At 50.2% G+C, this 115,343-nt stretch carries 91 protein-coding genes (2 of these 91 cut by a window edge); 49 read left to right on the top strand and 42 right to left on the bottom strand.

All coding sequences use genetic code 11. The annotated features are described in order from the left end of the window. The 11 genes from rpsC to rpsL form a co-directional block, all read right to left on the bottom strand. Nucleotides 1-707: the 5' portion of a 30S ribosomal protein S3 gene (rpsC, locus tag ACTJJJ_RS11955; protein ID WP_188934914.1), read on the bottom strand. It extends 124 nt beyond the left edge of the window; 707 of the gene's 831 nt are visible here — the first part of the coding sequence; it begins with the start codon at nucleotides 705-707; its stop codon lies off the left edge, out of view. A gap of 19 nt (nucleotides 708-726) precedes the next feature. Then, nucleotides 727-1,104 (bottom strand): 50S ribosomal protein L22, encoded by a 378-nt coding sequence (rplV, locus tag ACTJJJ_RS11950; protein ID WP_188934916.1) that lies wholly within the window; start codon nucleotides 1,102-1,104, stop codon nucleotides 727-729. A gap of 50 nt (nucleotides 1,105-1,154) precedes the next feature. Next, entirely contained in the window at nucleotides 1,155-1,433 is a 279-nt protein-coding gene (rpsS, locus tag ACTJJJ_RS11945) for a 30S ribosomal protein S19 (protein WP_015813792.1), read from the bottom strand. Nucleotides 1,434-1,440: 7 nt separating this feature from the next. Further along, a complete protein-coding gene (gene rplB / locus ACTJJJ_RS11940) occupies nucleotides 1,441-2,268 on the bottom strand; it encodes a 50S ribosomal protein L2 (protein WP_019941737.1) in 828 nt (275 codons plus the stop codon). Between the two features lie 37 nt (nucleotides 2,269-2,305). Beyond that, complete coding sequence (gene rplW, locus ACTJJJ_RS11935) at nucleotides 2,306-2,593, bottom strand: 50S ribosomal protein L23 (protein WP_015813790.1); 288 nt, start codon at nucleotides 2,591-2,593, stop codon at nucleotides 2,306-2,308. Between the two features lie 2 nt (nucleotides 2,594-2,595). Then, complete coding sequence (gene rplD / locus ACTJJJ_RS11930) at nucleotides 2,596-3,225, bottom strand: 50S ribosomal protein L4 (RefSeq protein ID WP_426295895.1); 630 nt, start codon at nucleotides 3,223-3,225, stop codon at nucleotides 2,596-2,598. 4 nt (nucleotides 3,226-3,229) lie between these two features. Then, on the bottom strand, nucleotides 3,230-3,850 hold the full coding sequence (gene rplC, locus ACTJJJ_RS11925) for a 50S ribosomal protein L3 (protein ID WP_188934918.1): 621 nt from the start codon (nucleotides 3,848-3,850) through the stop codon (nucleotides 3,230-3,232). Nucleotides 3,851-4,134: 284 nt separating this feature from the next. Beyond that, nucleotides 4,135-4,440 carry a 30S ribosomal protein S10 gene (rpsJ, locus tag ACTJJJ_RS11920; protein ID WP_015813787.1) on the bottom strand — a complete coding sequence of 102 codons (306 nt, stop codon included), beginning with the start codon at nucleotides 4,438-4,440 and terminating at the stop codon, nucleotides 4,135-4,137. Nucleotides 4,441-4,574: 134 nt separating this feature from the next. After that, on the bottom strand, nucleotides 4,575-6,695 hold the full coding sequence (gene fusA / locus ACTJJJ_RS11915) for an elongation factor G (protein ID WP_188934920.1): 2,121 nt from the start codon (nucleotides 6,693-6,695) through the stop codon (nucleotides 4,575-4,577). 226 nt (nucleotides 6,696-6,921) lie between these two features. After that, nucleotides 6,922-7,389 carry a 30S ribosomal protein S7 gene (rpsG, locus tag ACTJJJ_RS11910; protein ID WP_019941733.1) on the bottom strand — a complete coding sequence of 156 codons (468 nt, stop codon included), beginning with the start codon at nucleotides 7,387-7,389 and terminating at the stop codon, nucleotides 6,922-6,924. A 119-nt stretch (nucleotides 7,390-7,508) separates the two neighbouring features. Beyond that, complete coding sequence (gene rpsL / locus ACTJJJ_RS11905) at nucleotides 7,509-7,922, bottom strand: 30S ribosomal protein S12 (protein ID WP_026350530.1); 414 nt, start codon at nucleotides 7,920-7,922, stop codon at nucleotides 7,509-7,511. Nucleotides 7,923-8,279: 357 nt separating this feature from the next. Here rpsL and ACTJJJ_RS11900 point away from each other — a divergent pair, with 357 nt between their 5' ends. From ACTJJJ_RS11900 to ACTJJJ_RS11865, 8 genes are all read left to right on the top strand, one after another. Beyond that, nucleotides 8,280-10,247, top strand: coding sequence for an OmpA family protein (locus ACTJJJ_RS11900; RefSeq protein WP_440701909.1), 1,968 nt, complete (start codon nucleotides 8,280-8,282; stop codon nucleotides 10,245-10,247). Between the two features lie 110 nt (nucleotides 10,248-10,357). Beyond that, complete coding sequence (locus ACTJJJ_RS11895) at nucleotides 10,358-11,539, top strand: deoxyribodipyrimidine photo-lyase (protein ID WP_440701908.1); 1,182 nt, start codon at nucleotides 10,358-10,360, stop codon at nucleotides 11,537-11,539. A gap of 117 nt (nucleotides 11,540-11,656) precedes the next feature. Further along, a complete protein-coding gene (locus ACTJJJ_RS11890) occupies nucleotides 11,657-12,238 on the top strand; it encodes a LemA family protein (RefSeq protein WP_188934924.1) in 582 nt (193 codons plus the stop codon). 66 nt (nucleotides 12,239-12,304) lie between these two features. Next, entirely contained in the window at nucleotides 12,305-12,748 is a 444-nt protein-coding gene (locus ACTJJJ_RS11885; protein ID WP_188934927.1) for a TPM domain-containing protein, read from the top strand. A 3-nt stretch (nucleotides 12,749-12,751) separates the two neighbouring features. Further along, nucleotides 12,752-13,531 carry a TPM domain-containing protein gene (locus ACTJJJ_RS11880; protein WP_188934929.1) on the top strand — a complete coding sequence of 260 codons (780 nt, stop codon included), beginning with the start codon at nucleotides 12,752-12,754 and terminating at the stop codon, nucleotides 13,529-13,531. Between the two features lie 146 nt (nucleotides 13,532-13,677). Then, nucleotides 13,678-14,586 carry a hypothetical protein gene (locus ACTJJJ_RS11875; protein WP_188934931.1) on the top strand — a complete coding sequence of 303 codons (909 nt, stop codon included), beginning with the start codon at nucleotides 13,678-13,680 and terminating at the stop codon, nucleotides 14,584-14,586. A 157-nt stretch (nucleotides 14,587-14,743) separates the two neighbouring features. Next, nucleotides 14,744-16,237 carry a peptide MFS transporter gene (locus ACTJJJ_RS11870; RefSeq protein ID WP_188934933.1) on the top strand — a complete coding sequence of 498 codons (1,494 nt, stop codon included), beginning with the start codon at nucleotides 14,744-14,746 and terminating at the stop codon, nucleotides 16,235-16,237. A 36-nt stretch (nucleotides 16,238-16,273) separates the two neighbouring features. Beyond that, nucleotides 16,274-18,313 carry a M13 family metallopeptidase gene (locus ACTJJJ_RS11865; protein WP_440701907.1) on the top strand — a complete coding sequence of 680 codons (2,040 nt, stop codon included), beginning with the start codon at nucleotides 16,274-16,276 and terminating at the stop codon, nucleotides 18,311-18,313. Nucleotides 18,314-18,369: 56 nt separating this feature from the next. On the opposite strand, the gene ACTJJJ_RS11860 is transcribed toward ACTJJJ_RS11865, so the two are convergent. From ACTJJJ_RS11860 to ACTJJJ_RS11845, 4 genes are read right to left on the bottom strand one after another with little or no spacing between them, the layout of a single operon-like run. Continuing rightward, nucleotides 18,370-19,530 (bottom strand): AraC family transcriptional regulator, encoded by a 1,161-nt coding sequence (locus ACTJJJ_RS11860; protein ID WP_188934937.1) that lies wholly within the window; start codon nucleotides 19,528-19,530, stop codon nucleotides 18,370-18,372. 18 nt (nucleotides 19,531-19,548) lie between these two features. Next, a complete protein-coding gene (locus ACTJJJ_RS11855; RefSeq protein ID WP_426292768.1) occupies nucleotides 19,549-20,805 on the bottom strand; it encodes a sugar MFS transporter in 1,257 nt (418 codons plus the stop codon). 21 nt (nucleotides 20,806-20,826) lie between these two features. Next, a complete protein-coding gene (locus ACTJJJ_RS11850) occupies nucleotides 20,827-21,657 on the bottom strand; it encodes an ROK family protein (RefSeq protein ID WP_188934941.1) in 831 nt (276 codons plus the stop codon). A gap of 46 nt (nucleotides 21,658-21,703) precedes the next feature. After that, nucleotides 21,704-24,307, bottom strand: coding sequence for a family 20 glycosylhydrolase (locus ACTJJJ_RS11845; RefSeq protein WP_440701906.1), 2,604 nt, complete (start codon nucleotides 24,305-24,307; stop codon nucleotides 21,704-21,706). Between the two features lie 188 nt (nucleotides 24,308-24,495). On the opposite strand from ACTJJJ_RS11845, the gene ACTJJJ_RS11840 reads away from it, so the two are divergent. From ACTJJJ_RS11840 to ACTJJJ_RS11830, 3 genes are read left to right on the top strand one after another with little or no spacing between them, the layout of a single operon-like run. Further along, the gene (locus tag ACTJJJ_RS11840) at nucleotides 24,496-25,596 is read left to right on the top strand and encodes an acyltransferase family protein (RefSeq protein WP_440701905.1); all 1,101 of its coding nucleotides are present in this window, start codon (nucleotides 24,496-24,498) and stop codon (nucleotides 25,594-25,596) included. Nucleotides 25,597-25,599: 3 nt separating this feature from the next. Beyond that, entirely contained in the window at nucleotides 25,600-28,023 is a 2,424-nt protein-coding gene (locus tag ACTJJJ_RS11835; RefSeq protein ID WP_440701904.1) for a hypothetical protein, read from the top strand. A gap of 14 nt (nucleotides 28,024-28,037) precedes the next feature. After that, on the top strand, nucleotides 28,038-28,850 hold the full coding sequence (locus ACTJJJ_RS11830; protein WP_188934949.1) for an HpcH/HpaI aldolase family protein: 813 nt from the start codon (nucleotides 28,038-28,040) through the stop codon (nucleotides 28,848-28,850). Nucleotides 28,851-28,856: 6 nt separating this feature from the next. Here the strand turns inward: ACTJJJ_RS11830 and ACTJJJ_RS11825 are convergent, their stop codons facing one another. Together ACTJJJ_RS11825 and ACTJJJ_RS11820 are read right to left on the bottom strand one after the other, a co-directional pair. Further along, nucleotides 28,857-29,831: a nucleoside hydrolase gene (locus ACTJJJ_RS11825; protein WP_426292763.1), complete on the bottom strand. Its 975-nt coding sequence runs from the start codon at nucleotides 29,829-29,831 to the stop codon at nucleotides 28,857-28,859. Nucleotides 29,832-29,932: 101 nt separating this feature from the next. Further along, complete coding sequence (locus ACTJJJ_RS11820; RefSeq protein WP_440701903.1) at nucleotides 29,933-35,320, bottom strand: S8 family serine peptidase; 5,388 nt, start codon at nucleotides 35,318-35,320, stop codon at nucleotides 29,933-29,935. A 256-nt stretch (nucleotides 35,321-35,576) separates the two neighbouring features. On the opposite strand from ACTJJJ_RS11820, the gene ACTJJJ_RS11815 reads away from it, so the two are divergent. Next, a complete protein-coding gene (locus ACTJJJ_RS11815) occupies nucleotides 35,577-36,350 on the top strand; it encodes a shikimate dehydrogenase family protein (protein ID WP_188934955.1) in 774 nt (257 codons plus the stop codon). On the opposite strand, the gene ribD is transcribed toward ACTJJJ_RS11815, so the two are convergent. After that, complete coding sequence (gene ribD / locus ACTJJJ_RS11810; RefSeq protein WP_440701902.1) at nucleotides 36,347-37,411, bottom strand: bifunctional diaminohydroxyphosphoribosylaminopyrimidine deaminase/5-amino-6-(5-phosphoribosylamino)uracil reductase RibD; 1,065 nt, start codon at nucleotides 37,409-37,411, stop codon at nucleotides 36,347-36,349. The genes ACTJJJ_RS11815 and ribD overlap by 4 nt on opposite strands. A gap of 90 nt (nucleotides 37,412-37,501) precedes the next feature. On the opposite strand from ribD, the gene prmC reads away from it, so the two are divergent. Next, nucleotides 37,502-38,362, top strand: coding sequence for a peptide chain release factor N(5)-glutamine methyltransferase (gene prmC, locus ACTJJJ_RS11805; RefSeq protein WP_188934959.1), 861 nt, complete (start codon nucleotides 37,502-37,504; stop codon nucleotides 38,360-38,362). 21 nt (nucleotides 38,363-38,383) lie between these two features. Next, nucleotides 38,384-39,337, top strand: coding sequence for an AAA family ATPase (locus ACTJJJ_RS11800; protein WP_188934961.1), 954 nt, complete (start codon nucleotides 38,384-38,386; stop codon nucleotides 39,335-39,337). A 1-nt stretch (nucleotide 39,338) separates the two neighbouring features. On the opposite strand, the gene yidD is transcribed toward ACTJJJ_RS11800, so the two are convergent. Continuing rightward, the gene (gene yidD / locus ACTJJJ_RS11795) at nucleotides 39,339-39,548 is read right to left on the bottom strand and encodes a membrane protein insertion efficiency factor YidD (protein WP_188934963.1); all 210 of its coding nucleotides are present in this window, start codon (nucleotides 39,546-39,548) and stop codon (nucleotides 39,339-39,341) included. A gap of 50 nt (nucleotides 39,549-39,598) precedes the next feature. Between yidD and lgt the strand changes: the two genes are divergently transcribed. Next, a complete protein-coding gene (lgt, locus tag ACTJJJ_RS11790) occupies nucleotides 39,599-40,429 on the top strand; it encodes a prolipoprotein diacylglyceryl transferase (RefSeq protein WP_188934965.1) in 831 nt (276 codons plus the stop codon). A gap of 84 nt (nucleotides 40,430-40,513) precedes the next feature. Then, complete coding sequence (locus tag ACTJJJ_RS11785) at nucleotides 40,514-41,128, top strand: hypothetical protein (protein WP_188934966.1); 615 nt, start codon at nucleotides 40,514-40,516, stop codon at nucleotides 41,126-41,128. Nucleotides 41,129-41,206: 78 nt separating this feature from the next. Here the strand turns inward: ACTJJJ_RS11785 and ACTJJJ_RS11780 are convergent, their stop codons facing one another. Continuing rightward, a complete protein-coding gene (locus ACTJJJ_RS11780) occupies nucleotides 41,207-41,746 on the bottom strand; it encodes an RNA polymerase sigma factor (RefSeq protein ID WP_426292760.1) in 540 nt (179 codons plus the stop codon). Nucleotides 41,747-42,320: 574 nt separating this feature from the next. Between ACTJJJ_RS11780 and ACTJJJ_RS11775 the strand changes: the two genes are divergently transcribed. Genes ACTJJJ_RS11775 through ACTJJJ_RS11755 form a run of 5 tightly spaced genes read left to right on the top strand, consistent with a single transcriptional unit; the run spans nucleotide 42,321 to nucleotide 51,171 of the window. Beyond that, on the top strand, nucleotides 42,321-44,246 hold the full coding sequence (locus tag ACTJJJ_RS11775; protein ID WP_188934970.1) for a PfkB family carbohydrate kinase: 1,926 nt from the start codon (nucleotides 42,321-42,323) through the stop codon (nucleotides 44,244-44,246). After that, nucleotides 44,246-46,489, top strand: coding sequence for a ligand-binding sensor domain-containing protein (locus ACTJJJ_RS11770; RefSeq protein ID WP_440702647.1), 2,244 nt, complete (start codon nucleotides 44,246-44,248; stop codon nucleotides 46,487-46,489). Before ACTJJJ_RS11775 ends, ACTJJJ_RS11770 begins: the two co-directional genes overlap by 1 nt. A gap of 15 nt (nucleotides 46,490-46,504) precedes the next feature. After that, the gene (locus ACTJJJ_RS11765) at nucleotides 46,505-47,554 is read left to right on the top strand and encodes a polysaccharide deacetylase family protein (protein ID WP_440701901.1); all 1,050 of its coding nucleotides are present in this window, start codon (nucleotides 46,505-46,507) and stop codon (nucleotides 47,552-47,554) included. Between the two features lie 12 nt (nucleotides 47,555-47,566). Then, nucleotides 47,567-49,786: a hypothetical protein gene (locus ACTJJJ_RS11760; protein ID WP_440701900.1), complete on the top strand. Its 2,220-nt coding sequence runs from the start codon at nucleotides 47,567-47,569 to the stop codon at nucleotides 49,784-49,786. An 8-nt stretch (nucleotides 49,787-49,794) separates the two neighbouring features. Then, nucleotides 49,795-51,171 (top strand): DUF3748 domain-containing protein, encoded by a 1,377-nt coding sequence (locus tag ACTJJJ_RS11755; RefSeq protein WP_440701899.1) that lies wholly within the window; start codon nucleotides 49,795-49,797, stop codon nucleotides 51,169-51,171. A gap of 79 nt (nucleotides 51,172-51,250) precedes the next feature. On the opposite strand, the gene ACTJJJ_RS11750 is transcribed toward ACTJJJ_RS11755, so the two are convergent. Both ACTJJJ_RS11750 and ACTJJJ_RS11745 read right to left on the bottom strand, forming a co-directional pair. Beyond that, nucleotides 51,251-51,739: a Uma2 family endonuclease gene (locus ACTJJJ_RS11750; RefSeq protein WP_440701898.1), complete on the bottom strand. Its 489-nt coding sequence runs from the start codon at nucleotides 51,737-51,739 to the stop codon at nucleotides 51,251-51,253. Between the two features lie 71 nt (nucleotides 51,740-51,810). Then, nucleotides 51,811-52,839 carry a LacI family DNA-binding transcriptional regulator gene (locus ACTJJJ_RS11745; RefSeq protein ID WP_188934978.1) on the bottom strand — a complete coding sequence of 343 codons (1,029 nt, stop codon included), beginning with the start codon at nucleotides 52,837-52,839 and terminating at the stop codon, nucleotides 51,811-51,813. A gap of 168 nt (nucleotides 52,840-53,007) precedes the next feature. On the opposite strand from ACTJJJ_RS11745, the gene uxuA reads away from it, so the two are divergent. The 4 genes from uxuA to ACTJJJ_RS11725 are packed head-to-tail and all read left to right on the top strand — an operon-like array spanning nucleotide 53,008 to nucleotide 57,385. Then, nucleotides 53,008-54,213, top strand: coding sequence for a mannonate dehydratase (gene uxuA, locus ACTJJJ_RS11740; protein ID WP_188934980.1), 1,206 nt, complete (start codon nucleotides 53,008-53,010; stop codon nucleotides 54,211-54,213). A gap of 23 nt (nucleotides 54,214-54,236) precedes the next feature. Continuing rightward, nucleotides 54,237-55,028, top strand: a complete 792-nt coding sequence (locus ACTJJJ_RS11735) for an SDR family NAD(P)-dependent oxidoreductase (RefSeq protein ID WP_426292754.1) — start codon at nucleotides 54,237-54,239, stop codon at nucleotides 55,026-55,028. 24 nt (nucleotides 55,029-55,052) lie between these two features. Continuing rightward, the gene (locus tag ACTJJJ_RS11730) at nucleotides 55,053-55,910 is read left to right on the top strand and encodes a ThuA domain-containing protein (RefSeq protein ID WP_426292753.1); all 858 of its coding nucleotides are present in this window, start codon (nucleotides 55,053-55,055) and stop codon (nucleotides 55,908-55,910) included. A 41-nt stretch (nucleotides 55,911-55,951) separates the two neighbouring features. Then, complete coding sequence (locus tag ACTJJJ_RS11725; RefSeq protein ID WP_188934986.1) at nucleotides 55,952-57,385, top strand: Gfo/Idh/MocA family protein; 1,434 nt, start codon at nucleotides 55,952-55,954, stop codon at nucleotides 57,383-57,385. Nucleotides 57,386-57,422: 37 nt separating this feature from the next. Here the strand turns inward: ACTJJJ_RS11725 and ACTJJJ_RS11720 are convergent, their stop codons facing one another. Then, a complete protein-coding gene (locus ACTJJJ_RS11720) occupies nucleotides 57,423-58,283 on the bottom strand; it encodes an AraC family transcriptional regulator (RefSeq protein ID WP_188934988.1) in 861 nt (286 codons plus the stop codon). A gap of 258 nt (nucleotides 58,284-58,541) precedes the next feature. Between ACTJJJ_RS11720 and ACTJJJ_RS11715 the strand changes: the two genes are divergently transcribed. The 8 genes from ACTJJJ_RS11715 (at nucleotide 58,542) to ACTJJJ_RS11680 (ending at nucleotide 65,352) form a co-directional block, all read left to right on the top strand. Further along, nucleotides 58,542-58,970, top strand: a complete 429-nt coding sequence (locus tag ACTJJJ_RS11715; protein WP_426292751.1) for an META domain-containing protein — start codon at nucleotides 58,542-58,544, stop codon at nucleotides 58,968-58,970. 245 nt (nucleotides 58,971-59,215) lie between these two features. Continuing rightward, nucleotides 59,216-60,043, top strand: coding sequence for a sugar phosphate isomerase/epimerase family protein (locus ACTJJJ_RS11710; RefSeq protein WP_440701897.1), 828 nt, complete (start codon nucleotides 59,216-59,218; stop codon nucleotides 60,041-60,043). A 214-nt stretch (nucleotides 60,044-60,257) separates the two neighbouring features. After that, complete coding sequence (locus tag ACTJJJ_RS11705; protein WP_440701896.1) at nucleotides 60,258-62,732, top strand: TonB-dependent siderophore receptor; 2,475 nt, start codon at nucleotides 60,258-60,260, stop codon at nucleotides 62,730-62,732. Between the two features lie 24 nt (nucleotides 62,733-62,756). Beyond that, entirely contained in the window at nucleotides 62,757-63,932 is a 1,176-nt protein-coding gene (locus ACTJJJ_RS11700; RefSeq protein WP_440701895.1) for a PepSY-associated TM helix domain-containing protein, read from the top strand. A gap of 110 nt (nucleotides 63,933-64,042) precedes the next feature. Then, the gene (locus tag ACTJJJ_RS11695) at nucleotides 64,043-64,336 is read left to right on the top strand and encodes a type II toxin-antitoxin system HigB family toxin (protein WP_440701894.1); all 294 of its coding nucleotides are present in this window, start codon (nucleotides 64,043-64,045) and stop codon (nucleotides 64,334-64,336) included. Next, nucleotides 64,333-64,716, top strand: coding sequence for a transcriptional regulator (locus tag ACTJJJ_RS11690; RefSeq protein WP_440701893.1), 384 nt, complete (start codon nucleotides 64,333-64,335; stop codon nucleotides 64,714-64,716). Before ACTJJJ_RS11695 ends, ACTJJJ_RS11690 begins: the two co-directional genes overlap by 4 nt. Nucleotides 64,717-64,785: 69 nt before the next feature. Then, a complete protein-coding gene (locus tag ACTJJJ_RS11685; RefSeq protein WP_426292745.1) occupies nucleotides 64,786-64,998 on the top strand; it encodes a hypothetical protein in 213 nt (70 codons plus the stop codon). Nucleotides 64,999-65,079: 81 nt separating this feature from the next. Then, complete coding sequence (locus ACTJJJ_RS11680; RefSeq protein ID WP_426292744.1) at nucleotides 65,080-65,352, top strand: hypothetical protein; 273 nt, start codon at nucleotides 65,080-65,082, stop codon at nucleotides 65,350-65,352. Here ACTJJJ_RS11680 and bioB read toward each other — a convergent pair. Continuing rightward, the gene (gene bioB / locus ACTJJJ_RS11675; protein ID WP_440701892.1) at nucleotides 65,330-66,310 is read right to left on the bottom strand and encodes a biotin synthase BioB; all 981 of its coding nucleotides are present in this window, start codon (nucleotides 66,308-66,310) and stop codon (nucleotides 65,330-65,332) included. The genes ACTJJJ_RS11680 and bioB overlap by 23 nt on opposite strands. Nucleotides 66,311-66,456: 146 nt before the next feature. Further along, nucleotides 66,457-67,887, bottom strand: coding sequence for a glycoside hydrolase family 125 protein (locus ACTJJJ_RS11670; RefSeq protein WP_440701891.1), 1,431 nt, complete (start codon nucleotides 67,885-67,887; stop codon nucleotides 66,457-66,459). Nucleotides 67,888-68,394: 507 nt separating this feature from the next. Between ACTJJJ_RS11670 and ACTJJJ_RS11665 the strand changes: the two genes are divergently transcribed. The 6 genes from ACTJJJ_RS11665 to ACTJJJ_RS11640 all read left to right on the top strand — a co-directional run bounded on the left by ACTJJJ_RS11665 (nucleotide 68,395) and on the right by ACTJJJ_RS11640 (nucleotide 81,165). Further along, on the top strand, nucleotides 68,395-69,519 hold the full coding sequence (locus ACTJJJ_RS11665) for a Gfo/Idh/MocA family protein (protein WP_188935005.1): 1,125 nt from the start codon (nucleotides 68,395-68,397) through the stop codon (nucleotides 69,517-69,519). A gap of 150 nt (nucleotides 69,520-69,669) precedes the next feature. Beyond that, nucleotides 69,670-73,416: a PVC-type heme-binding CxxCH protein gene (locus ACTJJJ_RS11660; protein WP_440701890.1), complete on the top strand. Its 3,747-nt coding sequence runs from the start codon at nucleotides 69,670-69,672 to the stop codon at nucleotides 73,414-73,416. A gap of 294 nt (nucleotides 73,417-73,710) precedes the next feature. After that, nucleotides 73,711-74,583 carry an AraC family transcriptional regulator gene (locus ACTJJJ_RS11655; RefSeq protein WP_440701889.1) on the top strand — a complete coding sequence of 291 codons (873 nt, stop codon included), beginning with the start codon at nucleotides 73,711-73,713 and terminating at the stop codon, nucleotides 74,581-74,583. Nucleotides 74,584-74,660: 77 nt separating this feature from the next. Further along, nucleotides 74,661-78,416, top strand: a complete 3,756-nt coding sequence (locus tag ACTJJJ_RS11650) for a hydantoinase B/oxoprolinase family protein (protein WP_440701888.1) — start codon at nucleotides 74,661-74,663, stop codon at nucleotides 78,414-78,416. A 9-nt stretch (nucleotides 78,417-78,425) separates the two neighbouring features. After that, on the top strand, nucleotides 78,426-79,583 hold the full coding sequence (locus tag ACTJJJ_RS11645; protein ID WP_440701887.1) for an NRAMP family divalent metal transporter: 1,158 nt from the start codon (nucleotides 78,426-78,428) through the stop codon (nucleotides 79,581-79,583). Between the two features lie 10 nt (nucleotides 79,584-79,593). Beyond that, nucleotides 79,594-81,165, top strand: coding sequence for a glycoside hydrolase (locus tag ACTJJJ_RS11640; RefSeq protein ID WP_440701886.1), 1,572 nt, complete (start codon nucleotides 79,594-79,596; stop codon nucleotides 81,163-81,165). A 191-nt stretch (nucleotides 81,166-81,356) separates the two neighbouring features. Here the strand turns inward: ACTJJJ_RS11640 and ACTJJJ_RS11635 are convergent, their stop codons facing one another. Continuing rightward, nucleotides 81,357-82,757 (bottom strand): S8 family peptidase, encoded by a 1,401-nt coding sequence (locus ACTJJJ_RS11635; RefSeq protein ID WP_440701885.1) that lies wholly within the window; start codon nucleotides 82,755-82,757, stop codon nucleotides 81,357-81,359. Between the two features lie 160 nt (nucleotides 82,758-82,917). On the opposite strand from ACTJJJ_RS11635, the gene ACTJJJ_RS11630 reads away from it, so the two are divergent. Both ACTJJJ_RS11630 and ACTJJJ_RS11625 read left to right on the top strand, forming a co-directional pair. Then, the gene (locus ACTJJJ_RS11630) at nucleotides 82,918-83,244 is read left to right on the top strand and encodes an ArsR/SmtB family transcription factor (protein ID WP_188935017.1); all 327 of its coding nucleotides are present in this window, start codon (nucleotides 82,918-82,920) and stop codon (nucleotides 83,242-83,244) included. Then, nucleotides 83,234-83,728 carry an SRPBCC family protein gene (locus tag ACTJJJ_RS11625; RefSeq protein ID WP_440701884.1) on the top strand — a complete coding sequence of 165 codons (495 nt, stop codon included), beginning with the start codon at nucleotides 83,234-83,236 and terminating at the stop codon, nucleotides 83,726-83,728. The genes ACTJJJ_RS11630 and ACTJJJ_RS11625 overlap by 11 nt, the downstream gene beginning before the upstream one ends. A gap of 75 nt (nucleotides 83,729-83,803) precedes the next feature. On the opposite strand, the gene ACTJJJ_RS11620 is transcribed toward ACTJJJ_RS11625, so the two are convergent. The 7 genes from ACTJJJ_RS11620 to ACTJJJ_RS11590 all read right to left on the bottom strand — a co-directional run bounded on the left by ACTJJJ_RS11620 (nucleotide 83,804) and on the right by ACTJJJ_RS11590 (nucleotide 94,454). Continuing rightward, nucleotides 83,804-85,222, bottom strand: a complete 1,419-nt coding sequence (locus ACTJJJ_RS11620) for an APC family permease (RefSeq protein ID WP_188935021.1) — start codon at nucleotides 85,220-85,222, stop codon at nucleotides 83,804-83,806. Between the two features lie 163 nt (nucleotides 85,223-85,385). Beyond that, nucleotides 85,386-86,645 carry an NAD(P)/FAD-dependent oxidoreductase gene (locus tag ACTJJJ_RS11615; protein WP_426292734.1) on the bottom strand — a complete coding sequence of 420 codons (1,260 nt, stop codon included), beginning with the start codon at nucleotides 86,643-86,645 and terminating at the stop codon, nucleotides 85,386-85,388. A 23-nt stretch (nucleotides 86,646-86,668) separates the two neighbouring features. Next, nucleotides 86,669-87,670 (bottom strand): 4-hydroxyproline epimerase, encoded by a 1,002-nt coding sequence (locus ACTJJJ_RS11610; protein ID WP_426292733.1) that lies wholly within the window; start codon nucleotides 87,668-87,670, stop codon nucleotides 86,669-86,671. Between the two features lie 19 nt (nucleotides 87,671-87,689). Next, a complete protein-coding gene (locus ACTJJJ_RS11605) occupies nucleotides 87,690-89,159 on the bottom strand; it encodes an aldehyde dehydrogenase (NADP(+)) (protein ID WP_440701883.1) in 1,470 nt (489 codons plus the stop codon). Between the two features lie 250 nt (nucleotides 89,160-89,409). Further along, the gene (locus tag ACTJJJ_RS11600; protein ID WP_188935029.1) at nucleotides 89,410-90,348 is read right to left on the bottom strand and encodes a dihydrodipicolinate synthase family protein; all 939 of its coding nucleotides are present in this window, start codon (nucleotides 90,346-90,348) and stop codon (nucleotides 89,410-89,412) included. A 110-nt stretch (nucleotides 90,349-90,458) separates the two neighbouring features. After that, nucleotides 90,459-92,399 (bottom strand): DUF3857 domain-containing protein, encoded by a 1,941-nt coding sequence (locus ACTJJJ_RS11595; RefSeq protein WP_440701882.1) that lies wholly within the window; start codon nucleotides 92,397-92,399, stop codon nucleotides 90,459-90,461. 15 nt (nucleotides 92,400-92,414) lie between these two features. Then, nucleotides 92,415-94,454, bottom strand: coding sequence for a hypothetical protein (locus tag ACTJJJ_RS11590; protein WP_440701881.1), 2,040 nt, complete (start codon nucleotides 94,452-94,454; stop codon nucleotides 92,415-92,417). A gap of 216 nt (nucleotides 94,455-94,670) precedes the next feature. Here ACTJJJ_RS11590 and ACTJJJ_RS11585 point away from each other — a divergent pair, with 216 nt between their 5' ends. The 5 genes from ACTJJJ_RS11585 (at nucleotide 94,671) to ACTJJJ_RS11565 (ending at nucleotide 104,563) form a co-directional block, all read left to right on the top strand. Next, nucleotides 94,671-95,762 (top strand): Gfo/Idh/MocA family protein, encoded by a 1,092-nt coding sequence (locus tag ACTJJJ_RS11585; protein WP_440701880.1) that lies wholly within the window; start codon nucleotides 94,671-94,673, stop codon nucleotides 95,760-95,762. A gap of 698 nt (nucleotides 95,763-96,460) precedes the next feature. Continuing rightward, complete coding sequence (locus tag ACTJJJ_RS11580) at nucleotides 96,461-99,691, top strand: SusC/RagA family TonB-linked outer membrane protein (RefSeq protein ID WP_188935033.1); 3,231 nt, start codon at nucleotides 96,461-96,463, stop codon at nucleotides 99,689-99,691. Between the two features lie 26 nt (nucleotides 99,692-99,717). After that, complete coding sequence (locus ACTJJJ_RS11575; protein ID WP_188935035.1) at nucleotides 99,718-101,301, top strand: RagB/SusD family nutrient uptake outer membrane protein; 1,584 nt, start codon at nucleotides 99,718-99,720, stop codon at nucleotides 101,299-101,301. Nucleotides 101,302-101,430: 129 nt separating this feature from the next. Beyond that, nucleotides 101,431-103,464 (top strand): T9SS type A sorting domain-containing protein, encoded by a 2,034-nt coding sequence (locus ACTJJJ_RS11570; protein ID WP_440701879.1) that lies wholly within the window; start codon nucleotides 101,431-101,433, stop codon nucleotides 103,462-103,464. 103 nt (nucleotides 103,465-103,567) lie between these two features. Next, nucleotides 103,568-104,563, top strand: a complete 996-nt coding sequence (locus ACTJJJ_RS11565) for a ligand-binding sensor domain-containing protein (protein WP_440701878.1) — start codon at nucleotides 103,568-103,570, stop codon at nucleotides 104,561-104,563. Between the two features lie 63 nt (nucleotides 104,564-104,626). Here ACTJJJ_RS11565 and ACTJJJ_RS11560 read toward each other — a convergent pair whose 3' ends face one another. From ACTJJJ_RS11560 to ACTJJJ_RS11535, 6 genes are all read right to left on the bottom strand, one after another. After that, entirely contained in the window at nucleotides 104,627-105,406 is a 780-nt protein-coding gene (locus ACTJJJ_RS11560; protein ID WP_188935039.1) for a TIGR00266 family protein, read from the bottom strand. Between the two features lie 46 nt (nucleotides 105,407-105,452). Continuing rightward, nucleotides 105,453-105,710 (bottom strand): hypothetical protein, encoded by a 258-nt coding sequence (locus ACTJJJ_RS11555; protein WP_188935041.1) that lies wholly within the window; start codon nucleotides 105,708-105,710, stop codon nucleotides 105,453-105,455. A 107-nt stretch (nucleotides 105,711-105,817) separates the two neighbouring features. Beyond that, nucleotides 105,818-107,368 (bottom strand): glutamate--tRNA ligase, encoded by a 1,551-nt coding sequence (gene gltX, locus ACTJJJ_RS11550; protein ID WP_440701877.1) that lies wholly within the window; start codon nucleotides 107,366-107,368, stop codon nucleotides 105,818-105,820. Between the two features lie 51 nt (nucleotides 107,369-107,419). After that, nucleotides 107,420-107,788 (bottom strand): Rid family detoxifying hydrolase, encoded by a 369-nt coding sequence (locus ACTJJJ_RS11545; protein ID WP_188935045.1) that lies wholly within the window; start codon nucleotides 107,786-107,788, stop codon nucleotides 107,420-107,422. 53 nt (nucleotides 107,789-107,841) lie between these two features. Next, a complete protein-coding gene (locus ACTJJJ_RS11540; RefSeq protein ID WP_440702646.1) occupies nucleotides 107,842-108,360 on the bottom strand; it encodes an acyl-CoA thioesterase in 519 nt (172 codons plus the stop codon). 17 nt (nucleotides 108,361-108,377) lie between these two features. Then, nucleotides 108,378-109,223 carry an outer membrane beta-barrel protein gene (locus ACTJJJ_RS11535; RefSeq protein ID WP_188935047.1) on the bottom strand — a complete coding sequence of 282 codons (846 nt, stop codon included), beginning with the start codon at nucleotides 109,221-109,223 and terminating at the stop codon, nucleotides 108,378-108,380. A 133-nt stretch (nucleotides 109,224-109,356) separates the two neighbouring features. On the opposite strand from ACTJJJ_RS11535, the gene ACTJJJ_RS11530 reads away from it, so the two are divergent. Beyond that, complete coding sequence (locus ACTJJJ_RS11530) at nucleotides 109,357-110,430, top strand: hypothetical protein (protein WP_440701876.1); 1,074 nt, start codon at nucleotides 109,357-109,359, stop codon at nucleotides 110,428-110,430. A gap of 65 nt (nucleotides 110,431-110,495) precedes the next feature. Here the strand turns inward: ACTJJJ_RS11530 and ACTJJJ_RS11525 are convergent, their stop codons facing one another. The 3 genes from ACTJJJ_RS11525 to ACTJJJ_RS11515 form a co-directional block, all read right to left on the bottom strand. After that, nucleotides 110,496-111,191 (bottom strand): head GIN domain-containing protein, encoded by a 696-nt coding sequence (locus tag ACTJJJ_RS11525; protein ID WP_188935051.1) that lies wholly within the window; start codon nucleotides 111,189-111,191, stop codon nucleotides 110,496-110,498. A 69-nt stretch (nucleotides 111,192-111,260) separates the two neighbouring features. Continuing rightward, on the bottom strand, nucleotides 111,261-113,795 hold the full coding sequence (locus ACTJJJ_RS11520; protein WP_188935054.1) for a PspC domain-containing protein: 2,535 nt from the start codon (nucleotides 113,793-113,795) through the stop codon (nucleotides 111,261-111,263). A 29-nt stretch (nucleotides 113,796-113,824) separates the two neighbouring features. Continuing rightward, nucleotides 113,825-114,199, bottom strand: coding sequence for a PadR family transcriptional regulator (locus tag ACTJJJ_RS11515; RefSeq protein ID WP_090151757.1), 375 nt, complete (start codon nucleotides 114,197-114,199; stop codon nucleotides 113,825-113,827). 312 nt (nucleotides 114,200-114,511) lie between these two features. On the opposite strand from ACTJJJ_RS11515, the gene ACTJJJ_RS11510 reads away from it, so the two are divergent. Together ACTJJJ_RS11510 and ACTJJJ_RS11505 are read left to right on the top strand one after the other, a co-directional pair. Then, nucleotides 114,512-115,015: a dihydrofolate reductase gene (locus tag ACTJJJ_RS11510; protein ID WP_440701875.1), complete on the top strand. Its 504-nt coding sequence runs from the start codon at nucleotides 114,512-114,514 to the stop codon at nucleotides 115,013-115,015. A 34-nt stretch (nucleotides 115,016-115,049) separates the two neighbouring features. Further along, on the top strand, nucleotides 115,050-115,343 hold the 5' end (the start) of the coding sequence (locus tag ACTJJJ_RS11505; protein WP_440701874.1) for a C25 family cysteine peptidase. 2,484 nt of this gene lie beyond the right edge of the window; only the first 294 of its 2,778 coding nucleotides appear in the window; the start codon lies at nucleotides 115,050-115,052; its stop codon lies off the right edge, out of view.

Here is a 115,343-nt window from a genome sequence, read left to right as displayed (position 1 = left end):
TTACCACCACGTTCGCCACCTTGTGCGCTTCTTTCAGCTCTGTCGGATGCGGCAGTTGCTGCGCTTGGAGTGAGGTCACGCTTTCCGTACAATTCTCCTTTGAAGATCCATACTTTAATACCGATCTTACCGTAGATAGTTTGTGCTTCGGAGATAGCGTAGTCGATGTCCGCTCTCAATGTATGCAAAGGAATACGTCCTTCTTTGTATTCTTCTGTACGGGCCATTTCAGCACCACCCAGACGACCTGCCAAACGGATTTTGATTCCTTGTGTTCCTACACGCATTGCAGAAGCGATAGATTGCTTCATTGCACGACGGTAAGAGATACGAGCCTGCAATTGCTGAGCGATTGCCTCGCCTACCAGTTTTGCATCGATTTCAGGACGTTTGATTTCGTAGATGTTAATCTGAACATCTTTTCCTGTAATCTTTTTAAGCTCTTCCTTGATTTTATCAACCTCGCTACCACCTTTTCCGATCACGATACCCGGACGGGCAGTGTGGATAGTCAAAGTGATGCGTTTAAGTGTACGTTCAATAACTACTTTTGAAATCGATCCTTTCGGGATACGCGCTTTGATGTAGTTACGGATTTTTTCGTCTTCAACCAGTTTGTCAGAGAAGTCTTTTCCTCCGTACCAGCTAGATTCCCATCCTCTAACAATTCCTAGTCTTAGACCTATCGGATTAACCTTTTGTCCCATTCGAAATAGATCGTTTTACTTATGATTCGCTAATTACTGCTTCATTTACTGACACCGACGCGTCGTCTACCACGATTGTGATGTGGTTGGAACGCTTACGGATCCTGTGTGCTCTTCCCTGAGGTGCAGGGCGCAAACGCTTTAACATGCGTCCACCGTCAATAAATACGGTCTTAACGATCAGGTCAGCGTCTTCCAGTTTCGATCCTTCGTTCATTTGCTGCCAGTTGGCAACAGCCGAAAGAAGAACTTTGTGCAAAACCGGCGATGAAGCTCTCGGTTGGAATTTCAAAAGTGCCAACGCTTTGCTGACCTTCTGTCCGCGAATCATGTCGGCCACCAATCTCATCTTACGAGGAGAAGTAGGCACATCCTTTAATATAGCTCTTGCTTCCATGTTTCTTTTCAGATATCGGCTCGTCCGTTAGGACCAGCTACGTCGACAAATTATTTTCTTCCTTTATCTTTTTTAGCGGTGTGGCCACGGAAGTTACGGGTTGGAGAGAACTCGCCCAGTTTGTGTCCTACCATGTTTTCAGTCACATAAACCGGAATGAACTTGTTTCCGTTATGTACTGCAAATGTGTGCCCGATAAAATCAGGCGAAATCATTGAGCGCCGCGACCAGGTCTTGATGACAGATTTACGCGACGAGTTGTTCATCGTTTCAACTTTGGCTTCGAGACGAAAGTCGATATATGGTCCTTTTTTTAATGAGCGTGCCATGTTCTACTTATTTTTTACGACGGCTGATAATCAATTTCTCAGAATGCTTGTTGCGGTTACGTGTCTTAAGACCCTTCGCGAACTGACCATTTCTAGAACGAGGCTGACCTCCTGACGAACGGCCTTCACCACCACCCATTGGGTGATCAACAGGGTTCATAGCAACACCACGTACACGTGGACGACGTCCCAACCATCTTCTGCGACCCGCTTTTCCAAGCGAAACGTTCATGTGGCTAGCATTGGAAACAACTCCAACCGTTGCGATACAAGTAGCAAGTACCATACGCATTTCGCCAGATGGCATTTTCAATACTGCGTATTTACCGCCTTCTCTCGCTACCAGCTGCGCGTAAGCACCGGCGCTTCTTGCAAACTGACCACCTTTACCAGGAGTCAATTCGATGTTGTGTACAATCGTACCGACAGGCATCGATCCCAATGGAAGGGCATTTCCAACCTCAGGAGCTACTGAATTTCCGGACACGATAACTTGTCCAACTTTCAGACCGTTTGGTGCAATGATGTAACGTTTTTCTTCGTCCTCAAACTGGATCAGGGCGATACGCGCTGAACGGTTTGGATCGTATTCGATCGTAAGGACAGTAGCGGGAGCGTCGAAACGGTTTCTTTTGAAATCGATAACGCGGTATTTTTTCTTGTGACCGCCACCAATATATCGCATGGTACGATGTCCCTGGCTGTTACGACCACCTGTTCTCTTGATGGGTTCCAGAAGACTCTTCTCAGGCTTCGACGCGGTGATCTCCTCGAACGTAGGAGCCGAGCGGAAACGCTGACCAGCACTTGTAGGTTTTAATTTTTTAACTGCCATTTGCTATTAACTCGTCTAATGATTTGAAATCGTTCAACTAGGCTTCACCGTAGATATCGATGGCTTCGCCTTCGGCTACTGTAATGATCGCCTTTTTGATAGTTGACGTTTTTCCAGTGACAAACTTACCTCCCGATGTGCGGGATTTGCTTTTACCAATGCTGCGCATGGTGTGAACACTTTCTACGGTAACCCCGAACAGTTTCTCAACAGCCTTCTTGATCTCTACCTTGTTTGCAGTAAGGGAGACTTCGAAAGCGTATTTACCTTGACCACCCTGAGCCGTTACCTTTTCGGTTATAATCGGACGTTTCAGTACACTCATTGTTATTTGTTCAATTGGGTTTCCAAAATAGAAAGAGCAGATTCACTTATCAGAAGACGGTCTGCATTCATCAGGTCATATGTATTAACCGCATCCACAGTTGTAACTTTCGCTTTCGGAATGTTACGGCTAGACAGGTATACATTGTTGTCGATCTCTGGGAGGATCAATAATGTCTTTGTATTCACAAGAGAAAGTGAATTCAATACATTCAGGAAAGACTTCGTTTTGGGAGCTTCGAAAGTGAACGCTTCCAGAACCGAAACGGCGTTAGCTTGCGCCTTAACAGAAAGTGCCGAACGGCGAGCCAATGCTTTTACTTTCTTGTTTACTTTGAAACCGTAGTCGCGTGGACGTGGACCGAAAATACGGCCACCACCTACGAACACTGGAGACTTAATGCTACCTGCACGAGCTCCGCCGGTTCCTTTTTGGCGTTTGATTTTACGTGTAGAGTGATTTACCTCTGCACGTTCTTTTGATTTGTGCGTTCCCTGACGCTGGTTAGCCAGGTAAAGCTTCACATCGAGATAGATCGCGTGCGTGCTAGGTTCAATGCCGAATACTTCCTCAGACACATTTACCTTCTTGCCGGTATCTTCTCCTTTTATATTTAATACGGACAGTTCCATCGTACTACTTCTCAATGATTAGAAATGAATTCTTCGAACCCGGTACTGAGCCACTCACTACAAGAATGTTTTGCTCAGGTATCACTTTCAGAATACGCAAATTCTGAATCTTTACACGATTGTTACCCATACGTCCACCCATACGAATGCCTTTGAATACGCGTGATGGGAATGAACAAGCACCAATCGAACCTGGGTGACGGGCTCTGTTGTGCTGACCGTGTGTCTGACCACCTACCCCGGCGAATCCGTGGCGTTTTACAACACCTTGGAAACCACGACCTTTGGCAGATCCTACAACGTCAACAAACTCGCCTTCTTCAAAGATATCCGTAACGGATAGTGAAGTTCCAAGTTCATGTTCCACTTCAAATTCCTTAAACTCAACCAATTTTTGCTTGGGAGTCGTGTTGGCTTTTTTGAAGTGGCCAATCAGAGGCTGGGAGGTGTTCTTTTCTTTCTTCTCACCAAAACCTAACTGGATAGCCTTATAGCCATCCTTTTCTTCGGACCTAACTTGTGTAACAACACAAGGACCAGCTTGGATCACAGTACATGCCAGAGCCTGCCCGTCAGCATTGTACAAACTAGTCATTCCGATTTTTTTACCAATTAAACCAGACATGTTTGAAATTTAAATTTAGCAGGTAAAACCCCCTTATTCTTTAAAACGGACTGCAAAGGTAGAAAAAACGATTTTAACATCCTAACAGCCTAAAAATATTTCTCGCTGATAATCAGCAAAAAAGGTCAGATGAACGAACATCTGACCTCATTTTCGAAGAAGCTGACTGGTTATCGGTGTAATCCTATGCCTGTCAGGCTTTTCTGAGTTCAGATGTGGTTTCCAGAGGAACCCGGACCTTCATCCAATTTAGGTGGTGGCTTAAATCAATGAGCCGGCATTAACTATACTTTGATCTCTACATCAACACCGCTTGGCAATTCAAGCTTCATTAAGGCATCTACCGTCTTAGCGCTTGTTGAGAAAATGTCTACCAGACGTTTGTAGGTACAAAGCTGGAATTGCTCTCTCGATTTCTTGTTAACGTGCGGCGAACGAAGAACAGTGAATTTCTCTGTCTTTGTAGGCAAAGGAATAGGACCGCTTACTACCGCGCCTGTTGCCTTTACTGCCTTAACGATTTTCTCGGCTGACTTGTCAACCAAGTTGTGGTCGAATGACCGAAGTTTGATACGGATCTTTTGATTCATTGTATTTGTTTGTTTCCGGTTCAGAAAATCTCGCCGGATCGCTCCGGCAGTACACCTTTGAAAGAACCATTTACTTCGCAGGCTATATCATAAAGAATGCGTTGCAGAATGGCTCCTGCAACGCATCTATTGTATTAAGCTTTAACGAGACCTTTCGCTTTCTCGATAACACCGTCAGCGATGTTATTAGGCACGATTTCGTAGTAAGCGAACGTCAGGGATGCAGTAGCACGTCCTGATGACATTGTACGAAGGTCAGTCACATAACCGAACAATTCAGAAAGAGGTACATCAGCTTTGATAACCTGTGCTCCATTGCGGGAGTCCATACCTCTCATGATACCACGACGACGGTTAAGGTCACCTGTGATAGGTCCGGTATATTCGTCAGGAGTCAGAACTTCTACGTGCATGATAGGCTCCATCAATTTCGAACCTGCGTGACGAGCAGCTTCTTTGAAACCGATCTTGGCAGCCAATTCGAAAGAGAGTGAATCTGAATCGACATCGTGGAATGAACCATGGAACAAACGCACTTTCATCGAATCCAAAGGATATCCTGCAAGCGCACCGTTGATCATAGCAGCTTCGAAACCTTTCTGAACAGGAGCGATGAATTCGCGAGGGATAGCACCACCCACAACTTCGTTCACAAACTGCAAACCTTGTTTCGGCTCTTTTCCTTCCTCGTTGTCGTCGCGTGGCCCGATTTCGAATACGATATCGGCGAATTTACCACGACCACCCGTTTGTTTCTTGTAAACCTCGCGGTGTTCGAAGTTCTTGGTAAGGATCTCTTTGTAAGCAACCTGAGGAGCTCCCTGGTTTACTTCCACTTTGAACTCACGACGCATACGGTCGATGATGATTTCAAGGTGAAGCTCACCCATACCTTTGATGATCGTCTGACCAGTCTCTTCGTTAGATTCAACCTGGAGTGTCGGATCTTCTTCAATCAGTTTGGTGATCGCTTTCGAGAAGTTATCGCTGTCAGCAGCTTTCTTAGGCTCGATAGCGTAACCGATTACCGGCTCTGGGAATACCATTGATTCGAGAACGATCGGTGATTTTTCCTCAGAAAGAGTATCTCCTGTTTTGATATCCTTGAAACCTACTACCGCACCAATATCACCTGCTTCAAGCCTGTCAATCTGATTTTGCTTGTTAGCGTGCATTTGGAAAATCCGGGAGATACGCTCTTTGTTTCCTGAACGGTTGTTCAATACATAAGAACCTGATTCCAGTACACCCGAGTAAGAACGGATGAAGCAAAGACGACCTACATAAGGGTCAGTTGCGATTTTGAATGCCAATGCACAGAAAGGATCTTTTTCAGATGGCTGACGGCTGATCTCATTACCTGTACGTGGATCTGTTCCGATAATGCTTTCACGATCCAATGGTGAAGGCAAAATAGCCATCACGTAATCAAGCATAGTCTGAACTCCTTTATTTTTGAAAGAAGAACCACAAACCATAGGAACGATCTTCATGCTGATAGTTGCAGCGCGCAATGCAGCAAGAATTTCATCTTCAGAGATCGAGTTAGGATCTTCAAAATACTTCTCCATCAAAGTATCGTCGAACTCGGCCACAGCTTCAAGCAATTTCTCTCTCCACTCGGTAGCTTCTTCCAGCATATCGTCAGGAATAGGCACCTCAGTGAAAGTCATGCCTTTATCAGCTTCGTTCCACTCGATACCACGGAAGTTAACGAGGTCAACTACACCGCGGAAAGTATCTTCTGCACCGATAGGCAATTGAAGAGGTACAGCGTAGCTGCCCAACATCTCTTTAACCTGAGTACAAACTTTCAGAAAGTCTGCACCTGAGCGGTCCATTTTGTTTACGAAACCGATACGGGCAACATTATAGTTGTTAGCCAGACGCCAGTTTGTTTCAGACTGAGGCTCAACACCATCTACTGCACTGAAAAGGAACACAAGACCATCCAATACACGAAGAGAACGGTTCACTTCAACGGTGAAGTCAACGTGTCCAGGAGTATCGATGATGTTGATGTGGTATTTTTCGTCGCGGTAGTTCCAGTTAACTGTCGTAGCAGCGGATGTAATAGTGATACCACGCTCCTGCTCCTGCTCCATCCAGTCCATCGTAGCAGCACCATCGTGCACCTCTCCGATTTTGTGGCTAACCCCTGCGTAGTAAAGGATACGCTCCGTTGTCGTTGTTTTACCTGCATCGATGTGCGCGGCAATACCAATGTTTCTTGTTAATCTTAAATCACGTGCCATGACAGATGGTGATGTGTTTTTATATATTCAAAGTGCAATTCTGTGCGAAGCTGTTTGAATTTTTCTCTCAGCGCAAAACGCTGGTTTTCAAAATTCAGAGCGCAAAAGTATAAATTGTTGATTATAAAAACAATTAAGGAAAAGTTATTTTTCTAAAAACCTCAAAATAAAAAATCGGGAACCCGGATAAACCAGGCTCCCGACCATTCTATTTCTGCGCTCCTGACTAGAAACGGAAGTGCGAGAACGCTTTGTTGGCATCTGCCATACGGTGCGTATCGTCTTTCTTCTTCACAGCAGCACCTTCACCTTTCGCAGCAGCGATAATTTCGCCGGCCAGACGGTCAACCATTGTCTTTTCACCACGCTTGCGGGAATAGTTGATCAACCATTTCATGCCCAGTGACTGCTTGCGCTCAGGACGAACTTCGGTAGGAACCTGGAAAGTAGCACCACCCACGCGACGGCTCTTAACCTCAACGGAAGGAGTTACGTTGTTCAATGCTTTTTTCCATGTTTCCAGGCCATTTTCGCTGGTTTTTTTCTCAACCAGTTCCAATGCATCGTAGAAAATAGTAAAAGCAATGCTTTTCTTTCCTTCGTACATCAGGTTGTTAACGAATTTGGTAACCTGGACGTCCCTGAACTTCGGATCAGGAAGGATATATCTTTTCTTTGGTTTCGACTTTCTCATTTTGTCTTAATGTTTTAACGAGGTTTCGTTTTGCAACTTATTCACCCTGGGGTAATTACCAGGATTACTTCCCTTTTATAAGAATTGAATTACTTAATAAAAGCAGAGAGAGTTACTTTTTATTTTTTCTTACCTTTTACTGGTGCTGCCGGAGCTTGTCCTGGTTTCGGACGCTTCGCACCATATTTAGAACGACGTTGTTTACGGCCGTTCACACCTGCGGTATCCAGTGCACCACGGATAATGTGGTAACGAACACCTGGCAAATCCTTCACACGACCACCGCGGATCAATACGATCGAGTGCTCTTGCAGGTTGTGGCCTTCACCTGGGATGTAGGCATTCACCTCCTTGTTGTTCGACAGACGAACACGGGCTACTTTACGAAGCGCCGAGTTTGGCTTCTTAGGCGTAGTAGTGTACACCCGGGTGCACACGCCCCTGCGCTGAGGGCATGAATCCAAAGCCGGAGACTTGGATTTCCATGTAATGGTCTCTCTACCTTTACGGACTAATTGTGAAATAGTAGGCATTTAACAATTTGATTTTGATTCGGTTACCTAACCGATCGTTTGTTATATAAACACTTTTCCCGAAAAATCGGACTGCAAAAGTAATAAACCATCCTTGATTTACAAACCGTTAACAACTTTTTTTGTACCATTACCACCATTCTGCAAAGTAGGTTGTCAAGAAATGCGCAGGAGGAGTCAGATTCAAATAAAATTCTTCCTATCTAGTATCCTGAATTTTATTTCCAATCGTTGTTTATTAGTATTGTTTTTCAGAAACCCAGTGTGCGCGTCGAATCGTTTGATTTTATACTCTACATTATGAAACTTTTCCGGAGTTACTTTACTCTCATAGTTTGTTTTGCAATCTGTTTATACTTGTCCGGCTGCAACTCGGCGATGCAGGCATATAAAGACGGCCAAAAGAAATTTGCGAACGGAGAATACGACCTCGCCATCAAAGGTTTCCAGAAAGCCGCCGAAGCCAATATCGAGCCGGTGCAGACGAGCTACCTGATCGCGGAGTCCTATCGCCTTTCGAACCGCTTCAAAGAAGCTGTCCCCTACTACAAAAAAGCCATAGACGGTGGCATTACCAATGCAGATGCGCGTTTTCAATATGCTTACGCACTGAAAACAACCGGCGACTATGCCGACGCGTCAGCCCAATTTTCCGAATTCGCCAAAGGCCAAAACGTTCCGCAGAACTTGCAGGAAAGGGCATTGCGCGAAGTCGAGATCATCCGCATTGCCGATCGTTTGAAAGCAACCAAAATGGAGGTCGAGCTGAAAGACCTTCCGCTGAACACGGCCGGTGCCGAGTTCGCACCGACGGTACTGGGCAACGAACTGGTTTTCTCTTCTTCCAAAAAAGAGAAGATTTACACCAACAATGGCCAACCGATGTTGGGACTTTACAAAATCAATATCGCCTCGGATCCCGGTAACACGCAAGGAAATCCCGTATTGTTCAGCCAGGAAGTTTTTGCGCCGGAAGCCCACGACGCCTCGCCCGCATTCTCACCCGACGGAAAAACGCTCGTTTTTGCCAGAAGTAATACCGGTAAGAAAAAAGATAAATCGCCGGATGTAGACCTTTACATGAGCCGCAATGTAAGCGGCCAATGGACGGCCCCGGCAATACTTCCTATTAATGATTCCCTCGCCTGGGATGGCTCGCCCGCATTCTCTCGCGACGGCAAAACGCTCTATTTCGCATCCAACCGCGCTGGTGGCGTAGGCGGGATCGATATTTACCGCACCAATATCGATGCGTCCGGCCGGTTTAGCCGCCCGGTGAATATGGGTAAGGACATCAATACGGTCGGAGACGACATGTTTCCTTATGTAGCGGAAGGCGGAAAGCTCTACTTTGCTTCCGACGGCCATCCCGGTCTTGGCAAACTCGATCTTTTTTCAGCAACGAGAACACAGGGTGTGATCACGATCGAAAACATGGGCCTGCCCTTCAATAGCCCGCAAGACGACTTTGGATTGGTATTCTATCAAAACCTGAAAAAAGGATTCTTTGCTTCGAACCGCGACGGCGGCAAAGGCGACGACGACATTTACTACTTCGCCGCACCGGAAGAAGAGGACACGACCACCGTCGCAAAACATAACGACCCGAACGATCCGCTTAATCCGAACAACCCGAACTTCATCAATGGCAAACGGAAAGTAGTCCGCTACTTCCTTGCCGGAACCGTTCTCGCAAATGGCGAAACGCCTATCCCGATCGATTCGGCGGTGGTACACATCCTGCCCGACACCTCGGATACGCAAATCGCCGAGTTCCCGACTGCGAAAGATGGCAAGTTTGGCAAGCAGCCGGTGGAAGAAGGCAAAGCGTATCAATTGCTGGTTCAGCGTAAAGGCTATATCAGCAAGCGGGAGCCGTTCTCAATGTCGGGGCGCAACATTCCGCCGATTTTCCTGACTAAAGAACTGACCGATACCACGTTCAATGTGACCATCAAACTCGACAAGCTGGAACTGAACAAGACATTCGTACTGGAAAATATCTATTACGATTTGAACAAATACAATATCCGCCCCGATGCAGCAGTGGAGCTGGATAAATTGGTGCAAATCCTGAAAGATAACCCGACAATGACTATCGAGCTCAGCTCACATACGGATGCCCGCGCAACCGATGCCTATAACATGACGCTCTCGCAAAACCGCGCCGAATCCGCGGTGGCTTACCTAAACTCCAAAGGCATTGAAGCCGACAGGATGGAAGCCAAGGGTTACGGCGAAAGAGAGCTCATCGTTCCGAATGCCAAAACAGAGGAAGAGCACCAGCGCAACCGCCGCACGGAATTCACGATCCTGAGCTATTGATTTACCAAATCTTAGGGAAGCCCGCTGCGAACCGATCAGTTTCGCAGCGGGCTTTTTCTTATAATTGCATTTCTTAACATTTCCCAAAGAGTACTTATCAGTTTGCATTAATGGCCCGACGCATAATCTATTGGTTCAGGAATGATTTAAGGTTAAAGGACAACCAGGCACTTTTTTCAGCCGTGGATGCCGCCGATGAAATCCTTCCCGTATATGTTTTTGATCCCCGTCAATTTGAAAAAACAAAGCTTGGTTTCCGTAGAACGGGTGCATTACGGGCACGTTTTCTAATCGAGGCAGTTGCCGAGCTCCGTGAAAATATCCGGCAAAAAGGCGGCGACCTGCTCATTCGCATTGGAAAGCCCGAAGAGATCGTCGCCAAGCTCGCGGAAAATTATAATGCCGATTATGTTTACACGAGTAAAGAAATTGCACCGCAGGAAACCCGCATTGAATCATCCCTGAGTAAAAACCTCAAAACCGCGAATGTCGACATCAGGCTATTTTGGATGGACACAATGATCAACGCATTCGACCTGCCATTCCCGGTATCCAAATTGCCGACCGGCTTTCCGGAGTTTGAGCGCCTGCTGAGCAACGACCTCAAAATAAAGGAACAATTCCAGACGCCGGAGAGGGTTCCGTTACCCGCCGACATGGAAGCAGGGTACATTCCCGGATTACCTGAACTCGGCATCGACCCGAATGAAATACCGGTGGCCTCATCACCCGGCGGAGAGATACATGCGCTGGCTGCGTTGAAGGAATATATTGAGCAATACGTAAAAAAGGACATCTCCTACCCTACCGCAGAGCCGCTCACCGACACCCGGCTTTCCGACTGGCTTTCGCTCGGCTGTATTTCGGCTTCTTACATCTATCGGAGTGTAAAAACCGCCCAATCGCACGCTGTGACGGAAGATGCCATCATCACTAACCTGCTGAAACGGGAATACCTGCATTGGACATTGCTCCGGTTTGGCCCAAGGATGTTCAAGCCTAGCGGCGTGAAACACCATTTCAACCGTCGCTGGAAGAATGATAACGCAGCATTTGAGAAGTGGATAAATGGACAGACGGATGACCAAATAATAAATAATATTATCCAAAAGCTCACTGCTACCGGCTTCATTACTGCTGCGGAACGCGAGGCCGCCGCGCGGTACCTGGTCGATGAACTGGATATTAACTGGACATGGGGCGCGATGTATTTTGAAAGCCTGCTGCTTGACTACGAAGCATCCGTCAACTGGGGCCGCTGGAACACCCTGGCCGGTGTCGGCGAAGATTGATCCGGTACAAATGGGGCAATATCGTCTTGGGAGACCGGCTATGTAGATTTTCTAACAGATTTTGCTAGCTTTGGTCAACTTTGAATCACATTCAATAACTCTAAACTGAATATTAAAATGTCAAAAGGACTCATTGCAGTTATCGTCGTTGTTCTGATTCTCGGATTCGTTGGCTGCGGTAAATATAATGGCCTCGTGCAAAAAGATGAGGTAGTAAAAGAATCATGGGCCGGCGTGGAAAGCCAGTACCAGCGCCGCGCCGACCTTATCCCCAACCTGGTAAATACCGTTAAAGGTGCTGCCGATTTTGAAAAAAGTACATTGACGGCGGTAATCGAAGCGCGTAGCAAAGCGACACAAACTACGATCAGCGCCGATCAGCTTACCCCTGAAAATATCGCCAAATTCCAGGCGGCACAGGATCAGCTAAGCGGTTCACTGTCTCGCCTGCTTGTATCGGTTGAACAATATCCTAATCTGAAAGCCAATCAGAACTTCCTCGAACTGCAGGCCCAGCTCGAAGGCACTGAAAACCGGATCAGCGTGGAACGCGGCAAGTTCAATACGGTCGTAAAGGATTACAACCAGGAGGTCCGCACATTCCCGACCAACCTTTTCGCCGGGGTATTCGGCTTCTCCCAAAAAGGTTATTTCACGGCCGCACCGGGTTCAGATAAAGCGCCAAGCGTACAATTCTAAGTTTCGCGCCGGGCTTGTGAAGAGCCCGGCGCAATGTTTTTAACCCTATCCATCTCAACCGGGCTCATGGCAACCGAATCCCTATTTTTCACCGACGAAGAGCAGCAAGACATTATTGAGGCAATTCAGGAAGCGGAAAAACAGACTTCCGGAGAAGTGAAAGTGCATATAGAGAAGAAATGCCCTACGTCGGATGTCATGGAGCGGGCCAAGGAAGTTTTCCTGTTTTTAAACCTGCACCAAACCGCCGAACGCAACGGGGTACTGTTTTACCTCGCATACGAAGACCGGAAGTTTGCCGTATTGGGCGACCAGGGGATCGATGCGAAAGTAAGCTCCGATTTTTGGGACAGTACCAAAGAGCTCTTACGCAAACATTTCAGGGCTGGAGAGTTTAAAGAAGGTCTTCGCCATGGCATTCAGGAAGCTGGGCTACAATTAAAAAAACACTTCCCCTACCAGTCCGGCGACATCAACGAACTTCCGGATGATATTTCGTTCGGCCAATAAACTATGAAGCAATTCATCATTTACCTACTGCTTGCCGTAGCGGCAATAGCCGGTGTGCAGGCACAGGATATTCCTCCCAAGCCCAATCCGCCAAGGCTCGTCAACGACCTTGCCAACCAGCTTAACCCATCGGAAGAGGCGCAGTTGGAACAGAAGCTGGTCGCCTACAACGACTCGACTTCTTCGCAGATTGTGATCGTAATCGTTCCCACATTGGGCGACTACCCCATTGCCGACTATGCGTTCAAACTCGGTACAGAATGGGGTGTGGGCCAAAAGGGCAAAAACAATGGTATCGTATTGCTCTGGGCGCCAAAGGAAAGAAAGATTTTCATCGCAACCGGTTACGGCCTCGAAGGTGCAATACCCGACGCTATCGCGAAACGCATCGTTTCTCAGGTAATCACCCCGCAGTTCAAGGCCGGGCAGTTTTACCAGGGCCTGAGCGACGGCGTAGATATGATATTCAAATACGCGACGGGCGAATACAAGGCCGATCCGAAGCAGGACAGCGGCGAAGGCGATGGCTTTCCTCCCATACTGATTTTCGTGATCATATTTATCGTTATCCTCATATTCATATTTCGCAATAGAGGTGGCGGAGGAGGTAATCGCGGCTACCGCGACAGTGGCATTCCACCTATATTCTTCCCTTACACCACGCATTCGGGTCGCGGGAGTTCCTCAGGTAACTGGGGCGGCTTCGGCGGAGGCGATGGCGGTGGTTTCGGAGGCTTTGGAGGAGGTAGCTTTGGCGGCGGCGGCGCCGGAGGTGATTATTAGTATTTCAAACAAACCGATATTCGAAAGCGGATGGAAGCATGGTCTTCCGTCCGCTTTTTGCTTGAAGCCATTTACAACGTATAGTCGTGGCATGCTTTTTTGTACATTAACCATAAACTTTATTACCAAAACCTAAACAAAGTTTTATGGAAAGGAAAAACAATACCGGTCTGGTCGTAGGATTGATCCTGATGACCATTCTTGCCGCAGTGTTCGGATACCTATATTATAAAGAACACAACATCACACAAAAGCAGGAAACCGACCTCACCGCCAGGGTTAATGAACTGGCAACCTCCGAAATCAAGCTGGATTCTATCTCCAAACAACTCGATGCACGCATTCTCGAGGTACAGGGGCTTGGCGGCGATGTTGCCGAACTGCAAAAAGTGAAAGCATCACTCGAAAGTGACCGGGCAGCATTGCGCAAAGGCAATGCGTCTATGGGCCGGAAAATCAAGGAATATGAGGAATTTCTCGTCAAAAAGGACACCGAAATCGCTCAGCTTCGGGAAGAAAACCAGCAGTTGATCAGCCAGAACGAGGGCCTTACCCAGGAAAAGAACGAACTGCAAACCAGTCGCCAGGCTGTGCGTGATTCGCTCAGCGGGGTGGTTGCCCAAAAGACCGAACTGGAATCGAAAGTAACGATGGCCGCCGCATTGCGTGCACGTAGTGTGAAGGTTTACGCGGTATCGTCCAAAGGCAAGGTGCGTGAAGGCGAAAATGTGAAGTCCAAAAGAGTCGATAAGGTACGCGTGGATTTCATTCTCGAAAAGAACCCGCTTACCGCTACCGACGATAAAACCATTTATTTGCGTATTATCGACCCAAGTGGCGCTACCATTTCGGACACTAAAACCGGTTCCGGTGTATTCCAGTATAACGGACAGGAACAGGGCTATACCATCAGCAAGGATATTACCTATTCCAACAACAACCAGGATGTAAGTATCCTCTACGACCGCGACGCACCCTTTACGTCGGGCAAGTACACGATCGAACTCTATTCCGAAGGCTTTTCGATCGGCGAAGGCTCATTCTCCGTTAAATAATCCGTTCGTCAAACCGTTTATTTCAAGCGGTAGCAGTCCTTACAAACTGCTACCGCTTTTATTTTTATGATTGATTGATATTTACCCATAATTCCTATCTTGCACGATAAAAACATCTGTTTACAACCCCAAAAACCAAATAAAACACTTCTCTTCTATGTCTTCACAGATTTCCCAAAAACACCCCAAAGGACTGTATGTCTTGTTCTTTGCCGAAATGTGGGAACGTTTCAGCTACTACGGTATGCGGGCCATTCTTCTGCTTTTTCTACTCGATAATATCAAAGGTGGAATGGGACTGAGTGCAGCCGAAGGCACAGCCATTTACGGACTTTATACTGCTTCCGTTTATTTGCTCACACTGCCCGGTGGCTGGTTGGCCGACAATATTCTGGGCCAGAAAAAAGCCATCTGGTACGGGGGGATCGTTATTATGCTGGGGCACCTTATCCTGGCCATACCAGCCGGATCGGTCATATTCTTTCTGGGACTTTGCACCGTAGCCATCGGCACGGGGCTTTTAAAGCCAAATATCAGCTCCATCGTGGGTGAGTTGTATCCCGAAGGTGGGGCCCGGCGCGACGCGGCGTTTTCAATCTTCTATATGGGTATCAACCTGGGATCGTTCCTCGGCATCGCCATTGTGGGTTACCTGGGTGAAAAGGTTAGCTGGCATATGGGCTTCGGTGCGGCAGCTGTCGGTATGTTACTTGGCCTGATCGTATTCCGGTACGGCAGTGCTACTCACCTGAAAGGGCTCGGAGACGTTCCGGCTGCGAAGGAACCCGGCGAAGAAGCCATCGCAACGGCATCGGGCAACAACAAACTGCTCGGTTACGGATTGATCGCATTGCTGGTGATATTCCTCATTGTGCTGCAAACCACGGGTACCATTAATATGACTACCGCGCAGGGCCTCGCGCAGGGCGCGGGTATCATTATCGTCTCCATTTCTGCTGCCTACTTCCTGTTCATACTCGTTGCGGGCGGGCTTACGCGCGTGGAAAAATACCGCGTGGGCGTGTTGATTATTCTCTTTCTGGCCATAGCATTATTCTGGGCCGGATATGAGCAGGCGGGCACATCGCTGCAGATCTTCGCCGAGCGCCATACCCAACGGATGATTGGCGGGTGGGAAGTGCCATCCAGCTGGTTCCAGAACTTCCAGCCTACTTTTGTATTGATTTTTGCACCTGTGCTGGCAAGTCTCTGGATATCGCTTTCTTCCAAAAACCGCAACCCTTCCATTCCGGTCAAATTCGCGATGGGTTTGATATTGTTGGGTTTGAGCTTTTTCGTAATGGTTGCAGCTTCGAACATCGCGGTGAAAGGGGAGCTGGCTTCGCCGTTTTTCCTCACATTTACCTACTTCCTGCACACGATCGGCGAGCTTTGCGTGAGCCCTGTCGGGTTGAGTTCCTATACCAAACTGGCACCCAAGCGTTATGTGAGCCAGCTGATGGGTATCTGGTTTGTGGGAGCGTCGCTGGGTAACCTCATTGCCGGGCTCTTCGCAGGTGGTTTCGATGAATCGAATATCCTGCAAATGCCGGCGCTGTTCAACCAGGTGGCCATTATCACAACCGTCTTCGGTCTGATACTACTCGCATTCTGGAAACCGATCAAGGGTTGGATGGGTGGCATTCACTAATCATTTTATATACTTCAAAAACAAATACATCACAAAATGAAATCAGCCGCATTCCGTGTAGCCGCTCTGGCCCTAGTAGTGAGCCTGGCAGGATGTAAAAAAGAAAAGGAAGAAACCGACACCTCCAAAGTACCCGGCTTCGATGTAAGCTCCCTCGACTCGGCAGCCAAGGCGTGCGACGATTTCGATGCTTACGCCAACGGCGGCTGGAAAAAGAAAAATCCGATTCCAGGCACCGAAAGCCGCTGGGGTGCATTTGGGATTCTCGATAAGGAGAACAAGGAAGTTCGTCTCAAAGGCATTATTGAAGAGATCACCAAAGTTCAGGACCGCAAGAAAGGTACCGAAGAGCAGCAGATCGCCGATTATTACCAGTCGTTTCTCGATACTGCGACGGTTGAGAAACGTGCACTGGAACCTTTGAAGCCCTATCTCGACAAAATCAATGCGGTGGCTTCGCTGAAAGACCTCGCGGCTGTAACCGGCGAAATGCAGAAGGTAGGCGTTGAAACCGTGATCGGCTTTGGCGTGGAAGGCGATTTGCGAAACAGCAAGGTCAATATCCTTTACCAGGGCCAGGGCGGGCTCAGCCTCGGCGAGCGGAGCTATTACGATCGCACCGACTCCAGCACCGTGAAGGTACGCGGCGAGTTCGTAAAGCACATCGACAAGATGTTCTCGATGGCCAGCTTTCCCGATGCAAACCCCGGCCAGACGATACTCGACTTCGAAACCAAAGTAGCGAAGTTGCAACTGACCAACGTCGAGCTACGCGACCCGGTGAAAACCTACAACAAAATGGCTTTCGCCGATTTCGAAAAACTGATCCCGGACTTCGATCAAAAGGCATTTGCAGACAAGCAGAACGTAAAAACCGACACGGTGATCGTTCAAAACAAACCCTATTTGCAAAACCTGAACAAACTCCTCAAAGCGACGCCGATTGCTACTTTGAAATTGTATACCAAATGGCAATTGCTCTCGCGCTTTGCGGGTTACCTGCCCAAGAAGTTCGATCAGGAGGACTTCCGGTTTTTCTCGACGGTAATGCGCGGTACCAAGCAGCAAAAAGGGCGTGTGGAGCGCGCCATCCGCTCAACCGATGGTTTGCTGGGTATGCCGCTAGGTAAGCTGTTTGTAAAGAAATACTTCCCGGAAGAGGACAAGAAAAAGGTTTCGGAAATGATTGAGAACGTTCGTACAGTATACGGCGAACGCATCGATAAGCTGACCTGGATGAGTGATTCGACCAAGACTAAAGCACATAAAAAGCTCAAAGCATTTACTTATAAAATCGGCTATCCCGACAAATGGAAGGATTACTCCACCATCGAGATCGCGCCGGACAAGCTGTTTGAGAATGTGATCTCTGCCTCATTGTTCGCGCACAAGGAAAGTGTCGAGAAGATCGGCAAGGAAGTTGACAAGAAGGAATGGCTCATGACGCCGCAGACTGTGAATGCCTATTACAACCCGCTGAACAACGAGGTGGTATTCCCCGCTGGCATCCTGCAACCGCCCTTCTATAACCGCAACGCCGACGATGCGATCAATTATGGCGGCATTATCGCTGTGATCGGCCATGAATTCACCCACGGTTTCGACGATCAGGGTTCACAGTTCGATGATGAAGGTAACCTCAAAAACTGGTGGACGGCTTCGGATCGCGCCAATTTCGATAAACTGACCAAACGCTATATCGACTATTTCAGTGGCATCGAAGCATTACCAGGCTTCAAGATCAACGGTGCATTGACCATCGGCGAAAACGTTGCCGACCTCGGCGGCCTGACATTGGCCTATTATGCTTTGGAAAAATCATTCAACGGCAAGGAACCGGCACCAATCGACGGATTTACCTGGAAGCAGCGCTTCTTCCTCGGCTGGGCACAGGTTTGGCATATGAACACCACCGACGAAGCTTTGCGCAACCAGGTGCAGACAGACCCGCATTCACCCGCCCGCGACCGTATCAACGGCCCTCTGCCGCATTTGAAGGAATTCCAGGCGGCATGGACCTGTGGAGCCGGAAGCAAAATGATATTGCCCGATTCATCCCGGATTGTGATCTGGTAAGAAGTCGAGCAAATCTGACTAAATTGTCAGCCTGGTTAGATTTAGCACGACACTTTTCATTTCCCCGCCAAATACTTGTTCCGATAAGCACTCGGACTACACCCCTTAGCCTGCCTGAATTGGCGGGCTATATTTTTGCTATCTCCCAGCCCCATATCCAGCGCAATTTCAAACACCGACATGTCGGTATCGAGCAGTTTCTGCGTGAATTTCTCGATGCGCAGGTTAAAAATGTATTTGTAGATCGGATAACCCGTAATTTCCAGAAAACGCTTTTCCAACGCCCTGCGTGAAAGCGGTACTTGCTTCACCACTTCATCTACGTGCAGGTTTTTATCGATGTTCTGGTGGATGTATTTCAATGAGGAAGCAATGTGGTCATCGTTGGTAGCATAAATGTCCGTCGAATGCCGGGTGATGACCTGCGTCGGCTTTACTACCACATCATAATATTCGGCAGTGCCGTGTTTGATCATGTGATCCAACAGTTTTGCGGCATCGTAACCACCCTTTTCCACATCCAAAGCAATGCTTGAAAGCGGCGGATCGGACAAGTCACAGATCATTTCATCATTATCCACACCCAGCACCGCCACTTCCTCGGGTATGCGTATACCCACGTGCCTGCACGCCTCCGTAATGTGCTGGCCCTGGTTATCGTCGCAAGTCATGAGCCCGATCGGTTTGGGCAGCGATTTCAGCCAGCGGCTCAGCGAGCTGGGTTTGTAATACCAAAGCTCCGTTGAACGCGCTTTTTTATGCTCGAAGTAATGTACTTTATGGCCTTTCTTCCGCAAATGCTCCTCGAAACCTTCTGCGCGCTCGCGTGACCACACGATGTCGTTGAAGCCGTAGAATGCGAAGTTGGTAAAACCCTTTTTTAGAAAGTAATCCGCGCCCATTTGCCCCGCCTCGTGGTAGGCACCGGTAATGTTGGGAATCTCGGTGAAACGTTCCTTGAAGTCCTGCGCAATGACTGGGATACCTGCCCGGACGATCTTATCGATCTCCTTATTGTATAGCTGTCCGACAATCCCGTCGGCGCCCCATTCCAATGCCCACTTCAGGATGCCGTCGATACCAATCGTTTCGCGGTGGAAAAGCGGCATCCGGCAGAAAATCCAGGGACCAAACTCTTTAGAATACGCATTGATCCCCTTCATCAGGCTTTTGCTGTATTCTTCGGCAAAATCTAGGAGGAGGATGATTTTGTGCATAAATAGGAAGGAGAAGTATTAACCCAGCTTGAATAGCTCTTTCAGGCTCGAAACGGTTTCGTTGTTGACCAGCGGTTTGGCCCATAAGCCGATGCTGAGGATGTATCCGAGCGGGATCAGCAGGAAAAGCATTGCAAACTGCAACCCTACCAACTCTCCCAGCCCGCCGACGATCAGCGGCACTACCGCGCCGCCCGCGATACCCGCGCACAGAATACCGGAGAAGGTCCCGTGATGTTTCGGCACTGAATTTAAAGCAAGCGAAAATATCACCGAATACATGACGGAAGCAAAAAAACCCGTCAGCGGGAAGGCCACCAAAGCGATCTCTTTCGACCCGAACAATGCCATCAACAGCGATACGATACCTCCGCAAGTGAAGAAGACCAGCACCTTCCGGCTATCAAGGATTTTTAATAATATCAATCCAAGGAAACAACCAACCGTGAGCAGGCCCCAGAAATAGGATATTACGGAGGCTCCCGTAGTAGCCGGATCTACCTCATGATAGGTTTGCAGGAACTGTGAAATCCAGTTGGCAATGCCCTGCTCGGTTCCTACGTAGGCAAATATGCCCAGGAAAAACAGCCATACCAGCTTGTTCTTCGCCAATTCACCGAACGACTTCCCGACATCGATCCGCTCGTCTTCCAACAATTCCACTTTCGGAAACTTCACCACCGCGATTACCGCTACCATTGCCAGCGCGATCACCGCGAAAACCCAGTAAAGCGACACCCATTTTAAATTATCTGGTACCAATCCGTTCAAAATATCGATTAAAAAATTGGAAGTTTTCGAATGGACATTCAATACTAAATAGCTGTAAAGCAATGGACTCAGAAACGATGCCGCGCCAAAAAACAGCTGCGCCAGCACGGAATAGAATGCAAACTTCTCTTCTCCACCCGAAACCCTCAATAATGGATTTATGACCACCTGCAAAATGGCCATTCCAATGCCGATCAGGAACAATGAAGACAGCGCTATCGAAAAGCTGGGAACCAACGCAAATAGTAGCGCCCCGCCAAATGCCAAAAGGAACGCCCCGATCAGCATAATCTTTTCACCGAACTTTTCCACCATAAGTCCCGCCGGGATCGACATGACGCCGTACGCGACGAAGAATGCAAAAGGCAGAAATCCCGCCAGACCAATGCTCAAATCGAAACTCTTGACAATATCGGGAATAATCGGACCCAGGATGTTGGTCAGGAAGGAAATGACAAAGAAGATCAGGAAGATCAGGACTACGATGAAAATGTTCCTTTGCATGAAGGGCGTGGTTTTGTTACATTAATTGTCGAGCAATGCCGCTGCACCCAGCAATGCGATATTTTCGTTTTCAGACACCAGCAGTGTCAGCTTTTTCAGAGACTCGGGATAGGCAAAGTCTTGGATGCTTTCCAGCATACTTTCCTGGAAAAACCGGTTCGCTTTGGCAATGGAACCTCCCATGACGATCGCCTCGGGGTCGTAGGTGTACATGATAGCCTTGATAACAGCACCTAAATGCACCCCGAATTCTTCCCAAACCTCAATCGCCTCCTTGCTGCCTTTCAATGCCGCTTCATGCGCGGCAAATGCGTCGATGCCCAGGGAATCGTCGAAAAACCGGCTGCATACATAGTTTTCCAGCACCGAATCCCTATAAGGCAGCATCCCGATTTCCCCTGCCCCACAATTCCTTCCCGCGTATAAATGGTTATCGATGATAATACCTGAGCCCAGCCCCGTCCCGATGGCCATACCGATCACCGACTGGAATTTCCGCGCCAATCCGAAACGGTGCTCGCCGAGTACGAAGCAATTCACATCATTATTTACCGAAACCGGCAGATTGAACTCCTTTTCCACAATATCCCGCAATGCCACCTCTTCCCACGACGGGATGTTCAGCACATTATAAACTATGCCTTTGTTGACATCTACCACCGAAGGTACGCCTATGCCGATACCTTTGACCGGATAGGCCGTCAGGGGACGGATCACGTCCATGAGTTGGTCGAGCGTTGCCGACAGCGAATGTTTGTTGGCCAGTAATGTCTGATTTTGCCGGGTAATGTGGCCCCCCGATTCGATACCGGCACGAATGTTCGTGCCGCCGATATCTACACCAATGTTCATGGACAGAGAAGAGTTGAGCGCTGAGCTGCGTGTACGATTTGATTCGTCAACGGGCTGTTATTTCACTGCTGCGGCTCGATCGTCCGGCCAGATCGAAGCTTTTCAGTTTGACAGTGCCTGAAACCTTCACAGGGTTTTCAAAAAGCTGTGATGTTTCAGTAGGCTCGGAACCGTCGGTCGTGTAGCGGATCGCCAGGCCCGGCAGTTCCACATTCGCTTTCAGCATTCCGTTTTCTATGATCGCGCCTGGTTGAGGCAGGCGGTAATTATAGCCCCCGTTTATATACTTTAGTCTCGGCAGGTGCTTTTGGGCTATCGAGTTTGCAAAAATATTCCAGCCTTCGGCCATCATGGCTTTTCTGGCGGCATCGTCGGCCACATTTTCCCACTTTCTTTCGGCCGCCCAGGCGCTTTCAGAAAAGCCCAGCAGCTTCGGCAGGATCGAATATTCCATCATATCCCGGCCTTTGATCGTCTCACTCCAAAGCTGTGCTTCAATACCGAAAACGTTCTTGCGCGCCTCGGGCTTCATGAGCTGTTTGCCTGCAAATTCCTCCTTCATAGGCTTGCCCATCGAAGTCTCCTCCGTCGTACGGAACATATTGAATGGTGCAAACGCCCAGTTGTCGCGCGTGTCGACAAACCCGCCCCAATACAGGCCCGGCTCTTTGGGATCGTTGTTATAAGACATGTCAAAATAGAAGTTGGTAACATTGCAAAGCACCACAGGATAGCCTGCATTGGCCATGCGATTACCCAAATCGACATCATACACATTGTTCCAAACGTAGGGATATACCTGGCGCCCCACGAACTCCGGATTAGCCAGGTAGGCGCCGGTCTCTGATTTGTTTAATGCGACCTCTTCCCAACCATGTACTTTAAGGTTACGCTTTTCGAGCATAGGAAGGAGTTTCCTGAAAAAATAGGTCTGCAAATAGCGCGGCCCTTTCACCTCGGGATGCTCCTGCAATAGTTTGGCAGCCATTGGCGACTTCGTCCACACGCCATCCGCCACTTCATCGCCGCCGGTGTGGAATGTATCCATTTTCAAACCGGCCTGCTCGTACAGTTTCGCGATTTCATCCACCACTTTCACAAAGAAATTGTAGGTCGATTCCCGCGCCACACTGACCACGTTATTCTTGTAACCCTGTGCAGAAATATAGACTGACTTGTCGTCCGGGTCTATCAAACGGTATTCATTTGCTTCTTTTTCCTTACCCTCCTTCATCAACCTTTCGTACCGCGCCTCCATCGACTTGATCGCCGCCAGCGCGTGGCCGGGGAAGTTCAGTTCCGGGATGATTTTAATGTGCCGCTCGTGGGCATATTTGAGTATTTCAATGAAGTCGGCCTTGGTATAATAGCCGCTTCCGTGCTTGCCTTTCTCGTTCGCAACCGGCCCTGAGCCGTAACCCGGATGCAATGCATTCGCGTTCATGCCCGACGTGTGCTGGCGTTGCGCGCCTACCTGCGTAAGCTCCGGCAAGCCGTCGATCTCGATCCGCCATCCTTCGTCTTCCGTCGTATAGAGTAATAAGTGGTTGACCTTATAGCCTGAAAGCAGGTCGATAATTCGTTTGACCGACTCTTTCGTCTGGAAATTACGTGCTACATCCAAATGCAGGCTCCTGAACTGGAACCGCGGCGCATCCTGCACCTGCACAAATCCGAAACCAACCGAAGCCACCGGTTTCTGGTAAACGTCCGTCGGCGCAAGTTGCAAAAGGCTCTGGACGCCGTAGAAGACGCCCGCAGCATCGCTGCCTTCGATGGTAATGCCGCTTTGGTTGATATTCAGATTGTATGCTTCGCTAGAAACGCCATTCACCGCAACTTTGCCGGTTTTCAAAACGATAGCAGCCCCCTCGGAACCCTTGCCTGGTAAGCCAGCCTGGATAGGCAAGTCCGTTCCAGTCAGCGTTTTCAATTTGCTGATCAGATATTTGGCCTCATTTTCAAGGCCTTCCTGATAAAATACATTTGTTTTACCCGTGAGTGTGAATGTACCAGCGCCCGGAACCAGTTTCACAGGACTTGGGATGATCTTCAAAAGCTGCTCTTCCCCTATTTTGGTAAATCCGGCATTGGCCTTATAACGCGTTTCTGCCGTCGGAACCTCCTTCAAATCCATTTTGCCGCGCAAGATCTGCTCTTTCGTAACAAATGGCTCGATCTTGTAATCTGCGACCTGAACGATTTCTTTCTCCTTGCCTTCGTTATCATAAAACACGAAGTACAAACCCAGCGGCGCATCCGTTTCCTTAACCACGCCCTCGGTACCGGTGTAGGTAATGGTCATCGAGTCCTTCGGGCGCATGATCAAATCCTTCGCGGGCACCATTTGGTACCAGTCGCCATTGATATGCTCCACTACCGCAGGCTGCGGCGTTTTGTTCGACTGGATCGGCCGTGGCGACATGTTCCAGAACAGCTTCCAGTTAGAACCGTCCAACGTAAAATCGCTTCCGTTGCGAATCGTAAACTGCGCTTTAAACGTCCCGTCAGGTTCAGTAAAATTGCTGACGAGCTTCCACGAAACCGCAATTTTTTCGGCCTGTTCTTTGGATATGTTGCCTGATCTTTTGCAGCTTGCAAGCAGCAGGACGCCGAACAGGATCAGCGAAAGCGGGAATAGTTTCTTCATAGGGTCAAAAGGCTTGGGATGATTTTCCGGGTGTTCAAAATACAACTTCCTAATTACTGACAATTGCGCAAAATATACTAGTGCAGGGTGCAAAAAGCGTCGAGGTAAGCTGGTTATAAATGATTTTCTATCGTATACAGTAGTACGCCTGACCGCTCTTTCCGTACATAACCCTATAAACGGTTGATATGGAAAACGCTTCGGGCTCATTGTCTAGATTGCTTTCGTTGGATGCAATGCGTGGTTTTACGATTGCGGCGATGATCATGGTTAATTTCCCCGGGCATGAGGATTTTGTGTTCCCCACGCTCAGGCATACCCAATGGAACGGGCTTACTTTCACCGATCTGATCGCACCCACATTCCTTTTTATCGTAGGCGTTTCGATTACATTGGCTTATTCGAGGAAGCTCGATGCGCCAAAAGGGGAGTTGTATCGTAAGATTGTCATCCGCTCGCTGAAAATATTTGCCGTCGGCATGTTCCTTAATATGCTGCCCGACTTTAACTTTTCCGACCTGCGTTATACCGGGACGCTCCACCGGATCGCGATCGTGTTCCTCGTGTGTGCGATCCTGTTTTTGAATACTACCTGGAAACAGCAGCTCGGTATCGCCGTCGCCATTCTCGTGCTCTACTGGCTTGCATTGACGACCATCCCTACGCCAGGAATTGGCAAGGTCATGCTCGAACCCGGCTTAAACCTGGCTGCCTGGGTTGATGAGCATTATTTACCAGGTAAAATGTGGCGGGGAAATTGGGACCCGGAAGGAATTCTGAGCACGTTCCCATCCATTGCAACCACCATTACCGGAATGCTCGCGGGCAGGCTAATGCTTCAACCCATTTCACCGAACGAGAAAAGCAATTTCCTGCTAACCGCCGGCTTTGCTACTGCCGCATTGGGCTACTTCTGGAACCTGGTTTTCCCAACCAACGAAAACCTGTGGACAAGCTCGTTCGTACTCGTGACTTCGGGCTTTGCCTCCATGTTGCTCGGTGCATTGTATTTCCTGATTGACATTCGCGGCAACACCACCGGCATTAAACCGGGCATCATTTTCGGGGCCAATGCCATCGCCGCTTACGTGCTGGCGGATATTCTCGCATTGGTATTTTATATAATGCCCATAGCCGGAGATACGATAAACCACCATGCCGTAGCCGCTTTGTCGCAAACGGGAATGGACCCACGTCTTGCCAGCATGCTTTACGCACTCATTTTTGTGTGTATTAATTTTATTCCGGCTTACGTACTCTACAAAAAACGGATTTTCATCAAGCTCTGACCTATGCGTTACGGAACACCTCTGCGTTTTTTAATACTGCTCCTTCTGACCCTCAGGAGTGGCATTGCATTCCCACAATCCATTGATCTATCCAAAAGCCAGATATTCAGCCCGACCGACAAAGCTACGTTGCTCAGAAGTATCGAAGTTCTTCAGAATGAGGTTGAAAAGCGGACGGGACTCAGGCTGCCGGTCGCGAAAAAGATGCCAAAAAGCGGAGGAGTAATTTTGATTGTCCAGGAAAACGACCTGGGCAAATTGCCGGAGCCGTACAGGAAAGCGATTGCCGCCCTGCCGGAAACAAAGAGCGAGGGCTTCAAACTGACAACCGCCGGACAGCCTAATACGATCATTATAGCCGGAAAAGACGCGCGGGGGATTCTGTATGGCATCGGTCGTCTGCTGCGGAAAGCGGAAATGACACCGGGAAAATTCGGAATAAACAACCAGGTAAGCCTTAGTACCAGTCCGAAATACCCCATGCGCGGCCACCAGCTCGGTTACCGTCCTAAAACCAACGCTTACGATGCATTCACGGTCGCCGGGTTCGACCAATACATCCGCGAACTGACCTTGTTTGGCGCGAATACCATTGAAATACTTCCACCGCGCACCGACGACGACCCGACCAGCCGGCATATGAAAATACCGGCTGCGCAGATGATTGTGGAGCAATCCCGCATTTGTAAGTCATATGGGCTCGATGTCTCGATCTGGTATCCGAATATGGGTAAAAACTACGTCCACCCCGACTCCATTGCGAAAGAGCTGGCAGAACGCGATCAGGTATTTGCCAGCTTGCCCAGGCTCGACGGCGTGTTCGTACCGGCAGGCGACCCCGGCGAACTGGAACCGGACGTACTTTTCGCATGGCTGGAAAAGGAAGCGGCAGTTTTACAGAAATACCATCCCAAAGCTAAAATCTGGGTTTCGCCGCAGGTATTCCGCCCCACTCAGAAATGGTTTGATGCGTTTTTTAGCCATGCCAATAAGGAATACAGCTGGTTTGGCGGGGTGGTGTTCGGGCCGTGGGTGAAAATCCCCGTCGGGAAGATCAGGGAAATGCTCAAACCGACCATCCCGATACGGCATTATCCCGACATTACGCATAACTACTCCGCACAATACCCCGTGCCGCACTGGGACCTTGCCTGGGCGATGACGCTCGGGCGCGAGAGCATCAATCCGCGGCCATTTGATGAAAAAGCCATTCACAATGCATTAGACCAATATGGCATTGGGAGCGTAAGCTACTCGGAAGGTACCAACGATGACGTTAACAAATTTGTCTGGAGCGACCAGGACTGGGACCCGGAAATGCCGGTTATGGAAACCTTGCGCGATTATTCCAGGTTGTTTTTCGGTCCTGAATATAAAGAAGCGGGCGTGCAGGCTCTCGTGGACCTTGAAAAAAACTGGCGCGGTGAAGTGCTGACAAACGAAGGCATCGACATTACCCTCCGCCAATGGCAATCCATGGAAAAGAGCGCGCCATTGAAATTACTCCAAAACCCTCGTTTTCAAATGGGGTTGATCAGGGCGTATTTTGATGCATATACCCGCCAGCGGCTTGTTTACGAAACAGAACTGGAACAGCATGCCTGCCGGACGCTTGCCTCGGCGGCAACAATCGGGAGCGTCAAAGCGATGCGTGAAGCCGAAACCTCGCTCGCAAAGGCATGGAAAGAACCGATATTGCCCGATTACCAACAGAAATGCTATTCGCTGGCCGATTCTTTGTACAAAAGCATTGGCGCCCAACTTACCATGAAAAAGCACGGCGCGATGTCGGGCAGGGGCAATTTTATCGACCTGATCAACATGCCGCTCAACGACGCACCTTTTTTGCTGGATCAGTTCAAAAGGATTGAACAGCTGGGTAGCGAAGCGGCTATGCTGCGGGAAATTGATCAGCTGCTGCATCGTACAGACCCAGGCCCGGGCGGGTTTTACGACCATTTCGGCGATCCTGAAAGCTGGTACCGCGTTGTGCCGAACCTGCCCTGGGAAGAAGATCCGGGGAGTTTACAATCGCCTCGCATCGGTTTTGGGGTCGGCCTGATCGGTGAAGAGTGGGTGGACGAGATCCAGGCTACCGGTTTCAAAGGGCAAGTCACACCGCGTGCCTGGATGAAGCAGGCTAAAACGCTTTACGACCAGCCGTTGCGTATTCGTTACGACAACCTCGACCCCGACGCCACTTACCGCATCCGCATTTCTTACACCGGGCGTTTCCGCTCGCGTATGAAAATGACAACGGACAACGGTCAGACCATCCACGATTTTATCCAAACCGGCGAACAGCCCACATTTGAATTCAATGTGCCGAAAACCGCTACTACTGACGGGAAGGTAATATTTGAGTGGAGTTGCGGCGAAGGTGAACGCGGCTCGCAGGTGACGGAAATATGGTTGATGAAACAATAACCAAAGATCTCGCAATGGAATCCACATTACTTGAAAAACTGAAAAACGGGGGAAACGTATACGGCACCTGCATTACCTCCACCGGCCCGATGTGGCCTGCTGCTGTTAAAAGAACGGGTGTCGATTTTGTATTTCTGGATACCGAACATGTACCGTTGGGCAGAACAGAACTGGCTGCTTTGTGCCAGCAATTCCGTCATCTGGGCATTACACCCATTGTCCGCATTCCCTGTCCGGATCCTTACCTCGCCTGCCAGGCTATCGATGCGGGTGCCAAAGGCATTGTGGCCCCCTATCTCGAATCGGTGACGCAGATTAGAGAGCTCGTGGGTGCTACCAAATACCGCCCGCTGAAAGGCGAGGTGTTGGAGAATTACCTCAGCGGAGCTTTGCCGATGCCCCAAAATTTGCAGGATTATGTAGCGAAATACAATGCGGGGAATATTTGCATTGCCAATATTGAAAGCGTTCCGGCGATGGACAAGCTGGATGCACTGCTGTCGGTACCCGGCCTGGATGCCGTTTTCATCGGCCCGCACGACTTATCGGTAAGTCTTGGCTTGCCGGAGCAGTACGACCATCCGGAGTTTGAAAAAGCGGTTTCTTACATCATCCGCACCACGCGTGCCAAGGGATTGGCGATCGGCATCCACTTTTCGCTGGAACCGGAACGGCAGATCCAGTGGATGAAAGAAGGCGCGAATATCGTCGTGCATAGCTTCGACGTGGCGCTTTTCACCCAAAAACTGAATGCAGATTTCGATATAATAAGAACGGCAGCGGGAGATGCCCCTGCTGCCAAAAGTAACAATGCGATGGTAGTATAGATCCCCCTATTTGCCCTGCCACATCATCAGTCCTTCGATCAGCGCCGTGAGCTGTTCGAAGGGCATACTGGGCGTGAGGTAAGCGTGCGGGCCCATGGGATCGTCCTGCCAGCTGTTGTTACCGCCTTCCAGAATAATTTTCCCGCGTTTTACACCAAAATAAGGCTGAATCCCCCGGACCGCTACCAATACGGCTGTCTGGTCCCAGCTCATCCGGCCATCGGCATCGCCTTTGGACAAAGGCATTGCCATCGCAAAAACTTCTTTTACCGGGCTTTTCAAATTTTCGTTAGCAATTACCCGCTTGCCGGTTTTGATCTCCTTACCTATTTCCAATCCGCTGAAAAGGATTTCGGTAGGCCATTCGGCGAAAACTTTTGCAGATGCAACCGAGTCGACCAGCACATTATACTCCCGGCCTTTCGGGAATCCACCAGCCATTGACACAAGTTGCTTTACTTTTTTCCGGACGAGACCACTACCTGAAAGCGGTGAGCTTGCATCGGGGCCGGAGTCCAGCAAATCTGCCAGATTTGTAAGGAAACCAACGGTCACGATGGTAACGCTCTGGTCGGGCTGTTTGGCGAGGATTCTGCGATAAGTCTCTACCGCATTGGGCGCGTCCGACGTTTTGGCGATTTTGTGAGGGTATTTCTCTACCAGCATTTCCGGCCATTTTTGCGTGGCCCCGAAATTCGCTCCTTTCCCTTTCGGTGCACCGGTAGGCAATTCAGGGCGCCCGAAATAAGTATTCAGGATTTCGATAGTGGGGACTACCAACTCATTTTTATTGGAAGAAATCACTGCCAGGGGCTTTACCTCTCCCTTATCGGCCAATGCGTGCATGACCGCCATCGCGCCGACATCGTCGTAATCGGGGCCGATATCGGTGTCCAGGATCAGTGTATTGACCGTTCTGCCGGTTTGAGCGTAGGAGGTGGAAAGGGTAAAGAGGCAAAGGATCAGTAAAACTTTGTTCATGACATTCATTATTCAAAAATGCGGTCTGTTGTAAAGCTATTCGCTTTTCCCTGCCGATATGCTGCATGGCTAGGATTTTTTAAACGATAGCAAAGGTTACATCAGTTTTTCAACACCTGGAATGCCTGTTTTGTTTCTCCGTTCACTACTTCCAACACATATATGCCCTCCTCAAATTCCAGTCCGGACAGATCAACCATGCGTTTCTTTTGCGGGCTTAACGCATTGCCGTCGAGCTGCTTCAAAATTCTGCCATGCAGGTCGTACACATTCACCGATACCGATGGGCTTGCCGGCACATCGTCACCCAGGTAAAAGACGCCTTTGGATGGATTAGGATAAACCGACCATTCGGGTTGCCCCTCGAATGCGACCGGCCGCACGCGCGAGTATTGATAAGTGCTGTCGACATCCACCATTTTGAGCCTGTAATATAAGTTGCCCCATTTGCCCGGCACCTGGTCTGTGTATTCGTATTTCCTGCCGCTTTTCAAATTACCCTCCCCGAACACCTGCGCCAGCCTTACAAACCTTCCCTGCCTGTAAGCTTCGTCACCTGCTGCGACCTCGATATCGAAATGGTCGAAATTCTCTTCCGAAGCGGTTTCCCATTCGACTATGACATCTTTTGAATGCTCAACACCTTGCTTTTTCCGGGCATTAAAACTCACCAGCGCTACCGGCAATGCGCCCGGATTTCCGACAAACGCCTTCGAAAGCCAGAATTCCGAGAAAGTTTTCAATTTCATTTCGGCATAATAGCCTTTGTCGTAAGGGACGATCGCAATTTCCCCGGCCGGGTGGAACGACCACCCGCCCTCGGTACTGTTGGCCAATGAGCCGTCCTCTTTCGTCCTGGCTCCCGGATTCCGGTATTTGGAAATACCCAGTTCAAATGGATTCGCGGGCTTACCGCATGTTCCGCAACCTACCGCGTTGATCAACGCTTCGCTCTCGGTTTCGAGGAAGAAGAACCGGACCGTCGCCAAATTCGCGAGTTCGTCATTCGCCGGTTTTATCGTGAAACTTCTATCGAGATAATATTGGCCATTGCCGTTTCTGACCCCGACCGTGTTCAAATACGTCTGCACCTGCGTATTGCCCATATCCTGGCCGTTGGCGTTAATAGCAGCCATCAGCTTTCCATTACTCATAAAATTCACCCATCCCGAACCAGACACCTGCTGACTGGCCACCCCGCCGGCATTGTCCAGTATGGGGGAAACCTTGTCGAAAATATGAATGTCGTCCAGGGCAATTCCTTCCCGGTGCGTAAACCCGTCGGAAATCAGGACAAAACGCAACTTGAGGTTAGCAACACCGGTGGGCAAAGGAATGCTCGCCACGTGCCACCGCAGGTAGTCTTGCATAGCCCAGGCTCCATTGCCCGAATAAGTCTTATTATACCAGTTGGTCCCCTGTCCTACCGCGCCGAGGCGTGTCCAGGGCCCGCCGTTTCCGGAATATTCGATATACACGTAATCACAAGGTGTGGGTTCGCAGACTTCGAGGTCAATCGCCACACTGAAACTTAGTGTAGGGGTAGTCAAACTGCTTACATTGAAACAGGGTGAATACAAATAAGACTCTTCCTTGTCGTTATAGCCTCCTGCCAGGTTGGTCTTCCATACTTTCGTGCCGCTGGCCGCTTTGTTTAATGCCGCGGAGGTCGGCGTTCCATATTTCCACGAGCTATTCGTACCCTTGGCACTCCAGAAGCCGTCGCCATTTTCAAAATTTTCGAGATACGGAAAAGTGCTCAGCACCGGTGCATTGTAAACTTTGACCGCCAGGGTGTCGTTGTCTCGGTAACTGTCGGTTGCCAGTCCCGACCATGCTTTGAGATTCAATGCCCCGATCGCTGAAAAATCGGCTTTGGGTCCGAATGTAAAATCGATGGTCGTCCGTTTGGCGAGCGTAGGAATCGTGTCGCGAAGGATGGTCCCATTAGGCAAAGAAACTGCCACGGGCACGTTGGTAATATCCCGTGCCGAGCTGTTTCGGATACGGATGGCGATTGTTTCCGCATTGCTCAATCCGCAACTTTCGGTAGGCGGGGCGAGTAGTGCCAGCATCTGAATATCGTCCGTAACGGAAACAATGCGGATATCGTCAAAGGAATATCCCGCCCCGTTGCTGTAATCGGAAGTGATCATTTTGCCCCATTGCCCCCAGCGTACCTGGAAGCTCGACGAAAAATTCTTGGCATTTGCCGATAGCAGGGCACTTAGTTCCAGCGGAGCGGTCGTCTTATATCCGGCTGTTGAAAGATTCTGGTTGGCAAAAAGATCGTAAATCTCGATCCAGGCATCGCTGTCCTTCCCCCTTATCCAAACCTTATTATTGGCATTCGCCTTTTGTCCGTGGTTTTTGTAAGAAAACGTCAGTCGCAGGTCATCGTTGTTGATATTATATCCGGCCAGGTTGAAAGTGCCGGTCAGATAACTCGTATTGCCCGCTGGAAAAGCACGGTTGACATCAAGCGTCAATGCTTTTTGACCCGACGCAGCGAACCCCGTATTAACAAACGTCCTGATCCTTCCTGATTCGGTACTGGCGCTGAAATCGTAGCGGCCGTCGCCTGTGAGCCCCATTTGCGCGACGGATACCGCCTGCGCAGGGAGGTTTTCCATGTCGTCGAGAAAGGGCAATGCCAGCTGATCATTAGGCAATTGTCTGAAAAGTTTTGCCAATGTATCGTTTGCCGATACCACATCCGCATTACTGTGGATAAACACTTTAATATTGTAATCTCCCGGATTGGCCAGGTTGGCGCCCACTGCGAATGTATGATCGTACGTTTTCCCTTTTTCTATGAAAGGGGTGATCGTCTCAACCGGTACCGCTACGCCATTGAGCACATAGCCTATGTCAACCGATCCGTTGAAATCCACGTCGTCGAGGTTCTTGATCCTCATTTTCACAAAAATGGTCCCGCTCAATTCCGTCGAAGTGTTTTTCCTGCCCGACGACGCCGGCGTTACAATCGACTCCACTTTCAGGTCATTATTTGAAATAGCGCCCGCGCATGTTCCGGTATCCGGCTTGCGCGAAATAGCCAACGCTCTGCGTCCGGGCTGCCCTGCCACCCTTGCCCGAACGGAAACATAATAAGTCGAGTCTTTCAGTAAGCCGCCCAACGCGTAAGTGGTAGCGGTGGTCGTCGCTACCGGGACCATATCATTGCCCTTCAACATCATCACTTCATAGTCAGTTGCCCCGGTGACGGCCGTCCAGTCTAAAGAAATATAGCCTTCGCATTGCAGCGCCGACAGTGTGGCACCCGGAACGCCGATCACCGTGAAAGGTTCGGAAATGCTTTGGGCACCGGTGCTATTCTGGATCACCTTTACCCGCATTTTCTCGGACGACAGGCCCGCGGGTATCGTCCACGCAAGCTGGCTTGTTCCGGCGGCGACTGTCGAAAGGTTCGTCCAGGGCGTCCCGTTATTGCTACTGTATTGCACCGTGAAAGTGCTGGCGCTGTTTCCAAACGCATCCCATGAAATATAAATCGGATCACCGTCTTTCAGGCGTTCTCCGCCTATCGGGTTGGTTATGGTCAAAGAGTTTGGAATAACATCATAAACCACAAAATATTCCTGCGACGGTGTCTGGCCTACCGTGGTACCTTTGACCGAAATCGTATAGCTCCCCGCTGCCGGGCTATTGATCACCACTTGTTCCATATTATTGAGATTGTCGACGCCGGTGGTTGCCGCATTATTTACATTGGCTGCCGTGCGATCGAGTATCTGTGGCAGGACCACTTTCGATGCGGGGTTCGTTACCTTGAGATCGAGGTTGTGTACCAGGTTCTGCGACGCCAGCGTGCTGCCCGCCGGGTCGTTCCAGTAAAGCATTATTTTAAGCTGCGCGGTATTGGCCGGAACATTAATGGAAAAATCATTGGAGCCCTGATGCGAAACCTGGGCCGTTGTATAGCTCTGGGATTCGAGCATTTTAACCGAGCGGAGCAGGTTAAGCCAGCCATAACCATAGCGGTAATCGGGACCTTCGTTGCCTTTGTCTACGGCGCCGTTCACCAGCAATGCCTTCATCAAACCATTTTTAGGATTCTGGTTCCCGTTCAATTGCCTGTATCGCTCATATAGCATCGCAAGACCTCCCGACACGGCGGGTGAAGCCATACTTGTCCCGCTTCCGCCGGTATACAGGTTCACCGGAATCGTAGAGGTGATTCCGCTTCCCTGGGCGGTGATCTCCGGTTTTACCCGCCCGTCCTTGACAGGCCCGCGGCTGGAACCCGACGCGATCACGCCGGTCTCGTTGGTGCTACCTACCGTGATGACGTTTTTCGCCGTCTGATAACCTCCAAGGACAGTTCCAAAACCCACCGCAAACGGTGCACAGGTAGTAGCACCGCTGTTCCCGGCGGCAAAAACGTGTTGCAGGTAAGGCATGTCGAATGCCTGCTGGTCGAGAATATATGAATACAGGTCATAAGCCCCGTTCGTTTCGCAGGTAATTACATCGGAACCGTAGGAGTTATTAGTAACGACCATGCCAAAATCCTGCACATACTGCGGCGAATAGGCTATGATCGAGGAGTAACTTTGGACCACAACGGTCGCTTTGGGGGCATAACCCGCATAGCGCTCATCCATAATGCCGGCGCCAGCCATCGTACCCATCACATGCAAGCCATGCGAACCGGCGTCGATCGGCGCCCTGTTGATGATCCGGGTATTAAAATCGATGTGCCGCAATGGGTTGGACTCATCACCGATCCCGACAACTACACCTGCTCCCGACAGCATTCTGTTTCCAGGCAATGCCGATTTGAGCACATTGGCGCGACCGTTGACGGTACTTTTATTGTTCAGCAGGCGGTCTGGCTGCGGTACTGCCTGTACATATTGTACAAATGGCTGCCCGGCAAGCCTTTTAAGCTCCTTCACCGGCACCCGGACGGTGAGTATCTGGTAATTTTTGTATTTATCCGAAACGACTTCGTAGCTATTTTTTTGCAGCGCCGCCTGAATCTCGTCGTCAGTGAAAGACTTGGGATAGCTGATCCATAAATCGACGGTCGTGGGGCCTGAAAATGCATGGGGCGGAATATTGCCGTTGGCGAGGTCGGGCTGCATTTTTTGTTCCGGGCTGAGTTCCACGATAGCCCGCCCTTGGGTCCGGGCTAATGCGCCCGGGTTACTGCCCGCGGCTATGGTCGCCGTGTAGGCGTAATTCGGTAGATAATCAAGCAATTCGATACCCTCCGCTCTCAGCTGGCGCCGCTCTTCCTCGGTAGGAATGTCGTCGAACTGTATGACAACAAATGATTTCTGCCCAGCTGTCGAAAGGCTGAATGCTGCATTGGCACGGCTCGTCGCGGAAGCAACATTGCGCTCGGGGACGAAAGAGCCACTTTTAAGGAGGATTTGAAAATCCTGCCGTTTTTGGCCCTTAGCATTGCTAAGCAGTAGCGTTGTCAGCAATAGTGTGTAGCAAAGATTTTTCCAATTCATAAATTTTAGTACAGATAAAGGATAGGTAATTCTACTTCATTTCACATTATTATGCAAGTTAATTCGGTTATAGTTTAATATAAACTAACATCAACAGCGAACTATTTGATATACAACGGAATGCCACATTGCGACTATCCAACCTTCCGCTCTATACGCGAATTTACCAGACCCTTATTTTGCACGCATTTGTAATTAGCTGATGGCTCGTATAACTTAGCAGCCTTAAATTTTCCCTGTTATTGCACGCATCCTTATGAACTTATACGGCCTTATCGGATTCCCGCTTACCCACTCTTTTTCCAAGCGATATTTCACGGACAAATTCACGAGAGAGAAGATCAAAGAGAGCAGCTATGAGCTTTTTGAGATAAAATCCCTGGAAGAATTGCCCGAATTGCTGAAACAGAAGCACGGTCTCCGCGGGCTGAACGTAACGATCCCCTACAAGAAGGATGTGATTGCCTATCTGGACGACCTCGATGATGCTTCGGCCGAGCGCATTGGCGCGGTCAATACCATCAAAATTTACGCCGACGGAAGCACCAAAGGCTTTAATACGGATTACTACGGCTTCCAGCAATCGCTTATAGAATGGCTCGACAAACGCGGAGAGTCGTGTTCGAATTTCAAAGCCCTGATATTAGGCAACGGCGGCGCCGCAAAGGCCGTCCAGGTTGCTTTGAAGGATCTGCAAATGGAATATATGCTGGTGTCGCGCCAGAACAGCGACGATTGCGTGCCCTACGAAGGACTCACACAGGAAATAATGGACAACTACCGGTTGATCATTAATACCACCCCATTAGGAACCTATCCCAATACGGAAGAATGCCCCATGATACCCTACCAATGGGTAACCAGAAACCATTACCTGTACGACCTTGTGTATAACCCGGCCGAAACTTTGTTCCTGAAAAAAGGCAGCGAACAAGGTGCCGCGACCATGAACGGGCTGAAAATGCTCGAATTACAGGCAGAGAAAGCCTGGGAGATATGGACGACGGAGGAAAACCTCTGGAGCGTTTAAAGCCGGTTGTAGAAAGTCCACAAATCATCCCCGATTTGCTCCCAACCCTGGAATATACCCCGGGGTACCGGAGCATTTACGCCTTCACCGATCGTCAGCTTGCCCTGGCAGCGCCGGATTTCATCCCATAAGCCACTTTCGAGGAATGCATTGATTACTGCTGCGCCGCCTTCCACCAATACAGATTGTATTTTACGCGCATGCAACCCTTCCAGGAGCTGGGCTATTTCATCACGCTCCCTGTCTATTTTCAGGTACGCGGTCGAGGGCGTTGCATAACGCTCGGGTTCGGATGGAATTTCGGTTCCACGGTCGTAGTTGACCAGGATCGTGCTTTGCGAATTATCCAATAAATGCAGGTGCGCAGGCAATTGGAGACGCCGGTCGGTGACGATCCGCACCGGGTTCGTTCCTGTCCAGTGACGTACATTCAGGCGGGGATTGTCCATTAATGCCGTTTTATACCCTACCATAATGGAGTCCTCCTCGGTACGCCACTTATGAACGCGCATGTTGGACAATGCGTCGCTGATCTGAACCGGATTACCTGCATGATAACCCAGAAACCCGTCGGCAGTTTCGGCCCATTTCAGGATTACATATGGCCTTCCGAGCGTCATTGCCGTGAAAAATTGCTTGTTCAGTTCCAGTCCGCGCGCTTGCAGCACATCGCATTCCACCTCTATACCGGCATCGCGCAAGCGACGGATCCCACGTCCCGACACCAGCGGATTGGGATCGCTATTACAAATGACCACTTTTTTTAGCCGACGATTCACGAGCAGGTCTGCGCAGGGTGGTGTTTTACCGGTGTGGGAGCAGGGTTCCAGCGTAACATACGCTGTGGCTTGTGGCAGCAAATGCGAATTACCTTTCGCGTCCGCATCTGCGATCGCCCGCACTTCCGCGTGCGGTTCCCCGTAGGCGCGGTGCCATCCTTCCCCGATAATCCGGCCGTCATGGACGATCACACAGCCTACCATCGGGTTAGGACTTACCTGCCCGCGGCCATATTCAGCGAGCTGCAAGGCCCGTTCCATCCATTGATTGTGCGTCTCCATGTGGCAAAAATACAAATGCCCTTTTAAACTCAACTTTCGGGAGTCCTTGTAATTTGCTAACTTTCCGACATTGGATCAAAATCAGTGAAAATGACTTCCGCACGCCAGCTTTATTTATATATAGTAAAAAACATCACAGTTTATCCGGAAAAAGAGGCTCAGGCAATCTCGTACATGCTGTTGGAGCATTATATGCGCCTCCGCAACATCGATGTGCTGGTAGACCGCCCCATACCCGAAAACACGGCACAGCCCGACTGGGAAAGCATTATCAAACGCCTGAACAACAACGAACCTGTTCAGCACATCATCGGCTCCACCGAGTTCTGCGGCCTCGAATTCCGCGTTTCTTCGGCGGTGCTCATTCCCCGTCCGGAAACCGAGGAGCTGGTGCAAATGGTCACTCGCGACTATGCGGAACCTGATAAAAACATTTCCATTCTCGACATCGGGACTGGCAGCGGCTGTATCGCCATCGTGCTCGCACGCTTCCTCCCGCATGTGAGCGTACACGCGTGGGACGTTTCCGACGAGGCTTTGGAAGTGGCGAAGGAGAATGCCCGCCAGCTCATTGCGGACGTGACGTTCGCGAAACAGGATATGCTCAATGTAACGTTCCCGCTGCCCGGCAACATCGTACAGTTCGACTGCCTGGTGAGCAACCCGCCCTATGTAACCTATTCCGAGGCCGAAAGCATGCGCCCTAACGTGCTTCGTTTCGAGCCGCACGAAGCATTGTTCGTTGAAGACAGTGATCCGCTGCTTTTTTACAAAGCTATTGCCGACTTCGGTGTGCATCATCTGAAACAGCAAGGCAAATGCTATGTCGAGATCAACGAGCATTTCGGCGCCGAAACCAAAAAGGTTTTTGAAGAAAGAAATTATAAAAAGGTAGAGATCCTTCGTGATATCAATGGTAAGGACCGCTTTGTGAGAGCTATCTGGGCCTGATCCATTTCTAAATTTGTTTTCATGTATATAGAAAAAATCAGGGAGGTCCTGGACGAAATGGGCAAGGTGGTCGTGGGGCAGGACAAACTGCTGAACCGACTGCTGATTGGCCTTTTTACCGGCGGCCACATTCTGCTCGAAGGCGTCCCCGGACTAGCTAAAACCCTGACCATTAATGTAATGGCCAAGGTTCTCCACCTGGAATTCAAGCGTATTCAATTCACTCCCGACCTGCTTCCCGCGGATTTGATCGGGACCATGATCTATAAACCCAAAATAGGCGATTACGAAGTCAAAAAAGGGCCTATCTTCTCCAACCTGATCCTTGCCGACGAGGTGAACCGTTCGCCTGCGAAGGTACAATCGGCACTGCTCGAAGCAATGCAGGAAAGACAGGTGACGATCGGCGATGAAACTTTCCTGCTCGACCGCCCTTTTGTCGTTCTTGCAACCCAAAACCCGGTAGAACAAGAAGGTACCTACCCGCTGCCCGAGGCGCAGATCGACCGGTTTATGATGAAAGTTTACGTCGATTACCTCGACAAGATGAAGGAGCTGGAAGTAATGCGCCGGATGTCGGATATTAATTATGAATACAAAATCCGGCCGATTCTGAACAAAGAGGAAATTTTCGCGATCCGCGATGAAGTCAACAAGGTCAATATCTCCGACACGCTCGAACGCTACATTATCGAACTGGTATTTGCAACCCGACGTCCGCTTGACTACGGGTTGCGCGATGAGGCACGTTACATTCAGTTCGGGGCCTCTCCGCGGGCTACCATCTACCTCAATCGTGCCGCAAAGGCTTTGGCGTACCTGGAAGGCCGTGATTATGTGCTACCCGAGGACATCAAGGAACTCGCGCCCGACATCATGAACCATCGTATTCTTTTGAACTACGAGGCCGAAGCCGACGGCGTGCGCACGACAACCATTATCGACTCCATTCTACGGAAGGTTGCCATAGGATAATTCATGGCACCGGGTCGTGGCCGTGGCCGCCCCAGGGATGGCAACGCGAAAAGCGTTTCAACCCCAGCCAGCCGCCTTTCCACGGGCCATGCTTCTGCACGGCTTCGATCATATATTGCGAACAGGTGGGCGTGTAGCGGCACGAATTGGGCAAATAAGGCGAAAGTGCCGCCTGATAAAACCGCACGAGGGCTATGAGTAAAAATTTCATTTCGCGTCTTGTCTCATATTAGTATATTTGACCATTAACATCACAAACGCATGCTTTCATATATTATGTGGGACGTGAGTCCCGAAATATTCACCATTCCGGAAATCGCCGGTTTTGGTCCCTTCCCTGTCCGTTGGTATGGTCTCCTTTTTGCAGCTGGTTTCCTGATCGGTCAGCAAATTATGATCTATATTTTCAAGAAAGAAGGAAAGTCGCTGGAAGATATCGACTCGCTCACGCTTTATATGGTGCTATCGATCGTCATCGGTGCCCGCGTAGGCCATTTTCTTTTTTATGAACCCGAAGTACTGTTCAAAAATCCCCTGGAAGTTATATTGCCTCCTTACGCCGGGCTTGCGAGCCATGGTGCGGTGATTGGGACAGTGACCGGGCTCTGGCTGTATGCGCGCTCGCGCCGGGGCACAGGCCAAACGTTCTTCTGGGTAACCGACCGCCTGACAATTACCTTCGCATTGGGCGGCTCTTTCATCCGCTTTGGTAATCTGATGAACTCCGAGATCGTCGGAAAACCGTCCGACGCACCTTGGGCATTCATTTTCAGGCATAATATCGAATTTACGCAAATCCCACGCCACCCGGCACAGCTTTACGAATCCATTACCTGCTTCATCCTCACGTTCGTCCTGTTCGCGATCTGGAACAAATACAAGGCCGCCACACCGCGCGGGCTGATGGTCGGCGTGTTCCTCGTATGGGTGTTCACACTGCGCTTTCTGTTCGAATTCCTGAAAGAAAACCAGGAGGCATTCGAAGCGAACTATGCATTGAACATGGGACAGATACTGAGTATTCCCGCCGTATTACTCGGCCTGTACTTTATCGTTCAGTCACGCAGGAACCCCGCGGAGCTGGCCAGCTAATCGTTCACAAATGCAGTAGGCGTGCATCAGTGCGGTGTTTTCATTACATTGTAATTAGTTTGAAACAACTCTAACAATTGTCAGATGAAAACATCCTTTATAGCCGCATTTCTTTCTTGCGCCCTGCTCTTAAATGGTTGCGGCAGCAAACAGGAAGAAAAAGAAGCCGAAGAAAAAGCCGCCAGCGACAGCCCGGCCGACGCTCTTCAGGCTATTGCCGATAAAGCCAAGGAAATGGGCGACCGCGAGGCCGTCGACCCGGTGGATTTCCGGAAGCTCAAAGACCTCCTGCCCGAAACCCTGGCCGGTATGAGCCGCACGGAAGCGACAGGCGAGAAAACCGGGGCAATGGGCTTTACCGTTTCAACGGCCCAGGCCAAATACAAAGGAAGTTCCGACGAATCATTGAATGTGGAAATCGTGGACACCGGAGGCATCGCCGGCGTTTCGACGATGGCACTCGCAGCGTGGTCCATCGCCGAAATCGATAAAGAAACAACCACCGGTTACGAGAAAACCACCAAGATCGAAGGCTACAAGGCTTTTGAGAAATACAACAACGAAAGCAAGTCCGGTGAGATTAATGTACTCGTAGCCGACCGTTATGTCGTGAATGTGGAAGGAGACAATTTGAGCGTCGACCAACTAAAAGAAGCGCTGAAAGCAATCGACCTGGGCAAGCTGGGCGAAATGAAATAAGCTATAAAGAGAAAGCAGAAGCACTCATGCTTCTGCTTTTCAAGGTTTTAGGAATATAATTATGGGCTAACTTGGGTGCTATATCGTCGCCAGATCCACCTTTTCGCGCAGGATCTGTTTAGCCTTCACCAACTGGTTTTTGACAGTATTTTTAGATATTCTTAAAAACTCCGCTATTTCCTGATAGGATTTCCCTTCTTCAATATTCAGTTTCAAAATCTGCCGGCGCTTGATCGACAATGATTCGACGGCCGCCTGCACGACGCTCAGCCTTCTTTCGACTTCCTCCTTTTCGTCCTCCCCTGCCACACGGATCGCTTCCATATAATTCTTCCGCAGCTGTTCGTTCTTTTCCAGCTTTTTGAAATGGTCGAACGCCATGTTGCGCAGACAAGTGAAAAGATATGAGTTGAAATTATAGTCCGGCTTGATCTGGGCGCGTCTTACCCAGATTTTGATAAAGACATCCTGAACCATGTTCTCAGCTTCTTCCTCGTCTTTGAGCAATGAAATCGTAAACCGCAGTGCAGGCGTTTTGTAGTGGTTATACAACGCTGCAAAGGCCGCTTCGTCGCCTTGCGTCACTCTGATCAGGGTATTTTCGTCGGGGTAGGCCACAGTCGTACAGTTTAGCTTTATAGAAAAGGGGGACTAGATATAGAGATTTTTACTATCAATTAAAAAACTTTTATTCTTGGTTTGATCCTATTTATTAACCGGCATCAAAGCACTTCTCATATTAGTTGGCAATCAGTCGGGTACTAAAATAAAGTTATTTCCAACATCACCCTGACAGAGGAAAATTCTGCCTTCGAAACAATTGGCAATGCTTTGTATGGAGCGGCATTTTTGTAATTGTTTGATAAATCTACGCTCATGATTGTAAAATTCGAGTCGCAAACTGCGTAAAAATATCTTCATTTTGCGCAGCGTTGTACGATTTAATCATAACATAATAGTAACTTATCATTTATCACATATTTGCTCATTACCAGCGAGTTCTTATTAGAAAACGGGATGAAATAATCGGCAGTTTTCCAGCACTCCTCCCGACGGCGCATTTAACAATTTTGTAACATTTGCCGCAAATAGCGGTGCCGGCGATAGCCCTCCTTCCCGCATCAACCGTATTACCCCAAAATAGCTCAATATCCATATCCATTTTATCCTAAATCCAGACCAACCTTTGCTCATGGATCAAAGCCGCATCAATCAGATCTTGGAGAAAATCTCCGCCGTTGAGGTCGCCGTGTATGGCGATTTCTGTCTCGATTCCTACTGGGTCATGGACGACCGCACTTCCGAAGTTTCGATTGAAACCGGTTTGCAGGCCCAGGCCGTCGCCCGCCACTACTACACGCCGGGAGGCGCAGGGAATGTCGTGGCCAACCTCGCCGCCCTGAAACCCGCCGGCATCAGGGTTATCGGAGCCGTGGGCGACGATATGCAGGGACGGGAACTGACGGCGCAGCTCCAACAGCTCGGTGCTGACACGAGCGCATTCATTATCCAGAAAGAGCATTTCAATACATATAGTTATCTCAAACGGCTCGTCGACGGTCGGGAAGAGCCGCGCATTGATTTTGGTGTATATAATGAAAGGAGCATTGAAACAGACAAACAGCTCGTGGCCGCACTGGAAAAGGCCTTGCAGGAATGCGATGCATTGATTTTTAACCAGCAAGTGACAGGGAGCATTACCAATGCCTCATTTATCGACGACGTCAACAATCTATTCAATAAGTATCCCGACAAGATTGTAATGTTGGATTCCCGGCATTTCAACGACAGTTTCCGGAACATCTATCTGAAATGTAACGACCGCGAGATCGCTTCCTTGAACGGGCTTGACGTCACACCGGAAGAAAATGTGCCGGTAAGCGATGTTAAAGGTTATGGTGCGGAAGTGTTCCGTCGGTACCACAAACCGGTATTTGTGACCTGCGGAGAGCGCGGCATTATCGCATTCGACGAAGCGGGATACCACGAGGTGCCGGGCATTCAGCTGAAAGGCAAACTTGACACTGTCGGCGCGGGCGATACGGCGATCAGCGCCATTACGCTTTGCGTGGCAGCCGGATTATCCCCGGCCGAGGCGGCAATGTTCGGCAACTTTGCGGCGGCTGTAACGGTACAAAAGTTATTCACAACCGGCACGGCAACCGGCGAGGAAATTGCCGCCGTAGCTAAGGACCCGGATTACATTTACAATGCCGACCTCGCCGAAAACGAACGGGCCGCCACTTACTATCCCGAAACGGAATTTGAAATCTGTGTCCCCGAGATCCTCGACAAGCTCGGACATATCCGCTATGCCGTCTTCGATCACGACGGTACGATCAGCTCACTCCGGCAGGGATGGGAGGAAATTATGGAGCCCGTGATGATGAAATCCATTTTGGGCGAACAATATGATACGATCGATGCCGGGACATTTCATAAAGTGCAGGCGGAGTGCAAAGCATTCATACATAAAACCACCGGCATCCAGACCATTTACCAAATGGAAGGGCTGGTAAACCTTGTACGCGAGTTCGGATTTGTACCAGAAGACCAGATCCTTGACAAATTCCAATACAAGGAAATTTACAACGACGGCCTGATGGAAATGGTGAACCAGCGCATGGACAAGCTGGCCAAAGGCGAACTAGGACAGGAAGACTACACGCTGAAAGGTGCCGTTGAATTCCTGAAACAGCTTAAAGAACGAGGCGTGACCATGTACCTCGCCAGCGGCACCGATGCCGACGACGTGAGAAACGAGGCCGAAATGCTCGGTTACGCCGATTTGTTCGACGGCGGCATTTATGGTGCATTGCGGGATTATACCAAGTTTTCGAAAAAAATGGTAATCGAAAAGATCATCCGCGACAATAATCTGCAAGGCAAAGAACTGGCGGTATTTGGCGACGGTCCCGACGAAATACGGGAAGGCAGGCGCGCGGGCGGTATTTCGGTAGGCATTACCAGCAACGAAGTGCAGCGTTTCGGGCATAACCCGGCCAAGCGCCCCCGACTTGTGCGGGCAGGCGCGCAACTCCTGATCCCCGATTTTTCACAACACAAAAAACTGATCAGCCTATTGTTTCAGGAGAGCGAAAATTACGCAGAAGCGTGATGCGACCAATAGGGAAACAACTGATTGCCTGGCTGCTTTGCGGTGCTATTCCGGTACTTTTCTCGTGCCGGAATAATAAGACTGTCGATAATGAACCGTCCTTTTATCAGGATGAAGCGTTTTCACAGGAATACCATGAGGCCTATCCGATGGAGGGCAACGACGTAAGGGCGGTTCTGCCCGATCGCGACGGTAACGTATGGGCAGCCACGGCAAACGGTGTTTTTCGTAAAATGAAAGATTCGGGCAACTGGGTTCCCATGCTCGACGGTAACGCGAATGGTCCCTCGTTCGCCCTAGCTCAGGATTCTACCGGAACTATATGGCTCGGTATTTGGAATGGGCTGTACCAATATAAAAACAGCACTTTTTCGAAGGTGAATGGGCCAACAGAGCCGATTTCAGCGATATGTACCAAGGCCGGAACGGTCCACGCAATTGGCCCGAATGGTTTCTGGACAGGTAATGTGAATGGTTTTAGATTGCAAAAAGCAACCCTCGCAAGGTCTGTTCGAGATGCGATCACCGACGGAAACGATGGCTTGTGGATAGCCTCTGATGTAGGACTTTATCATTGGACTCCCTCGCATTTGGAGCACGCCTACAAAACCGACGCATTGATCGCTGCTTATACCAAAGGTTTGTCATTCAATCACGATGGAAAGCTCTGGATCGGAGGCCTCGGCGGAGTTACAATTCAGCGTAATGGTAAAAAAGAGTCCGAATTGCGGACGACCGACGGCATTCCATCTACTTACGTGACGGCCCTGCGGCTCGCTCCCGACAGCGCTATGTGGGTAGGGACGCAAACGGGTGTGGTGCGTTTCCGGAAAGACGGCACCCGTTCGTTGCTGTTTTCCAGAAGGTGGTTGCTGGATGATCAGGTAAATGACATTGCATTTGATGCGGAAGGCACTGCCTGGATCGCCACGCCGCGGGGAGTCAGCGCCATAAAAAAACGGTCAATGACGCTAGCCTCGAAAAGCAATTTCTTTTACAATGTATTAATGAAGCGCCACATCCGCGCGCCGTGGATCGCCGGCCAGGCACATTTGCGCGTGCCCGGAGATACAACTAGCTGGGAACCTGAGGACGATGATAATGACGGCGAATATACCGGCAATTACCTTGCAATGGAAAGCTTCCGGTACGCGGCTACCAAAGACCCCGCTGCCAGGGAGAATGCAAAAAAAGCATTTGGTTTCCTGAAATTGTTGCAGGAAGTGACGGGTACCAACGGCTTCTTCGCCCGAACGATCATACCCGCGACGTGGACGCACATGCACGACGGTAACCGCACATACACGGAACGCGAACGCGCGGACGAGCTCGTGAAAGAACCGCGATTCAAACCGGTGGAAACGCGCTGGCATTTGTCGGGCGATAAAAAGTGGCTCTGGAAGGGCGACACGAGCAGCGATGAGATGTGTGGGCATATGTTTGGTTACTACTACTATTATATGCTCGCTGCAAATGCCGAAGAAAAGAAGGTAATCGCTACGCATGTGGGTAAAATCGTGGATTACCTGATGCAGCACAAGCTGAACTTCGCCGATGTCGATGGAAAGGCTACCCGCTGGTCGGTGTGGTCGCCGGAGCAGTTGAACCGCGACCCGGAATGGCTGCCCGACCGCAACCAGAACTCGATGGAAATGCTCGCATTCCTGAAACTGGCCCATTTCATGACGGGTAATGCCAAATACCAGCACGAATACATCCGGCTGATCGAAAAGGAGCATTACCTCGACAATATGAAAGAGGTGACGAAGCAGAATCCGGCCTGGTTCATCTATTTCGATGTGGTATTGCAAGCTTATCTCTACCCGATCCTGATCGGTTGCGAAAAAGACCCGGAGCGTCTGAGATTTTATAAAAACCACCTGGAAGAGTGGTTCACGAAGCGCCGGGGCGACCATAACCCGCTGATCAACTTTATTTACAACCATTGCCTGGATAAAAAAGCAGAGTTGAAAAATTCGGTCGATTTCCTGATCGACACACCGTTGGATCTTGTGGACTGGCCGATCGACCACCGGAAAAGGGAAGATATTCAGGTCGTGCGGGCGCCGACGCTGGAAGATGAGCAAGTGAGTGAATTGCAACCCGCCAGCATCCGGCTGACCGTCCGTTGGGATAAAAACCCGTGGACACTCGCCGGGGGTAACCCGGAAGTGGAACGTGAGCCGGTTTTCTGGCTGCTGCCCTACTGGATGGGCCGGTACCTTGGAATGATTTCGAAATAGAACCAAACATTCGATATGAAAACCTATCTTTTGCTCTTCAACCTGTTACTACTGGTCATGCAAGAAACATCAGCACAACAGACCTACGCCGAAAAACTCGGCTGGCCGAAGGGCGCGAAGGTCATCATCTTCCATGTCGACGACGCCGGAATGTCGCATTACTCGAATGAGGGAGCAAAAAAGTCAATACAGAATGGCATTGCAACGTCATCCAGCATTATGATGCCATGCCCGTGGGCGGCCAGTTTTGCGAAATTCGCCATCGCCAACCCTAAAATGGACGCAGGTCTTCACCTCACATTAACATCCGAATGGAATGATTACCGCTGGCCGCCTTTGAACGGCATAGCGCATTCGGAAGGGCTTGTGGATGATGAAGGCTGCATGTGGCATGAAGTGGAGGAAGTGATCAAACATGCCAGCCCGGATGTGGTGGAACAGGAAATACGCGCGCAACTCAGCCGCGCATTGAAACTGGGATTGAAACCTACGCATATGGATTCCCACATGGGCACGCTGTTCGCGCACATTCCTTACCTGGAAAGATATATTAAAGTCGGGGCGGAATATGGCATTCCGGTCATGTTCCCCGCTGGGAATAATCAGCTTTTGAAAGAGTGTTTGAACAATCCGTTAGTCAAAAAGCTCAAAGCCGAAGGTAAATGGAAAGAAGGAATGGAGCTTCCGGAGCCTGAGATCACCAAGCGCTCGGCAGAATTCGGGCGAAAAATATGGGCGGCGGGACTTCCGGTACTGGACGACCTGCACACGATCAGCGGCGATTGGAAACCGGAAGGCAGCGACGTTACACCTGCGCAATGGGGTAAATATAAAGCACAAAAGTTTATTGAAACGATCGGCAAAATGCAGCCCGGCGTAGCGATGATGATCGTCCATAGCAGCGACGTCACCGACGATTTCAAATTCATCAGCGCCTCAGGCGGGTCGCGGTACGCCGATATGCTCTCGATGCTCGATCCGGAGCTGAAAAGCTTCATCCAGTCGGAAGGCATTATCCTTACCACCTGGAAAGAAATGATGGAAAGAAGGAAGAAAGTCAAATAACCAATCAATACAATGCAAAAGCCCCTTTTACTATCCCTCCTGTTACTGACGAGCGTTGCGCTCACGCGGGCGCAGGTACAACCTACCTACAAAGACAAGCCATACTTGCAGGATTTCAGCGTCAAATATTATGCTGATACAACTCAAACCTCGCTATTGCAAATTGCCGCTGACCGCAATGGTGTTATCCAGATGCTTGCGAAAGAAGGGTTAAGGCACACTTCTGCCGGCCAGTTTCTATATCCTGGCAAGGTTGTTCCCGACCGGAATTACCGGTATATGAAAGATAAGCACATCAGCGCCCTTACTTCTTACGAAAATCAATTGGTTTACCTGACCGATCAGGTCGTGTTCAGCAATGCCTGGGCCGGAACGTTGTTTTCGAAACACAATCTACCCAAAGCTACGTTGTTTGCAGGCGGCAAGGATTTCACGTTTCTCGTTTCCGACGGCGCCTCTTTGGAACTGATAAAGGATTCGAAAAGTCTCTGGAATGGAAAGCTCCCCGACGATTCTGCCATTGCACTGGCATTTCAGGCAAATGCAAATCAGTTCTGGATTTTAGGGAACAAATCGCTTTATAAAGTAGGTGTTCAGGATAAAAAACTAAGCAAAGTGCTTACCGGCACCAATTTTACCGCATTTGATATTACTTCGAACGAGTCCAAAATCGTCATCGGCACGCTCGACGGCATTCTCTCCTTTGATATACCAACCGGAAAACAAACCGGCGGCATTAACCGCAAATTGCCTGTTACTAAAATCACGGTCGTAAAAGAAGTGAACGGCAAAGTCTGGTTCGGCTCCGACCTTGGCGCATTTGCGTTACGCGCCGACGGCAAATTCGATTATTACTTCGGCGAACGCTGGTTACCGGACAACACCGTTACCGATATTGAAAAAGGCCCCAAAAACTCAGTATTGGTGCTTACCACGAAAGGTTTAAGCCAGATCCAGTTCAAATCCATGACGCTCGAAGACAAGGCCAAACTTTTTGACGAGCAAGTACGGCTGCGCCACATCCGGAACGGGTTCAACTCACAACTGACCGGCCTGAACCATGGCGACTTGTCTTCCGGCTTTACCGAGGATTCGGACAATGACGGACTATGGACGGCTATGTACCTCGGCGGCCAAATCTTCCGGTACGCTGCCACCAAAGATCCCTACGCATTGCAGAATTGTCGTGAATCGATGGACGCGATGGAACGGCTTTATACAGTGAACCCGGTTGCAGGCTTTCCGGCGCGTTCCTTTGAGCGTTCGGGCCACATCAATGAGCTGCATGATGTCGAACGCTGGCAGCATGCCCCCGAAAAAGAATGGGACTGGAAATCAACCACGAGTAGCGACGAAGTGATCGGTCATATTTTCGCATTCGGCGCGGCAGCGGAGCTGATCGATGACCCAAAAATCAAGAAACAGGCCGTTATGCTCATTGATACCGTCATGTCGCACATTTTGAAAAACAATATGTACCTGATCGACTTCGACGGTAAGCCTACGATGTGGGGCAAATGGCATCCCGATTATGTAAACTCGTTTCCGATTAACGTCGGCGACCGTAAACTAAACTCTTCCAACATTGTGGCCATGCTGCAAACCGCCTATCATTTCACCAAAAAGGAGAAATACAAGGCAAAAGCATTTGAGCTGATGAACAAGCATGGCTATTTCGAAAACATGATGCGGCCTATGAACATCATTGGCCGTGCGCCGGAAGATGCCGATGACCACGCGAAACACATGTCCGACGGATGGAACCATTCGGATGACGAGATGTATTTCCTGGGCTATTGGGGACTCTATCGCTATGCATTCAACGATACGCTCAAGGCACAGTACAAGAAGCAGATCATCGACCATTGGCAAGCTGAAAGGCCTGAAAGAGAAGGAGCGTGGAATATTTTTACGGCGATCACCAACCCAAAAGAGTTTGACCTGAACGAATCTGTATGGTATTTGCAGGAGCATCCGATGGACCTGATCGACTGGGTGATCAAGAACAGCCATCGCAAGGATATCGACCAATTGGAGCCTAATTTCCGTAAGCAGACCACAAAGGAAGTTCTTCCACCGGACGAACGTCCGATTCAACGCCACAATGGCAATATGTTCACCCTCGACCGGAATGGCAGCAACGGTACCGGCGAGCATAGCGCAGGTGACATTTGGCTTCTGCCCTACTGGATGGGCCGCTATTTGAACGTTATCAGCGCTCCCCAAAAGTAGATTTGCCCATGAGACTTGTTTCTATCCCGGTTTTATCGTTTTTAATACTATTCAGCATGCAATCCTGCCAGACCGACACCGCAGAAAAACAGATCACGCACGATCTGACCTACCATCACGACCTGGACAACAACGATAACTTTTCGCCCGATGGCCAATGGCTTGTCTACGACACCAGGACCGACGACGGCGGAATCGCGGAATCGGCACGGATTGAGCGAGTGAACATCGAAACGGGAGAGAAACAAGTCCTTTTTGATATTAAGAATAACCAGACTTGGGGGCCGGGGGCCGGGGCTGTGAGTTATAGTCCCAAAGAGCATGCGGTCGTATTCATTCACGGCCTGGCCAACAGTACCCAGGAAAACCCCTACCAGCAATGGCGCCGCACAGGCGTGATCATCCACGACGCCCGCCCGAATGTGCCCGTGTATATGGACGCACGCGACGTAACGCCCCCGTACACCCCCGGCGCATTACGCGGGGGTACGCACCGGCACGAGTGGAGCGGCGATGGCCAATGGATCGGTTTCACTTACAACGACGCTATCCTGAAAGCACTGGAAGATTCAACAGGCCACAAGCGTAACCTTCGAACGATCGGTGTTTCGAAGAAAATCAAGGCAGTTAGTGTTGATAAAAATGATGAGAATGTGTCTGGTGAATGGTTCAGCGCACTCGTGGTGCGGGTAGTGCCAAATCCAACGCCGGGAAGCGATGAGATTAGTCATGCGGCAAGTGACAGCTGGGTAGGAACGAATGGCTATGCTGTCCAAAATGGCATCCGGCAAATCGCCCGTGCATTTCTGGGCACCGTCAAAGACAAAAACGGCAACGATGTTCCCGAGGTTTTCATCGTAGATATTCCCGAAGACATTACCCAACCCGGGCCGCTGGGGCCGCTGGAAGGGACCGGTACTGATTTCCCAATGCCTCCGAAAGGTGCCGCACAACGTCGGCTGACGTTCACGGCCCATACCTCACACCCTGGCTGTTCCGGCATCGTTCGTTCTTCGCCAGATGGCAGCCAGCTTGCGTTTCTGGCCAAAGACGCGAAGGGTATCAGCCAGATTTTCATCATTTCACCAAATGGAGGCAAGCCCCACCAAATCACCGAATGCGCTTCCGACATTACCGGCAACCTACGCTGGCATCCGGATGGGAAACATATTACCTATGTTTATGAAGGTAGTATTGTGCTTTGCGAGGTTGGCGACGCACCGTTTAAAGAAAGAATTCAGGTATTAACCGAGCCGTCTGTTGCCGTTCTGGGGAATCTTGTCTGGTCGGCAGATGGAAAGGTACTTGCATTTAACCGGCTGGTGAAGAATGAGGCGGGAAGAGGGACGCAGCAGGTGTTTGTGTTAAGCTTTGAAAAGCACTAAAATGAAGTTGCGTTTGAAAAAGTGACCTTTTTGTAGATTGCCGACAATGGAAGTTCTGCATTAAAATAGTCTAGCTTGATCACATCTTCCTGTTTATCGAAAACTTCCACATACCAGCGCGCTCTCCTTCACGGACATAAACGCCGACATTACATCTGGCTTGCTCGATTAGGAGATAGTATTGAAGCGATGGGATAAGTGAGTATTCCCTCAATTTTTCACCGCGATCAACGTTGGCAGTGCTTTCAGACAAGACTTCGACGATCAAAAGGGGAAGAACAGTATATTTTATAGCGTCACCTTTTTCTTCACAAATTAGAAAATCGGGAATACGAAAAATCTTTTCCGCAACCCGCAATTTCACCGCATTCTGATAAAGTTCGTATGGGCCATCCTGCAAAATCCTCCGCAGATAGAAATGAATATTCCCAGCAATCCGATTAGAAGTAGTTGTTTCTCCAGACATCTCGATGATTTCTCCGTTGACGAATTCAAACCGGCCTTCGTGTGTTTCACAAAAGGCGAAGTATTCTTCCAGTGAATAGAGTCTTTCAGCCACAGCTTCCATGTTTCTGCTTTGTTTTCAAAAATAATGAATTACAGGAGAATGCGATTGGCAAACGTTGAATGTAATGCAATTTACGACTTCTCCAACAGAATCGACGACCTTCTGATAATCAGTTCCGAGCGCAAAATAATTGGTTCTGAATGGTCGATGGGTCTGGTTCCATTTAGTTGGCCGATCATCGTAGTCATCGCCGTTTTACCCATCTGGTAGCCAGGGTAAAAAATAGTGGTAAGTTGAGGCGATACTACTTGTGAAACGGGGTCATTATTAAAACCCACAATAGCCACATCGCCCGGAATTGCATAACCCTTTTCTTTCAAAGCCTGCATGCAGATTGCCGCGCAAAGATCGTTGGCGATGAACAGGCCATCCGGTTTTTCCTGCATTTGGTCAATTTGTTCTGCGACCGCCCTCCCGGCTTCCTGGCTAAGGTCAGTCGATAGGATCAGGCGATTATCCAATGACAAATTCTGTCCAGCCAGCGCGCGTTTAAAACCTTCCAGGCGATCGCCATACACATTTCTTCGCAGATCGCCGGTAACGTGCATTATCCTCCGGCAGCCTTGATCCAGCAAATGGCGCGTGGCATCGTAACCTGCCTGCTCGTTGTCGATGATCACGGCACCGCATTGCGGATGGGTCAGGATGCGATCGAAGAACAGGACGGGAATGTTACGGCTGATGAATGTGGAAAAATGCCCGAACGAATAGGTATCGTAGGCAACGGAGACCAGCAAACCGTCCACACGGCTGTTAAACATCGTTTTGGCATTAGCCCGCTCCTTTACCTCCGATTCCAGGGACTGGCTGATCAACAGGTTATATCCCACATTATTAGCTACCTCCTCCATTCCAGCCAGTACAGTCGACATAAAATTACTATTCAATCTCGGCACGATCACACCAAGCGTGTTGGTCTTGCGGGTCCGCAAATGGCTCGCAAATGTATTGGAACGGTAGCCGAGCTCGGCCGCCTTCTCCGCAATGAGCACCTTGGTTTTTGCGTTAATCGCAGGATGATCATTTAATGCCCTGCTCACAGTAGCGGGTGACAATGCAAGTATTTTTGCGAGGTCGTAAATGGTAATTTCTTTTTCCATTATCCTTTTATTGTAGGGGCTTACGCGGACTAACCCCGTCTTTGTGTTTATACCCGAATTTGGTGGCTTTTTTGCACGGAAAATCCCGAAGACCAAATTTACGGTAAATTAATGCAATCGGTTACAATACAAGATTATATTTATATTTTTATAAAAATTCATCCGACTATGATTCAAACCATGCGCTGGTTCGGCCCGAATGATCCGGTTTCGCTGATGGACATCCGTCAGGCGGGATGCAGCGGCGTCGTTACTGCGCTACACCAGGTACCTATTGGCGACGTTTGGACGGAAGAGGCAATCCGGGAAAGGATCTCGCTGGTTGAAGCGGGTAACGACCGGTATACTGCTTTGAAATGGCTGGTTGTGGAAAGCCTTCCGGTGCATGAGCATATCAAGAAAGGATTGCCGTCACGTGACCAATATATTGAGAACTATAAGGAATCACTGCGCAACCTGGCAGCATCCGGTATCCGGACGGTGTGCTACAACTTCATGCCGGTACTCGACTGGTCGCGCACCGACCTCGCCTATACATTCCCGGAAGGCCATAAAACGCTCCGGTTTGTGTGGGAGGATTTCGCATTGTTCGATCTCTATATTCTCCAACGCCCTGGCGCCGAGGCTGACTACGACGAGCAGGTAAGGGAATCGGCTCGGGCGAAGTTGCGAAATATGTCGCCTGCCGATATTCAGGGCTTGACAAACACCGTTTTACTGGGCTTACCCGGCTCCGAAGAGGCATTTGAACTGGCCAATTTTCAGGAACTCCTCAATGCATATGCTAAAATCGGCGATAAAGAGCTGCGCGAAAACCTCTATTACTTCATTCGCCAGGTCGCGCCGGTGGCACAGGAAGTCGGCATTAACCTTTGCATTCACCCCGACGATCCGCCGCGGCCATTGCTTGGCTTGCCGCGGGTCGTGAGCACCGAAGGCGATCTCGCGCAACTGATGAATGCATGCAACATCCGGGCGAATGGCATTACATTCTGCACGGGTTCGCTGGGGGTACGCGCCGATAATGACTTGCCGGGAATCATCCGCCGGTTCGGCGACCGTATTCACTTCGTTCATCTAAGAACCACCAAACGTGAAATGGAAGATAATCGTAATTTCCACGAAGCTCCGCATTTGAACGGGGATGTGGATATGTATGAAGTAGTTAAAGCATTGCACCAGGAAGAGTTGCGCCGCAATGCAGCCCATTATACCGACAACTTGTTGCCCATGCGGCCTGATCACGGTTTCCAAATGCTCGACGATCTGCACAAAAAGACCTATCCCGGTTATTCCATGATCGGGCGGCTCAAAGCGCTCGCGGAACTCCGAGGGCTGGAAATGAGCATTGCAAGATCGGTTCAAGAGTTTTAATCAAGATTTTAGATATTAAAATAATGTCCACTAGTAGTCCAATCGAAACAGTGCCGTCATTGAATGTATTCTCACTGGAAGGCAAAATCGCCCTTGTCACCGGTGGTGGGAGTGGAATAGGCTTTTACATTGCGCAATGCCTCGCCCAGGCGGGCGCGCGGCTCGTCATCACCGGCAGGCGCGAGGAAGTTTTGAGAGAAGCATTACCGAAACTCGGCGCGGATGCACGCTATTTTGTCAATGATGTCACGGATCTTAAATCGATTCCCGCATTAATCGAGGCTATCGAGACGCAAATCGGAGCAATAGACATTTTGGTTAACAATGCCGGTATCAACATGAAAAAGCACGCTGTGGAAGTCTCCGACGAAGATTTCGACCGCGTTATCCAGACCAACTTACATGCCGTTTTCTCGATCACCCGCGAGTGCGGCAAGCGCATGGTGGAACGCAGGCGCGGTTCCATTCTCATGATCACCTCCATGGCCGCATTATATGGTATCGATCGCGTGGTGGCTTACACGGCGTCGAAATCGGCCGTCGGCGGGATGGTGAAAGCATTAACTACTGAATTTTCGCCCTATAATGTGCGTGTAAACGCCATAGCGCCCGGTTTCATTGAAACGCCCATGATGCTCACCGCCATGAACGGTGATCCCTTGCGCCGCGACAAAGCGATGGACCGTACACCGATGGGCACCTGGGGCAAACCGGACGATATCGGCTGGGCAGCAGTATTCCTGAGCTCGGATGCCGCGAAATTTATCACCGGCGTTTCACTCCCTGTGGATGGCGGCAATTCAATAGGATTTTAGTTAAACCTTTTCTTAATAAGTTCAATGAAAAAACAACACATCCTGACAACATGCCTGTTCAGCTTGCTATTTCTAGGTCTAGGGCGGCCCGTAAGCACACTCGCGCAGAAAATTAAGTGGAACAAAGTCAAAGTCCTGGTTTATACCAAAAACGGGAAAGGCTATGTGCATGATAACATCGCCAATTCCAAAGTAGCCATCCTGGCTCTGGGAAAACAGCATGGCTTTGCCGTGGATACGACTTCCGACCCCTCGAAGTTTACGGACGAAAACCTGAAACAATACGACTGCCTCATTTTCTCGAATACCAACAACGACGTTTTCGATACCGACGCTCAGCGGGTTGCATTAATGCGCTACATTCAGGCAGGCGGCAACTTCGTGGGGCTGCATTCAGCTTCTGGTACGGAGCGTAAATGGCGTTGGTTCAAAGACCTGCTGGGTGGCACCTTCTTCTGGCATGAGCCGGGGCAGAGCTTTTCGGTGAAGGTTCTTGACACCAAGAACCCGTCGCTGGCGCATTTGGGAAATGTCTGGCAGCGGCAAACGGATGAGTTCTATTTTATCAAAGAGCTCGGCGTGAACCTGAATGTACTCGCGGTGAATGATCATTCTACGATTCAAAAACCTGCCGGCAAGGCACTCGATACATTCGGCGACGTGTTCCCCTCCGTTTGGTGGCATGAGTACGATGGCGGCCGGGCGTTCTACACCTCGCTCGGGCATCAAAAAGAAGATTACGAGAAGGAAGACCTCCGCAAGCACATCCTCGGCGCCATTGAATGGGCTATCGGACCGCAGAAACCTCGAAATTACAGCAAAGCTTATGCGACCAGCCCGCAAGATGTGGTGCGAAGCATAATTCCCGCCCTCTCGAAATAACTACGAATATATCAGTCATCAATCCTAAATCTGCATACAAAATGAAAGATCAGCAGGAGCAAAATCAGGACAGAAGGTCATTTTTAAAAGCCACTGCGAAAGGCACCGCCGGTATAATTGCCGCATCGATGTTCCCTACCATCGTGCCATCGAGCGTTTTCGGTAAAAATGCGCCGAGCAACAAAATCAATATCGGACAGATCGGCTTCGGCCGCATCGGCTCCACGCACGATTTGCCGGAAGTGATCAAAAATGAGGCTGCACACGTGATAGCAGTGGCGGACCTTGACAAGAACCGTCTGGCAAAAGGCAAGGAATGGATCGAGCGGAAATACGTCGAGCGCACCGGCAAGGAGAAATATCTTGAGGTAAAAACCTATGACGACTACCACGAAATACTGGGCCGGAAGGACATCGACGCGGTGATCATCAGTACGCCCGACCACTGGCACGCACAGCCAGCTATGGAGGCGGCCGTTGCCGGTAAGCACATTTATATGCAAAAACCTACCTCGCTCACAATCCGGGAAGGTCGGCAAATGGCCGATATGATCAAGAAGAAAGGGGTTATTTTCCAATTAGGCAGCCAGCAGCGTTCGATGAATCCGTGGCCGCAGTTCAAACGCACCGCCGAGCTGGTGCGCAATGGCCGCATCGGAAAACTCAAAAAAGTATATGTAGGCCTCCCGGGTGATCCTGCGGGTGGAAATACGGCACAAATGCCGGTTCCGTCCAACCTGAACTATGATATGTGGCTCGGCTCTACGCCCGAGATTTACTATACATTAGACCGTGTGCATTCGCAGACCGACATTAACGACCGTCCGGGCTGGCTGCGCCTTGAACAGTTCGGCGCGGGTATGATCACCGGCTGGGGCTCACACCACATCGATATCGCGCATTGGGGAATGGATACCGAACTCACGGGGCCGATTGAAATCGAGGGTAAGGCCACATTCCCTGCGAAAGGCTCCGGCCTTTGGGACGTACATGGTGACTTCCTGGTGAATGCATTGTACGAAAATGGCGTAACAATGGAAATCGGCGGTACCAATCCTAATGGTGTGAAATTCGAAGGGACCGACGGCTGGATCTTCGTTTCGCGCGGAAATGTGGGCGTTACTGCTTCGGACCCCGTCGCTGCTCAGAATGCGAAAGAAAACAAGGCATTCTACGCCAGCGATCCGAAAATCCTCGGTTCAGTGATCCAGGCCAATGAAATCCATTTGTACGAGAGCCCCGAGCAACACCAGAACTGGATCGAAAGCATCCAGAGCGGCAAGCAGACAATCAGCCACGCTGAGATCGCGCACCGCTCATGTACCGCATGCCTCCTGGCGCACACGGCGATGAAACTCGGCCGCAAAGTGAAATGGGACCCGAAAAAGGAGCAATTCATTAATGACAAGGAAGCTACCGCCATGCTCTCACGCCCGCAGCGTGGGAAGTATGGGACTAATAATGTGAAAGGGTAAACAAAAACGGGGAGCGATTGGGCTCCCCGTTTTTGTTTCAATAATTCCCCTTATACTCCCTCGGCGTATGCCCGATGTACTTTTTGAAGTTCCTGTTAAAGTTCGATAGCGAATCGAAACCGCTGTCGTAGGCAATTTGCGCGATGGTCCATTTGTCTTCCAGAAGAAGCTTACAGGCGTGCCCGATGCGGATCTCATTGACAAAGTCGATAAAGGTCTTGTTGGACCGCGCCTTGAAGTAGCGGCAGAATGCGGCTTCGGTCATGCCGGCGAGGGAAGCGACATCACTTAGGCGGATTTCCTGGAAGAAATGTTGGAGCACATAGTTGTGTACCTTCTGCATCCGCTCGGTTTCCGATACTTTAAAGTTGTTGACATAACCGTAACTCGAAATAAACTCGCCGCTGTTGTCATGCGCGAGCTTGTCGAGCAAGGTTAGCAGCTGCAATATCCCTTTAAAGCCTTCGACGGCGGTGAGCGAAATCAATTCCTCGCGAATATGTTCGGCGAGCGCGCCCTTATAACAAATCCCTCTTTTTGAATCGGCCAGTAACTGACGAAGCCCGAGCATTTCCGGCTTTTCAAGAAAGTCTTTTCCCAGAAAATCTTCCTGAAAATAGAGCACGATCCCGTGGGTTATCAACTGGGAACCTGGTTCAAAATAGGCCGGGTCGCTGCGCCAAAGGTGTGGCACATCGGGGCCGAGAAATACCGTATCACCCGGACCGAACGTCTGGATCGAATCACCTATCAACCGTTTGCCAGTTCCCTCTAGAACGGTAAATAATTGGTAATGCGGGTGAAAATGCCAATTGGGGTCAAAATGGGGCTCTCTCAGCTCGTGCACCGTCACAGTACGAACCTGGCTCTCTATATTTTTATGAATGGGTGCTTTCATATTCTGTCAGAATTTTACCCAAAATATTGGCAATATTACATTATTAATATCAAAATACGATCACTATTGAATTTTATTCCTAAAAATAGATTGAGCCGCCAGCAAAAGATTATCAGTTTTCAACCGTTATAAATTATGCTGCCCACGTTCGGAACGCTGGCACATTTTTTATAAATTTATAGAGCCGCTTAACTTTTTTGCAACCTTTTTCGCGAGCTCGATGTCAATCTTAGGTAGTTCTGAAACTTATTTACGTGTATGAAAGGCCTTCTAATTCCGACAGCATACGTGCTGTTTTTTTCGCTGCTGACCGGTTGTGGAAAAACTACCACAATCAGCAGCAACGTGGAGTTGACCGGCAAATGGCAATTGGAAAGTATCGTGCAGGAGGATGACACCATCAGCAAACCCGCTACTACCAAAGGCGTGATGGATATAGGCCTCAATTTTAAAGACAAAGGCGAACTGGAAGGCACCACTTCCACGAACATTCTCACTGGTTTTTACGAAACCGCCCAGCAAAATACGATACAGATTGGAGGGGGCGGGACCGAAAGGGCGGAGACTAGCTGGGGAAACCTGTTCGTGAATGCGCTACCCAACGTGAATTTGTACGATTTGAAAACCAATAAGCTGGTTCTTTATTACGAAAACAGCAACCAGCTCATTTTCAGCCGAGTCCAGTAAATAGCATTAAAATACGCTTCATCAATGGCGGTCCTTTTTAAAAGGGCCGCCATTCTTTTTTAGGCTGTGATTCAATTTTAACCCAATATTCCCATAGGTACCTGTCAACTTATCAATATTAGCTAACTACTCGTCAAAACGTGTATATTGAACAGTACTTTTTTACTTTAAGATTGTATACTGAAAAGAACCGGGAACCTAACTCCCGACTTACCCATTCGCCAGCGAGATAAATCCGATTTTTGATGAAGTACAGCATGAACCTCCTTTTGTGGGGAACCCAGATTGACGAAAGCCTGTTTCCAACCCTCGAACTCATTAAAGAGATCGGCTTTGACGGCGTTGAAGTGCCGATTTTCAATACAAATCCCGAACATTGGTTCAAGTTCCGCCAGAAGCTCGACAGCCTGGGCCTCGCCTGCGAGACCGATACAATCTGCGGACCTTCGGAACATTTGATCAGCGCCGACCCCGCCATGCGCCGCCACACGATCGACCATTTAAAAAGCGCTTTAGATTGTTCGCTGGTGCTCGGGGCGAGTCGCTTAATGGGCCCTTACCATTCCGCACTGGGCATTTTTACAGGACAACCGGCAACTGAGGATGAATGGCGGTGGGGAATCGAGGGAATCCGCGAAGTAGCAGATTATGCTGAATCGCTCGACATTACCCTCGGTTTGGAATACCTGAACCGCTTCGAACTATACCTGACCAGTTGCGGCGACGAGATTATTCGCTTCGTCGACGATGTGAACCATCCGAATGTCAAGATCATGTTCGACACTTTCCACGCGAACATCGAGGAGAAGAATATCGGCGACACCATTCGTAAGGCCGGTGACCGGATTTCATTCATCCAGCTTTCCGAAAACGACCGTTCCACGCCTGGCAAGGGCAATGTGGATTGGGAAGGCGTGTTCCAATCGATCCGCGACATTAAGTATGACGGATGGATCAGCATCGAGGCATTCAGCCCGAAATTGCCGGTTGCCAATATCTGGCGCAAAATGTTCGATTCCGAAGAGCAGCTCATGCGTGACGGACTGGCATTCATTAAATCCAACCTCGGATAGTCAAATCAGGAATTACCGTCTCATTTTATAACCAATCAAATGTAACTTTTAGCCACATTTGATTGGTTATAAAAATATTGGCAGAAAAAATTGAATAATTAGAACGAATTAAAAAATGAGCGAAGAATAACAGAATTCATTATTTGGGATTGGTCTAAATAAGACTACTTTTGCCACCGCTTCGGCATTAGCTATTTTATTTAATCCCTGTATCATGAGGATATTCTGCTTACTCATCCTTTCTCTTTGCTGCTCTGGCGCTTTCGCACAAACGGGTCAGATCAAAGGCAATATTAAAAACGCCGCGGGGCAGCCTGCGGAGTCTATCAACCTGATCCTCAAAGGGACAGGCAAGGGAACACTTACCGACGCCGGCGGCGATTTTGAATTTAATGCATTGTCTCCCGGGCGTTATCAGCTGGTGGGCACAGGCGTAGGCATCAAACGTATCGACCGCAGCGTGCATCTGAAGGCGGACGAGACCGTTACACTTGAAATCGTCTCCGAAGAAAACACACAGGAACTGCAAACCGTGGAGATCACCGGTCGCCGCGAAACCACTTATAAAAACGACCTTTCTTTCATCGCCAGCAAAACCGCGACGCCCATTAAAGAGGTGCCGCAGGCGATCGCCTACATTACCAAGGAAGTAATGCGCGACCAGGGCACGTTCCTCATGGGCGATGCCGTGAAGAACATGAGTGGTGTGAACCAGTTCACGTTTTATGATGACCTGACGATCCGCGGTTTCCGTATGAATGGCGGCAGCACTACCCAACTTGTGAATGGCCTCCGTACATTCTCTGGTTTCTGGAAACAGCCGCCGGTTAACTACCTCGAACGCGTGGAAGTGATCAAAGGCGCCGCCTCTGCACTATATGGCAATACTTCCCCGGGTGGTACCATCAATCGTGTCACCAAAAAACCGCTCGCAACGCCTCAAAAATCATTGAGTTTTACAACCGGCAGCTTCAATACCCTGCGTACGCTAGCCGATTTCACCGGCCCGATGAACGAAAGCAAGACTCTGCTTTACCGCCTCAATCTTGGTTATGTGAATGCTCAGGGCTTCCGGAATATGCAGTTTGACAAAAACATCATCATTGCGCCATCGGTATCATTTCTGCCTACCGAAAAGACCCGCATCAACTTCGACCTTGTTTTCAACCGCTCCAACAGCCGCCTCGACCGTGGGCAGTCAGTTAAAGGCAACGACCTTTATTCAAGCTCGATCCGCACGTCATTGAATGCGGTGAATGATTATCTCAATGAAGAAACCTATCTGATCACGACTTCATTGAACCATCAGTTTACCCAAAACACCTCATTCAACATCGCTTACCTGCGCACAGGTTACTCCGAAGACCTGCTCGAACACCGCAGCAGCAACACGAATGGCGTCGACTCGGCTGGAAAGGCAATTGAAAACCTCGTCGCCCGCCAGGTATTTATCCGTAAAACCAAGTCGTTCATGGATAATGTGTCATTGTTTTTTAACCATAACTTCAACACGGGTATCGCAGAGCATAAACTGGTGGCCGGGTATGACTTCATCCAGTCGTCGACACCAAAAGGTTCCGGTCAGCAAACTGCAAATGGCTACCTGCTCAAAGCCGGTGGCGCGGCAGCCTACAATGCCAAGACACCAGAGAAATATGTTTTCTACAACTACGTAGAAAACGGCGTGACTTACAGCATCCCCAAGCCGAACATTTCGCATTACGACCTGACGCTGCAGAATAACAATATGGAAGATCCTTCCAAATACATTTACAACGTCACCGCGAATGCAGCGACCACGCCGGTACTTTACAAATTACACGGCTTGTATTTGCAGGAACAATTGAAAATCAAGCGCCTGCAAATCCTTCTTGGCCTGCGTTACGATACTTATATCGACAAGAAAGGCTACACCACCAACAACGAGTCGAATGTAACGCAGCATGCATTGCTGCCGCGGATTGGGGCTGTGTATTCCTTGACTAATCATATTAATGTGTATGGTACCTACACACAGGGTTACAATCCGCAGGATCCGGTTGTACAAAGCAACCCATTGTCGGGCGGGCCGTTCGACCCGATCCGCAGCAGCCTTTCGGAAGCTGGTTTGAAAACCGAATGGCTCGATGGCCGCCTAACCGCGAACGTTTCGGTTTACAATATCACGCAGACCAACACTTTGTACTCTGCCAATGCAGCCGACAGGCCCGATCTGATGATCCAGGTCGGCAAAGAAACCGCAAAAGGGGTAGAATTTGATGTGACAGGAAACATTCTCCCAAATTGGAACGTCATCGCAACTTACAGCTACAACGACGCAAAGATCACCGACGCGGGTTCACGCGCCGCAGACCAGGTGTTCGTAAATCTGCAAAAACCGAATGCCCCGAAAAATCAGGGAAGCATTTGGACGAAATACACCTTCGTAAACAACTTCCTCAGCGGCTTCGGAGTAGGCCTCGGCGGAAACTTCGTGACCGAGCGCAACCTCTCGCTGAACAACAGCCAGACCTTGCCGGGTTATGCCTTGCTGAATGGAGCTCTTTACTACAAAATCGACAAATTTCAGTTCCAGGTGAACCTTAATAACCTGGGTAACAAAACTTATTGGGTAGGCGGTTACGATTACCTGCGCCTCTTCCCCGGCGCGCCGCGCAACTTCATGGCGACTATTTCTTACACCTTTTAAAATGCGTGCTATTTCATCAAATCCGTGAAAAAGACATTCAAGAAAATTGCATCGCAACTACACTTATGGCTGGGGGTTTCCTCCGGCCTTGTGGTTTTTATAGTGGCGCTCACCGGAAGCATCCTGGTTTTCGAAGAAGAGCTCGAACCGGTGATTTACCGCAAATTCCACGTCGTTGAAGTCCCGAAAGATCAGTCTCCGCTTCCGATGGATAATCTCCATGCCGCCGTTGCGAGCGCCTGTCCCAAGCAACGCATTGCTCGCATCACCATTGAGCCTCACCCCGACCGGACGGTCATATTTGGGTTGGTGAAAGGCAAGAAAGAAAAGGATGTTCTTTCCGTGGCTGTAAATCCTTATACCGCCGAAATCACGGACACACGCCGCGAATACGAATCGTTTTTCCACATTGTGCTTCAATTGCACCGGTACCTGTGCCTGGAAGACACAGGCAAGTTGATTACGGGGGTAGCTTGTGTGATGTTCCTGGTTATTATGATTACGGGACTCGTCCTTTGGTGGCCTAACCGCAAGCAAACCAAGCAGCGCCTCACCATCAAATGGGGGGCCAAATTCAAGCGTCTCAACTGGGACCTCCACGCTGTTTTCGGCTTTTACGTACTGCCATTTACATTTCTGATTGCATTGACCGGCCTGGTTTGGAGCTACAAATGGGTCAATAACATGATTTACCTGGCCTTCGACGGCAAGCCGCAACAAAAACGCGAGGCGCCTGCGAACATGGGCATTACTAATGCTGCTTCCACCGGCACATTAGCCAAAATCACCGCCGAAACCAATCGCCTGCTCCCCCATCCTGGCCGCATTCAATTCACACTTCCTGAATCCGACAGCCTTTCGATTACCATTTCCAAAGTCAACGAAAACGCTTCCATCGCCAATGTGGTCGATTTCCTTTATTTCGACCAGAACGACGGCCATTTGCTCAGCAAGCGGCTTTATGATGATGAAACCACGGGCATGAAAGTGCGTAGGTTGGTGTTTCCGATTCATACCGGGAGCCTTTGGGGGTTGCCTACGAAGATTTTAGCTTTGATTGTGGCGCTCATTACTGCTACGCTGCCGGTTACGGGGGTGATTATTTGGGTTGGGAGGAAGTTTAAGAAGGAGAAGAAGGTGATCAAAAAAAGTGTCGCGCCACATGCAGTCGGTAGCCGAGCGAAAGTGACTGTTAGTTAATCATTTTTACGCCGGATAAGTAAAATCGGTTAGTTGATAAAGGGATCCCTGATAAAACTAAGAGTCACTTAGCTTTATCAGGGATTTTTATTAGCACTTCATCACACATTATGGTTATATTCACTGATTCTACTCTTCGACATTTCATATTTAAATATCCCGATGCTGATCAAGCGTTAAACACTTGGGCAAGAACTATGAATAAGAAGAATTTCAGAACTTTCCATGAGCTGAAGCACTGTTTTAACTCCGTCGATTCAATTGGTGACGACCTATTTGTATTTAATATCAAAGGCAACAAGTATCGACTTATTGCACGAATCCATTTTCCAGTTAGGACATTATACATTCGGTTTATCGGAACTCATAAGCAATATGACAAAGTAAACGTTCAGTCACTATGAAAAGAGCGAAAATAACCTACAAGGTCACAAACGACGAGGAGCAAGCCGACCTACTTGAAAAGGTAGGAGCATTGATGAAAATAAATTCAGCAAATACTACACGTGAAGAGAGACAGCATATTCGGGCTATGGGCGAGGCGTTGATGGCGTATGAACAAAGTATCTACCCAATTCCAGAACCCTCCTCACTCGAAGATATATTGGAACAACGAATGTACGATATGAGATGCGACAATCAAGACCTTGCTCAAACACTTGGAATTTCGCAGGAAGAGCTTGAAATGATCATTAGTGGAGATCAGAAGCCGGATGTTTCGCTCCTGAAAGTGATTAGAGATAAACTCGACATTCCTGCTGACTTCATCCTGGATCACGTTTAATAATAACTAGGGCTAATAAATTTTCTTATCAAGTTGTGGGTTTTCCCCACAAATCATTAACTTTACTTCATGCAGACTTTCAGTTCTGTGGAGGAAGCGTTCGAATGGTGGCTTAACAACATCTACCCCGCGATCCCCGCAGAAACCAAAGAAGGCAGATACCGCAATGCATGGCGTGACTATACCTTCAAAAAAGGGATTTCACAGAAGCGCATGAAAGAGATTCTGTCCGATTTTGGTGATTTTCACGAGAAGACTATCATCACTTTTAAGTTGAAATAAAAATTTTGCCCCTCATATGTGGGACAATCCCACACACAAAAGATAGGACAGCATATTGTTAAAATTAAACTTTACGGGATTATGGACACACTTCAATCTCAAACCAATAGCCCTACCAACGTCGACGACCCGGCGACCTTGCAACAGAAAATAGTTGAAGACTTCTTCCTGAAAGATAGCGGTAGCGAAATGATCGAATCCCTCAACACGCTCATTGAAACATACTTATTCACCGAAAATCTAACTCATGTCACGCCCGAAATGCGCGAACACATCGTCAATCAACTTCGTGTAACTACGTTAATTGCAAAGCTAGACGCCACCAACATCGCTAAGCATTCACCTCCTCTTTAACCAAAGCCTTCAACCCCAAAACCTCCATCATCTCCCGGTCCTGGCTCATCCCCGGATTCGGCGTCACGAGCAACTCCCCATTCTCATTCGTAAAGATGGAATTGGCCCCGGCCATAAAGCAGAATGCCTGCTCATACTCACTCATTTCCATACGCCCGGCGCTGAGGCGGACCATCGCTTTCGGCATCAGAATGCGCGCGGTGGCGATCATTCGCACCATTTCCCAGGTGTCCACCTTTTTCATATCGCCCAACGGTGTACCCTGTACGCGAGCGAGCGCGTTTACAGGTACGGATTCGGGGTGCTCGGGCATGGTGGATAGCGTGTGAAGCATTTGAATGCGGTTTTCACGGGTTTCGCCGAGGCCGATAATGCCTCCGCAGCATACGGATATGCCCGCTTTACGCACGTGGTCGACCGTGTGGAGGCGGTCGTCGTAGGTGCGGGTGGTAATGATTTGCTCGTAATATTTGGCAGAAGAGTCGAGGTTGTGGTTGTAGGCATAAAGGCCGGCAGCTTTGAGCTTTTCGGCCTGGGTTTCGGTGAGCATGCCGAGGGTACAACATACTTCGAGGCCCAACGCGGCTACTTCGGTCACCATTTCCAGTACCCGGTCGAAATCGCGGTTGTCTTTCACTTCACGCCACGCGGCAGCCATGCAGAAACGGCTCGAGCCGCCCTCACGGGCGCGGCGGGCGATGGCCACCACGTCGTCCTTTTTCATCAGTGCTTTTACATTAATGCCGGTCTGGTAACGCGCAGCCTGTCCGCAATAGGCGCAGTCTTCGGGACATCCGCCGGTTTTGATGGACAACAATGTACATACCTGAATGCGCTCCGGGTCGTGCCACTGCCGGTGGACGGTAGACGCATCGTAGATCAGTTGTAGTAAGGGACGATTGTAAATGGCTTCGATCTCGTCGGGTGTCCAGTCGGTACGGATGGTTTCGGGTTGCATATCGGCATTGTTTTCAAACCAAATGTAGCCTGCCGGCCGGCGCAGGATTGCGTCCGGTTTGGAAGAAACCTAATAGTCCGGCCCAACAAAAATGCCTCCCGGTTGTAGTCCGGGAGGCATTTAAGGTTCGCATTCTCGTAATTTGCTTAATATACTTTCGCCAGCAGGTGCGGGCGTTCTTTTTCGAGTTTCAGGATCAATTCCCCGAACAGGGTGTTTACCCACGCGAACCATTTACGCGTAAATTTCGAATCATCGTCCTTGTCAAACGACTCGTGCATAAAACCGGTGTGGTTATGCGTGGTTTTGAGGAGTTTCAGCTGTGCCTCGATCTCCTTGTCGTCCGTAGAAGTAATAGCGCGCGCGATGATACCCATCGGCCAGACCTGGTTCACCAGCGTATGCGGGCTCCCCAGCCCTTCGCCGGCTTTTCCTTTGAAGAAATAAGGATTGGAATCGCTCAGCACATATTTCCGGGTATTGATGTAAATCGGGTCTTTGACTGACAGGGCATTCAGATAAGGCAAGCTGATAAGCCCCGGAATGCCCGCATCATCCATCATTACATGATTTCCAAAGCCATCTGCCTCAAACGCATAGATCTTCCCGAACCGGGTATGGTCTATGACCGCATGCTTTTTCAATGCAGCTTCCACCTCCGCAGCCAGTGCCCGGAAATCAGCCGCCAGCTTCGCATTTTTAGTAGCGGACGCTTTTTCCAGCAACTCGGCTACTTCGCGGAAGGACACAACGGCGAAGAAGTTTGAAGGAATAAAGAATGGGAAAATGGTTGCATCATCCGACGGCCGGAATGTGCTGGCAATAAGCCCCACCGGTTTGATCGGGTTACCGTAGCCGTTACCCGGAACGGTATCGGTAGACCAGGACGTGACACGACCGAATTTGTAAGGCCCTGGCCCGTCTTTGCGCTGTTGTTCCTTACAAGTTTGCAGTACCAGTTCCATGGCCTTCAACCAATCGGCGTCGAATGGCTTGGTGTCGCCGGTAGTTTTCCAGTAGTTGTATGCCAAACGAATGGTATAGCAGAGCGAATCGAGCTCCCATTTGCGCTCGTGGAGCATGGGGTTCATCTTGGTTTGGTCCTTGCTCCACTCGCTCTCTTTCGGGCGATCGTAGAATGCGTTCGCATATGGATCAATCAAAATGCATTTGGTCTGCCGGTTGATAAGCCCGGCGACCATGTCTTTTAGCTTCGGATCTTCTTTCAGCAACGGCAAATAAGGCCAAACCTGCGCCGTACTGTCACGGAGCCACATGGCGTCGATGTCGCCGGTGATCACGAAAGTATCGGGCTTGCCGTCTACCGGGTTATAATGTACGGTGGTATCGATGGTATTAGGAAAGCAGTTTTCGAAAAGCCATGCCAGTTCGGGGTCTTTGATGACCTTTTTCATGCGGGCAATGGTCGCTTCCACGGCCGGGCTTGTGAAACTGCGTTTATCGGCCGGTATGCGGACTACCGGAAAATCAGCACTTTTGGCAAACGACCATTTGGGTACGGCCAAGCCAGCGACCGCCAGCGCGCCCGCTTTTATAAAATCTCTTCTTAGGAACATGAGGTAGGTTATTAATGGGTTATGTCAGGGTTCCGTAAAATATGAAAAGCAATTTAGGGAAATTTGGGACACTATAAACTTCTTCCCCGGGCGGGAAAAAAGTAATGCCCTGTAAAGTCCTTTGGGTCAGTAGCCGACGGTTTAAATTTTTCATTCGGCTCTCTTGCGACGGATTACTCCGCTTCTCCCGGACACACCGAAACGTGATATTGAGAATTTTGGTAAAGAAAACGGCCTAATTATCGCAAAATCGGCATTTCGGGGCACTTATTCTAGCTATTTTTTGCATTAAAAATGATATTAATCTAAAAACAGGTCAAAATACGCACAGTACTAATCAAAACCTGAAAAGTTTTTAGCACTATTTTGTTTTAAAATTGTATTGTCGATTAGTATCCATACCAACTCATCTTGAAACACCGGCCAATCCGGCGGGCGATCCTGGCCGAAACAACCCGTTTTTTCGCTAAATCGCTGATCTACTGAATCATTAACCTGTTAATCAATATGTCTAAGAAAATTAATGTTGCCATTATCGGATTAGGCTTCGGCGCCGAGTTTATTCCCATCTACCAGCAACATCCCAATGCCAATATGTACGCGATTTGCCAGCGTACCGAATCGAAACTGAATGAAGTTGGCGACCAGTACGGCATTGAAGTACGCTACACCGACTATGACGAACTGCTGAAAGATCCTAACATCGACGCGGTCCACATCAACTCACCTATCCCTAACCACGCAGAGCAGACATTGAAAGCACTCCGCGCGGGCAAGCACGTGGCTTGTACAGTACCGATGGCTACGAGCGTAGAGGACTGCATCGAGATCGTGAAAGCCACCCGCGAAACGGGCAAAAAATATATGATGATGGAAACCGTGGTATATGCCCGCGAATTCCTTTTTGTGAAAGAATTGTACGAAAAAGGCGAGCTTGGTAAAGTGCAGTTCCTCAAAGCGAGCCACCAGCAGGATATGGAAGGCTGGCCCGACTACTGGCCGGGATTGCCTCCGATGCACTATGCAACGCACTGCGTAGGCCCCGTAGCCGGTTTGCTGAAATTGGAAGCCGAGTACGTTTCATGCTTCGGTTCAGGAACCATCTCGGAAGACCTGATCAAGATCCACAATTCGCCGTTCGCAGTAGAATCTGCTCATATTAAGTTCAAAGACAGCGACCTCTCGGCTTATGTGTACCGCTCTTTGTTCGACGTGGCGCGTCAGTACCGCGAGAGCTTCGAGGTGTACGGCAGCAAAAAATCATTCGAATGGCCGCTGATCGAAGGCGAAGATCCTGTGATCCACACGGCGAAAAAGCCTGAGCATGAAATCGCTGAAAAAGTAACGACGCCTGATTACGCACATTATTTGCCGGAGGAAATCCGTCATTTCACAGGTCACGGCGTTTATAACCTGGATGAAAACGCGCACTTGTCGTTCGTGCAGGGCGGCGGCCACGGTGGCTCGCACCCGCACCTGGCGCACGAGTTCATCAGCGCATTGATCGAAGACCGCGAGCCATTCCCGAATGCATGGCAGTCGGCCAACTGGACCAGCGTAGGTATCCTGGCGCACGAGTCGGCATTGCAGGGCGGGGCGATTATCAAGTTGCCGGATTTTAAGAATGTGTAAAGCGACTTAGTACATTGCCCTTCGACTTCGCTCAGGGTGACATGCGTGAATTGTCACTCTGAGCGAAGTCGAAGGGCAACGCGAGATGCCAATAAAAATCACACACTGCAAGCCAACCAATTCCATTACAACAAGAAACAATTAACCTCGATGAAAACCAAAGCGTTATCCTTTATCCTAGGTATTATCCTGCTGGGATGTGCCTCTCAGCAGACCTCCCAGAACGCGTCGGTTAAAAATGCTTCTTCCAAGAGCGAGGCGAAAGCACGCCGATTGGAAATCCTGTTTTTAGGCGACAAAGGGCATCACAAGCCCGCCGAACGCATTCCGCAGATCATGGCGGCTTTGGGTCCCAAAGGGTTCAACTTTACCTACACGGATAACCTCAACGACCTGAACCCTGAGACGCTGAACAAGTACGATGCATTGATGCTGTATGCCAACTGGGACTCGATCGCCCCGCAGCAGGCTAAGTCGCTGCTCGACTATGTGGCGAGCGGAAAAGGCTTTATCCCCGTTCACTGCGCTTCTTACTGCTTCCGTAATAATGCGGAGGTGGTGAAACTGATCGGCGGGCAGTTCTGGCGCCATACCTGGGACACGATCCAGCCGGTATGGACCAAGCCCGATCACCCGGCAATCGCAGGCGTGAAACCATTCAAAACGGTGGATGAAACGTATTTGCATACATTGCTGCAACCCGATAACATTGTCCTCACCGAGCGTCTGATCCAGAAAGACCAGGAGAAAGACCGTCCCGGACAGCAAAAAGAGCCTTATACCTGGGTGAGAACCCATGGCAAAGGCCGCATTTTCTATACGGCATACGGCCATGACGAGCGCACCTGGGGTACGCAAGGTTTCCAGGACCTGATCGAAAAAGGTATCCTTTGGGCTGTAAACGATGATGCTCGCAAAGCATTGGCTGCATTGGCCCCGAAACCATTCGAATACCGCGCGGCACAACTTCCTAACTACGAGCAGCGCCCTGGTCCGCAATTGCAGCAACTGCCGCTTTCGCCGGAAGAGTCTGTGAAACACATTCAGATCCCGGTTGACTTTACATTGGACGTCTTCGCACACGAGCCTGATGTGATGCACCCGATCGCAATGACGTGGGACGAGCGCGGCAGATTGTATGTACTCATCACCAAAGATTATCCCAACGAACGGAAAGACACAGGCGGTAGCGACTACATCCTGATCTGCGAGGATACGAACAAGGACGGCAAGGCGGATAAATTCACCAAGTTTTCCGATGATTTAAGCATTCCAACCGGCCTGGCATTCGCCAACGGTGGACTGGTGGTGTCGCAGGCACCGCATATGCTGTTTTTGCAGGATACCGACGGCGACGACAAGGCTGATGTGAAGAAAATCCTATTCTCGGGCTTCGGAACCGGCGATACCCACGCGGGACCTTCCAACCTGCATTATGGTTTTGACAACTGGGTTTACGGTTCGGTAGGTTACTCGGGCTTCAAAGGCAAAGTGGGCAAAAGCGGGGATCTTGATTTCGGTCAGGCATTGTTCCGCTTCAAGCCGGATGGTTCGGATATGGAAATCGTTGCCAAAACTTCTAACAACACCTGGGGACTCGGCTTCAATGAGGCGGGCGATCTGTTTGGTTCTACTGCCAACAACTCGCACGGCTGGTACAGCGCCATCCCAAACCGCTATTTCGGAGCCAGCAAAGTCGATAACGGAAGCCGCAGTACCGATACCCACAAAGACATGCAACCGATCACGCCAAAAGTGCGTCAGGTTGACGTTTTTGGTGGATTTACAGCCGCTGCGGGCCACAACTTCTACACCGCCCGCGCGTACCCGAAAGAGTATTGGAACAAAGTAGCATTCGTTTCCGAGCCTACCGGCCACATTCTGCACCGCAACGTGATGGTGAAAAAAGGTACCGACTACGAGGATCAACTCGGTTTTAACCTGCTTGCGGGCGCCGACGAATGGGTTGCTCCCGTATTCGCGGAAGTTGGTCCGGATGGCGCCGTGTGGGTAGCCGACTGGTACAGCTACATTATCCAGCATAACCCGACCCCCAAGGGTTCTGAAAACGGAAAAGGCAATGCTTACGAAACGCCGCTGCGCGATTTCACCCACGGCCGCCTCTACCGCATTGCCTGGAAAAACGCTCCGAAATACACGCCGATCTCTCTGAGCAAATCACGCCCGGACGAGCTGGTTGCTACTTTGAAAAATAATAACCTCTTCTGGCGCCAGCATGCGCAACGCCTTTTGGTGGAACGCGGAAACAAAGATGTGGTGGCCAAACTGGTTGAACTCGTTAAAGACAAATCGGTCGACGAAATCGGCCTGAATACCGCTGCGATCCACGCATTATGGACACTCGAAGGCCTGAATGCAATCGGTGACGCGCAAGTTTTGCCGGTGGTTGTCGAAGCATTGAAACACCCATCCAACGACGTACGCAAAACAGCCGTACAGGTATTGCCTCGCACCGCCGCAAGCGGCGAAGTGTTGCTCGCAGCCGATGCATTGCACGACAAGGAGCCATTGGTAGTATTGAACTCCTTGCTTGCATTCACCGAAATTCCATTGACTCCGCAAATCGAAACAGCCGTGCTTACATTGCTCGATACCTATTCCAATGCGGAAGACCGCTGGATGCCGGATGCATTTGCCGCTGTGCTCAACTCGCATGATGGAGCTTTGCGTACTAAATACATCGCTCAACGTGTTGCGAAAGTTGGTTCGGTGGGTGCTGCACAGCAAACTTCTGCCGCTGGCCACGCAGATCACTCAACCATGAACCACGAAGGCCACGGCGCAAGCAAAGTGACCGTTCAGGGATCGGCTGATCTGGCGATCACGAACATTACCATTGAGCCAAAAACGCCTTACGTTCGCGAGTACGCACGGGTAACCATCGAAATTACCAACATTGGCTCCGTACCTGTCACCAAAGAGCAGGTGCCAACGGTGAACGTCGGTATCCGCAGCCGCTCGCTGAACACCAACTATATCAGCCGCCAACTCACTAACGGCATTGCGCCGGGCGAAACTGTGAAGCTTGTAGAAGGCAACAACGGTCCCTGGAAAACTGCATTCGGCTTCACTTCCGATGAAGCGTGCAAAGTGAATGTAACGGCGACTGTGGACGTGGATAACGTGGTTCCTGAAAAAGATGAGAACAAAAACAATACGATGAGCAAGTCGTTCGAAGTGCGTCGCCTCGACCGCCTTTCCGACTTCGCCCTCGAACGTACCGTACGCGGCTATACTTCTTACGCAAGCGGCGACGACGTGCTGAAACTCATCCAGACCTCGCAGTCACTCGATCCGCAGGGCCGCAATGCGATCGTAAAAGGTATCCTCGGCGCATGGAACCCGAAACGCAAGGAAGATGCCAACGACGAAGGCAAAAAGCTGCTGGCAAGCGTTAAAAGCACAATCCCTGACGATCTTAGCAGCCGCTACACCACCCTGCTGGAATCTTACGGCATTAAGGAAGAAGTCGCTGCCGACCCGAATGTACAGGTGGTGACGATCAAGGCTATCCGCGAGGAAATGAAGTTCACCGTTACCGAATTCACCGCGGTAGCTGGTAAAACTGTTGAAATCGTGTTCGAAAACCCGGATGCGATGCAGCATAACATTGTGGTAGGACGTCCGAAGTCTACCGAGATCATCGGCGCTGCCGCCGACAAGATGATCACCGCCAAAGACGGCGCAGAGAAGAATTATGTACCTAATATCCCTCAGGTTTTGGCTGCGACACCGCTCGTAAACCCTGGCCAGACCTACCGCTTGAAGTTTGTGGTACCGGATCAGGTTGGAGACTATCCGTTCGTATGTACGTTCCCGGGCCACTGGCGTCTGATGACCGGGGTCATGAAAGTTGTGAAGGAAAAAGGGTTATAATTCTTAATTGATTAGCCTATTAATTCAAAATCAATTCAAGTTTAGCGTATAACAATTAGCGTTCAGATTCGCAGGGTACCAAAAGTGCCTTATGCGAATCTGAACGGCTGATTTAGAACACAAAATATGCGCACGGTTGCAAAGGTCAGCCCGAATACTATTTGTTCATAAATCCCGATCCGACAGCGGCAATGCAGCGTAGGCTTGCAACGACCATAGCTTAAAAATACAATACGCCAATTGAAAAAATCTCTGGCATGAAGCATTAACCAACCTTCCTGCGTATATTTAGTTATGAAAGTCGTACAATTCACCATTCCCGTTTCCCGCGAAAGTACAATTGTTGTTCAGGAGGAAAAGTTACCGCACTACTACCCACATTTGCATCGCCATCGCGAGGTGCAGATTGAATGGGTGGTGGAAGGTTCGGGAATTCTGGTCGCGGGGAATTATATGCAGCGGTTCGAATCGGGTGACATTTACATTATCGGGGCCAACCAGTCGCACATTTTCAAGAACGACGAGTCCTATTTCAATCCCGACGAACCCAGGCAGATCCACTCCGTTTCCATCTTTTTCGACCCTAACTATTTATCCCAGAACATCCTGAGCCTGCCGGAGATGGCCAACATCCGGAAGTTTGTCCACGGGGTCCACAATGGCTTTCAAATCCCGGAAGAAGCGCGGGAGGCCGTTCAGAATATCATTTCAGAAATTATCCACCACAAAGAAAGTCAGCGGGTTGCGGCTTTCATCAAGCTGCTCTACCAGTTCTCAACCACCCGCGACCTGAAACCGCTGGCTACCAGCAACAGCGAACAAGTCATTTCCGAGGTAGAGGGGATTCGTATGGACCGCATTTTCCAATACCTTGTCACCAACTACAAACGCCACATATCCCTCGCCGAAATATCCGAAATCGCCAACCTCACTCCCCAGGCATTTTGCCGGTATTTCAAAAAACATACGGACAAGACATTCGTCAGTTTCCTGAACGAAGTGCGGATCAATGAAGCTTGTAAGATCATCCTTTCGGGTAAGTTCGACAGCTTTTCGGATATCTGCTACCAGACCGGATTCGACCACGTGACGAATTTCAACAGAGTATTTAAAAAGACCACCGGCATGTCGCCAGGGGAATATCAGAAGGGTTTCAGGGATATTTAAATCCGTTCAAAAGACGTCCTATGCACTGAAATGGGTAAATTGGGGATCAATCAAACGCCTGACATAAATCCCTTAACTTGAAAAATACGATTACCCCAAACTGGCAAATCTGGATCGACACCGGCGGTACTTTTACCGACTGCCTGGCCATCGATCCGGCCGGATACAAAACCCGTATTAAAGTACTCAGTTCCAGTTGCCTCCGAGGCCGCATTACGGAGAAATTGAGCATAAACACCTACCGGTTCGAGGCTTCTTGGCCTTATAACGGCGATCTTTTTAAAAATTATACATTTAAGTTCCATGGCGACAACACTATAAGTCGTGTTGAAAAAATCGACCGGCAGCAACATACCATTACCCTAGCAGACGATCTGCCATTTGTCCGATCCGCGGATTTTGAAATAACAACCGGCGAAGAAGCGCCCATTCTGGCAGCAAGGCTCCTTACACAAACGCCGCTCGATCAACCATTGCCACCTATTGCAATGCGACTAGGTACAACAAAGGGTACCAATGCATTGCTTGAACGAAAAGGAGCCCCAACACTGCTGGTCGTTACCAAAGGTTTTAAAGATTTGCTCTACATCGGTAACCAGCAACGACCATCGCTTTTTCAGCTCAATATTCCTGAACCCAAACTGCTTTACACCAAAGTGCTGGAAGTAGACGAGCGAATCGGTGGAAGTGTGATTGAAACGCTGGATTTGACCGACTTGCAATCAGAACAAAAACTTGCTGATTACAAGTCGGTTGCCATTTCTTTAATGCATTCTTACCAAAATCCCGACCATGAAAACCAAGTCGCGACCTGGTTCCGGGATAATGGTACAAAATACATATCTGCTTCATCGGCGCTTTTTCCGTTCTCGCATTATTTAAGAAGAACGCAAACCGCCGTCGTCAACGCCTACCTCGACCCAATCCTCGATCAATATCTCACCAACATTCGCCAGGCCTTGAACGGAGGCCGTCTGCAAGTAATGACCAGCACCGGCAGCCTCTCGGAAGTAAGTGGTTTCCGTGCCAAAGACAGCCTGCTCAGCGGCCCGGCTGGCGGCATGGTGGCTGCGACCAATTTTGCCCGAAAACTCGGTTTCCCAAAGGCCATTACCTTCGATATGGGCGGCACAAGCACGGATACGGCGCTTATTGATGGGCAGCCCGAGCTGAAATATATCACGGAAATCGACGGTATCGAGTTCCATAACCCCACCCTGGCCATCGAAACCGTGGCCGCGGGTGGTGGCTCCATTTGCTGGTTTGACGGTTTTTCATTGCAGGTGGGACCGGAGAGTGCAGGCGCATCGCCCGGCCCGGCATGTTACGGCGCTGGTGGGCCGTTGACGGTCACCGATGTCAACCTGTTGCTCGGCAAGCTCGAAACGTCCAAATTCAGCATACCGATTGCCCCGGAAGCCGCCATTGCTAGGCTGGAAGAGCTTCAAAGCGCGATCCGATCCCGGACCGGCAACCTGCTTAGCCATCAGGAAATCCTAACCGGTCTGGAAAGCATCGCCAATGAGAAAATGGCCGACGCGATCCGCAAGATTTCAGTCGAGAAAGGCATTAATCCTAATGCATTTGCCTTGGTAACCTTTGGCGGTGCGGGCGGCCTGCACGCATGCCAGCTTGCAGAGCTGCTGGATATGGACACGGTGCTACTCCCGTATGACGGCGGACTTTTCAGCGCGGCTGGGATTGGAGAGGCGCTGATCAGCACGATTGTTTCAAAACAAATTCTTTTGCCCTGGGTGAAAGCTGCCGCGCATGTCGGTGAATGGCGGGAGGTGTTGGAAAAGCAGGCGGCCGGTATTTTGCAGGATCAGGGCATCGACACTTTTGAGACGGTTTTCTGTCACGTTTACCTGCGTTTTGCCGGTCAGGAAAACACGATTGAAATACCTCACGATGGCAATGCGACTTTGGCTGCTTTTGAAGATACCTATCGTTCACAATTCGGTTACTTTCCCGCCAATGCGGTGATAGAGCTGGAAAGTGTGAAACTGAAAGTGCAGGAGAAAAATCCGCAAAGCGGCGCAGTGTCAATCATACGAACTGGACAGAAAGCTCAGGCTTTCGCGCATAGCAAGCCGTTTCTGACCGGCGTTGGTTTCCCCGAAACAGCCCTGTTTGAATGGGACAATCTAAGCCCCGGCGACCAGTTGGAAGGACCTTCAATTATCCTCAATAATACTTCAACAACTTACTTACCCGAAGGCTGGAAACTGGTAATCCAGCCCGGACAGGACGCTATTGCCTGGACAACGCGCGCCGCTCCAACCAGCGCCGGGCGGCAAAGCGAGGAAGTAGCATTGCAGCTCTTCACCAACCGTTTCAAGGCCATTGCCGACGAAATGGGCGTTCAGTTGCAGCGGACGGCATTTTCCGTGAATGTCAAGGAACGCCTCGATTTCTCGTGCGCATTGCTCGATGCGAGCGGTGAGCTCCTCGTGAACGCGCAGCACATTCCCGTACACCTGGGCAGCATGGGCATATGCGGGCGCCTTGTGCGCGAAGCTATCGCCATTGGCCCGGGTGACGTCGTGATTACCAACCATCCGCGTTACGGCGGGTCGCATTTGCCGGATATCACTTTAATCGCGGGGGTATTTACCGGCGACGGCACTTGCGTAGGCTACGTGATCAACCGGGCGCATCATGCGGAAGTAGGTGGTAAAACACCCGGCTCGATGCCCCCGGATGCTACATGCCTGGCAGAGGAAGGAGTGGTGATCGTGCCGCAATACCTGGTGAAGGCTGGCGCGTTTCAATGGGAGGCATTGCACGACCTTTTCACGGGTGGACCTTACCCTACCCGGTCATTCCTTTCCAATGAAGCCGACATTATCGCGGCATTGTCGGCATTGAAAAAAGGGAGCACGCAGCTGCTGAAACTGGTTGAAAACCATGGACTCGAAACGGTGCAAAAATACATGGGCATGCTCAAACAAACCGCCGTTTCGCAACTTCGGAAGGCATTGGAGCCATTGCAGGGGCAGCTTTTTGAAGCTTCCGAGCTCGTGGATGACAATCATCGGATATCCATCAAAATCAACCTATCCGATAATAAGCAAATATTCGATTTCAGCGGCACATCGGGCGTTCATCCGAACAATCTCAATGCCAATATCTCCATTTTGTACAGTGCCATTTTGTACGTTCTGAGACTTTTAGTTGATCAGGAAATTCCGTTGAATGATGGCTTGATGCAGAATGTGGAGATCAAACTACCCGAAAACAGCTTCCTGCATCCTCATTTTTCCGACGATCCGCTGCATTGTCCGGCAGTTGTCGGCGGGAATACCGAGGTAAGCCAGCGACTCGTGGACACCTTATTAAAGGCATTCGGCATGGCGGCTTGCAGCCAGGGAACGATGAATAACTTCCTCTTCGGCAACGAGCAGTTCGGCTATTACGAGACGATCGGCGGCGGCGTTGGCGCGGGAAATGGATTCAACGGACGCTCAGCAGTGCATCAGCATATGACCAACACCCGCATCACTGATCCGGAACAGCTAGAAAGGAAATATCCGGTGCGTTTGCTGGAATTCGGCATTCGCCGCAATTCTGGCGGCGCGGGGCGCTGGCGTGGTGGTGACGGTATCGTTCGAAAGCTGGAATTTCTGGCGCCATTGCAGGTTACATTGCTTGGTCAGCACCGGCGGTATGCGCCTTATGGAATGGCTGGCGGCGACGATGGGCTTTGCGGGCGTCATATACTTTTTTCAAATGGTTCAATGAATGAGTTGCCCGGGATTTGTAGTCTGAAAGTGAATGTGGGGGATGTTTTGACTATCGAGACTCCGGGAGGTGGAGGGTATGGTGTTTAAAATTTAACTATGTCAAAAAACAAAAACGCCCTCCTGGGCGCCGCATTCCTCATGGCTACGTCGGCGGTAGGCCCCGGCTTCCTGACGCAAACGACCGTCTTCACCGAAAAGCTGGCGACCAGTTTCGGATTTATCATTCTGATATCGATACTGATCGACCTCGCCGTCCAGTTCAACATCTGGCAGATCATCACCGTATCCGGCAAACGTGCCCAGGACCTGGCCAACGACCTGCTTCCAGGTCTCGGCTATCTTCTCGCATTTCTCATCGTGGCTGGCGGGCTGGCCTTTAACATCGGAAATGTGGCCGGCGCAGGCCTGGGTATCCAAGCCATGACCGGCGTTTCTGTTGAAACTGGCGCAATCCTAAGCGCTGCAATGGCCATCGCGATCTTCCTTTTCAAAGAAGCCGGCAAAGTCATGGACACCTTCTCAAAAATCCTCGGCTTCCTGATGATCGCCCTCATTCTCTACGTCGCATTCACCTCGCACCCGCCAATGGGCAGCGCGATCCAGCACACCTTTTTCCCCGAAAAATTCGATCCTATTGCAACGCTCACGCTCGTAGGCGGGACTGTGGGCGGTTACATCTCCTTCGCAGGCGCGCACCGCCTGCTCGACGCGGGCGTGCAGGGTGAGCGTGCGTTGAAGGAGGTGAATCGCGGTGCGTCTACCGGTATTCTGATCACGGCATTGATCCGCTACCTGCTGTTTCTGGCCACGCTCGGCATTATTCTCACCGGTGTAGCCATTAATCCCGAAAACCCTGCCGCGTCGGTATTTGAAAATGCCGCGGGCACATTTGGCAAGCAGCTTTTCGGGCTGATGATCTGGTCGGCTGCCATTACTTCGGTGGTGGGAGCAGCTTACACTTCCATTTCGTTTCTGAGGTCGTTTCATCCTTTTGTTGAAACAAATCAATCTTATATCACCATCGTTTTCATATTCATCTCCACCATCATTTTCCTGCTGGTTGGCCGTCCGGTGAAAGTGCTCGTTTTCGTAGGCACGTTGAATGGTTTCGTGTTGCCCATAGCCCTCGCCATCCTGCTGGTAGCAAGCCGGAAACAGCGGTTGATGGGCAGTTATAAACATTCGCCGTTGCTTCAAGTCGCCGGCTGGGCGGTGGTACTGATCCTGCTCGCGATGGGTTTCAATGTATTTTAAATTAATAACCATGAAAAAATTCGTACTCACTACCCTTTCAATACTTATCGCCGTTGTTAGCCAAGCTCAGAAACCGAAAGAACTGGTTATTAAAATAGACGTCCAAAACAAAGCCCAAAAGATCGACAACTTCGGTGCCGCCGGAGCCTGGTTTACGGAAGGTATTGCCCAAAACTGGCCCGCTCAAAACCGCGAGCAAATGGCCGAATGGCTTTTCAGCAAAGAACTCCACGCCAGCGGCAATCCAAAGGGTATCGGCCTTTCCGCCTGGCGTTTCAACATCGGCGGCGGCACAGCCGAGCAGGGCGACAGCAGCGGCATTACCGACTTCCGCAAACGCGTCGAATGCTTCCTCCGCCCGGATGGCACCTACGACTGGTCGAAGCAAGCCGGATACATATGGTTTACCAAAAAAGCAAAGGAATACGGCGTCGAAAACCTGATCGCTTTCTCCAATACGCCGCCGGTTCAGTTTACAAGGAATGGTTTGGGCTATAAAACAACGAAAGATTATATCTCAAACCTCAAACCAGAACATTATGGCCACTATGCGGGCTTCCTTGCGACGGTTTTGAAGCATTTCGACGACGAAGGCCTGCACTTCAAATACATCAGTCCCGTGAACGAGCCGCAATGGGACTGGTCGCACGCTCCCGGCCAGGGCGCCAAGCAGGAAGGCAGCCCATGGCGCAACGACGAAATCGCCCGCGTAACCCGCACCCTCGACAGCGCATTGACCGCCACCGGCTCGGCCTCCAAAATCCTCCTTACGGAAGCCGCCCAACTCGATTACCTCTATGCGAAGGGCGGTAACGCTGCACAACAAACGCAGGCGTTCTTCAATCCTGGCAGCAAGCTCGCCTTCAAAAACCTGAAACACCTTCCATCTCTCATCGGTGGGCACAGCTACTTCACCGACAAAGGCGACAGCTCCCGCATCGCCATCCGCCGCCACGTGGCCGACACTACCGCCAAATATGGTGTCACGTTCTGGCAAACCGAGTACTCCATGCTCGCCGACGGCTACCGCGAAGGCAAAACCGGCCGCATCCCCGCCATCGACTGCGCCTTGTTCCTCTCCAAAGTGATCCACGACGACCTGGTATACGGAAATGCCGCCGCCTGGCAGCTCTGGAACAGCTGGGAGCCCGGCAGCCCCGATTTCGATACCCGGTATTACCTTATTGCTTTGAAACCTGCAAATAAGGAATACACAGACGGCACCATTACCGCCACTAAAAACCTGTGGGCAATGGGTCATTACAGCCGTTTTATCCGTCCTGGGATGCACCGGCTGCATATCAAGCGCCAGGACGAGCTGAGCAATGAGCAAATTGCCCAGGATTTGATGGTTTCGGCTTATGCCAACGAGAAGCAGATGGTGCTGGTCGCTATTAATTACGGGAATGAGGAGCGGGTTTTACAGCCGGAAATTAATGGGTTTCGAGTGAAAGGCGGAGCGGATGTTTACTTGACTAGTGGTGAGGAGGGGGTTGATATGAAGCGATCGAAGGATGAGAGCTTGAAGGATGGGGTGAAGATTCCGGGGCGGGCGATTGTTACCGTGGTGGTAAATAAATAGTTTAAATTTCTAAAAAAAGACATTACTTCCTGTTTTCTATAAACAGGAAGCCGCTCTGTGGCATTGGCCAAAATACTTGAACGTCTATTGACCCATAACCACAGAGCGTTTACCTGTTTGTAGCCGAAAAGCCAAACAAAAAGAGAGGAACAGCGTATGCGCGCCATTCCTCTCTTAAAAAAAACATCAATCTACTTGCTCAAAGCCGCATTTACATCCAACCGGCCACCAGTAACCGTCTTACCAGCCAATGAAGGCGTCGGTACGGCGCTGGACAGAATGGCGTTGCGGATCTGCGCGACGGACGCGCCCGGATGTGTGGATGCATACAAGGCCACGGCGCCCGAAACGTGCGGAGTGGCCATAGAGGTGCCGTTGTAAGACGAATAAGAGTTGTAAGCCGTTGTCGAGTTGATCGCAACGCCCGGCGCGCCGATGTCTACGGTAGTCGCACCATACTGCGAGAAGCTTGCCAGGGCACCATTCTTATCTATCGCCGCAACCGAAATCACATTGGGAAGATTGTAATTGGCGGGATAGCTCGCGGTAATGTCGTTGTTGGTCCCGGCGTTGCCGGCAGCGGCAATAAACATGATTCCTGCATTGTTGGCGCGGGCGATGGCATCGTAAAGTGCCTGCGAATATCCTCCGCCGCCCCAGGAGTTGTTACTGGCCACGATATTGATCCCGCGGTTTTTCAGGGTAGTGAGATAGTCGACAGCCTTTACTGCATTCGCCGTTGTTCCACCGCGACGGCCGAGAAACTTCGCGGAGATGAGCCGGATGTTCCAGTTTACACCAACAACCCCTTGCCCATTCGCTTTTCCGCCAATGGTGCCCGACACGTGGGTACCGTGGTCGTCGAGCGAGCCTTTGGTCCCGCCGTCGTAGATGGATGCATCGTTATTGGCAAAATCCCATCCATTGGTATCATCTGTAAGGCCATTCCCATCGTTATCGACACCGTCTGTGGGATCGGCAGGATTAACCCAAACCTGACCTGCGAGATCGGGGTGCGTGAGCTGAATGCCCTCGTCGATCACACCGACGTAAACCGAAGCGAGGCCGGTTTTACCGGCCGCCCAGGCCGCCGCCGCATTACTCCCGTAAGTGCTCGCCGGGCTCGTTGCAGGGCCGTACATTCCCCAGAGTGACCCGTTTGTGAAATAGGTGTCCGTCGAAATGGCGGTATGATAATACACATAATTGGGCTCCGCAAATTCGACGCCCTCAGCTCCTTTAAGCTCCGCGATGGCCTCCAACACATTTTTATTAACCTTCAAAAGCGCCAACCCCTCTTTCTTACCCGCTCGCTCCATCGCTTTTGTCAGGATTTTCTCTACGGGTTGCCCCTTCACTTTGTCGAAAGCCTTTTGCTTTGCAGCGGCCGACACGCCTTCCTTGAACTGGATCAGCAATTCTCCATCCACAAATTCACTTTCACCACTTGTCCGCAACAAGCTACCGGAAGGCTCCGAAGTTGCTGTTGACTGGTTTTCGACGGAATTTTCCTGACATCCTGCGATTGTAAAAGAGATGATCACAGCAGCAATCATCGTCTTAGATGTCAAGAAGTTGTACATACTTTTCATAGATCTGATTTTTAAGGTGCGATTATGATCTAATGTGCAGAAAAATTACTTTACGGTAAAGAGTTCTGTGCAAACGGGTCAAAATAAATTACAAAAAATTTGCGCAACCCAAAAGTTGCATTTATATTTGCAACCATCAAGTTGCATATTTCGATCGTGTATGAAAGGAGATATTTTTCAAGCTATTGCGGATCCGACGAGGAGGGCCATTCTCGTTCTGATCGCGACGCAATCTATGACGCCCAACGCTCTGGCAGAACATTTTGATACTTCCAGGCAGGCGGTTTCGAAGCACATCAAGGTACTCGCCGATTGCGAGCTGCTCACGCAGAATAAGGTCGGGAGGGAGATCCATTATTATTTCAATCCAGCTAAAATGAAAGAGTTCGACCACTGGTTGACGCAGTTCAAAAAACACTGGGAAGACCGTTTTAATCAATTAGATCAACTTTTAATCAACCTAAATTCCGATTCAGATGAAAACTAGCTTGGTAATGAATTTTTCGGTAGACAAGGAAAACAATCGTATCAATGTAGAACGCGAATTTGCCGCTCCGGTTGCAAAAGTATGGGCAGCCTGGACACAAAGCGAGTTGCTCGACCAATGGTGGGCGCCGCGTCCATGGAAGGCCCGGACCAAATCAATGGATTTCCGCGAGGGTGGAACGTGGCTTTACGCAATGGTAGGTCCCGAGGGCGAAGAACATTGGGCGAAACTCGATTACAAAACGATCAATCCGCAGAAAAGCTTTTCGGGTATCGATGCGTTCTGCGACGAGAACGGAAAACTTAACGAGGAGTTCGCCCGGTCTACCTGGACGAATACTTTCACCGAAGCCGATGGTAGCACCACCGTTTCCGTGGTGATTCAATACGATAAATATGAAGACATCGAGCAAATCATGCAGATGGGCTTCAAAGAAGGCTTCACGATGGCGCTGGGTAATCTGGACGAGCTATTGGAAAAGTAGTCAGTTCACTTCATCAACAAACAAATGTGCCCTAAACGGCTATCCGCTTAGGGCACTATCTATTCTATGTGGTCTTTATTCAGCGGCCGCAACGTCCTTCCTCGCCACCATGTAATAAACCGGTATCCCCAGCAGTACAATGATTAGCCCCGGCCAGGTATATTCTGGTTTGTAAATAATGAGCAGCACGCAGAATGCGATACCCATGATAATGTAAATGATAGGCAAAAACGGATAGCCGAATGCCTTGTACGGCCTTGGCGCGTCGGGACGCTTTTTACGGAGAATGAATATCCCGATAATCGTGAGCATATAGAACACAACTACTACGAAGGAGATCATATCCAGCAAATTACCATACTTACCGCTCAACGCCCACAATGAGGCGATCACGCATTGCAGCCAAAGGCCGATTTCCGGCACGGCATTCTTGTTCAATTGCCCTACTTTTTTGAAAAACAGGCCGTCCTTGGCCATCGAATAATATACCCGTGCGCCAGACATGATCAGTCCGTTGTCGCAACCGAACGTGGAAATCATGATCATCACAGCGATAACGATCGTGCCGGCATTGCCGAAGATAACGTGCGAAGCGGCTACGGCTACGCGGTCTTTGTCGGCTGCCGCGATTTCCTGCAAGGAGAGCACGCCCGTGTACATCACATTCGTGAGCACGTAAATGACTGTTACGATAATGGTCCCTAACGCGAGGCTGAGCCCAATGTTACGCTGCGGGTTCTTGATTTCCCCCGCAATGAATGTCACATTATTCCAGGAATCGCTGCTGAAAATGGAGCCTACCATCGAGGCAGCAATGGCCCCAAATGCAGCGATAGTGGTGTAGGACTCTATGCTGCCATCCGGACTTAGCTTGTGCAGATCCCACATCCCCTCGCCCCAGTTGGCGGCCCATATTTCGGGTTTCATGAAAATCAATCCGAAAACGATGAGACCGAGAAGGCTGAGAAGCTTGGTTAATGTGAATGTGGTTTGAATTATTTTGCCGCTGTTCACACCACGTGTATTTGTAAACGTCAGCACAACGATGACGACGATGGCCAGTAGCTGAGCGGGACTTATTTTGAGAAAACCAAGGTCCAATGCGACGAGGTCTTCACTGAATTGCGGGATCAGATAGGCCGTAAACTTGGCAAATGCCACCGCTACTGCAGCGATAGTGGCGGTTTGGATGACCGTAAAAAAGCTCCAACCGTACAGGAAACCGATCAGGGGATTATATGCTTCTTTGAGATAGATATACTGACCACCGGCCTTGGGAAACATCGCGCTGAGCTCGCCGTAGCTTAATGCGGCTGTGAGCGTCATGAAACCGGTGATGAGCCACACGAACATCAGCCAGCCCACACTTCCGGTATTGCGCATGATGTCGGCGCTGACAATAAAAATGCCCGATCCGATCATACTGCCGGCTACGAGCATGGTGGCGTCAACAAGACCTAGTGAGGGCTTGAAAGAGGTGTTTTCTTGTGGCATAAAGGGTAATAGGTTATTAGGTCAGGTTTTAAACTGTGTAAACTACGAAGTATTTGGACTACTCACAATATCCCCGCCCCGCCACTCGCTAAAATGGCCCTTTTAACTGCCGCTTCGCCGCCGCTTAGGCAGCCCCACTTAGGCAGCCCCGCCCGGACCGCACCTATTGATACCGCTCCGGATCGTAAAGCGCCACATCCACGGAAGGTTTCACACGCTCCGCCAGTTCAGCCACGATTTTACCGGTGCCGGGACCAAGACTGATACCCATCATGCCATGCCCTCCGGCCACAATCAGGTTGCTCAGCTTTTTGGAATAACCCAAATAGGGCAAGCCATCGGGCGAGCAAGGCCGGAAACCGTACCAAATGCGATCCTTTTGCGGAACGGCAACATTCAGTTCAGGGTAATATTGCGGGATGGAATTGACGATGCCCTCCACCCGGTTCATATTGATCTGGTTGTTCAGCGGCGCGAGTTCCATTGTGCCGCCGAAGCGGACCTGCCCGTTCATTGGCGTCACGGCCACGCGGGCTTCGAGGAGCAATGCGGGATGGACAATCGGATGCTCAGCGTTTGGCTCCATGAATGAGTAACCTTTGCCGGGCATCACCGGGATGGACAATCCGGCCTGTTTCGCAAGCTGCGGGAGCCACGACCCGCCGGTCATCACGACCAGATCGCCTTCGTAGGTTTTTGCAGCTGTTTTAACTCTTTTGATCTCTCCGTTTTGAACGTCAAAACCTGTTACTTCTGCTTTTTTGACTATTTCAGCGCCGAGCGCAGTAATGCTTTTGATCAAACCATTGACCAATGCAGTCGGGTACAAATGGGCGTCACAGCGGTAATGCACCGCGCCCGCAACGTCGAGTTTAATACCCGGTTCCAATGCCTGCACTTGCTCGCGGTCGAGCATTTCGATATCGAGACCTAATTGCTGCCCTTGTTTGCCGACATGGATTTCCTCTTCACCGGTTTTGTCGGATTTATAGAGCATTAAAATACCCTTTTCTTCCAGTCCAAAATCCAGGTTTTCGTCGCGAACGAGGTCTTCGTAAAGCTTTTTACTCAACAAATGATAATCCCGTAAATGCGGTGCTGCCCGTTCGACGTTAGCTTCGGTGGCCGCTTTCATGAATTTGAGCCCCCATGAAATAAGGGAAAAATCGAGGGATGGTTTTACATAAAAGGGGCTGCGGCTGTTGAACATCCATTTGATACCCTTCGAAATCATCCCCGGAGCAGCGAGCGGGATAAAATGGCTCGGTACGATCATGCCCGCATTGCCGATCGAGCAGTTATCGAACAGGTCTCCCTTATCGAGCAGGGTCACGCTCCATCCGCTTTTAAGCAAATAATAGGCCGAAGCCAAACCCGAAATTCCGCCACCGATGATGACGGCGCTGCCTCTTTTTGTAGTCATTTGAATTGAAATCTTTAAAAACCCTATATCACCTGGAAACCAAATGCATAAGGGTCTTCTTCGTCGTCGATGAAGATGGTATTGTGGCCGGTGATGACAGCCCAGCCTTCGATGCCGGGGATCATAGCGGGCTTACCTCCTATTGTTGTCTCTTCTTCCACCGTCCCGATGAATTTGGAACCGATAATGCTTTCGTGTACGAAGCGATCGCCTTTTTTAAGCTTTCCCTTCGCATGCCACTGCGCCATACGCGCAGACGTGCCCGTACCGCAGGGCGAACGGTCGATGGCCTTGTCGCCGTAGAACACCGCATTGCGCGCTGTGGAGGTTGGGTCTAATGGCTCGCCGGTCCAGAGGAAATGGCTCAGGCCGTTGATATGCTCGTTTTCGGGGTGAACGAATTTATACTGCTCATTCATCCGCTTCCGGCACACGCGGCTCCAACTGATCAGCTGGTCGGCGGTGTAGTTTTCAATGCCTTTGAAATTCTCCTGCGGATCGACGATCGCGTAGAAGTTGCCACCGTACGAAACATCCACCGTCAATGTGCCCAGATCAGGGCATTCAACCGTCAATTTTTCGGCCGCGAGGAATGATTTAATATTAATCAGCTTAACAGACTTCACCTTCCGGCCTTCCTGCACGTATTCCACCAGCACCAGTCCGGCGGGCGTTTCGAGGCGCAGTTTACCCGGAACTTTCGGCGTTACCAAGCCTTCTTCAATGGCAATGGTAACCGTACCAATCGTCCCATGGCCGCACATGGGCAGGCAGCCGCTGGTTTCTATATATAATACCCCAATATCATTCGCAGGGTCGATGGGCGGATAGAGAATGCTGCCACTCATCATGTCATGCCCGCGGGGCTCGAACATCAAGCCCTTACGGATCCAGTCGAATTCCCTCAAAAAATGGAGCCTGCGCTCCATCATGCTGTTGCCCTCGAGGAGCGGCCCGCCACCTGCGACTACGCGTACGGGATTCCCGCAGGTGTGGGCGTCGATACAGAAAAAAGTTTTACGCATAAAGGCTCCCGGGCTATTGTTACAGCGCCGATTTGGTTATTTCATTATCCACCGTCCGCCAGATTCCCAGCGGGTTGGCATTTTTCAATTCGTCCGGTAAAAATTCGTCGGGCCAGTTCTGGAAGCTTAATGGGCGGGTAAACCGCTTGATCGCATCCGGACCTACGGAGGTAAACTGGCTGTTGCTCGACGACGGGAATGGCCCGCCGTGGTGCATGGATTTGCACACCTCAACGCCCGTAGGGAAGTTGTTGAAGATAATACGCCCGCATTTATTCTGAATAGAAGCTACCAGCTCGCGATGCGAGGCAAGGTCTTCACTGGTTGCCAGCAATGTAGCAGTCAGCTGACCGTGCAGTTTTTCCGTTACCGCCAACACTTCCTCTGCATTGCGACATTTCACGATCAGTGCGAATGGCCCGAAAACTTCGGTTTGCAACTCGTCGTTGATCAGAAAATCAACGCCCGAAACGGTAGCTACCGTAGCTGCGCCATGACCGTCCGCGGCTTCGTTGGCAGCCACAGCCACCAACTCCACACCCGACTGGCCAATCACCTTCTCACGGTTACCGCGGTATGCGACCGCAATACCCGCATTCAGCATCGGCGCCGGAAGGATATTCACGATCTCCTGGTTCAATGCTTCGATGAAGCCATCCAATGCAGGGTTATCTTCCGTGATCAGTAAACCGGGGTTGGTACAGAACTGTCCTACACCCAATGTCAGCGACCCGGCATATTGTTTCGCCAACTCGCCGCTGGCCGTGTTCAGCTTGCCTGGCAGCAGGAATACGGGATTAACGCTTCCCATTTCTGCAAATACCGGAATGGGTTCCTTGCGCTTATTAGCGACGTCAACCAATGCCAGTCCGGCACGGTTAGAACCGGTAAAACCAACGGCCTTGATCACCGGATGGGCAACCAATGCCTGTGCTTCCTCGATGGTATCCGTGAAAATATGGGCAAATGTCCCTTCCGGAAAACCACTTTTGGCAACCCCTCGGCTAATGGCATCCGCCATGATCTGCGAGGTTTTCGGATGACCGGGATGTGCTTTCACCACCACAGGACAGCCCGCTGCAATAGCGCTCGCTGTGTCTCCGCCCGCCGTAGAGAATGCAAACGGGAAGTTACTCGCACCAAAAACGGCCACCGGACCGAGTCCTACATTCGTTTTGCGGATATCAGGCTTAGGCGCGGCGCGTTGCGGATTGGCGGTATCGATGCTCGCATCCAGCGAATAACCTTTTTCCACCGCTTCGGCATAGCTCCTCCATTGAAACACAGTCCGAGCTTTTTCGCCGTTAAGGCGCGCCTCGGGCAGGTTGGATTCGGCCATGGCAGTTTGCACAAGCTCGGGACCAAGCGCCTCGATCTCGTCGGCGATGGTGTTCATCAATGCAACCCGGCGTCGTAAAGCGTAGGCGTTCATCGCTACGAATGCCTCCTGGGCTTTTTCAAGAATAAGGTCTAAATCGGACAATTTCATAATTTGATGTTTTGACAAAAGGGTAACAATCCTAGCCTCGAAATCTAACGATATCCAAAAGCTTTTTTGTCAATATTACAGTTATTGGCTGGGTTGAGACCATCCGTAGAACAGGAAACCCCTCCGGTTGCCCAATATTTGCATTACCGGATCTTGCGACAAACATCCCATTTCCACAAGTATTGCGGTGCGCTGCGCCTTGTGATATTCAGGAGGTGCAGCGCACCGCAATATTTATAGAAGGGTGGAATTATGCTACCGAAGTGTCAACCGTCAGATTCAGATAATCCGGCAATTCAGGTTGCGTGGCGATGGCCTGATCGATGATAGCGAGTACCCTCTCACGCTCCGCACCAGCAAGTGGCAGACGTGGTGCGCGTACGTATTCGGAGCCGATACCCATTTTAGCAGCTGCCAGTTTGATATTTTGTACCAGTTTAGGATGAATATCGAGTTCCAGCAATGGCAGGTACCAGCGGTAGATCGCCAACGCCTCCTTATATTGGCCCGCTTTCACCAGGTTGAAGATCGCAACGGTTTCTTTAGGGAATGCATCCACGAGGCCGCCGATCACGCCATCCGTGCCAAGCATTACTTCTTCCATAATCAATGTGTCCACGCCGCAGAACACACGGAAACGGTCGCCGAACTTGTTGAACAGGCGCGTTACGTTACTTACGTCGCGGGTAGATTCCTTAATGGCGTGGATATTCGGAACTTTGGCCAGTTCTTCGAACATATCCAGCGTTACCTCGATCTTGTAGTCGAAAGGATTATTATAGATCATGATCGAAAGCGATACACTTTCGGCGATCGTCTTAAACCAGGTCACTGTCTCGTCGTTGTCCGCTTTGTAACGCATCGGCGGAAGGATCATCAGACCATCAGCACCAACACTTTCGGCTTCTTTCGCAATGCTCACCGCCTCGGCAGTGGATTGCTCCGCAATACCGAGAACTACGGGCAGACCAGCAGGAAGGGCTTGTTTAGCATATTTCACCAGCTCCATTTTTTCGGCCCTGGTGAGTGTACTGGCCTCCCCGAGCGAACCGCCAACGATCACCCCGGTTATACCTGCTTCAACCTGCGCTTCGAGGTTCTTGCCGAACAGCTCAAAATCAACCGTATCATCTGATTTGAATGGCGTCACCAACGCGGGGAAAATGCCGTACCATGCTTCTTTGTTCATATCCTGCTTATGTTAAAAATTTTAGTTCAAAATTAATCCATGCTTCCATGCGGATATTCACATGTTTTAATCAATTCCTTACATATTTTAACATACTCCTGAAAATCCCCTCAAAGCTTGTTTTCGACGAACACTACCTGTGCCCTGTCGGCCTTTCTGATCTTTTTCAGGAAATCGACCCAGGCTGCAAATTCCTTTGATCCGTATCGTCCGCCGTTCATTACCACTTTCCTCGCGCAAATGAGCTTGTTGTTTTCATAGATCGTTTTCAATTCATAGCTACCGAATGCCGAGCTGATCTGGAATGCGGGCAATATCGTTTCCAATTTATAGTTGCCCGGAACTTCATAAGATACGGTATCAAGATCGGTAAAGTTATACTCCGAAACAGGCAGGTAGAAGTCCGTCGTGCGCTCGGTCACAGACGGGAGCTCGAATGGTCGGCTCAGCAGGCTCGGTTTGACAAACAGGCGGGTACCTGTTTTGGTAGCACAGTTGCGGACGTTCAGACTCAGTTTTTCGGTCACCGACGGGTCCTTCTCCTGGCCTGCTATCCATTCGAAACGTTGCAAATCGAGACTCGGTAGGTTGATGTGGTTCAAAAGCCACTTCTTCTGCTCGTCTTTGGTACCTGTTTGCATCACGCTTGCCCGCGTCTCCTGCTGCAAGCCGGTATACAGCGCTTTCACTTCGACCTGGCCGTCACCACTGGCTTCCAGTTTGACTATCGCATGGCTATCACGTATGTTTTGCGATGGTTTGTAATCGGGCGTTTTTACCAGCTTTCCTCCTTCCGGTGTGATTAGCAATGCGTGACGCCCACCCGTAAATGTGCCCATGAAGTTGGGCCTGGCCAGTTGACTGGTGCATTCCAGCCATAATGTATCCTTCCCGACAAGCGCGCAGGCAATAGCATGGTTGAATTGGTTGGAAGGAAAATCAGACTTGATTACTTCCTCATCACCCGCCCTGATTAACGCAGCGTAACAGTTAATCCCAACCGACCGCAATGCTGCGAGAGTGAAATTAGTAAGCGCCTTGCAATCTCCATATCCGGTATTAGCTACGGTAGTCGCATCAATGGTTTGCCAACCGCCGATCCCCAGCTGAATGCTCACATACCGGGATTTCGATTGCATCCACTTATATATCAATTCGGCCTTCTCACGCTCCGAGCGAGCGGATTTGGTCAATGTCTTTATTTCTCCGGCCATCGGAGCAGGTAATACATCCCGTCCCGCATTCAGCGCACCGTAGAACTTGCCGAAATCCTCCCAGCTATTGAAATTGCCTTTATAATCCTGTACCTCAAAGTCGGAAGGAGCTGCCATCACCATTGGGCTACGTTCGATAGAGGGCAATTGGTAAAGGTCGCCCGATTTTTGGGCAGGCTGGTCTTTCTTCGACCATTCGTAAAGGTCCGACCCGTCGGGCGCCTTGGATTTTGCCACAGCAGGCACCCCATTGTATTCCTTATACCTGAATTTGAACCCGGACGGTGCGAGTATCCGGTACACCGACAGTTCCACGGCCGAGCCTTCTTTCTGATCCGGCGTCCAGCTGGGATAGGACATCATGTTACGGTCGCGGACTTCGTACACATATTCGATCGTATAGGGATAGGTATAGCTTTTCTTGCCGAAACTTGCCAGTTTCATGCGGGCATCGGAAATGTTGTCGGCACCGCCACCATAGCCATAATCTTCAATTTCCGAATTCCGTAGCTTTTTGACGGGCTTGCCACTCGCGTCGTAAATGTTGCCGCTAATGTCTGTGATCCTGGTAAACTTGTCGTAGTGCACACGCAGCTCCCCATGCCCTTCCTCCCCTTTTTCATTTAAAACTGTCACCACAAGCCGGCTTTTCAAAACCGCCTCGGCCTGGGACTTAATTTCCCATACCGTCTCGTCCACCCGCACCACCGCGTCGGCATCCTTTAAAAGCACAGGATTGATTTTGGTAATGCTAAAATCCGACTGCCCCAAAACAGCCAGCGGAAATATCAGGCACATACCTATTATATACCTGATCGATAATTTTACTTTTTGCATGAAAACAAGAGGATATTAAATGTTCTTTTTCTTGATCACCAACGGCTGCGCGTGTTTCTGTAGGACGCGTTCGAAGAATTCCTTCAAATCCGGGTACTCTTCGGGCATGAACCGGGTGCGGCTGACGTTGATCATGGTATTGACACTGATCACATTACCTGTCTGGCGAACCTGGTAAGAGAATTTCCCCCCCTTATCGGGCAGCATGATAATCTCCGCCTTAGGCATTTCTTCCAGTGCATAGCCTTCCGGCAGTGTAAAATTACCAATAAAAGAGGCCGAGATACCGGCCCCCAAATCGATCGGGTAAATGCGTTCTTTTGATTTTAATGGGTTCTTCGTCCATCTGCCTGCCATGATAGGATTGAAATAGAACACGCCCGGCGATGCATTTTCATCCTCCATTTCAAAATCGCAGCTTACATTAACAGTCCCTTTGAAATCGTCCGTTTTGTTTTTGATCGCTACATTCCGGATTTTCCATTCGGGTACTCCCTTTTTCAAATCATCCTGAAATACATTGTCACCTTCGGCAGCATATTTGGAACGCCAGTCGAGCGCTTCGTAGCCCCCGTACGAAATACTGTAACTACCTTTGAGTGTGCCGTCTTCGGGAACGATACTGGCATTGATCATTTCCAGTTTGCTTTGCGAGTCACCGGGAATAATTTCGAGGAAGCTACCTTTTCCTTTTTTGGGAATAAGCCTGCCAAATCCATTCAATGCCCTTTCCGGAAGCATACCTGGCTTGGAATATGATTCGGATGCGTCCAGAAAATACGTTTTCTCCCCTATCTTGACATGGGCCACGACATAATTGAAACTTTCGATCATGGGGATCTCCTGGTGCAGGTAGCCGTGCGTACGCGTACTCAGCAAAAATGGGTTACATTCCAGGTCCAGCTCGCGAAGAAGCACCGTTAGCATCAGGTTAATGTCGCACGCATTGCCTTTACGGTTATCATATGCCTTTTTAATACCGTCGCCTGCAAACAGGCCCGAATAGCCATCCCATTTCATTCGCTCCTGGATATGTTCGTAAGCAAGGTTCATGCGTTCCAGCGGATCGGTGGCTTTCCCGGCAATTTCATCGCGGACAGCTTTCAGAAAGCCGCTTCTCCGGAGCTCGCCGCCAAACCACGTAGCCTCATCGAGTGTCCTCTCCACATTTTCCCACGTTTGCGAAAAGTTCTTTTTCATCTCGCCGGGCACGTTGATGCTCGCCAGTTCGAAATTGATTTTAGACACATAATCCGACGCCGTCGTAATGTAAGGCTCATTGACAAACGCAGGAACGTCTTTGATGACAAACCGGTAGGACAACCCGGGACCGTCATAAATCGAATGCCCGACAGGCACATTTACCGGCTCCTGCTTGTGGATATCTAGTGTCAGGTAACCTCCCATTGTCATCTTATAATCCAGGAAAGCCGGTATAATAATATTGTATTCACTCCATTTGCGCGGTATTGATCCCTGAAAAGTCCAAACATCCGGCTCATGTCTCACATTCATCGGCGACACGAGAGAGTACGAGTATTCTATGATCGAACCTTTTTTGGCATTAGGAAGGTTAAACTTGACAGTGTTCTGGGTGTCGGTAGTTTTTTCACGGCGAATTGCCTTTTTTTCCAGCTCCGTGCGGACGATCTGGTCGTTTTCCAGATTGTAGGTATAGCCTTTCAGGTCGTCCACCCATTCCTGCTCCTTATAGCTGGAACCCATGTAATGCGGTATGGCAACCGATGCGCGGTCGAGCGCCGACTCTTTGAGTATCTTGACGCGAACCCAGATGTTGGTTGTCATGAGCAAGCCTTTGAGGTCGTCGTAGGAGAATGTAACCTTACCGTAGTCGTACAAGAAAACGGCATCGGCAGTACTATCGCCGGGGTAGGCAGCCATTTCAAGCGAAGCACGGTCGATCAGGCCCAATTTCGGTTTAAAATCATCTTGTGCAAAAGCCTGAAAAGTGAGGAAAAACAACAGGAACTGGATGGACAAAGCATTCCTGCGGCACAGACCGGACGGTCTGATAGGAGGTAAAAATTGAGTCATGAACAAGTAGATGAGGAGTAACAAAATTCATGCATTATCGGACAGTTATTTCGATTTTCAAAGGGAATTTTATCACCGAACCCGGATTTTTTTTCACTTCGAGCGAAACAGGACGAAAACGGATTTTAATGCCTAATTTTGATCCTCAAACATGGCTGCCCTGTTGCATGCCGCTTGTTCCTGCTAACCCATAATCTTAACATTTATCTCTAATCTATGTCATCTTTTGAAAACGAAAGCCCCATCCGCGTACTGGTAGTCGGTTGCGGGAATATGGGTGCTTCCCATGCCTTTGCATACCAGCTTCTGGACGGTTTCGAGATCTGCGGGATCGTTTCGACAGGAAAAAGCAAAGAGGTACTCAATGAGAAACTCGGCGGCGGTTATGCCCTTTTCAATGACTACGAAACAGCATTGAATGAGACGAAGCCCGATGCGGTCTGCATTTCAACCTACCCGGATACCCACGAAGATTTCGCGGTGAAGGCACTGGAAGCCGGTGCGCACGTGTTTATCGAGAAACCGCTTGCCGACACCGTTGAAGGCGCGAAACGAGTAGTGGAAGCCGCCAAAAAGGCCAATAAGAAAGTTGTAGTAGGTTACATCCTGCGCGTACACCCGTCGTGGGAACGTTTCGTAACCGAAGCGCAAGGCCTGGGCAAACCGCTGGTTATGCGTATGAACCTCAACCAGCAAAGCCACGGCTACATGTGGGGCGTTCACCGGAACCTGATGAAGAGCCTCAGCCCGATCGTCGATTGCGGCGTGCATTATATTGATGTGATGTGCCAGATGACCCGCTCGAAACCGCTCCGCGTAAATGCGATCGGTGCGCGCCTTACCGAGGATATTCCGGCCGGAAATTACAACTATGGTCAACTTCAGATCTGGTTTGAAGACGGTTCGGTAGGCTGGTACGAAGCCGGCTGGGGCCCGATGATCAGCGAAACGGCGTTCTTTGTGAAAGACGTGATCGGGCCGAAGGGTTCAGCGTCGATTGTTGCCAAAGATGCGGGCGGCACCGGAAAATCATCGTCCGTAGAAGCACATACGAAGACCGAGTCAATACGTGTACACCACGCTGATCTGAACGGTTCGGACGAATTTATGAAAGAAGACACCTGGATCAACCTGGAAGACGAGCCGGACCACCAGGAGTTATGTAACCGCGAGCAGCGTTACTTCCTGCGGGCAGTCACCGAAGATCTCGACCTAACCGACCATTTGCAGGATGCCGTGATGAGCCTTCAGATCGCATTCGCCTGCGACGAGTCGGTGAAGACCGGCCGCACCGTGGACCTGGCCTGATCATATGCTGCTTTTTCAAAGCCCTGCTTTCAGATCTGAAAGCAGGGCTTTTTTTTATAGAATTTTAGCTTGAAACCGGCCGTATTATACCCAATAATTATAGGATTTTTGCAAAATACCGCCGTTCAAATTAGACCTGCGGACAACGGTCATTTTGTCCTAAATTACCATATAACTGGCTGATACATTGCAAATAGTGGTAATTTTGTACAGTTCAAATGCAAACGTTTGCATAAATAATTCTGCATTTTTCCTTCCCCTTTATTCGAAATCTATTGTTAAATATTATAATATTGCAACGCGTTTTTCTTAAAGACTTTTATTAACGCCAACTGGCGACACCAATTATTTTTAACCATTTGCCTGGCAGATGATCGGCTGCAGCCCCGAAAGTCCGCCATTCATTCCAGCCTCCGTCGGAGAAAACGTGACGTTATCTTTTGCCTTATTGACATAGTGCAGTCAGGACTTGTGATCATGATTTGATTTCAAAAACCTTGGCAGGGATAGTCGCGGCATTCATGGAATGTGATTTATTGAATACCAACTATAATTATTTAACTACTCACCGAAACATTTTAACTGTAAACCGTAAACTATGACTAAACAAAAAACGCAAAAGCCTAACGAACAGACATCTATGACTAAAATTCGTGTTTTCCAAGACTGCATGAGAAACGTTTAACAAGCCTTACTACATGAAAAATACCGATACCCACCAGTGGTTGCTCCAAATGAGGAGCATCCGTAACTCTCTATTGCTCCTGCCCGCGCTCGCAAGCCCATTGCTGGTGAACGCAGCCCTCGCCAACTCCGGCATTACAACGACGATCCGCGCTGACAAAACGATCAAAGGAAAAATCACCGACAAGGAAACCAACGATGGTCTTCCAGGTGTGAACGTTGTTGTGAAAGGCACCAGCACTGGTACCACCACCGACGGAGACGGAAACTATACCCTTTCTGTACCTGATAATGCCACACTGGTTTTCAGCTTCGTAGGTTACCTCAGCCAGGAAGTAGTTGTCGGCAACCGCACTTCCCTCGACGTTTCATTAGCTACCGACTCTAAGGCACTTAGTGAAGTAGTCGTGATCGGGTACGGTACCGCGAAGAAATCCGACCTTACCGGTTCCGTAGGTTCCGTCAAAGAAGAACAGCTGAGAGAGCGTCCTGCTCCCTCATTGAACCAGGCATTGCAGGGTAAAATCTCGGGTGTGCAGGTGAACGTCAACTCGGGTCGTCCGGGTGGCCGTGCCAACGTACGTATCCGTGGTTTCAGCTCCATCAACTCGTCCAACAACCCGTTGTACGTAGTGGATGGTGTAATGCTCCCACAAGGTAACCAGAACCAGCAAAGCCAGGCGATCGACTTCATTAACCCCAACGACATTGTGTCTGTGGAGGTGTTGAAAGATGCTTCATCGACGGCGATCTATGGTGCGCGTGGTGCCAACGGGGTGATCATGATCACAACCAAAAGAGGTAAATCGGGCGAAAGCACCATAACCTACGGCCTCGACCTGAGCGTACCGACAGCCGGTCCGAAAAGAGCTAAAGTATTGAACGCCCAGCAATATATGGACGTGGAAGACCTCGCTTACAAGAACATGGAGAAGTTCGACAAGGCGGGCTGGGATGCTAAAAAATATGTTACGCACGATCCGCAGGTGCGTCGTGCCGCATTGGCAGCTGCTCACCCCGACGTTTTCACTAAACGTGCGGATGGTACGTTTGCGCCCAACTACGACACCGACTGGTTCGATGAATCGACTCAGCACCGTGTTTCTCAAAACCACCAGCTCGGCTTCAGCGGCGGTAACGAAAGAACAACCTACTCGTTGTCACTCAACTACCGCGACGACCAGGGTCTGATCAAGACGTCTTACCTGAAACGTTATTCAACCCGTTTCAGCATCGACGACCAGGTGAAGAAATGGTTGCGTCTGGGTGGTACTTTGAGCTACAACAACCAGGCCGAAAACCTGGTCGACATCAACGACGCCGTGCCTCGCCAGATGGTGGAAGACTTCCCTTTCCTTCCAGTGAAATGGCCGGACGGAACGTATGCCAACAACCGCGACTATCCCGGTGCAGAAGGTTCTATGAGCTCGGTACACCGTCTGAACGGTCGCAAGTTCAACCTGAACACGCAAACTACCCTGGGTAGCCTCTACGGAAACGTTACACTTGCAAAAGGCCTTGAATTCCGTTCGGTACTGGGTATTAACGTGATCAACCAGGAAGTTAACCAGTCGCAAACGCGTACACTCACGCCGGGTGAACTGGGTACAGCGAGAAAAGAGAACAGAAAAGAGACGTTCTGGTCTTGGGAAAACTTGTTGACCTATAACAAAACATTCGGCATCCACTCGATCAACGCTCTTGCCGGTATCTCGTGGCAGGAAACGAATGTGGCTACAACCGGTGTAGGTGCTCAGAACTTCTCGACCGACTACTACACTTTTGACAACCTCGGTGCGGGATCGGTGGCGCCTTCGTCCAACCCATATGTGTCAGGTGCGTCGCGTTTTGCATTTAACTCGTACTTCGGTCGTTTGAACTATACCTTGCTCGATAAATACCTGGTAACAGTGACAGGCCGTGCGGATGGTTCTTCGAAATTCGGTGATAACCATAAGTTTGCATTCTTCCCGTCGGCCGCCCTTGCCTGGAAAGTGTCTGATGAAGAGTTCCTGAAAGGCAACCCGATCATTTCAAGCTTGAAAGTTCGTACCAGCTACGGTCTGACTGGTAACTCGGAAATTCCTCCATACTCGTCGCTCGGCTTGTTGCGGTCTAACTACGCTACTATTTACGGCGACACGCGTTTCGGTGGAACAGGGATCAACAGGCTTGCCAACAACGATTTGCGCTGGGAAAAAACAGCACAAACCGACGGTGGTCTGGAAATCAGCTTCCTGAAAGGCAGAATCTCACTCGAAGCGGATTACTACTACCGCAAAACTACCGACATGCTCCTCGATGCGCCCGTACCACGTACAAGCGGCTACGCGACCATCCGTCGTAACATCGGCTCAATGGAGAACAAAGGTTTCGAATTTGGTTTGAACACGGTTAACATCGAGAAGCAAAACTTCTCATGGAACACCAGCTTCAATATCTCGTTCAACAGAAACAAAGTATTGTCGCTGGCGACCCCTGCGGACATCTTCGGAGTGGGCGGTCCTTCGATCACCAACCAAACCAGCGTTATCCGCATCGGCGAACCGGCAGGTGCATTCTGGGGACTTACCCGTCTGGGAACTTGGAGCGAAGCTGAGGCCGATCAGGCTGCCAAATTCACCAGCTACCGTGGTAACCTGAAAATGCTGCCGGGTGATATCAAATACAAAGACGTGAACGGCGACAATGCGATCACCGATGCCGACCGCGGCATTATCGGTAACGGATCTCCGAAAGGATGGGGATCACTTTCCAACAGCATCCGTTTCCATGGCTTCGATTTGACCCTCGACCTGCAATTCTCGTACGGAAACGACCTGATGGACATGAACCTGCACGCCAGCGAAGACCGCCAGGCATTGGCTAACAGCTACGCGACCGTGCTGGATGCATGGACTCCTCAAAACCAGAACACGCCGATCGCTCAAATCCGCGATACCAAGGCTGGTTACGTAACCAACGTGGACACCCGCTGGATCTTCGACGGATCGTTCATCCGTGGCCGCAACCTGCTGCTGGGTTACAACATCCCATCGGAAATTGCCAGCAAGTTGAAAATGAGCAAACTGAGACTTTATGTTTCTGCTCAGAACTTCTTTATCATCAGTAAGTATCCGTTCGGCGACCCAGAGCAAACCCCTATCCGCGGTGGCGATGCCGACAACGTATTCTCACAAGGTATGATCTGGCACAGCTATCCTAAACCAACCACGTTCCTGGGAGGTATTCAGGTTGCATTCTAATCAACGGGACCGTTGTTCTATTCAAAATGACATTCAGCATGAAACTTAATAACAAAAAATTCTATCAACTTTTGCTCTGCGGAGCGATCCTGCTGGGACCGACAGCCTGCTCCGATTTCCTCGATGAGCAGGATCCGTCGAACCTTCAACCGGATACCTTCTACACGATCCCTGACCACGCGGAAGCGGCCATTGCAGCTACTTATGCGGATACGCGTTTCTTCGGCGATGGTGCGGGTATCTTCTCGGCCAACTGGCAAATGCTCGAAGCCCCTACCGGTACCGCCACTACCGAAACAGGCCAGAACTCCGACCTGAACAACTTGTACGCCCTCATTTACGACGGTAACACAGGGCACATCAGCAACTGGTGGAACGGCTTGTACCGTGTGATCGCGAATGCGAACCTGGCAATCGAAAAGATCCCGGGTATCCAGTTCCCGGCTGCCAACGAATCTCAGAAAGTGAGACTGCTCGGCGAAGCACGCTTCCTTCGTGCATGGGCTTACTTCTATGCGGTAAGGTTGTGGGGCGATGTGCCTTTGATCACCAAGCCACAGACGGCCGAGTCCGAGGACTTCTTCGCTGCAAGAACACCTCAGGAGGAAGTTTACAAATTGATCGTCGAAGACCTCCAAGCTGCCGAAGCTGCCGGTTTTGCTGATTTCAACACCAATGGACGTGTGTCAAAAATGGCGGTGAAGGCTTACCTGGCGAAAGTATACCTGACAATGGCAGGTTTTCCTTTGTCGAAGGGACAGTCGCATTACAAGCTGGCAGCGGACAAAGCGCTTGAAGTAATCAAATATGCGAAGGCTAATCCTTCTACCCTGGGCCTGTTCGCTACTTATAAGGAGTTGCACGATGAGAAACTGAAAAACCGCATGGAGCACCTGTTCCAGATTCAGTACAACACCGCGGTGGCAGGTTTCCCGCTGAACGATTTCTTCCCGAACTTCAAAGCGGTAACCTACTCGGGACCTTCCGGAACCGGCAGCACGGTGCCTACATTGTCGTTCTACAACTCATACGAGACAGGCGACCTTCGTACCAAAGATCAGGACGGCTGGTTCTACACCAGCTACTATACCAATGGTACCGGCGATAAATTTGAATTGGGCGCTCCTTACGTGTTCAAGTACTTCAACATCGCTGCGTTGGGCGGACCGGGCATTACGCCTACCCGTTTGAACAACCTGAACGTAAACCAGATGCGCTATGCCGACGTACTACTTATGTATGCAGAAGCACAGGCGGAATTGGGTACTGTTGATCAGGAAGCCTACGATGCATTCAAAGCCATCCGTGACCGTGCCAAGCTGAAAACACCGGCAATCGGCACATTCACTCCTGCTTCTTTCAAAGAAGCGGTTTGGCGCGAGCGTTGGTATGAATTCGCTTACGAAGGCATTACCTGGTTCGACATGGTACGTTTGCGTAAGGTGTTCGTTGAGGCGAGCAAAACTTTCGACAACTTCGTGGGCCACAAAAACATGAACGTGAGCGGTGGTGCTGCATTGCAGGAAAAACATCTGTTGTTCCCGTTGGGTATCCAGGAAATGAGAAACAATCCGAACCTGAAACCTCAGAACCCGGGTTACCAGCAATAATTTCTTATCTGCTTTATAAAAGCCGGCGCTCATCTGAGGGCCGGCTTTTTTCGTTCTTACAACTGAGCCCCGCCCCGAAAGTCATTTTCTCTTATATTCACAGCCTAAGTTTACCAAAGCGATTTGTAAATGTCGGAAAGGAGTTGTGTTGCCACCCGGTGCCGTTTATGTTTCAGGATAGTCCTGCTATGCCTGATCACCGGCATTGTGCATGGGCAGCTGGTCGTTACCAACCCGGTATCAAACCAGGTAATGCAGCGCAATGCATCGGGCACGGCCTCCATTTCAGTAACTGCCTATGCGCATTACCCCTATACCCGGGTCAACGCCGCATTGATCCCCATCGAAGGCAATGAGAACGTCGTGCAGGAAAGACAGTTTGATTCAAATCAGTTGGCCCAGGGGTTTTTACATGCAACATTCATCGCCCGCACCGGCTGGTACCGCCTCGAACTAACCGGCACTACCGCCAACGGCATAACTGATTCAGCGGTGGTGGACCGAGTGGGCGTGGGTGAAGTGTTCCTCGTAACCGGCAATTCCAATGCAATGGGCCTGCCCGGCCTCGGTGCAAAAGACGCCTCTTCCAATATAGTATCCTTCAATGCGCTCAACAAAACCCTCAACAACGAAAACATTACCATAGCCCCCGACGGCCCTATGCCGGCTCCACGCTTCGAACCACTGAAAAGCGGTAGCAACGTTTTCCCGAATGGCGAAACTTCGTGGTATTGGGGTGAGCTGGGGGATTTGTTATTCCAAAGATGGAGAACACCGGTATTGTTTTTCAATGCCGCCTGGGCAGCCGCTAATGCGGAAAACTACCGAGATGCAGCTTCCGGAAAGGATGCTTATAATTTGTATGTAGGAAAATTCTGGCCCAACCGGCAGCCTTACAGCAATATCGTCAACACGATGCGCTACCTGACTTCACTCACCGGCGTAAGGGCGGTACTGTGGGCGCACGGTGAGAATGATGCGCAGCTGGGCTTCACCGAAGCACAATATTTCGATGGTATCCGGACGCTCATCCAGAATAGCCGCAGGGATTCGGGGTACAATATTGCCTGGTACATTGCACGCAACTCCGCCAGTAATCAGCAAAAAGATCCTTACTTGCCCATTCTGAATGCGCAAAACCGCTTGATAGCCCAGCGCGGTTTCAATGCGTTCCAGGGTCCCTACCTGGACACCATCCAGATACCACGCCCCACTTCCGCACATTTTGAAAATGTACCCGGCGGCGTTCAGGGACTTACGCTGGCGGCCACAGCCTGGAACAGGAGCCTGGCCGACACTGCCGTGGCGAAGACCATTCCTTTGCAGCCCTCATACGCATTACACGCAGGCGTGACGCCCGCACGCGTGTATCCGGGCGCGACGTTCGACCTTCCCTTCATGATCACCGGCAATGCACCCGCTGCATTGCAAATCATAGCCGAGCTGCTGGATGCCCAAGGGCAATTCGTTGCCAATGTGGGCACAGGCACCGGCAGTCCATTTAAAATACAAATGCCTTCGGACATCGGTGACGGGAAGTACTACATCCGGCTCACAGGCCTCAATCCAATCCTACCCGGCGGCGTCTCCCAGCCAATTTACGTGGAACGCTCGTCGAGGACGATTGAATACGTCAATACCATCGGCGTGCGAAATGCGGGCAGCGCTATTCATGTATCCTGGGCCGTGGCACCGGCACCCGGCCTCACGTCCATGACCGTCCAGAAAACGACCGATGGCCTGCAATACACCAATCTTGAAAGCTTCCCTGCGCCAGCGCCCGACGCATCGGGAGTATTTACCTTCACAGACAACAATCCAGGCAGCGGGACTATTTTTTACAGAATAAAAATGGTGTATGGTAATGGCACGATTGCCTATTCGACTATCGTAACACTATTTCGCGATGGTGCCCCCGCTCCGTGGACCGTTTTCCCTAACCCCGTTACGCAGCAGCAATTTTACATAGTTCCCACCGTCGACATGGGAGTTACCTGCCGCCTTTTCGACGCCGCCGGCCGTGAACATCCTATTCAAACATCGGCACGTGAAGCGGTAGGGCTGCTATCTGTTCGTCCGCGTTACGCATTACCCGCCGGAAAATATATCCTTCAAATGACATTCGCTGGCCAAACGAGCGCACAAAGCGTTGTTTTCTATTAATACAACATATATCTTACTAATAATCAACAGCTTCCAACTATTCCCGAACCCGGCGTGTCCTTAAAAACGATTCCCCGTTCCTGAAACCGCAAATTTTGATGCTATGAAAAGATTATTACCCCTTTTTCTCGCAGCGCTCCTGATTAATGCCTGTAAAACCAGCGAGAGCCCCGTCCCGCTTCAAATTTCGGGCGCCAACCTGCAAGACTACCATATCATTTCCATCGCTTTCGACGCGAAGGGCACCGCGTGGCTCGGAACGCTTAGCCAGGGGCTCATCCGGCACAGCGGCACGAGCATCGCCGTTTTTGATTCTACCAACTCTATTTTGAACAAAGCAGCCATCTGGGACATTGAAGTTGATAAAAAGGGAAACGTCTGGCTCGGAACCGACGCGCTGATCAAATATGACGGCTCGAAATTTACCCGGTACGAGTCGGGGCTGTACAACCTGCCGCGCAATGCGGTGCGTTCGCTGGCTATCGACGGGGCCGATAATGTGTGGTTTTCGGCAGGAGCTTCCCGGCAGGGCGGTTTGGTCAAATATGATGGCAGCCGCTTTACCGCATTCACGCCGGAGAACTCCAAACTTCCGGGCAATCTGATAGCAGGCATTGCCATCGATCAGAAAAATACTGTTTGGGTTGCACTCAACGATGGGGTTACCGCTACCTCGATTGTGCGTATCAGCGACGGTAAATGGGACATTTTCGGAGAAAAAGAACTCGGTTTTAATCCGTACTACTACGGCAACATCGTGATCGACAAAAACAATGACTTGCTGGCTTCTATCAATTACGGGCTATCCAGTACCATTGTGCCCGGTCGCCCGCAGATTTTCAGGTTCAACGGGCAATCGACCCAGGTTATCAACCTCCCGGACGAGAATAAAAAGTCGTACATGACTCAACAGGTCTTCGCCGATCGCGATAACCGGATCTGGGCCGCGTTTTGGGACGATAAAGAATATGGCGTTTTCCGGAACGGGAAATGGGAGCTGAAAGATCTTGAGGAGAGCGGCGGCATATTTGCCATTAACCAGAGTCCGTCGGGCGAAATCTGGCTCGGGGCGGGCAAAGGTGTTTATATTTTGAAGTAAAAAAAGTCACGCTGAGCGAAGCGCGGAACTGTACCGCGCTTCGCTCAGCGTGACATGAATATTTTAATCTTCGAACAGGCTTCCCAAGCCTCCGATTACCGAACCGCTTTCTTTCCTTGCATTTGGCCCTCCAACTGAAAGTCGCTGGATCAGTTTAGAAATCGGCATCGACTGCACCCAGCAACGGCCGGTACCGCGCAATGTGGCCAGGAACATCCCTTCCCCACCAAATACCATCGATTTCAGACCGCCCGAACGTTGGATATCAAAGCTCAGCGATTGCTCAAACGCCACCACGCAGCCGGTATCGACGCGCAGCGTTTCATTATTCAGCTGTTTTTCCATCACCACGCCACCCGCATGTACGAATGCCATCCCATCGCCTTTCAGCTTTTGTAGTATAAAACCTTCCCCGCCAAACAATCCCGACCCGAAACGCTGGTTGAAATGGATTTTCATGCTGGTACCCATGGCTGCGCAAAGGAAACCGTCTTTCTGCACGATCAGCTCGTTGCCATAGATTTTGGACAAGTCGATCGGCATAACCGTTCCCGGATAAGGCGCCGAGAATGCCACTTTCTTTTTACCAACGCCCCGGTTGGTGAAATGCGTCATAAACAGCGATTCGCCGGTAATCAGGCGGGTTCCTGCCTGAAAAATCTTGCCCATAATGCTCTGGTTCGCTTCCGAGCCATCACCCATTTTGGTTTCGAACTGAATGCCGTCTTCCATGAAAAGCATAGCACCCGCTTCGGCGATCACGGTTTCGTTCGGATCTAATTCGATTTCAACGACCTGGATGTCGTCGCCGATGATTTTGTAATCGATTTCGTGTGAGATCATTTTTTCGTAAAAGGTTTTATAGGTTGGTCAAAACGATTGCAGCCTGCTATTCTTCCTCCTCCTCTTCTTCCTCGGAAGTCTTTTTCTTTGATTTCCGGGTTTTCCGACCGGGGATATCCTCGCGGTCACGGAGTTTTTTGTCATCCACATTTTTATTCAAAAATTCATTGATACGGTCCATATCAAAGCTTGTGGTGATCTCACCGAAAGAGTTGATCTGGATATCAAAACCTTCCAGGTCTTTGTGCACGCGTGGTTTTTCCGGTGCAGGCTTGGACGTTTCCGACTGTTTTTTCTTAGCCATGTGTTTGATGCCAATGGGCCGCAACGCGGTCCGTTATTCACTTGTTACGAAAATATGCAATGATCCCCGCCGTGCCAATGTAATTTGATCCTACGGTCTGTGCTGCCTTATGCCAGCCTTATTTGGGCTGACAAACGGCTGAGTGCTGTTTCGAGCCTTCTCACGACCTCGTCCTTTCCGAGTATTTCCATGATGATCATCAAATCCGGGCCAGCACCTGCGCCGGTCACTGCAAGTCGCAATGCCTGCATGATCTTGCCCATTTTGATACCCAGCGATTCCATGGTCGCAGACAGCACTTCCTTAATATCGTGAGCTACGAAATTTCCTTCAAAACCAGCCAGCGCCTCTTTGAAACCTCCGATTGCGTTCACGGCCTCTTCGTTCCATTTCTTGATCACCACATCCTGGTCGAACTCCTCCGGCGCCGCAAACAAAAAGAGCGATTCCGACACGATCTCTTTAACGAAGTGTACGCGGTCTTTCAGCAAATGTACGATCTGCACGAGCTGATCGTCGTTTACATTAATGCCTTTTGCGCTATACAACGGTTTCAATTGCTCAATAATGGCGGCATCGTCCAGTTGTTTCAGATATTGTTGGTTGAACCAGTTTGCCTTCTGGATATCGAACCTCGCGCCCGCTTTATGCACGCGCTCGAAGCTGAATGAGGCAATGAGCTCATCCATGCTGAAAATCTCCTGCTCGGTACCTGCGTTCCAGCCGAGCAATGCCAGAAAGTTGGCAGTAGCGCCGGGTAGATAACCTTCTTCGCGGAAGCCACGGGCTTTATCGCCGGTATTTGTGTCGGTCCATTCCAACGGGAAGATCGGGAAACCACCCAGGTCGGCGTCGCGTTTCGAGAGCTTTCCGTTACCATCCGGTTTGAGGAGCAGCGGCAAATGCGCGAACTGCGGCATGGTGCTTTCCCAGCCCAGGTAACGGTATAGCAGCACGTGCAGCGGAGCCGACGGCAGCCATTCTTCGCCGCGGATCACGTGGGTAATGCCCATCAAATGGTCGTCCACGATGTTGGCCAAATGGTAAGTGGGCATTCCATCCGATTTCAAAAGCACTTTATCATCGATCTGGGACGAATGCACTACCACCCAGCCACGGATCAGGTCGTTGAAACGGATATCCTCCTTCGGGCTGATCTTCATCCGGATCACATAGGGATCGCCACTTTCGAGGCGTGCTTTGGTTTCTTCTGCCGAGAGCGTGAGCGAGTTGGTCATTTCGGTGCGGGTGATCGCATTGTATTGCACGGCAGCTACTTTGGCAGCCTCCAGGCGCTTACGCATATCGTCCAGCTGTTCGGGCGTATCGAAAGCATAATATGCTTTCCCTTCCTGAACGAGCCTTTCCGCATATTCGCGGTACATTTCTTTTCTTTCCGATTGCCGGTAAGGCGCGTGCGGGCCGCCTTGCTGCGGGCCTTCATCTATTTCAATACCCAGCCACTCCAGCGCTTCCAGAATGTATGCCTCGGCGCCCGGAACGTAGCGGTTCTGGTCGGTATCTTCGATGCGAAGCAGCATCTGGCCGCCTTGCTGGCGTGCAAACAGGTAGTTATACAGGGCCGTACGCACACCGCCCGCATGCAGCGGACCGGTAGGGCTAGGCGCAAAACGCACCCTGACAGGTTTGTTATTCATTTATTCAAAAAATTAAGTTCAATGGTATTTGTCAGGTGTTATTCACCCGCGTCACTCGACCGCAACAACCGATATTTCAACGTTAACGTCCTTCGGCAAGCGCGCTACCTGTACGGTCTCGCGGGCGGGAGGATCTTTCGTAAAAAAGCCGCCGTAGATTTCGTTGACAGCGGTGAAGTCGTTCATATCGCGGAGGAAAATACTGGCTTTCACCACATTATGAAACCCAAGACCTGCCGCTCCCAGGATATGCCCGATATTTTGCATGACCATCCCGGTTTCTGCCTTAATATCCCCGGACTTCGCCAGCTCGGCAGCGATTTGCCCTGAAACGTACACAGTACCATTTACTTTAACAGCCTGGCTGTAAGGACCAATGGGGGCCGGTGCTTTATCTGAAAATATGATTTGCTTGGGCATAGTTGACAAGAGTTAATGCCGCAAAATTACCAAATTATGCCGTGCCTACCGCCTTATTCCACCTTAAAAAGCGCTTTCAGTTCGGTGGCTTCGGCTGCATTCAGGCGTCCGGCCAGTACAAGGCGCAACTGGCGACGACGAAGGGCGCTGAGGTACAACTCTTTTTCCTCGTCAGTCTCCGGTTCCAGCGGCGGCACTTCGATAGGCCGGCCATTTTGGTCCACCGCCACGAAAGTGTAGAATGCGCGGTTGGTACTCACCCGCTGACCTGCCGGAATGTCCTCTGCCCATACTTCGAGGAACACCTCCATCGAAGAGTTGAATGCACGGGTAACCTTGGCGTGCATCGTCACGATGTTACCCAGGCGGATTGGCTCCGTAAACGAGACATTATCCACCGAGGCCGTTACCACAATGCGGTTCGAATGCTTCTGCGCCGAAATAGCTGCGCAAATATCCATCCAGTGCAGCAGCCTTCCCCCCATCAGGTTATTGAGTGTATTGGTATCATTGGGAAGCACCATTTCGGTCATGGTAACTTCGGATTGATGGGGCCTTTTCGGTTTCAGCATGTTGGTTTTGAAATGATTTAGAACTTGGGGCATCGGGTCTTTTTGCGCTCAATGGCCTGGGCGCGGTTGCCGATCAGGTACGTAGCGCGTACCTGGAAAAATAAATAGCTGTCTTTGCTTTTGGCACTACCGCGGTTCCATCCCGGCTGTCGCAATGGCTCGCCGATTTCAGAAGAACGATCGGAGAGCGCGCGCGCAATGTCGCTGGGCAGCTGGTCGGGGTTGGGATAAACGGTGCTCACGTCGTCGAGGTAATCGGATCTAACGAAGTTATTGCAGAGTTCAAGGCCGACGCTCAGCCTTTGGGTGGTCTTAACCGAAACCCCAATGCCGCCGGTGAACACCAGCGGCATTCGCTTGTATTTTACGCCCTCGGTCGTGAGCTCCGGCAGGCTGTACCAGGTGCCGCCGAGTTTCGCTTTCGGGCTCAGGTAGGTAACTCCCACGCCTCCAAAAAGGTATGGATTGATGGGCGCTTGCCGATTGTATGCAAACAGATCCGCCTGCAATCCCAGGTTAATGTCCGGATTGAATGTCTTGAATGAAAGGTTATTCTGGTAGTTTTTGGAATACTTCTGATCCCCGGAAACTTGATAAAAACGCAGCTCCCCGCGTGCGCTCACATGTTCGGTAAGCCGGTACAGCGCGCCGAGCGAGACAGAAGGGCCCAGCCCAAGGTGCTTTAAATTCACACCATCATTCAAATCACCCATATAATAAGCCACACCAACCCCGGCCGTAACGCTCAATACCCCGAACGGATCGGTATAACGCCCCCCGAACTTGGAGCGTCCTTGTCCCGTCGCCAACTGATTAAACGTTGTCAGGAACAATGCAAGGGCTAGTAGAATTTTTCGGCTCATGTGTGATGTCAGTAATGCGTGTTGAGTGATGCAAGTTGTAAAAGAAACTGATTTATCCCAAATTGTTAAAGTTAATATCAGTTACTTACAACTTTCCTGAACTTTCGCTGTAAACAAGTCCTTAATCCCTACTATGCGTATTTTTATTCAAAGTGTTGCCTTCGTCAGTCTGTTTACACTTGCCGTTTCCTGTTCCAAAAAAGCTTCCGACACCGTAGCCCCTGACCAGTGCCTCTATTTGGGTAAAACTGTTATAGGTGAAAGGCCGTCCGTCAATGAGAAAACCAGTTATGGAAATGAGATAGACTGGAACGACCAGAAACAAATGACGGCAGCGAGGAGGTTTGACAAATCCGAGGGACGAAGTAATATATCAGATGCCATTTTGTGGACCAATGACAATCAGATCAATTTTACATTCGCATATGATTCCGAAGGTTTCCTGACTCAAAAAGTGATGAAAATCATCAATATCCACTGGGGGGAGGGCGTACGGGCCACTACCTATGAAGGGAGAAAATTTGAAAATTTCGCGGATGAAACGAGTGAGACATCCGAGTATAAATATGAATCGGGCCGGGTTAAACTGGTGAATATACTGGTCGCCAAACGTCTACGGGGGAACGGTGAAATCCTCCTCGACCAGACTTTTAATTACACTAAAACCTATACCTACGACAGTCAGGGCAATCCCGTTTCCGCGATAGAAACCAATCCTTTGGGAAAAACCGTCTCAACTTATAAAAATGGAATACTCGCCTCAGCCGTGACTACAAATACCGCCGATCAGCTACAATTTACAGAAGAATATGATGACAAGGGTAACCGAACCGCCCAGATTGGCCGTAACTACCGTTTCAATTATACCTGCGACGCCAAAGGCAACCTGACCCGCATTGAATACACCGTAAATAACAAACCGGTTTACACCCAGGATTACACCTTCGACGACCGCCTAAATCCCGAAAGTACCATTCCCACTAAATTCAAAGGCATACCTGAGCTCCTGCGGACTTTACCAATATCGACTAGCGTCAACAATATTACAGGAAAGAAATACAACGGCATTCAGATCACCAGCAACTACGAAACCAAATCCAGTTATGTCTACAATGCCGACGGCCTGCCCGAATCGTCTGCCAGCACGTGGACGGGAGAAGAAATAGGACAGACAGAGTCCACCACATTCCGTTACAAATGCCCATGAACTACAAAAAAGGCCCGCAATCGCGGACCTTTTTTGTAGTTCATGGTGAATATTAAATGGTTGTCTTACTCTCTTTTGACGGAGCTGGCGCCGGATGTACTGGAATGGATATCCTTCGCGCCGCCCGAGTAACGAATGCTGCTGGCTCCGCTCGCTTCGGCATTCACGGTATTGCTTGCAACTACGGCGGCACTGCTGGCGCCCGAGGCATCTATATTGACGGTTTTGGCCGAGAAATCGCGGCCTTTGAATGATGACGCTCCCGAAACGTCGCCGGTAAGTACATCGCCTTCGCCAGTGAGCGTGAGCGACGAGGCACCCGAAAGATCAACGGCTACTTTCGGAGAAGCAAGGCTCATGGTGACCTGCGATGCGCCGGAAACTTCGATCTCCATGTTTTTCACACCGCTGAAGCGGGCCACATTGGCTTTGGAAGCACCCGAAAAGTCAACGCCTTCGAGGGCCGGCATGGTAATGCTGATGTCGACGGTCTTGCGGTTCTTGTTCCAGCCATTGTTTTTATAACCCAAATGCAGGGTACTGCCTTTCACAGCCGACTCCATATCGTCCAGATCCTCGGAACGGCCGGTTGCCGTTACACTGAAACTGCTTCCCTGCTTTACATCTATTTTGAATGCGCTGCCCATAGCAAGTCGGGTAAAGCCCGACACGGAGAACTTACGAGTTCCCTGTGCGGATACCTGACACGACAATGCGGTGATTAGAAGGGCAGCAATAAGGAATAGTTGCGTTCTTTTCATGGTTTAACAAGTTAGATTTTCCGAAAAGATGAAAAGAATGCCGGCGACGTTGCACCGGCATTCAAAATTTTACTGGACGTTGATTTTGCTGGCCCCGCTTGCGTGTTTATTCAGGTTAGGCACATGGCTCAGCTCCACTTTCGAGGCGCCCGACGCATTCACATCCGCGTTCTGGATATTCATTTCGGTGGCTGTAACCCTGCAGGCGCCGTGTGCGTCGAGCTTGGCCGACTTCGCCGAACCTCTCAGCGTGGCTTTCGAAGCCCCCGAGACATTAACAGACAATTGATCTGCGAACACATTCAGCTCGGTTTTGGAAGCACCCGAAATATCTACGTTCAGCTTGGGCAAATCTTTGAACTCGGTTACCAATGTTTTATTGGCTCCGGAAAGCGACAGGTTCTCAATCGTCGGCATGGTAATCACGATGCCGACGCGTTCCCATTTTTCATGGTCGAAGAGGTTAAACTCGCGGGTACGTTTCACGCGCAGCACACCGTCTTCTACCACTACTTTGATATCATCGATATTCTCCTGGTTGTCCGAATCGGCCGTTACACCGTATTCGCTGCCCTGACGGATGATGATCGAATAGGCCCCGCCGATATCCACTTTTTTGAAATCCGAAACCGGGAATTGCTTACTGTAATTGCCGCGCTCGCCCAGTTCCAGGTCGCTGTTGTCGTTGTATTCAAAAGAATAGCCGCCCTGATCGCCTTCGTTGTTTTCACTACGGATGTATTTCAAAGGGATATTGGTGCAAACAAGTCCCGAATCGCGGCGCATAACCCACACAAGCTTGTTCCAGGTGATATCGTCGGCATCGTGCAGGTCATATTTTTTGATGTTCTGCTGGCTGCTCTCCCAGTCGTTCAGCTGGTGATAAAAATCCCTTTTCATAGCAAAAGGCTTGTTATAAGGCACACTCACCGTCAGGTCTATCTCCTGATCGCGGAACCGTGAGCGGCTGGAAAGCACAGGGCCTTCTGTAAGTACGAACACCGAGTCGCGGAACTGCGGGCTGTACTGGATTTCCTTCGCATTCTTCTCCGCATCTGCTTTCGAGCGGCCTCTTGCACGTAGTGTCTTTTCAAGTTTAATACTGTCACCGCCATTGAAGCCGGCCAATCGTACATCTACATCAATATTCTCCTCATCGTATAAATAGTTGTAATCCAAAGTCAATGTACCCCGTGGAACGGCATAATATGCCATTTCAGTCACTTCACTTCTTTTGGCAAAGTTCCGCTGGTAATTGACCCCACCGACAGTGGCTCCGATCACGCCGACGATCCAGAGGCCCAGCAATGTCAGCCACACGCTTCCGCCGACGATCTTTTTGTTGGAAATCAATGTAAGGCCCAGCAGAAGGAACGTTACCAAAGGAATAGCCGCCACCAGGATACCTGAGAGGATTAATATTTCGGGTAATTCCTGGTAAATCAGCATCGGGATCGGCAAGTCATCGAATGCTCCGACACTGGTAAGGCCCAGCGCTACACCCGCCGCAATTACGATCCCTAATAATCCAAGTGCCGACATCCCGATCAGAAATGCCCCGATCAGCACCCTTAGAATCGGCCCGAGCCCCCTGAGGAGCCTCCCCAGCGCTGCCACAACCAGCCCGATGGCCCGGAAAGGCAACAACAATATCTTGGTAACTACATGCTCTTCTCCCCCTCTTTCTTCCAAATTGAGGCTCTGCTTGATGTTCGACTCAATATTGGAGAGGGTAATAGGCTCCCCCTGCATTTCCATTTTTTCGGTAAGCGTATTAGCATTAGGAGCAATCACCCACAATACGATGTAGATCAGGAAACCGGTTCCGAACAGCAGGATCGACAATACCCACAGAAAACGCACCACGCCCAGGTCCACCCCGAAATAGGAAGCCACACCGGCCGCCACACCGCCTACGACCTTGCGGTCCGGATCGCGGTAGAATTTCTTGATATGCGCATCCTCTTCCAAAGTAGTGGAACCAGGAAATGCGACCCACATGGCAATGTACACCAGCACCATAAAGCCCGAAATCGGCCCGAAGATTTCCTCCGCATTCATGTCGAGCATGCCCGATCCTGCCGGCAAGCCGATCACCGCGAACAGAAATGCAAGCCTAACCCAGATGGCATCCACCGTAAAGTAATGCGCCAGACCGGCTGCTACCCCGCCCAGGAGCTTCCTGCGCAGGTCTCTGTAAAGTTTCCGGGGTGCGCCAGGCTTTGCAGGTTCTGTTTTAGGTGCATTAGCCGCCGAAGTATATGCTTCTTGTCTTGGTGCGGAAGCTTGCGCCGAAGCCGTTTCCAGCGGGTCGGCCAGGATATCCTCGGCTTGCTCGATTGCCTCGAAATCGGCCACGGTACCCATTGCGGCGATCAGCTCGTCGACGTCCGACAACGAGATCACCTGCTTGTTCTCCGCCTTTTGTTTGTTCAGAAACCGCTCTGCAATCCTGCCCTCAATGTCCGAAAGGATCTCCTTGCTATCCGCAAACGAAGAAAAATACTTCTGGATAGAGGCGAGATATCCTTTCAGTTTCTCGTAGCCATCCTCCTCGATGTGGAAGATAATGCCGCCTATATTTATGCTGATTGTCTTTTTCATGATTGAAATAATCGAATGTCTCTTAGTGATCAGTTAGGGTCAGGAAGATTGCTTGAAGCCGTTTTGCTCAATTCCTCTGTGCGTTTAATCACGGTTTGCACCGAGTCGGCGAGCTCAAACCAAGTAGCCTGCATCGCGTCCAGGAAGACCTTCCCCTCATCCGTCAAAACATAGTATTTCCTTGGAGGGCCCGAAGACGACTCCACCCATTTATAATCCAGCCAGCCCGAGTTCTTTAATCTGGTAAGAAGAGGGTATAATGTCCCTTCCACCACCATGATGTGGGCGGAAGTTAGTTCATCCAACATATCCGAAGCATATACTTCGCCCCGGGATATGATGTGCAGGATGCAGAATTCCAAAATTCCCTTCCGCATCTGCACTTGGGCATTTTCAATATTCATGTGGTTTCATGAGTTAATTTTAAATGAATATGTTCATGGCTAACAGATAGAATTTAAACTTCTAACAATACAAAGGTATACACAGGTACTTTGCGATGCAAGGTACCATGTTAAAAAAATATTCTTGTTAGGATGAATGGTTATTTTAATAGGTCGATCGGTTAAAAATCTATTTGCTACTAAAAGCCGCAACCGAATTAATACTCTTCGCTATACTCCGTCGGTTAAAACCGACGGTAATAGATTATCTTTTGTCGTCGGTTTTAACCGACGGAGATAGAAAGAGAAAGAGAAAAAAAAATGATCATTAATATGAAACTGCAACTATATATCATCGCCGCGATGAGCGAAAACCATGTCATCGGGCTGAACAACAGCCTGCCTTGGCACCTGCCTGATGAATGGACGCATTTCCGAAAAGTGACTGCCGGTAAAGCATTCATGATGGGCAGAAAGAGTTTCGAAGCACCCGACGCGCTGCATTCTGAATACCGGAATGTGATCATTACCTCTCACCCGCCTTCGCAGGCAGAGCCCCATGTAGAATACGCCAAAGATATTTCCGGAGCGATCGCGTTACTTTCCGATGAAACCGACGTATTCATTTTAGGCGGTGCGAGTATCTTTCAACAAATGCTCCCATTGGCCCAGAGAATGTATCTGACCATTATACACGCACAAGTCGAAGGCGATGCGTATTTCCCGGCATTTGACCCGAACGACTGGCAATTAGCGAGTTCAGAGTTTCATGATACCGATGACGCTCATGCGTATTCGTTTTCAATGAACCTCTACGTCCGAAAGCAGCCGGAATAAAACCGCCCGTCCTTGTGCATCAAAACTTAACAGGATGACAAGGATTTTTACACACACCTTACCACTCTTCTGCTGCATTTGTTGGCATACCCAATGCCGCGCGCAGGAACGTTACGGCAACGAGTGGATCGATTACAAACAGGCCTACCTACGCATTCCGGTAGCGGAGACCGGCATTTACAAAATCACCGCGGCCGAACTCGCGCGGCAGGGCATTCTGACCGATTCGATACTGATTTCCGGCATTCAACTCTTCGCACACGGCGGAGAAGTGCCGATCGAGGTTGCGGGCGAACCATCGGGCAAGCTGGGCCGCGATGGGTACATT

It is taken from the genome of Dyadobacter sp. 22481, from assembly GCF_052044875.1.
Lineage (GTDB): Bacteria > Bacteroidota > Bacteroidia > Cytophagales > Spirosomataceae > Dyadobacter > Dyadobacter endophyticus.
Note: the sequence above shows the minus strand (reverse complement) of the source record. Positions and strands in the feature narration are given on the sequence as shown.

What these genes read in the sequence shown, in the direction of transcription:
- rplV (WP_188934916.1), bottom strand. Translation starts at nt 1,104, where the DNA reads ATGGAAGCAAGAGCTATATTAAAGGATGTGCCTACTTCTCCTCGTAAG.
- rpsS (WP_015813792.1), bottom strand. Translation starts at nt 1,433, where the DNA reads ATGGCACGCTCATTAAAAAAAGGACCATATATCGACTTTCGTCTCGAA.
- rplB (WP_019941737.1), bottom strand. Translation starts at nt 2,268, where the DNA reads ATGGCAGTTAAAAAATTAAAACCTACAAGTGCTGGTCAGCGTTTCCGC.
- rplW (WP_015813790.1), bottom strand. Translation starts at nt 2,593, where the DNA reads ATGAGTGTACTGAAACGTCCGATTATAACCGAAAAGGTAACGGCTCAG.
- rplD (WP_426295895.1), bottom strand. Translation starts at nt 3,225, where the DNA reads ATGGAACTGTCCGTATTAAATATAAAAGGAGAAGATACCGGCAAGAAG.
- rplC (WP_188934918.1), bottom strand. Translation starts at nt 3,850, where the DNA reads ATGTCTGGTTTAATTGGTAAAAAAATCGGAATGACTAGTTTGTACAAT.
- rpsJ (WP_015813787.1), bottom strand. Translation starts at nt 4,440, where the DNA reads ATGAATCAAAAGATCCGTATCAAACTTCGGTCATTCGACCACAACTTG.
- fusA (WP_188934920.1), bottom strand. Translation starts at nt 6,695, where the DNA reads ATGGCACGTGATTTAAGATTAACAAGAAACATTGGTATTGCCGCGCAC.
- rpsG (WP_019941733.1), bottom strand. Translation starts at nt 7,389, where the DNA reads ATGAGAAAGTCGAAACCAAAGAAAAGATATATCCTTCCTGATCCGAAG.
- rpsL (WP_026350530.1), bottom strand. Translation starts at nt 7,922, where the DNA reads ATGCCTACTATTTCACAATTAGTCCGTAAAGGTAGAGAGACCATTACA.
- ACTJJJ_RS11895 (WP_440701908.1), top strand. Translation starts at nt 10,358, where the DNA reads ATGGCCCGACGCATAATCTATTGGTTCAGGAATGATTTAAGGTTAAAG.
- ACTJJJ_RS11890 (WP_188934924.1), top strand. Translation starts at nt 11,657, where the DNA reads ATGTCAAAAGGACTCATTGCAGTTATCGTCGTTGTTCTGATTCTCGGA.
- ACTJJJ_RS11885 (WP_188934927.1), top strand. Translation starts at nt 12,305, where the DNA reads ATGGCAACCGAATCCCTATTTTTCACCGACGAAGAGCAGCAAGACATT.
- ACTJJJ_RS11880 (WP_188934929.1), top strand. Translation starts at nt 12,752, where the DNA reads ATGAAGCAATTCATCATTTACCTACTGCTTGCCGTAGCGGCAATAGCC.
- ACTJJJ_RS11875 (WP_188934931.1), top strand. Translation starts at nt 13,678, where the DNA reads ATGGAAAGGAAAAACAATACCGGTCTGGTCGTAGGATTGATCCTGATG.
- ACTJJJ_RS11870 (WP_188934933.1), top strand. Translation starts at nt 14,744, where the DNA reads ATGTCTTCACAGATTTCCCAAAAACACCCCAAAGGACTGTATGTCTTG.
- ACTJJJ_RS11865 (WP_440701907.1), top strand. Translation starts at nt 16,274, where the DNA reads ATGAAATCAGCCGCATTCCGTGTAGCCGCTCTGGCCCTAGTAGTGAGC.
- ACTJJJ_RS11860 (WP_188934937.1), bottom strand. Translation starts at nt 19,530, where the DNA reads ATGCACAAAATCATCCTCCTCCTAGATTTTGCCGAAGAATACAGCAAA.
- ACTJJJ_RS11855 (WP_426292768.1), bottom strand. Translation starts at nt 20,805, where the DNA reads ATGCAAAGGAACATTTTCATCGTAGTCCTGATCTTCCTGATCTTCTTT.
- ACTJJJ_RS11850 (WP_188934941.1), bottom strand. Translation starts at nt 21,657, where the DNA reads ATGAACATTGGTGTAGATATCGGCGGCACGAACATTCGTGCCGGTATC.
- ACTJJJ_RS11845 (WP_440701906.1), bottom strand. Translation starts at nt 24,307, where the DNA reads ATGAAGAAACTATTCCCGCTTTCGCTGATCCTGTTCGGCGTCCTGCTG.
- ACTJJJ_RS11840 (WP_440701905.1), top strand. Translation starts at nt 24,496, where the DNA reads ATGGAAAACGCTTCGGGCTCATTGTCTAGATTGCTTTCGTTGGATGCA.
- ACTJJJ_RS11835 (WP_440701904.1), top strand. Translation starts at nt 25,600, where the DNA reads ATGCGTTACGGAACACCTCTGCGTTTTTTAATACTGCTCCTTCTGACC.
- ACTJJJ_RS11830 (WP_188934949.1), top strand. Translation starts at nt 28,038, where the DNA reads ATGGAATCCACATTACTTGAAAAACTGAAAAACGGGGGAAACGTATAC.
- ACTJJJ_RS11825 (WP_426292763.1), bottom strand. Translation starts at nt 29,831, where the DNA reads ATGAACAAAGTTTTACTGATCCTTTGCCTCTTTACCCTTTCCACCTCC.
- ACTJJJ_RS11820 (WP_440701903.1), bottom strand. Translation starts at nt 35,320, where the DNA reads ATGAATTGGAAAAATCTTTGCTACACACTATTGCTGACAACGCTACTG.
- ACTJJJ_RS11815 (WP_188934955.1), top strand. Translation starts at nt 35,577, where the DNA reads ATGAACTTATACGGCCTTATCGGATTCCCGCTTACCCACTCTTTTTCC.
- ribD (WP_440701902.1), bottom strand. Translation starts at nt 37,411, where the DNA reads ATGGAGACGCACAATCAATGGATGGAACGGGCCTTGCAGCTCGCTGAA.
- prmC (WP_188934959.1), top strand. Translation starts at nt 37,502, where the DNA reads ATGACTTCCGCACGCCAGCTTTATTTATATATAGTAAAAAACATCACA.
- ACTJJJ_RS11800 (WP_188934961.1), top strand. Translation starts at nt 38,384, where the DNA reads ATGTATATAGAAAAAATCAGGGAGGTCCTGGACGAAATGGGCAAGGTG.
- yidD (WP_188934963.1), bottom strand. Translation starts at nt 39,548, where the DNA reads ATGAAATTTTTACTCATAGCCCTCGTGCGGTTTTATCAGGCGGCACTT.
- lgt (WP_188934965.1), top strand. Translation starts at nt 39,599, where the DNA reads ATGCTTTCATATATTATGTGGGACGTGAGTCCCGAAATATTCACCATT.
- ACTJJJ_RS11785 (WP_188934966.1), top strand. Translation starts at nt 40,514, where the DNA reads ATGAAAACATCCTTTATAGCCGCATTTCTTTCTTGCGCCCTGCTCTTA.
- ACTJJJ_RS11775 (WP_188934970.1), top strand. Translation starts at nt 42,321, where the DNA reads ATGGATCAAAGCCGCATCAATCAGATCTTGGAGAAAATCTCCGCCGTT.
- ACTJJJ_RS11770 (WP_440702647.1), top strand. Translation starts at nt 44,246, where the DNA reads ATGCGACCAATAGGGAAACAACTGATTGCCTGGCTGCTTTGCGGTGCT.
- ACTJJJ_RS11765 (WP_440701901.1), top strand. Translation starts at nt 46,505, where the DNA reads ATGAAAACCTATCTTTTGCTCTTCAACCTGTTACTACTGGTCATGCAA.
- ACTJJJ_RS11760 (WP_440701900.1), top strand. Translation starts at nt 47,567, where the DNA reads ATGCAAAAGCCCCTTTTACTATCCCTCCTGTTACTGACGAGCGTTGCG.
- ACTJJJ_RS11755 (WP_440701899.1), top strand. Translation starts at nt 49,795, where the DNA reads ATGAGACTTGTTTCTATCCCGGTTTTATCGTTTTTAATACTATTCAGC.
- ACTJJJ_RS11750 (WP_440701898.1), bottom strand. Translation starts at nt 51,739, where the DNA reads ATGGAAGCTGTGGCTGAAAGACTCTATTCACTGGAAGAATACTTCGCC.
- ACTJJJ_RS11745 (WP_188934978.1), bottom strand. Translation starts at nt 52,839, where the DNA reads ATGGAAAAAGAAATTACCATTTACGACCTCGCAAAAATACTTGCATTG.
- uxuA (WP_188934980.1), top strand. Translation starts at nt 53,008, where the DNA reads ATGATTCAAACCATGCGCTGGTTCGGCCCGAATGATCCGGTTTCGCTG.
- ACTJJJ_RS11735 (WP_426292754.1), top strand. Translation starts at nt 54,237, where the DNA reads ATGTCCACTAGTAGTCCAATCGAAACAGTGCCGTCATTGAATGTATTC.
- ACTJJJ_RS11730 (WP_426292753.1), top strand. Translation starts at nt 55,053, where the DNA reads ATGAAAAAACAACACATCCTGACAACATGCCTGTTCAGCTTGCTATTT.
- ACTJJJ_RS11725 (WP_188934986.1), top strand. Translation starts at nt 55,952, where the DNA reads ATGAAAGATCAGCAGGAGCAAAATCAGGACAGAAGGTCATTTTTAAAA.
- ACTJJJ_RS11720 (WP_188934988.1), bottom strand. Translation starts at nt 58,283, where the DNA reads ATGAAAGCACCCATTCATAAAAATATAGAGAGCCAGGTTCGTACTGTG.
- ACTJJJ_RS11715 (WP_426292751.1), top strand. Translation starts at nt 58,542, where the DNA reads ATGAAAGGCCTTCTAATTCCGACAGCATACGTGCTGTTTTTTTCGCTG.
- ACTJJJ_RS11710 (WP_440701897.1), top strand. Translation starts at nt 59,216, where the DNA reads ATGAAGTACAGCATGAACCTCCTTTTGTGGGGAACCCAGATTGACGAA.
- ACTJJJ_RS11705 (WP_440701896.1), top strand. Translation starts at nt 60,258, where the DNA reads ATGAGGATATTCTGCTTACTCATCCTTTCTCTTTGCTGCTCTGGCGCT.
- ACTJJJ_RS11695 (WP_440701894.1), top strand. Translation starts at nt 64,043, where the DNA reads ATGGTTATATTCACTGATTCTACTCTTCGACATTTCATATTTAAATAT.
- ACTJJJ_RS11690 (WP_440701893.1), top strand. Translation starts at nt 64,333, where the DNA reads ATGAAAAGAGCGAAAATAACCTACAAGGTCACAAACGACGAGGAGCAA.
- ACTJJJ_RS11685 (WP_426292745.1), top strand. Translation starts at nt 64,786, where the DNA reads ATGCAGACTTTCAGTTCTGTGGAGGAAGCGTTCGAATGGTGGCTTAAC.
- ACTJJJ_RS11680 (WP_426292744.1), top strand. Translation starts at nt 65,080, where the DNA reads ATGGACACACTTCAATCTCAAACCAATAGCCCTACCAACGTCGACGAC.
- bioB (WP_440701892.1), bottom strand. Translation starts at nt 66,310, where the DNA reads ATGCAACCCGAAACCATCCGTACCGACTGGACACCCGACGAGATCGAA.
- ACTJJJ_RS11670 (WP_440701891.1), bottom strand. Translation starts at nt 67,887, where the DNA reads ATGTTCCTAAGAAGAGATTTTATAAAAGCGGGCGCGCTGGCGGTCGCT.
- ACTJJJ_RS11665 (WP_188935005.1), top strand. Translation starts at nt 68,395, where the DNA reads ATGTCTAAGAAAATTAATGTTGCCATTATCGGATTAGGCTTCGGCGCC.
- ACTJJJ_RS11660 (WP_440701890.1), top strand. Translation starts at nt 69,670, where the DNA reads ATGAAAACCAAAGCGTTATCCTTTATCCTAGGTATTATCCTGCTGGGA.
- ACTJJJ_RS11655 (WP_440701889.1), top strand. Translation starts at nt 73,711, where the DNA reads ATGAAAGTCGTACAATTCACCATTCCCGTTTCCCGCGAAAGTACAATT.
- ACTJJJ_RS11645 (WP_440701887.1), top strand. Translation starts at nt 78,426, where the DNA reads ATGTCAAAAAACAAAAACGCCCTCCTGGGCGCCGCATTCCTCATGGCT.
- ACTJJJ_RS11640 (WP_440701886.1), top strand. Translation starts at nt 79,594, where the DNA reads ATGAAAAAATTCGTACTCACTACCCTTTCAATACTTATCGCCGTTGTT.
- ACTJJJ_RS11635 (WP_440701885.1), bottom strand. Translation starts at nt 82,757, where the DNA reads ATGAAAAGTATGTACAACTTCTTGACATCTAAGACGATGATTGCTGCT.
- ACTJJJ_RS11630 (WP_188935017.1), top strand. Translation starts at nt 82,918, where the DNA reads ATGAAAGGAGATATTTTTCAAGCTATTGCGGATCCGACGAGGAGGGCC.
- ACTJJJ_RS11625 (WP_440701884.1), top strand. Translation starts at nt 83,234, where the DNA reads ATGAAAACTAGCTTGGTAATGAATTTTTCGGTAGACAAGGAAAACAAT.
- ACTJJJ_RS11620 (WP_188935021.1), bottom strand. Translation starts at nt 85,222, where the DNA reads ATGCCACAAGAAAACACCTCTTTCAAGCCCTCACTAGGTCTTGTTGAC.
- ACTJJJ_RS11615 (WP_426292734.1), bottom strand. Translation starts at nt 86,645, where the DNA reads ATGACTACAAAAAGAGGCAGCGCCGTCATCATCGGTGGCGGAATTTCG.
- ACTJJJ_RS11610 (WP_426292733.1), bottom strand. Translation starts at nt 87,670, where the DNA reads ATGCGTAAAACTTTTTTCTGTATCGACGCCCACACCTGCGGGAATCCC.
- ACTJJJ_RS11605 (WP_440701883.1), bottom strand. Translation starts at nt 89,159, where the DNA reads ATGAAATTGTCCGATTTAGACCTTATTCTTGAAAAAGCCCAGGAGGCA.
- ACTJJJ_RS11600 (WP_188935029.1), bottom strand. Translation starts at nt 90,348, where the DNA reads ATGAACAAAGAAGCATGGTACGGCATTTTCCCCGCGTTGGTGACGCCA.
- ACTJJJ_RS11595 (WP_440701882.1), bottom strand. Translation starts at nt 92,399, where the DNA reads ATGCAAAAAGTAAAATTATCGATCAGGTATATAATAGGTATGTGCCTG.
- ACTJJJ_RS11590 (WP_440701881.1), bottom strand. Translation starts at nt 94,454, where the DNA reads ATGACTCAATTTTTACCTCCTATCAGACCGTCCGGTCTGTGCCGCAGG.
- ACTJJJ_RS11585 (WP_440701880.1), top strand. Translation starts at nt 94,671, where the DNA reads ATGTCATCTTTTGAAAACGAAAGCCCCATCCGCGTACTGGTAGTCGGT.
- ACTJJJ_RS11580 (WP_188935033.1), top strand. Translation starts at nt 96,461, where the DNA reads ATGAAAAATACCGATACCCACCAGTGGTTGCTCCAAATGAGGAGCATC.
- ACTJJJ_RS11575 (WP_188935035.1), top strand. Translation starts at nt 99,718, where the DNA reads ATGACATTCAGCATGAAACTTAATAACAAAAAATTCTATCAACTTTTG.
- ACTJJJ_RS11570 (WP_440701879.1), top strand. Translation starts at nt 101,431, where the DNA reads ATGTCGGAAAGGAGTTGTGTTGCCACCCGGTGCCGTTTATGTTTCAGG.
- ACTJJJ_RS11565 (WP_440701878.1), top strand. Translation starts at nt 103,568, where the DNA reads ATGAAAAGATTATTACCCCTTTTTCTCGCAGCGCTCCTGATTAATGCC.
- ACTJJJ_RS11560 (WP_188935039.1), bottom strand. Translation starts at nt 105,406, where the DNA reads ATGATCTCACACGAAATCGATTACAAAATCATCGGCGACGACATCCAG.
- ACTJJJ_RS11555 (WP_188935041.1), bottom strand. Translation starts at nt 105,710, where the DNA reads ATGGCTAAGAAAAAACAGTCGGAAACGTCCAAGCCTGCACCGGAAAAA.
- gltX (WP_440701877.1), bottom strand. Translation starts at nt 107,368, where the DNA reads ATGAATAACAAACCTGTCAGGGTGCGTTTTGCGCCTAGCCCTACCGGT.
- ACTJJJ_RS11545 (WP_188935045.1), bottom strand. Translation starts at nt 107,788, where the DNA reads ATGCCCAAGCAAATCATATTTTCAGATAAAGCACCGGCCCCCATTGGT.
- ACTJJJ_RS11540 (WP_440702646.1), bottom strand. Translation starts at nt 108,360, where the DNA reads ATGCTGAAACCGAAAAGGCCCCATCAATCCGAAGTTACCATGACCGAA.
- ACTJJJ_RS11535 (WP_188935047.1), bottom strand. Translation starts at nt 109,223, where the DNA reads ATGAGCCGAAAAATTCTACTAGCCCTTGCATTGTTCCTGACAACGTTT.
- ACTJJJ_RS11530 (WP_440701876.1), top strand. Translation starts at nt 109,357, where the DNA reads ATGCGTATTTTTATTCAAAGTGTTGCCTTCGTCAGTCTGTTTACACTT.
- ACTJJJ_RS11525 (WP_188935051.1), bottom strand. Translation starts at nt 111,191, where the DNA reads ATGAAAAGAACGCAACTATTCCTTATTGCTGCCCTTCTAATCACCGCA.
- ACTJJJ_RS11520 (WP_188935054.1), bottom strand. Translation starts at nt 113,795, where the DNA reads ATGAAAAAGACAATCAGCATAAATATAGGCGGCATTATCTTCCACATC.
- ACTJJJ_RS11515 (WP_090151757.1), bottom strand. Translation starts at nt 114,199, where the DNA reads ATGAATATTGAAAATGCCCAAGTGCAGATGCGGAAGGGAATTTTGGAA.
- ACTJJJ_RS11510 (WP_440701875.1), top strand. Translation starts at nt 114,512, where the DNA reads ATGAAACTGCAACTATATATCATCGCCGCGATGAGCGAAAACCATGTC.